The organism is Mucilaginibacter flavus (assembly GCF_030409315.1).
Classification (GTDB): Bacteria; Bacteroidota; Bacteroidia; order Sphingobacteriales; family Sphingobacteriaceae; genus Mucilaginibacter; species Mucilaginibacter flavus.
This window is the reverse complement of record NZ_JAUFPS010000026.1, coordinates 57,672-173,014: the sequence shown is the minus strand read 5'-3', so window position 1 is coordinate 173,014 and position 115,343 is coordinate 57,672. Positions and strand designations below refer to the sequence as shown.

98 protein-coding genes and 1 tRNA gene (2 of these 99 cut by a window edge) are annotated in these 115,343 nt (G+C 42.5%); 62 read left to right on the top strand and 37 right to left on the bottom strand.

Going from position 1 to position 115,343, the window contains the following annotated elements; all coding sequences use genetic code 11:
• On the top strand, nucleotides 1-723 hold the end of the coding sequence (locus QWZ17_RS10570) for a M3 family oligoendopeptidase (protein WP_290305166.1). It extends 978 nt beyond the left edge of the window; the window shows 723 of its 1,701 coding nt (coding positions 979-1,701); its start codon lies beyond the left edge, outside the window; the stop codon is at nucleotides 721-723.
• 183 nt (nucleotides 724-906) lie between these two features.
• Here QWZ17_RS10570 and QWZ17_RS10565 read toward each other — a convergent pair whose 3' ends face one another.
• On the bottom strand, nucleotides 907-1,311 hold the full coding sequence (locus QWZ17_RS10565; RefSeq protein ID WP_290305165.1) for a LiaF transmembrane domain-containing protein: 405 nt from the start codon (nucleotides 1,309-1,311) through the stop codon (nucleotides 907-909).
• Between the two features lie 200 nt (nucleotides 1,312-1,511).
• Here QWZ17_RS10565 and QWZ17_RS10560 point away from each other — a divergent pair, with 200 nt between their 5' ends.
• Complete coding sequence (locus tag QWZ17_RS10560) at nucleotides 1,512-2,798, top strand: flavin monoamine oxidase family protein (RefSeq protein ID WP_290305164.1); 1,287 nt, start codon at nucleotides 1,512-1,514, stop codon at nucleotides 2,796-2,798.
• A gap of 144 nt (nucleotides 2,799-2,942) precedes the next feature.
• The gene (locus QWZ17_RS10555; RefSeq protein WP_290305163.1) at nucleotides 2,943-3,644 is read left to right on the top strand and encodes a L,D-transpeptidase family protein; all 702 of its coding nucleotides are present in this window, start codon (nucleotides 2,943-2,945) and stop codon (nucleotides 3,642-3,644) included.
• Between the two features lie 77 nt (nucleotides 3,645-3,721).
• On the opposite strand, the gene QWZ17_RS10550 is transcribed toward QWZ17_RS10555, so the two are convergent.
• Complete coding sequence (locus tag QWZ17_RS10550; RefSeq protein ID WP_290305162.1) at nucleotides 3,722-4,717, bottom strand: fumarylacetoacetate hydrolase family protein; 996 nt, start codon at nucleotides 4,715-4,717, stop codon at nucleotides 3,722-3,724.
• Between the two features lie 436 nt (nucleotides 4,718-5,153).
• On the opposite strand from QWZ17_RS10550, the gene QWZ17_RS10545 reads away from it, so the two are divergent.
• From QWZ17_RS10545 to QWZ17_RS10510, 8 genes are all read left to right on the top strand, one after another.
• The gene (locus QWZ17_RS10545; protein ID WP_290305161.1) at nucleotides 5,154-6,311 is read left to right on the top strand and encodes a homogentisate 1,2-dioxygenase; all 1,158 of its coding nucleotides are present in this window, start codon (nucleotides 5,154-5,156) and stop codon (nucleotides 6,309-6,311) included.
• 91 nt (nucleotides 6,312-6,402) lie between these two features.
• A complete protein-coding gene (hppD, locus tag QWZ17_RS10540; RefSeq protein WP_290305160.1) occupies nucleotides 6,403-7,527 on the top strand; it encodes a 4-hydroxyphenylpyruvate dioxygenase in 1,125 nt (374 codons plus the stop codon).
• A gap of 166 nt (nucleotides 7,528-7,693) precedes the next feature.
• A complete protein-coding gene (locus QWZ17_RS10535) occupies nucleotides 7,694-7,930 on the top strand; it encodes a hypothetical protein (RefSeq protein WP_290305159.1) in 237 nt (78 codons plus the stop codon).
• Complete coding sequence (locus QWZ17_RS10530) at nucleotides 7,918-8,157, top strand: type II toxin-antitoxin system RelE/ParE family toxin (RefSeq protein ID WP_290305158.1); 240 nt, start codon at nucleotides 7,918-7,920, stop codon at nucleotides 8,155-8,157. The genes QWZ17_RS10535 and QWZ17_RS10530 overlap by 13 nt, the downstream gene beginning before the upstream one ends.
• A gap of 67 nt (nucleotides 8,158-8,224) precedes the next feature.
• Nucleotides 8,225-8,695, top strand: coding sequence for a YciI family protein (locus tag QWZ17_RS10525; protein WP_290305157.1), 471 nt, complete (start codon nucleotides 8,225-8,227; stop codon nucleotides 8,693-8,695).
• Entirely contained in the window at nucleotides 8,696-9,349 is a 654-nt protein-coding gene (locus QWZ17_RS10520; RefSeq protein ID WP_290305156.1) for a DNA alkylation repair protein, read from the top strand. It begins immediately after the preceding gene.
• Nucleotides 9,350-9,778: 429 nt separating this feature from the next.
• A complete protein-coding gene (locus QWZ17_RS10515; protein ID WP_290305155.1) occupies nucleotides 9,779-11,260 on the top strand; it encodes a PAS domain-containing sensor histidine kinase in 1,482 nt (493 codons plus the stop codon).
• A 24-nt stretch (nucleotides 11,261-11,284) separates the two neighbouring features.
• The gene (locus QWZ17_RS10510) at nucleotides 11,285-11,728 is read left to right on the top strand and encodes a response regulator (RefSeq protein WP_290305154.1); all 444 of its coding nucleotides are present in this window, start codon (nucleotides 11,285-11,287) and stop codon (nucleotides 11,726-11,728) included.
• A 33-nt stretch (nucleotides 11,729-11,761) separates the two neighbouring features.
• On the opposite strand, the gene QWZ17_RS10505 is transcribed toward QWZ17_RS10510, so the two are convergent.
• Together QWZ17_RS10505 and QWZ17_RS10500 are read right to left on the bottom strand one after the other, a co-directional pair.
• Nucleotides 11,762-12,742: a type I phosphomannose isomerase catalytic subunit gene (locus QWZ17_RS10505; protein WP_290305153.1), complete on the bottom strand. Its 981-nt coding sequence runs from the start codon at nucleotides 12,740-12,742 to the stop codon at nucleotides 11,762-11,764.
• A 182-nt stretch (nucleotides 12,743-12,924) separates the two neighbouring features.
• Nucleotides 12,925-14,154: an NADP-dependent isocitrate dehydrogenase gene (locus QWZ17_RS10500; protein ID WP_290305152.1), complete on the bottom strand. Its 1,230-nt coding sequence runs from the start codon at nucleotides 14,152-14,154 to the stop codon at nucleotides 12,925-12,927.
• 211 nt (nucleotides 14,155-14,365) lie between these two features.
• Between QWZ17_RS10500 and QWZ17_RS10495 the strand changes: the two genes are divergently transcribed.
• Both QWZ17_RS10495 and QWZ17_RS10490 read left to right on the top strand, forming a co-directional pair.
• Complete coding sequence (locus tag QWZ17_RS10495) at nucleotides 14,366-15,070, top strand: hypothetical protein (protein ID WP_290305151.1); 705 nt, start codon at nucleotides 14,366-14,368, stop codon at nucleotides 15,068-15,070.
• Between the two features lie 76 nt (nucleotides 15,071-15,146).
• Nucleotides 15,147-15,584: a hypothetical protein gene (locus tag QWZ17_RS10490; protein ID WP_290305150.1), complete on the top strand. Its 438-nt coding sequence runs from the start codon at nucleotides 15,147-15,149 to the stop codon at nucleotides 15,582-15,584.
• A gap of 71 nt (nucleotides 15,585-15,655) precedes the next feature.
• On the opposite strand, the gene QWZ17_RS10485 is transcribed toward QWZ17_RS10490, so the two are convergent.
• Nucleotides 15,656-17,470 carry a DNA polymerase III subunit gamma/tau gene (locus QWZ17_RS10485; RefSeq protein ID WP_290305149.1) on the bottom strand — a complete coding sequence of 605 codons (1,815 nt, stop codon included), beginning with the start codon at nucleotides 17,468-17,470 and terminating at the stop codon, nucleotides 15,656-15,658.
• A 117-nt stretch (nucleotides 17,471-17,587) separates the two neighbouring features.
• On the opposite strand from QWZ17_RS10485, the gene QWZ17_RS10480 reads away from it, so the two are divergent.
• Nucleotides 17,588-18,175 (top strand): Uma2 family endonuclease, encoded by a 588-nt coding sequence (locus tag QWZ17_RS10480; RefSeq protein WP_290305148.1) that lies wholly within the window; start codon nucleotides 17,588-17,590, stop codon nucleotides 18,173-18,175.
• A gap of 114 nt (nucleotides 18,176-18,289) precedes the next feature.
• On the top strand, nucleotides 18,290-19,414 hold the full coding sequence (locus QWZ17_RS10475; protein ID WP_290305147.1) for a J domain-containing protein: 1,125 nt from the start codon (nucleotides 18,290-18,292) through the stop codon (nucleotides 19,412-19,414).
• A 44-nt stretch (nucleotides 19,415-19,458) separates the two neighbouring features.
• On the opposite strand, the gene QWZ17_RS10470 is transcribed toward QWZ17_RS10475, so the two are convergent.
• The 5 genes from QWZ17_RS10470 to QWZ17_RS10450 are packed head-to-tail and all read right to left on the bottom strand — an operon-like array spanning nucleotide 19,459 to nucleotide 24,034.
• On the bottom strand, nucleotides 19,459-19,710 hold the full coding sequence (locus tag QWZ17_RS10470) for a hypothetical protein (RefSeq protein WP_290305146.1): 252 nt from the start codon (nucleotides 19,708-19,710) through the stop codon (nucleotides 19,459-19,461).
• Nucleotides 19,711-19,752: 42 nt separating this feature from the next.
• Entirely contained in the window at nucleotides 19,753-20,271 is a 519-nt protein-coding gene (locus QWZ17_RS10465; protein ID WP_290305145.1) for a hypothetical protein, read from the bottom strand.
• A gap of 22 nt (nucleotides 20,272-20,293) precedes the next feature.
• Nucleotides 20,294-21,730 carry a hypothetical protein gene (locus QWZ17_RS10460; RefSeq protein ID WP_290305144.1) on the bottom strand — a complete coding sequence of 479 codons (1,437 nt, stop codon included), beginning with the start codon at nucleotides 21,728-21,730 and terminating at the stop codon, nucleotides 20,294-20,296.
• Between the two features lie 8 nt (nucleotides 21,731-21,738).
• The gene (locus tag QWZ17_RS10455) at nucleotides 21,739-23,139 is read right to left on the bottom strand and encodes a hypothetical protein (protein WP_290305143.1); all 1,401 of its coding nucleotides are present in this window, start codon (nucleotides 23,137-23,139) and stop codon (nucleotides 21,739-21,741) included.
• Nucleotides 23,117-24,034 (bottom strand): hypothetical protein, encoded by a 918-nt coding sequence (locus QWZ17_RS10450; RefSeq protein WP_290305142.1) that lies wholly within the window; start codon nucleotides 24,032-24,034, stop codon nucleotides 23,117-23,119. Before QWZ17_RS10450 ends, QWZ17_RS10455 begins: the two co-directional genes overlap by 23 nt.
• Before the next feature lie 154 nt (nucleotides 24,035-24,188).
• Here QWZ17_RS10450 and rpsF point away from each other — a divergent pair, with 154 nt between their 5' ends.
• The 4 genes from rpsF (at nucleotide 24,189) to mtgA (ending at nucleotide 26,158) form a co-directional block, all read left to right on the top strand.
• Nucleotides 24,189-24,554, top strand: coding sequence for a 30S ribosomal protein S6 (gene rpsF, locus QWZ17_RS10445; RefSeq protein WP_290305141.1), 366 nt, complete (start codon nucleotides 24,189-24,191; stop codon nucleotides 24,552-24,554).
• Entirely contained in the window at nucleotides 24,554-24,817 is a 264-nt protein-coding gene (gene rpsR / locus QWZ17_RS10440; protein ID WP_022833472.1) for a 30S ribosomal protein S18, read from the top strand. The genes rpsF and rpsR overlap by 1 nt, the downstream gene beginning before the upstream one ends.
• A 15-nt stretch (nucleotides 24,818-24,832) precedes the next feature.
• Nucleotides 24,833-25,276: a 50S ribosomal protein L9 gene (gene rplI / locus QWZ17_RS10435; protein ID WP_259089080.1), complete on the top strand. Its 444-nt coding sequence runs from the start codon at nucleotides 24,833-24,835 to the stop codon at nucleotides 25,274-25,276.
• A 132-nt stretch (nucleotides 25,277-25,408) separates the two neighbouring features.
• Nucleotides 25,409-26,158, top strand: a complete 750-nt coding sequence (gene mtgA / locus QWZ17_RS10430; protein WP_290305140.1) for a monofunctional biosynthetic peptidoglycan transglycosylase — start codon at nucleotides 25,409-25,411, stop codon at nucleotides 26,156-26,158.
• A 46-nt stretch (nucleotides 26,159-26,204) separates the two neighbouring features.
• On the opposite strand, the gene QWZ17_RS10425 is transcribed toward mtgA, so the two are convergent.
• Together QWZ17_RS10425 and QWZ17_RS10420 are read right to left on the bottom strand one after the other, a co-directional pair.
• A complete protein-coding gene (locus QWZ17_RS10425) occupies nucleotides 26,205-26,840 on the bottom strand; it encodes a YdeI/OmpD-associated family protein (RefSeq protein WP_290305139.1) in 636 nt (211 codons plus the stop codon).
• 55 nt (nucleotides 26,841-26,895) lie between these two features.
• Nucleotides 26,896-27,381: an ABC transporter ATPase gene (locus tag QWZ17_RS10420; RefSeq protein ID WP_290305138.1), complete on the bottom strand. Its 486-nt coding sequence runs from the start codon at nucleotides 27,379-27,381 to the stop codon at nucleotides 26,896-26,898.
• A gap of 45 nt (nucleotides 27,382-27,426) precedes the next feature.
• On the opposite strand from QWZ17_RS10420, the gene QWZ17_RS10415 reads away from it, so the two are divergent.
• Entirely contained in the window at nucleotides 27,427-27,909 is a 483-nt protein-coding gene (locus QWZ17_RS10415; RefSeq protein ID WP_290305137.1) for a hypothetical protein, read from the top strand.
• On the opposite strand, the gene QWZ17_RS10410 is transcribed toward QWZ17_RS10415, so the two are convergent.
• The 3 genes from QWZ17_RS10410 to QWZ17_RS10400 are packed head-to-tail and all read right to left on the bottom strand — an operon-like array spanning nucleotide 27,904 to nucleotide 30,476.
• Entirely contained in the window at nucleotides 27,904-28,692 is a 789-nt protein-coding gene (locus QWZ17_RS10410; RefSeq protein ID WP_290305136.1) for a (Fe-S)-binding protein, read from the bottom strand. The genes QWZ17_RS10415 and QWZ17_RS10410 overlap by 6 nt on opposite strands.
• Nucleotides 28,693-28,703: 11 nt before the next feature.
• Nucleotides 28,704-29,147 carry a DUF2750 domain-containing protein gene (locus QWZ17_RS10405; protein WP_290305135.1) on the bottom strand — a complete coding sequence of 148 codons (444 nt, stop codon included), beginning with the start codon at nucleotides 29,145-29,147 and terminating at the stop codon, nucleotides 28,704-28,706.
• Between the two features lie 27 nt (nucleotides 29,148-29,174).
• Nucleotides 29,175-30,476: a 4Fe-4S dicluster domain-containing protein gene (locus tag QWZ17_RS10400; RefSeq protein WP_290305134.1), complete on the bottom strand. Its 1,302-nt coding sequence runs from the start codon at nucleotides 30,474-30,476 to the stop codon at nucleotides 29,175-29,177.
• Between the two features lie 207 nt (nucleotides 30,477-30,683).
• On the opposite strand from QWZ17_RS10400, the gene QWZ17_RS10395 reads away from it, so the two are divergent.
• Together QWZ17_RS10395 and QWZ17_RS10390 are read left to right on the top strand one after the other, a co-directional pair.
• Nucleotides 30,684-30,756 (top strand) — tRNA-Phe (locus QWZ17_RS10395).
• Between the two features lie 333 nt (nucleotides 30,757-31,089).
• Nucleotides 31,090-33,357, top strand: coding sequence for a tetratricopeptide repeat-containing sensor histidine kinase (locus QWZ17_RS10390; RefSeq protein ID WP_290305133.1), 2,268 nt, complete (start codon nucleotides 31,090-31,092; stop codon nucleotides 33,355-33,357).
• Between the two features lie 123 nt (nucleotides 33,358-33,480).
• Here QWZ17_RS10390 and QWZ17_RS10385 read toward each other — a convergent pair whose 3' ends face one another.
• Nucleotides 33,481-33,996, bottom strand: coding sequence for a hypothetical protein (locus QWZ17_RS10385; RefSeq protein WP_290305132.1), 516 nt, complete (start codon nucleotides 33,994-33,996; stop codon nucleotides 33,481-33,483).
• Between the two features lies 1 nt (nucleotide 33,997).
• On the bottom strand, nucleotides 33,998-34,414 hold the full coding sequence (locus QWZ17_RS10380; protein ID WP_290305131.1) for a UCP032817 domain-containing protein: 417 nt from the start codon (nucleotides 34,412-34,414) through the stop codon (nucleotides 33,998-34,000).
• 93 nt (nucleotides 34,415-34,507) lie between these two features.
• Between QWZ17_RS10380 and QWZ17_RS10375 the strand changes: the two genes are divergently transcribed.
• Nucleotides 34,508-34,780, top strand: a complete 273-nt coding sequence (locus tag QWZ17_RS10375; protein WP_290305129.1) for a hypothetical protein — start codon at nucleotides 34,508-34,510, stop codon at nucleotides 34,778-34,780.
• Nucleotides 34,781-34,978: 198 nt separating this feature from the next.
• On the opposite strand, the gene QWZ17_RS10370 is transcribed toward QWZ17_RS10375, so the two are convergent.
• Nucleotides 34,979-36,535 carry a hypothetical protein gene (locus QWZ17_RS10370; protein ID WP_290305128.1) on the bottom strand — a complete coding sequence of 519 codons (1,557 nt, stop codon included), beginning with the start codon at nucleotides 36,533-36,535 and terminating at the stop codon, nucleotides 34,979-34,981.
• 559 nt (nucleotides 36,536-37,094) lie between these two features.
• Here QWZ17_RS10370 and QWZ17_RS10365 point away from each other — a divergent pair.
• The 19 genes from QWZ17_RS10365 (at nucleotide 37,095) to QWZ17_RS10275 (ending at nucleotide 65,709) form a co-directional block, all read left to right on the top strand.
• Nucleotides 37,095-37,709 (top strand): Pvc16 family protein, encoded by a 615-nt coding sequence (locus QWZ17_RS10365; RefSeq protein WP_290305127.1) that lies wholly within the window; start codon nucleotides 37,095-37,097, stop codon nucleotides 37,707-37,709.
• 8 nt (nucleotides 37,710-37,717) lie between these two features.
• Nucleotides 37,718-38,902 carry a hypothetical protein gene (locus QWZ17_RS10360; protein WP_290305126.1) on the top strand — a complete coding sequence of 395 codons (1,185 nt, stop codon included), beginning with the start codon at nucleotides 37,718-37,720 and terminating at the stop codon, nucleotides 38,900-38,902.
• A 13-nt stretch (nucleotides 38,903-38,915) separates the two neighbouring features.
• Nucleotides 38,916-40,355 carry a phage tail sheath family protein gene (locus tag QWZ17_RS10355; protein WP_290305125.1) on the top strand — a complete coding sequence of 480 codons (1,440 nt, stop codon included), beginning with the start codon at nucleotides 38,916-38,918 and terminating at the stop codon, nucleotides 40,353-40,355.
• Nucleotides 40,356-40,409: 54 nt separating this feature from the next.
• Nucleotides 40,410-40,847, top strand: a complete 438-nt coding sequence (locus tag QWZ17_RS10350; RefSeq protein WP_290305124.1) for a phage tail protein — start codon at nucleotides 40,410-40,412, stop codon at nucleotides 40,845-40,847.
• Between the two features lies 1 nt (nucleotide 40,848).
• The gene (locus QWZ17_RS10345) at nucleotides 40,849-41,316 is read left to right on the top strand and encodes a phage tail protein (protein WP_290305123.1); all 468 of its coding nucleotides are present in this window, start codon (nucleotides 40,849-40,851) and stop codon (nucleotides 41,314-41,316) included.
• Nucleotides 41,317-41,322: 6 nt separating this feature from the next.
• Nucleotides 41,323-41,481 carry a DUF5908 family protein gene (locus QWZ17_RS10340; protein ID WP_290305122.1) on the top strand — a complete coding sequence of 53 codons (159 nt, stop codon included), beginning with the start codon at nucleotides 41,323-41,325 and terminating at the stop codon, nucleotides 41,479-41,481.
• Nucleotides 41,481-42,164 carry a CIS tube protein gene (locus QWZ17_RS10335; RefSeq protein WP_290305121.1) on the top strand — a complete coding sequence of 228 codons (684 nt, stop codon included), beginning with the start codon at nucleotides 41,481-41,483 and terminating at the stop codon, nucleotides 42,162-42,164. The genes QWZ17_RS10340 and QWZ17_RS10335 overlap by 1 nt, the downstream gene beginning before the upstream one ends.
• 26 nt (nucleotides 42,165-42,190) lie before the next feature.
• Nucleotides 42,191-43,825, top strand: a complete 1,635-nt coding sequence (gene vgrG, locus QWZ17_RS10330) for a type VI secretion system tip protein VgrG (protein WP_290305120.1) — start codon at nucleotides 42,191-42,193, stop codon at nucleotides 43,823-43,825.
• 24 nt (nucleotides 43,826-43,849) lie between these two features.
• A complete protein-coding gene (locus QWZ17_RS10325) occupies nucleotides 43,850-44,143 on the top strand; it encodes a PAAR domain-containing protein (RefSeq protein ID WP_290305119.1) in 294 nt (97 codons plus the stop codon).
• 19 nt (nucleotides 44,144-44,162) lie between these two features.
• Nucleotides 44,163-44,579, top strand: a complete 417-nt coding sequence (locus tag QWZ17_RS10320; RefSeq protein ID WP_290305118.1) for a GPW/gp25 family protein — start codon at nucleotides 44,163-44,165, stop codon at nucleotides 44,577-44,579.
• Nucleotides 44,580-44,656: 77 nt separating this feature from the next.
• Complete coding sequence (locus tag QWZ17_RS10315) at nucleotides 44,657-49,189, top strand: baseplate J/gp47 family protein (protein WP_290305117.1); 4,533 nt, start codon at nucleotides 44,657-44,659, stop codon at nucleotides 49,187-49,189.
• A 42-nt stretch (nucleotides 49,190-49,231) separates the two neighbouring features.
• On the top strand, nucleotides 49,232-52,741 hold the full coding sequence (locus QWZ17_RS10310; protein WP_290305116.1) for a baseplate wedge protein: 3,510 nt from the start codon (nucleotides 49,232-49,234) through the stop codon (nucleotides 52,739-52,741).
• Nucleotides 52,738-54,159, top strand: a complete 1,422-nt coding sequence (locus QWZ17_RS10305) for a contractile injection system tape measure protein (protein ID WP_290305115.1) — start codon at nucleotides 52,738-52,740, stop codon at nucleotides 54,157-54,159. Before QWZ17_RS10310 ends, QWZ17_RS10305 begins: the two co-directional genes overlap by 4 nt.
• Nucleotides 54,160-54,168: 9 nt before the next feature.
• On the top strand, nucleotides 54,169-55,620 hold the full coding sequence (locus QWZ17_RS10300; RefSeq protein WP_290305114.1) for an ATP-binding protein: 1,452 nt from the start codon (nucleotides 54,169-54,171) through the stop codon (nucleotides 55,618-55,620).
• Nucleotides 55,621-55,692: 72 nt separating this feature from the next.
• A complete protein-coding gene (locus tag QWZ17_RS10295) occupies nucleotides 55,693-56,970 on the top strand; it encodes an eCIS core domain-containing protein (protein WP_290305113.1) in 1,278 nt (425 codons plus the stop codon).
• 46 nt (nucleotides 56,971-57,016) lie between these two features.
• A complete protein-coding gene (locus QWZ17_RS10290; protein WP_290305112.1) occupies nucleotides 57,017-63,190 on the top strand; it encodes an eCIS core domain-containing protein in 6,174 nt (2,057 codons plus the stop codon).
• A complete protein-coding gene (locus QWZ17_RS10285) occupies nucleotides 63,187-63,927 on the top strand; it encodes a PoNe immunity protein domain-containing protein (RefSeq protein ID WP_290305111.1) in 741 nt (246 codons plus the stop codon). Before QWZ17_RS10290 ends, QWZ17_RS10285 begins: the two co-directional genes overlap by 4 nt.
• 15 nt (nucleotides 63,928-63,942) lie before the next feature.
• Nucleotides 63,943-64,377 (top strand): hypothetical protein, encoded by a 435-nt coding sequence (locus QWZ17_RS10280; RefSeq protein WP_290305110.1) that lies wholly within the window; start codon nucleotides 63,943-63,945, stop codon nucleotides 64,375-64,377.
• Nucleotides 64,378-64,641: 264 nt separating this feature from the next.
• A complete protein-coding gene (locus QWZ17_RS10275) occupies nucleotides 64,642-65,709 on the top strand; it encodes a zinc-binding metallopeptidase family protein (protein WP_290305109.1) in 1,068 nt (355 codons plus the stop codon).
• A 187-nt stretch (nucleotides 65,710-65,896) separates the two neighbouring features.
• Here the strand turns inward: QWZ17_RS10275 and QWZ17_RS10270 are convergent, their stop codons facing one another.
• The 5 genes from QWZ17_RS10270 to QWZ17_RS10250 all read right to left on the bottom strand — a co-directional run bounded on the left by QWZ17_RS10270 (nucleotide 65,897) and on the right by QWZ17_RS10250 (nucleotide 74,564).
• A complete protein-coding gene (locus QWZ17_RS10270; RefSeq protein WP_290305108.1) occupies nucleotides 65,897-66,772 on the bottom strand; it encodes a transglutaminase family protein in 876 nt (291 codons plus the stop codon).
• A gap of 48 nt (nucleotides 66,773-66,820) precedes the next feature.
• Complete coding sequence (locus QWZ17_RS10265) at nucleotides 66,821-69,370, bottom strand: circularly permuted type 2 ATP-grasp protein (RefSeq protein WP_290305107.1); 2,550 nt, start codon at nucleotides 69,368-69,370, stop codon at nucleotides 66,821-66,823.
• A gap of 23 nt (nucleotides 69,371-69,393) precedes the next feature.
• On the bottom strand, nucleotides 69,394-72,753 hold the full coding sequence (locus QWZ17_RS10260; RefSeq protein WP_290305106.1) for a transglutaminase family protein: 3,360 nt from the start codon (nucleotides 72,751-72,753) through the stop codon (nucleotides 69,394-69,396).
• A 376-nt stretch (nucleotides 72,754-73,129) separates the two neighbouring features.
• Entirely contained in the window at nucleotides 73,130-73,687 is a 558-nt protein-coding gene (locus QWZ17_RS10255) for a hypothetical protein (RefSeq protein WP_290305105.1), read from the bottom strand.
• 118 nt (nucleotides 73,688-73,805) lie between these two features.
• On the bottom strand, nucleotides 73,806-74,564 hold the full coding sequence (locus QWZ17_RS10250) for a DUF6348 family protein (protein ID WP_290305104.1): 759 nt from the start codon (nucleotides 74,562-74,564) through the stop codon (nucleotides 73,806-73,808).
• Between the two features lie 482 nt (nucleotides 74,565-75,046).
• Between QWZ17_RS10250 and QWZ17_RS10245 the strand changes: the two genes are divergently transcribed.
• The gene (locus tag QWZ17_RS10245) at nucleotides 75,047-77,983 is read left to right on the top strand and encodes a PAS domain-containing protein (RefSeq protein WP_290305103.1); all 2,937 of its coding nucleotides are present in this window, start codon (nucleotides 75,047-75,049) and stop codon (nucleotides 77,981-77,983) included.
• Between the two features lie 260 nt (nucleotides 77,984-78,243).
• Here the strand turns inward: QWZ17_RS10245 and QWZ17_RS10240 are convergent, their stop codons facing one another.
• The 3 genes from QWZ17_RS10240 to holA all read right to left on the bottom strand — a co-directional run bounded on the left by QWZ17_RS10240 (nucleotide 78,244) and on the right by holA (nucleotide 80,980).
• On the bottom strand, nucleotides 78,244-79,071 hold the full coding sequence (locus QWZ17_RS10240) for a sulfotransferase (protein ID WP_290305102.1): 828 nt from the start codon (nucleotides 79,069-79,071) through the stop codon (nucleotides 78,244-78,246).
• 51 nt (nucleotides 79,072-79,122) lie between these two features.
• Nucleotides 79,123-79,680: an adenylyl-sulfate kinase gene (gene cysC, locus QWZ17_RS10235; RefSeq protein ID WP_290305101.1), complete on the bottom strand. Its 558-nt coding sequence runs from the start codon at nucleotides 79,678-79,680 to the stop codon at nucleotides 79,123-79,125.
• A 280-nt stretch (nucleotides 79,681-79,960) separates the two neighbouring features.
• The gene (gene holA, locus QWZ17_RS10230; protein WP_290305100.1) at nucleotides 79,961-80,980 is read right to left on the bottom strand and encodes a DNA polymerase III subunit delta; all 1,020 of its coding nucleotides are present in this window, start codon (nucleotides 80,978-80,980) and stop codon (nucleotides 79,961-79,963) included.
• A gap of 462 nt (nucleotides 80,981-81,442) precedes the next feature.
• Between holA and QWZ17_RS10225 the strand changes: the two genes are divergently transcribed.
• Nucleotides 81,443-81,907, top strand: coding sequence for a type I restriction enzyme HsdR N-terminal domain-containing protein (locus tag QWZ17_RS10225; RefSeq protein ID WP_290305281.1), 465 nt, complete (start codon nucleotides 81,443-81,445; stop codon nucleotides 81,905-81,907).
• Here QWZ17_RS10225 and QWZ17_RS10220 read toward each other — a convergent pair whose 3' ends face one another.
• Together QWZ17_RS10220 and QWZ17_RS10215 are read right to left on the bottom strand one after the other, a co-directional pair.
• Nucleotides 81,908-83,716, bottom strand: coding sequence for an ATP-binding protein (locus QWZ17_RS10220; RefSeq protein ID WP_290305099.1), 1,809 nt, complete (start codon nucleotides 83,714-83,716; stop codon nucleotides 81,908-81,910).
• Between the two features lie 97 nt (nucleotides 83,717-83,813).
• Nucleotides 83,814-86,498, bottom strand: a complete 2,685-nt coding sequence (locus tag QWZ17_RS10215; RefSeq protein ID WP_290305098.1) for a valine--tRNA ligase — start codon at nucleotides 86,496-86,498, stop codon at nucleotides 83,814-83,816.
• 586 nt (nucleotides 86,499-87,084) lie between these two features.
• Here QWZ17_RS10215 and QWZ17_RS10210 point away from each other — a divergent pair.
• The 3 genes from QWZ17_RS10210 to QWZ17_RS10200 are packed head-to-tail and all read left to right on the top strand — an operon-like array spanning nucleotide 87,085 to nucleotide 90,480.
• Nucleotides 87,085-87,654, top strand: coding sequence for a thermonuclease family protein (locus QWZ17_RS10210; RefSeq protein WP_290305097.1), 570 nt, complete (start codon nucleotides 87,085-87,087; stop codon nucleotides 87,652-87,654).
• 34 nt (nucleotides 87,655-87,688) lie between these two features.
• Complete coding sequence (locus QWZ17_RS10205; RefSeq protein ID WP_290305096.1) at nucleotides 87,689-90,130, top strand: penicillin acylase family protein; 2,442 nt, start codon at nucleotides 87,689-87,691, stop codon at nucleotides 90,128-90,130.
• Nucleotides 90,131-90,135: 5 nt separating this feature from the next.
• A complete protein-coding gene (locus QWZ17_RS10200) occupies nucleotides 90,136-90,480 on the top strand; it encodes a hypothetical protein (RefSeq protein WP_290305095.1) in 345 nt (114 codons plus the stop codon).
• A gap of 56 nt (nucleotides 90,481-90,536) precedes the next feature.
• Here the strand turns inward: QWZ17_RS10200 and QWZ17_RS10195 are convergent, their stop codons facing one another.
• Nucleotides 90,537-91,211, bottom strand: coding sequence for a lipid-binding SYLF domain-containing protein (locus QWZ17_RS10195; RefSeq protein ID WP_290305094.1), 675 nt, complete (start codon nucleotides 91,209-91,211; stop codon nucleotides 90,537-90,539).
• 119 nt (nucleotides 91,212-91,330) lie between these two features.
• Nucleotides 91,331-91,810, bottom strand: coding sequence for a DUF1203 domain-containing protein (locus QWZ17_RS10190; protein ID WP_290305093.1), 480 nt, complete (start codon nucleotides 91,808-91,810; stop codon nucleotides 91,331-91,333).
• A 197-nt stretch (nucleotides 91,811-92,007) separates the two neighbouring features.
• On the opposite strand from QWZ17_RS10190, the gene QWZ17_RS10185 reads away from it, so the two are divergent.
• A complete protein-coding gene (locus tag QWZ17_RS10185; RefSeq protein WP_290305092.1) occupies nucleotides 92,008-92,994 on the top strand; it encodes an acyl transferase in 987 nt (328 codons plus the stop codon).
• A 60-nt stretch (nucleotides 92,995-93,054) separates the two neighbouring features.
• On the top strand, nucleotides 93,055-93,750 hold the full coding sequence (locus tag QWZ17_RS10180; RefSeq protein WP_290305091.1) for a PH domain-containing protein: 696 nt from the start codon (nucleotides 93,055-93,057) through the stop codon (nucleotides 93,748-93,750).
• A gap of 79 nt (nucleotides 93,751-93,829) precedes the next feature.
• Here the strand turns inward: QWZ17_RS10180 and QWZ17_RS10175 are convergent, their stop codons facing one another.
• The 4 genes from QWZ17_RS10175 to tyrS form a co-directional block, all read right to left on the bottom strand.
• Nucleotides 93,830-94,231: a hypothetical protein gene (locus QWZ17_RS10175; protein ID WP_290305090.1), complete on the bottom strand. Its 402-nt coding sequence runs from the start codon at nucleotides 94,229-94,231 to the stop codon at nucleotides 93,830-93,832.
• A 9-nt stretch (nucleotides 94,232-94,240) separates the two neighbouring features.
• Nucleotides 94,241-94,696: an RES family NAD+ phosphorylase gene (locus QWZ17_RS10170; protein ID WP_290305089.1), complete on the bottom strand. Its 456-nt coding sequence runs from the start codon at nucleotides 94,694-94,696 to the stop codon at nucleotides 94,241-94,243.
• A complete protein-coding gene (locus QWZ17_RS10165; protein ID WP_290305088.1) occupies nucleotides 94,696-95,190 on the bottom strand; it encodes an Xre family toxin-antitoxin system antitoxin in 495 nt (164 codons plus the stop codon). Before QWZ17_RS10165 ends, QWZ17_RS10170 begins: the two co-directional genes overlap by 1 nt.
• Nucleotides 95,191-95,288: 98 nt before the next feature.
• Nucleotides 95,289-96,572 (bottom strand): tyrosine--tRNA ligase, encoded by a 1,284-nt coding sequence (gene tyrS / locus QWZ17_RS10160; protein ID WP_290305087.1) that lies wholly within the window; start codon nucleotides 96,570-96,572, stop codon nucleotides 95,289-95,291.
• 168 nt (nucleotides 96,573-96,740) lie between these two features.
• Here tyrS and QWZ17_RS10155 point away from each other — a divergent pair, with 168 nt between their 5' ends.
• The 9 genes from QWZ17_RS10155 to QWZ17_RS10115 all read left to right on the top strand — a co-directional run bounded on the left by QWZ17_RS10155 (nucleotide 96,741) and on the right by QWZ17_RS10115 (nucleotide 104,493).
• Nucleotides 96,741-97,403, top strand: coding sequence for a hypothetical protein (locus tag QWZ17_RS10155; protein ID WP_290305086.1), 663 nt, complete (start codon nucleotides 96,741-96,743; stop codon nucleotides 97,401-97,403).
• 200 nt (nucleotides 97,404-97,603) lie between these two features.
• On the top strand, nucleotides 97,604-99,583 hold the full coding sequence (rpsA, locus tag QWZ17_RS10150; RefSeq protein ID WP_290305085.1) for a 30S ribosomal protein S1: 1,980 nt from the start codon (nucleotides 97,604-97,606) through the stop codon (nucleotides 99,581-99,583).
• A gap of 99 nt (nucleotides 99,584-99,682) precedes the next feature.
• Nucleotides 99,683-99,901, top strand: a complete 219-nt coding sequence (locus QWZ17_RS10145; RefSeq protein ID WP_290305084.1) for a hypothetical protein — start codon at nucleotides 99,683-99,685, stop codon at nucleotides 99,899-99,901.
• Nucleotides 99,880-100,260, top strand: coding sequence for a type II toxin-antitoxin system VapC family toxin (locus tag QWZ17_RS10140; RefSeq protein WP_290305083.1), 381 nt, complete (start codon nucleotides 99,880-99,882; stop codon nucleotides 100,258-100,260). The genes QWZ17_RS10145 and QWZ17_RS10140 overlap by 22 nt, the downstream gene beginning before the upstream one ends.
• 3 nt (nucleotides 100,261-100,263) lie before the next feature.
• Complete coding sequence (locus QWZ17_RS10135; RefSeq protein WP_290305082.1) at nucleotides 100,264-100,671, top strand: ACT domain-containing protein; 408 nt, start codon at nucleotides 100,264-100,266, stop codon at nucleotides 100,669-100,671.
• A 216-nt stretch (nucleotides 100,672-100,887) separates the two neighbouring features.
• Complete coding sequence (gene pyrR, locus QWZ17_RS10130; protein ID WP_290305081.1) at nucleotides 100,888-101,436, top strand: bifunctional pyr operon transcriptional regulator/uracil phosphoribosyltransferase PyrR; 549 nt, start codon at nucleotides 100,888-100,890, stop codon at nucleotides 101,434-101,436.
• A 128-nt stretch (nucleotides 101,437-101,564) separates the two neighbouring features.
• Nucleotides 101,565-102,491: an aspartate carbamoyltransferase catalytic subunit gene (locus QWZ17_RS10125; RefSeq protein WP_090467170.1), complete on the top strand. Its 927-nt coding sequence runs from the start codon at nucleotides 101,565-101,567 to the stop codon at nucleotides 102,489-102,491.
• A 4-nt stretch (nucleotides 102,492-102,495) separates the two neighbouring features.
• Nucleotides 102,496-103,050 carry a hypothetical protein gene (locus QWZ17_RS10120; RefSeq protein WP_290305080.1) on the top strand — a complete coding sequence of 185 codons (555 nt, stop codon included), beginning with the start codon at nucleotides 102,496-102,498 and terminating at the stop codon, nucleotides 103,048-103,050.
• A 15-nt stretch (nucleotides 103,051-103,065) separates the two neighbouring features.
• Entirely contained in the window at nucleotides 103,066-104,493 is a 1,428-nt protein-coding gene (locus tag QWZ17_RS10115; RefSeq protein ID WP_290305079.1) for a serine hydrolase domain-containing protein, read from the top strand.
• Nucleotides 104,494-104,701: 208 nt separating this feature from the next.
• On the opposite strand, the gene QWZ17_RS10110 is transcribed toward QWZ17_RS10115, so the two are convergent.
• From QWZ17_RS10110 to QWZ17_RS10100, 3 genes are read right to left on the bottom strand one after another with little or no spacing between them, the layout of a single operon-like run.
• Nucleotides 104,702-105,832 carry an efflux RND transporter periplasmic adaptor subunit gene (locus tag QWZ17_RS10110; protein WP_290305078.1) on the bottom strand — a complete coding sequence of 377 codons (1,131 nt, stop codon included), beginning with the start codon at nucleotides 105,830-105,832 and terminating at the stop codon, nucleotides 104,702-104,704.
• Nucleotides 105,819-109,070 carry an efflux RND transporter permease subunit gene (locus QWZ17_RS10105; protein ID WP_290305077.1) on the bottom strand — a complete coding sequence of 1,084 codons (3,252 nt, stop codon included), beginning with the start codon at nucleotides 109,068-109,070 and terminating at the stop codon, nucleotides 105,819-105,821. The genes QWZ17_RS10110 and QWZ17_RS10105 overlap by 14 nt, the downstream gene beginning before the upstream one ends.
• Before the next feature lie 21 nt (nucleotides 109,071-109,091).
• The gene (locus tag QWZ17_RS10100) at nucleotides 109,092-110,492 is read right to left on the bottom strand and encodes a TolC family protein (RefSeq protein WP_290305076.1); all 1,401 of its coding nucleotides are present in this window, start codon (nucleotides 110,490-110,492) and stop codon (nucleotides 109,092-109,094) included.
• Nucleotides 110,493-110,583: 91 nt separating this feature from the next.
• Here QWZ17_RS10100 and QWZ17_RS10095 point away from each other — a divergent pair, with 91 nt between their 5' ends.
• The 4 genes from QWZ17_RS10095 to QWZ17_RS10080 all read left to right on the top strand — a co-directional run.
• Nucleotides 110,584-111,534 carry a LysR family transcriptional regulator gene (locus QWZ17_RS10095; protein WP_290305075.1) on the top strand — a complete coding sequence of 317 codons (951 nt, stop codon included), beginning with the start codon at nucleotides 110,584-110,586 and terminating at the stop codon, nucleotides 111,532-111,534.
• A 285-nt stretch (nucleotides 111,535-111,819) separates the two neighbouring features.
• Nucleotides 111,820-112,323, top strand: coding sequence for a GtrA family protein (locus QWZ17_RS10090; protein WP_290305074.1), 504 nt, complete (start codon nucleotides 111,820-111,822; stop codon nucleotides 112,321-112,323).
• A gap of 153 nt (nucleotides 112,324-112,476) precedes the next feature.
• Complete coding sequence (locus QWZ17_RS10085) at nucleotides 112,477-113,808, top strand: BamA/TamA family outer membrane protein (RefSeq protein WP_290305073.1); 1,332 nt, start codon at nucleotides 112,477-112,479, stop codon at nucleotides 113,806-113,808.
• 452 nt (nucleotides 113,809-114,260) lie between these two features.
• On the top strand, nucleotides 114,261-115,343 hold the 5' portion of the coding sequence (locus tag QWZ17_RS10080; RefSeq protein ID WP_290305072.1) for an LTA synthase family protein. The gene runs 849 nt beyond the window's last position; 1,083 of the gene's 1,932 nt are visible here — the first part of the coding sequence; its start codon is at nucleotides 114,261-114,263; its stop codon lies off the right edge, out of view.

Below are 115,343 nucleotides of genomic sequence, written 5' to 3'. Positions count from 1 at the left end.
GGCAAAGCACCGGGCGGTTACAATTATCCCCTATCAGAAACCGGCGCACCATTCATTTTCATGAACTCGGCCAATACCTTCCGTGATTTAACCACCATGGTTCACGAAGGTGGCCACGCGGTACACACCTTTTTAACTGCCGACCTGGAACTAAACGATTTTAAACATTGCCCTTCAGAAGTTGCCGAATTGGCTTCCATGTCGATGGAGTTGATCTCGATGGATAACTGGGATGTGTTTTTTGATAACGAGGAAGACCTAAAACGCGCCAAACGCGATCAGCTTTTTGATGTGCTGAAAACTTTACCATGGGTAGCTGTTGTAGATCAGTTTCAGCATTGGATTTATACCAACCCTGATCATACCGATGCCGACCGTCGCGCTGCCTGGTTAGAAATCTATGAGCCATTTGGTGCCGGTTTTGTTGATTGGAGCGAGCATCCCGATGCAGAAGCCAACCTTTGGCAAAAACAACTGCACATTTTTGAGGTACCTTTTTATTACATTGAATATGGCATGGCCCAGCTTGGAGCTATAGCCGTTTGGAAAAATTATAAAGAAAACCCCGAAAAAGGTTTACAGCAATACCTTAATGCCCTAAAACTTGGCTACACCAAAACCATCAAAGAAATTTACGAAACCGCGGGTATCAAGTTTGATTTCAGCGCGGCTTACGTAAAGGAGTTGGCTGAATTTATTAAGGCGGAGATGGATAAGATATAGATCCTTAATGAATAAAATATCGTCATTGCGAGGTACGAAGCAATCCCCGATAAGAAGAGCGGCTTTGCAAATTTGCTCTGTACAGTCGGGGATTGCTTCGTACCTCGCAATGACGCTTTTTCATAGAAAAAGGGAGAACCTTTACAGATCCTCCCTTAAATCAAACTATTAAAACTAAATCAATTACATTTCGGGTTCGGCGGCTTTGTCAAAATGGAAAGTATCTTTTTTGTTTTCAAAGATGTACTGTTCCTTTTGTTTTTTAGGTTTTAATACCAGCCAGGTACCAAAAACCATGATGGCTAATGGCCAAACAATGCGGTCGGCACCGTCAAAATTATTGTCAATTAAACAGGCCACGCCAATCAGCATAATGATCATCCAAGATGGCTTTTTAAAATTGTATTTTGCCGCCATGTATGCGCCCCAGGCAATCATCCACATTGGCCAGCTAAACAACCAGTCGGGAATAAAAAACAATTGAAATTGATCTACCAGTAATATAGCTCCTATTACTAATAAAATAACCCCGGCGGCAACTTTGCTATTGTTTGGGGTTTCTACTGGGGTGTTTATATCGTTGTTCATCGCTGTAAGTATTAATTATGACCTAAAGGTATGGCGACATTACAGGCGCAACAATACAATACTGGCAGCACAACCAAACTACCCGGTAAGCAAAAGGATTTTATCGGTGAAAACGGCTAATCATTTCACCGGAATTTTGGCCCTGAAACTACATTCCCTCATATTTGTATATTAATCCGGCTGTAAGCCGATACCCAAACATGACAGATACCGATATATTGATTCTTGGCGCCGGTGCGGCCGGTTTAATGGCCGCCCGTACATTGGCTAAAGCAGGTAAAAAAGTAATAGTTATTGAAGCCCGCGATCGCATTGGCGGGCGCATACACACTGTTAAACACGGTCCGTCACAACAAACGATGGAGTTAGGTGCCGAATTTATTCACGGCGATTTACCGGTTACACAATGCTTATTAGAAGAAGCCGGCATTGCTTATCCACATGCCAGCGCCAACATGTATAAATACGAAAATGGCGAATTTACTACCGATGGCCCCTTAGTTGAACACTGGGATGAGTTAATAGAAAAACTGAACGCACTTGAGCAGGACATTACCATCGACCAATTTTTACAACGGGAATTTAATGCCGATAAATACGAGGGCACCCGCAAAATGGTGCGTCAATATGTATCCGGTTATGACAACGGCGATCCTGCAAAGGCAAGTTCATTTTCCTTACGGAAAGAATGGCAAGCCGAAGACATGGGCGCCCAATATCGCATAGCAGGCGGCTATGTAAGTCTTGTTGATTATTTGGCCGATGAAATAAAACAAGCCGGCGGCCAGATTTGCCTGAATGAAAATGCAAAGCAAATTGAATGGCAGCAAGGCCGGGTAATGATAACCACTAAGGAAGGCAATGCTTACAAAGCCAAACAGGTGCTTATCGCGCTGCCGCTTGGGGTTTTACAAGCGGGAATTGATCAAAGCGCATCATTAAGCTTTAAACCAACAATACCCGTTTATAGCGATGCTATTGCGGCAATGGGTTTTGGAGCAGTGATTAAAGTTCTTTTAGAGTTTGATGAAGCTTTTTGGGAAAGCAAAGAAACCGAAGATATGGGCTACCTTTTCAGTGAGCAGGAAATTCCAACCTGGTGGACACAAAGTCCTCAACAAAGCAATGTACTTACCGGGTGGCTGGGCGGACCTCCTGCCGAAGCCAAAACAGATATGGCAAATGATGAATTGTTAACCCAAAGCGTACAATCCTTAGCTAACATTTTTAAATACAATGCCACTGAATTAAGAAAAAAACTCCTTAGCTGGAAAATAGTGAACTGGACAGCCGATGAATTTACCCTTGGCTCTTACGCCTATGATACCATAGCAGCCAGCGAAGCCCGCAAAATCATATGCCAGCCCTTACAGGATACCATCTTTTTTGCCGGCGAATATCTTTATGAAGGTACAGCCATGGGTACGGTAGAAGCTGCCCTAACTACCGGGTTACGGATGGCGGAGCAGATTTTGCGTTTTGAATAAAGATACCAAAGCGGCGAAAGACTTCCGAAGTTTAAAAAACTTCGGAAGTCTGGGGATTTCCGAAACACCTATTATAGAATTTAATTTTACATAAAACACAATTTACAAATTTAAATTTCGTTATTGACAACAAATACCTTGTCAATGTTGAAGTTATTCTGCTACTTGCTAATATCCTGTTTTACAATATTCAGCCCCAAACATGATCTCCCCGATAGTAAACGCGCCAGCGATGTACGTTTTTCCATTTGGCCAAAACTGCAAAAGGAATTAGAAGATAGAGGATTCAAAACCAATGTAGCTGTTTACATCCGCATTTTTAAGGACCAGAATGCATTAGAAGTATGGGTAAAAAGCGGACTGAAATACAAGCTGTTTAAAACTTACGAAATCTGTTATTACTCGGGTAACCTGGGCACTAAAACCAGGAGCGGCGATAACAAAAGTCCGGAAGGGTTTTACACCATTGAACCTAAGCAACTAAACCCCGTAAGCAATTATTACCTGGCTATCAACGTAGGTTACCCCAACAAATTAGAACGACTGAAAGGTTACACAGGCGATGCCATCATGATTCACGGGCATTGCGCATCCATAGGTTGCTATGCCATGACCGATCCGCGAATTGAAGAAATTTACACCCTGGTTTATAAAGCGTTTGAGGGTGGGCAACAAAAAGTGAATCTTGATATCTATCCATTCAGGATGGATGCGGCGCACATGGCCTTTTACAGCCATCAGCCTTATATGGCATTCTGGAAAACTTTAAAACCGGGTTATGATAGGTTTGAGAAAACGCATATACCCGCGGATTACCATATTAAAGGTAAGGAATATGTATTTTGAGATAACGAAATGATTTAGCAATGAAAAACTTGCGAAGTTTCAAAAACTTCGGAAGTCTGGGGACGTCTAACCAATCACTACTTCTTCAGCCCCAATATCGAAAATTCATCTTTGGCTTTAGTAATAATGTTCCCCAGCATGCCCAGGCCGGTTACTTCCATTTCAACTAAATCGCCGGGTTGCAGCCATTGAGACTGGTAGCTGGCATCATTCAATAATCCTGTCCCGTTAAGCTCCAGGAAGCAGCCTGTGCCAACCGTGCCGGAGCCTATTACATCGCCGGGAAGAACATCGCAGCCGTAGGCGCAGCGTTCAATGATTTCGGCAAAGGTCCACTCCATATCGGCCAGATTACCTGCCGATACTTCTTTGCCATTCACCACGCATTTCATACTTAGGTTGTAAGTATTGCCGGTATGCCCCGGTTTAGCAGCAACTTTGTATTTTTCCAGTTCATCGGGTGTAACCAGCCACGGACCAAGTACTGTAGAAAAATCTTTCCCTTTTGCGGGGCCAAGGTTTAACAGCATTTCTTCCATTTGCAGGGTACGGGCGCTCATATCGTTCATAATCATAAAACCGGCAATAAAGCTATCCGCATCTGCCGCCCTAATATTGCGCCCCTTTTTATTAAGTACCACGGCAACCTCCAGCTCAAAATCAAGCTTATTGAAATGATCGGGCATACACTCAATTTCGCCTGCGCCTTGTATGGCGTTATGGTTTGTAAAATAAAATACAGGGTATTGGTCAAACTCGGGAATCATAGGCACGCCGCGGTTCCTGCGGGCGGTTTCTACATGCTGCCTGAAGGCATAGGCATCCCTACATGATGACGGATGCGGTACCGGGGCCATCAACTCAAAAAATAGTTCCTCTTTAGCTTCCATTTTGCCGCTGCTTATGGCAGCATGCACCTTACGCGCATGGTCCATCAATTCATCTCCCCCCCACAAAAACTCATTCATATTATCAGGAATCAGCTTATCGCAGGAGTTAAGATTGTAAATATGGCCATTGATAAAAATGCCTAAATGCTCACGGTCTTCCGTTTTATAGGATACTAATTTCATCGGTTGTTTTTGGTTGGTTATTTCAAAGCTAAGGAATTTTAGTGAGTGGTTGATTGAGTTGATTAAGTGAATGGTTTTTTATTTGAAGTTTGATTTTACCAATCAACTACTCACCTAATCAAACTCAATCAACCATTCACCAAACTAAAACTTGCATCACAATAATAAACCACCTAACTTCGTACTATACAAACCATGAGTATCCAAAAGCATTTTCTTTTTTCCCTGGGGCTTACCTCAATGAGCGATGCATCATCGTTCAGGGATGCTGTGCTTGCCAAAATTGTGTTGGCTCAATACTAATTACCCCTTCACTTTCTTAAATATTACTTAAGCACGTGTATATAACTTGTATGCCATTGCTGTACACATATTTAAGCACTTCCGAAACTATCCTGGTACTTTAAACGTTTTATTTTCAACCAATTAAAACATTATGCCTGTATATCACTCATTAGGAGCTATTCCGCCTAAACGGCATACGCAATTCCGTAAGCCCGATGGTACACTTTATGCCGAAGAACTGGTATCTACCGAAGGTTTTTCAAGCCTGTATTCGCTGGTTTACCATGCCTACCCGCCAACTATTGTTAAAACCCTGGGCGAGCCCTACAGCGTTGAGCCCAAAATAGCGCGCGAAAAGCACCTGAAGCATACCAGTCTCATTGGGTTTAACGTGAAGCCGGAAGATGATTACCTGCAAAGCCGTAAGCCCGTGTTGGTAAACAGCGATCTGCATATTTCGCTGGCCGCGCCACGCCAATCCATGACAGATTATTTTTACAAAAATAGTCAGGCCGATGAGGTGGTTTTTATTCATGAAGGTTCGGGAACGCTAAAAACGGGCTTCGGCAATATCAAATTTCAATATGGCGACTACCTGGTAATTCCGCGCGGTACCATTTACCAAATGGAATTTAACAGTACACAAAACAGGTTATTTATTATTGAAAGTTTTAGCCCAATCCGCCCGCCCAAACGTTACCGTAACCAATACGGGCAACTGATGGAACACTCGCCCTATTGCGAGCGCGACATCAAGCGCCCCGCCGATCTGAAAACTTACGACGAACATGGCGATTTCAAAATACTCATTAAAAAACAAGGCCTCATTTATCCATACATCTACGGCACACATCCTTTTGATTTTATCGGCTGGGATGGCTTCCACTATCCCTGGGCGTTATCCATTCATGATTTTGAACCCATAACCGGCAGGCTGCACCAGCCACCACCAGTGCATCAAACTTTTGAAGGCAACAACTTTGTTATTTGCTCCTTTGTGCCCCGCAAATTTGATTATCACCCGCTCTCTATCCCTGCGCCGTACAATCATAGCAATGTAGATAGCGACGAGGTGTTATACTATGTAGATGGCGATTTTATGAGCCGCAAAAGCGTGGTTAAAGGCCAAATCACCCTGCATCCGGGTGGCATACCACACGGTCCGCATCCTGGTTCGGTAGAAAAATCAATAGGCAAAGAATCAACCGACGAACTGGCAGTAATGATAGACCCCTTCAGGCCGCTAATGCTGACCGAAGACGCGATAAAAATTGAGGACGAGAATTATTATAAAAGCTGGCAGATGTAATGAGGTGAAAGGTAAAAGCTGAAAGGCGAAAGGTAGTATCCCCGTTAAAATCACTAATTCACTAACTCGCTAATTCACTAATTAAAAAACAATGAACACACAAACTATAGATACACCAACTACTACAACAGACTTTTTACCCTTAAACGGTACAGATTATGTTGAATTTTATGTGGGCAACGCCAAGCAGGCCGCTCACTTTTATAAAACCGCCTTCGGTTTCCAGGATCTGGCTTATGCCGGGCCGGAGACGGGCGTGCGAGACCGCGCATCTTACGTTTTACAACAGGGAAAAATCAGGATAGTATTAACTACTCCCCTGCACTCAGAGCACCTGATTGCCGAGCATATTAAAAAACATGGCGACGGCGTAAAGGTATTAGCCCTTTGGGTTGATGATGCTTACGACGCTTTTGATCAAACAGTTAGCCGTGGTGCAGAACCCTATCAGCAGCCAGTAACACTAAGCGATCAGAATGGAGAAGTTCGTACCAGCGGCATTAAGTTGTATGGCGAAACCGTTCACCTTTTTATCGAACGTAAAAACTATAAAGGATTGTTTTTACCGGGTTATGAAAAGCATGAAACTACCTACAACCCAACCGATACCGGTTTATTGTATGTAGACCACTGCGTGGGTAACGTAGGCTGGCATAAAATGAACGAATGGGTTAATTTCTACGAAGAAGTTTTAGGCTTTAAAAACATCTTAACCTTTGATGATAAAATGATCTCTACCGAATACTCTGCACTCATGAGCAAGGTAATGAGCAACGGCAATGGTTTCGTTAAATTCCCAATCAACGAACCGGCAGAGGGCAAAAAGAAATCGCAGATTGAAGAATACCTCGAATTTTACGAAGGAGAAGGCGTACAACACTTAGCCCTGGCTACACATGATATTGTGGCTACCGTAACAGACTTACAAAGCCGCGGCGTGGAATTTTTAACGGTACCTACCTCCTATTACGATGAACTCACCGACCGTGTTGGCCATATTGATGAAGACCTTGGGCCACTAAAACAATTAGGTATTTTGGTTGACAGGGACGATGAAGGCTACCTGCTACAAATTTTCACAAAACCCATCGAAGACAGGCCTACCCTTTTCTTTGAAATTATTCAGCGCAAAGGGGCCAAATCATTCGGGGCCGGCAATTTCAAAGCCTTGTTTGAAGCTATTGAGCGCGAACAAGAGTTGAGAGGAAATCTCTGATTTGGGATATCGGATTTATGAGCATGTGAAAACTTGCGAAGTTTTAAAAACTTCGCAAGTTTGGCTCGGCCTAAATCCCCAAGCCATTAGTTTCTTAAATAGGGTAAAAGTTGGCTTTTTTGTTATTGAAAAGAATTTTGTAATTTGACATTATTAATCAGGAGCGATGAACATAAAAGAAGATTTCCATCATTTAATTGAAACTATTGATGATGAGCAGCTTTTAAAAGGTTATTATCAACTTATACAACAGCTAAACAATAACCAAACCGGCGACTTGTGGAAAAACCTGGGTGAAGCCGAAAAACAAGAGTTATTACTGGCTCATGAAGAAAGTTTTGATGAAAAAAACTGGTTGAGCCACGAGCAAATGAAACAGCAGCATGATAAATGGCTAAAGTAATTGTTTGGAACAGAAGAGCGAGTGACAGTTTTAATTTAATTATTGAATATCTTCAACAAGAATGGGGTGATAATGTAACCCGGAACTTTGTGATTCGAGCCTATAAAATAATTGAGATTATCGCCGAAAACCCCGAAATAGGCACGGTAGAAAATCACGAAAAACAAATTCGGGGCTTCGTTATAACCAAACACAACACTTTGTTTTATAGGACGGGAATAAATTAATACTAATAACTTTCTTTGACAATAGAAAACATCCCCAAAAAAGATCTGAAATATAAACTTCCATCCTATGAAAAAACCCTGCCTGCTTATCGCGCTTATTTTTATAGGTGTTGCTTGCTTTGCGCAAAATACATCTAAAGTAAACCCTGCTTACGACGCCGCTCTCGCAAAAAAACTGGGTGCAGATCAATATGGGATGAAAAGGTATGTAATGGCTTTTTTAAAAGAAGGCCCCAACCGGTTAAAAGATTCCGCGGCACGAATGCAATTACAAATGGCCCATTTAAAAAACATTTCCAAACTGGCCGATGAGGGCAAATTAGTAGTAGCCGGACCATTTTTAGATGATCAGCCAATAAAAGGCATCTTTATTTTTAATGTAAAAACGCTTGAAGAAGCCAAAACGTTAACAGAAACAGATCCGGCTATTAAAGCAGGTTCGCTGATCATGGAGTTGCATCCGTTTTATTGCTCAGCCGCTTTGATGGAAGTTGTAAAAATTCACCATACCCTCGCAAGCGAGAATTTTTCTGACTAAATGCAGGCTGCCGATATTATAGATGTGCTAAAAGAGGAGGCTAACCCAGCCTACCTTGCCGGTATGACACGCTTTGGAATTGATAACACACAGGCATTAGGTGTTAAATTACCCGATTTACGTAAAATAGCCAAAATCATCAAAAAAGATCATAACCTCGCACTTGATCTTTGGGATACAGGCATTCATGAAGCCCGGATTATGGCATCTTTAGTAGATGATCCGGCATTAGTTACCGAACAACAAATCAATAGCTGGACCAATGATTTTTACTCATGGGATATTTGCGACCAGGTATGCGGTAACCTGTTTGACCGCACGCCATTTGCCATAGCCAAAGCGATTGAATTTAGCGCCCGTGAAGAAGAGTTTGTAAAACGTGCCGGTTTTGTTTTAATGGCCGAATACGCGGTACACAACAAGAAAGCCCATAATGAAGTTTTTATACCCTTTTTTACAATTATCGAGCGCGAAGCCTGGGATAACCGCAACTTTGTAAAAAAGGCTGTAAACTGGGCATTAAGGCAAATTGGTAAGAAAAATGAGTTACTGAAGGTCGAAGCAATAAGTACAGCAGAACGCATATTGGCACAAAACCATAAATCGGCCAGGTGGATAGCCAACAACGCTTTGGCAGAATTAACAAAACGGTAACACGCTCTCAATTTCATTACAAAATTGCCTGTAAAATAGGACATTACATCTCCATAATGTCAGTTTTAAAACTTCCTGGTTATTTTACGGTCATTTATTCCGAAAACAGGTATAACGCATGTATTTTAATTTTTCTATTTAGCGTTAAACAAACCTGCTTGTAAAAACCGATTTACATCAATTTATCAGAATTGGAGTTAATAATATTCCGTTTAGTTTTGGAGAATATTTTTTTTTGTAATTATCAGTATTTGAGTGATTTATAATCGCGCCAAATCTTATATTTGAAGTCCCCTAACTATTCTGAAAATTTACAGGTTTTATAAAACATTTACAACCAATAGTTGTAAATGTGGGGCGTTTTATAATTGTGGCACATATTTTACTATTAGCATGTGTCATAAATTGAACAAAGGGGTTATTTAAAGTATGAGTTTTTCTGACGGGCATAAGTTTTCTGATGATAGCAAGCAACACCTTGCTCAAATTATAGATAATATAAATGCCGGTATTTGGGAATATAATATTACTACAAAAGATATTAAATGGTCATCGGGCTTTTATACTGTTTTAGGTTACGAACCAGGTGAAATAGAATGCTCCAATCATATATTTTTTGAACACCTGCTTTACCACCAGGACAAGCCCGCCTTTTTAGCCGCTTTAAATCAGCAACAAAATACCATAGCCCAACCATTACAGGTAAGGCTCCTTACCAAAACATCAGGATATCATTGGTTTGAGAGTACGGTAAAAAAATACCATGATGAAACCGGGCAAATCATGTACGGCTCTATCATCAATATCAATCAATATAAGCAGGCTCAAACACAGGCCGCTTATAATGATCTGGTTTACAATGAAGCTGTTAAAATTGCCAAATTAGGAAGTTGGGAAATTAATACCCTCACTATGGGGCTATCAATGTCAAAACAGCTTTATGACATTTATGAACTGCAAAATCACGTTAAACTTTCTTTAGAGGAAGCCATCAGCTTTTTTGAACCGCAGCATCGCCCGGTAATAAAAAACGCCATTGATAATACCGTTCAATTTTGCCAGCCTTATGAGTTGGAATTACTTTTCAGATCAGCAAAAAATAATGTGATATGGGTAAGAGCCAAGGGAATACCCGTTATTGATGATTTTGGGAAATGTATAACCATACGTGGCATTATTCAGGATATCGACAATAAAAAAAGGAAAAACCTGGCACTTGAATCATCCCTGAATTTATTGACAGACCAAAACCGCCGGCTACAAAACTTTGCCTACATCGTATCGCACAACCTGCGATCGCACACCGGCAATTTACAGTTTATGGTAAAGCTTCACCAGGAAACAGAAATTGAGGAAGACCGTGCTGAAATCTTTTCGCACATTAAATCAATCAGTGATAGTTTAAACACTACCATTGATCATTTAAATGAGATCGTTAAAATTCAAACCGAAATTGGGAACGAAAGGACTATCATTGATTTTGAAACACTGTTTAACAACATCACATCGGCCCTTAAAAGCAATATAGAAGCACTTGACGCCCAGATAGACCATGACTTTAGCAAATGCCCTCAAATAAGCTATATACCCGCTTATATGGAAAGCATACTACAAAACCTGCTTACTAACTCGTTAAAATACAGTTCGCCCGATAGAAAGCCGGTTGTTAAATGTTATACACTGAAGGAGCGTGACCATGTGTACCTCATTTTTGAAGATAACGGAATTGGCATTGATATGGAACGTTATGGCGACAAAGTTTTTGGCATGTATAAAACATTCCATCAAAACCCTGATGCTAAGGGCATTGGCTTGTTTATAACGCGCAACCAGATTGAAGCATTGGGTGGTAGCATAAAGGTAGATAGTACCGTAAATATTGGCACAAAATTTACAATAAGGCTAATATAATATTAATAATATAATACCCGGCAAATGGCAGCAGAGAAGGATGAGGTAAGGATATGCCTGATTGACGACGACCAAACCTTTACCTTTGGTTTTAAAAAACTTATCAATTTAAAAGGGCTTAGCAGCAGCTTATTGAGTTTTAACAACGGCGACCAGGCTTTTCAATGGTTAAAAAACCCGTTTAACAGGCGTCAATTGCCCGATGTAATATTCCTGGATATTAATATGCCGGTTATGGACGGCTGGGAATTTATGCGGGAGTTTGCGGAATTAAAATCACAGTTGGGAAAAAAAATCGCCATTTATGTATTGAGTTCATCAATTGACCTGAATGATATTTACCGGGCTAAAAAAATTGCGGATATTAACGATTATATTTTTAAGCCCGTTAACGAGTTTCAGCTTTCCGAGATTGTAAACTGTTTGCAAAACAATGTTGATCACAAAAAAAACTGCCGATATAAATAACCAGGAGGCATTTACATCGGCAGCTATGTATCGTTACTCAATATAGCTTTCAAGTATCTTGAAACCCTGCGTGGTTTCTAACTCAATTTTATCGATGTTTTTTGGCAACAGGATGCACTCACCCATTTTTACGGGGTAAGTTTCACCGTTGTAAGTAACATTATAAGCGCCTTCCACACAAACGTGAATTACAAACGAATCAAGATTTGAATAGTCTTTAGCCGTGCTTTTATCAAAATCTAATACATTGGTAGTAAAGTAAGGGCAGCTAACTAAATGCACTGTTTCATCTTTTTGGGGTTCATACAGCGTTTTGTATTCCGGGTAATGTTTATAATCTATAGCAGCCAGCGCTTCCTGGGTATGTAGCTCGCGTTTGTTACCTTTATCATCTACCCTATCAAAATCATAAATACGATAGGTGATATCTGATGTTTGCTGAATTTCGGCAATAAGCAAACCCTTACCAATGGTGTGTACACGGCCGGCCGGTAAAAAGAAAACATCACCAGCGTTAACATCTTCCTTATTCAGGATATCCATAATGTGGCCGCTGTTTAAAGCATCCACATATTTCTGCTCGGTCATTTCCTGGTTAAAACCAGCTATCAGGGTCGAACCCGGATCGGTTTCAATTACATACCACATTTCGGTTTTACCAAATGAGTTGTGGCGTTCTTTAGCCAGTTTATCATCGGGATGCACCTGTACCGAAAGATCATCATTGGCATCAATAAATTTTACCAACAAGGGGAAAATATTACCAAAATGATCATATACTTTTTTGCCTACTAATTCATCTTTATATTGCTCTAACAAATCGGCCAATGACTCACCTTCAAGGGCTCCGCCTGCAACAACAGATACATCAGATTTTACGCCCGAAATTTCCCAGGTTTCACCACAGTTTGGCAAATCGCCAAAATCTTTATGTAAATAGGTTTTGATCTTTTGACCGCCCCAAATTTTATCTTTAAATATAGTTTTGAATTTTAACGGATATAATGCCGACATGATAGTTGTTTTTTTTGAATTGCTAAGTTAAAAGTTAAATAAGAAAAGCCTAAAAATAAAAATACAAAAGCACTGGTAGCTATACGGTGATATCATTGTACCCATCGCTGCTTCCAATAAAAGGCAATAAAAAAAGCCCGCTCTTTTCAGAACAGGCTTTCTTTAAAAATTAACCGGGATAATTATTTACCCAATTTAGCTTTTAAGTTTTCGTCAATAGCGGCTAAAAACTCTTCGGTATATAAGTAATCTGTACCGTGCTCAACTTTAGGTTTAATGGTGATAGCCAAATCTTTGGTCATTTTGCCACTTTCAACAGTTTCAATACAAACCTGCTCTAAAGTTTTGCAGAAATTAACCAGTTCCTGGTTGTTATCCAGGATACCGCGGAATTCTAAACCTCTTGTCCAGGCAAATATAGAAGCGATAGGGTTGGTTGAAGTTGGTTTGCCAGCCTGGTGCTCGCGGTAGTGACGGGTTACCGTACCGTGTGCTGCTTCGGCTTCCATCACAGTGCCATCTGGTGTAACCAAAGTTGAGGTCATTAAGCCTAATGAACCAAAACCTTGCGCAACGGTATCTGATTGTACGTCGCCATCATAGTTTTTACAAGCCCAAACAAAGTTACCATTCCATTTCAGGGCAGATGCAACCATGTCGTCAATTAAACGATGCTCGTAAGTGATGCCGGCTTCGGCAAATTTAGCTTTGTAATCGTTTTGATAGATCTCTTCAAAGATATCTTTGAAACGACCATCGTATTTTTTAAGAATGGTATTTTTGGTTGATAAATATAAAGGCCAGCCTTTCATCAAAGCCTGGTTAAAACATGCGTGTGCAAATCCTTTGATAGATTCATCGGTGTTGTACATGGTTAAAGCAACACCATCACCTTTAAAATTAAACACTTCAAATGATTGCTCGGCGCCACCATCCTCTGGTGTAAAAGTTACGGTAAGTTTACCTTTACCTTTGGTTACAAAATCAGTAGCGCGGTACTGATCACCAAAAGCGTGACGACCGATACAGATTGGGGCTGTCCAGTTTGGAACTAAACGCGGTACATTTGCCATAACGATAGGCTCACGAAAAACCGTTCCATCCAAAATGTTACGAATGGTTCCGTTTGGTGAGCGCCACATTTGTTTCAAACCAAATTCTTCAACTCGGGCTTCATCAGGGGTGATGGTAGCACATTTAATACCTACACCATATTTTAAAATAGCATTTGCGGCATCAACAGTTACCTGGTCGTTTGTTTCATCGCGGTACTCAATACCAAGATCATAGTACTTGATATCCAAATCAAGGTAAGGAACAATCAATTTATCCTTGATGAATTTCCAGATGATACGGGTCATCTCGTCGCCATCCAGTTCAACAACCGGATTTTCTACTTTAATTTTTGACATATCTAAGGTTACTTTTGTATTTAAATGGCCCCAAATATATTAATTTGACTTTATCAATCTATTGAAATAATTAATGAAAATAATTGATTGCCTTTTCGTGACGATTTATTGCCGCAGTTTATTGTTTTTATAAACTTTGATGCTATTTTTATAAAATTAAACGTTAATACTCCAAACAGATAGCTAAACCAAAGCTACTGTTGCTTATATTATGATAAAACACATAACAAAAACACTGTTCATATTCATCCTGTCGGCCATTTCATTTTGTGCCAAAGCGCAAATTGGTTATGACTACGCGCAATATGACGTAGGCACATCCGTAGGCGTTAACGTTGCCGCTATGGCCGATGTAAATACACTTACCGTTACACCATCTGTTAATTTTAACTTTAATTACAACCAAAGCCCTTATACCAATTATGTATTTAATTTAGAGGTTGGCCGTCTTGAAGGTGGTACGCTTGCATCTTCATCGGGCAGAAAGTTTGAAAATCACTTTACAGCGTTTTCCTTCAGAGGACAATTACAGGCCGGAGAATTTTTAGACTATTCAACAAGCCCGTTTTTAAACGCGGTTAAAAATTTGTATGTATCTGCCGGTATTGGTTACATCGTAAACCATATTGTGTACAAAAGCCTTGACAAACGCGACCCAACCTATGCCACCGGCGATAACAATGCGCAAACGCCATTTTTACCTTTAAGATTGGGTTACGAGTTTAAAATATATAATGATTACAGTCAACCCAGCGTTAAAATAGACATAGGCTACCAGTACAATTACATATTTGGCGATGAACTTGACGGCTACAAAACAGCTGCAAGTAATAACGATGCTTACGCCCAATTTACCATTGGTGTAAAATTTGCTATTGGCGGTGTAACTTCTTATAGGAAACAAATCCACTATTAATTTTTTCTTTTTTGCAGCGGCGGTCGCGTTTTTTGGCAAGGTTTTTACTGTATATTTAATATAAAATACAAAAACCATGAGCAACCTGAATATTAACCCCGGCTACAATGACGATGACTCCCTTCACGATGATACTAACGACCGCGACAGGACGCTAAAAGACGAATTGGGCGAAACCATTGATGCAGAAGACCTTAATTATAACGCCGACGACGACAGCTTTGAGTATGATGTAAAAAGCGATGATCCGGATTATGATCACCCCGATCCTTATAAAACATCGGTAAAAAACGGTGAGGATATGAACTCTACCTACGATGAAGCCAACCCTTATGATGCCGCGGACGGTGAATACAGCAACAAAAGATCAATAGAAACCGATGTTGATGAGTTAGGTATGCATGTTGATGATGGCGATATTGTTGAAGTTGACCCAGCTGACGCAGCATTGGCCCACACCCCCGAAGATGACCGCGATGACCTTGATGAAGAAGGATATCCTAAGAATATATAAGTGAGTAGTGAGTAAACGCTTTATATTATTAACGGTTTTGCTTTTTTTCACTTATTCACTACCCGTATTGGTTAATCAAAATCGAGGTTGAAGCGATTGCGCAGATCCATCAGATCGGGGTGGTTTGTGGCCATGTATTGAAATTTTTCGATAGCGGTATATGGCTTACGTACCACCTTTTGCTCATCAACACGTGCATGCACCTCTATACTAAAGTTGTTGAGTTTGCTTCTCAAAAAATTATGCATTTCGGGGCGTTCATCTTTAAATAGATTTTCCTGCACCATGTTGCCCACCACAATCTCAAATTCATAGGGTTTTATCATCCTGGGAGCGTTGGAGGTAAATATGGTTACCAGGTTTTTTTTACCATCGGCCTTAACCTTGGCAGCAAAATCACTCCAATGCTTCAAAAAGCTATCCATAGTAAAATCATCATTGGCCTCGCCCTTAAGGTAAGGGTCTTCCTCCTCCGCAATCTCCTCTTCAGTTTTGGCAAGGTCTGTTAAAGATGGCGTTAGTGTTGACCGAAGAGGCATTATTATTTTAGGCCGCTCGGTTACAATAGGAGCTACCGGGGTTTCCTTAGCCGATGCTATGGGTGGTGTTACAGGTTGTTCGTTAACAACCGGCACGGTTTTATTATAAACCGGCGGCGCATCGTTCAAAACTCTCGTTTCACCAACCCCATTACCTGCGTTAACCGGGGTTATTGCTGAGGTATCAGGTTTTTTTTTTAATGGCCCTTCGTTAGCGGACGTTCCATTGAGCGGCGTTGCGGCCATATTAAAGGCCGAGGGCAGGTGGCACATTTTGAGTAGAGCCAGCTCAACCTGCAGGCGTTGATTTTTACTCAGTTTATAACTGATATCGCATTGGTTGGCAATGTTCATGGCCGATAACAGGAACGACACCGAACCTGCTTGTGATTGCTGAAGATATTTGTTTTTAATGCCTTCGCTTACTTCCAGCAATTTTAATGTAGATTGATCTTTACTTACCAGCAGGTTACGAAAGTGCTCGCTTAAACCAGCTATAAAATGCGCGCCATCAAAACCGCGCGAAAGGATCTCATCAAAAAACAACAGCACTTTAGCTGTATCTTCTTTAAGCAGGCTTTCGGTTATATTAAAATAGTAGTCGTAATCAAGTATGTTGAGGTTGTCAATAACCGAACGGTAAGTAACCTTACCGCCAGAAAAACTAACAATCTGATCAAACATCGATAAAGCGTCCCTTAAACCGCCATCGGCTTTTTGGGCGATGATGTGCAGGCCATCGGGTTCGTAACTGATGCTTTCTTTACCTGCTATCGACGCCAGGTGCGCGGCCATATCATCAACCTTAATACGGTTAAAATCAAAAATCTGGCAACGGGATAATATGGTTGGGAGTATTTTATGCTTCTCTGTGGTAGCTAATATAAAAATGGCATAATGAGGTGGTTCTTCAAGCGTTTTCAGGAAAGCGTTAAAAGCCGCCTGCGATAGCATGTGCACCTCATCAATAATATACACCTTATAACGTGCTGCCTGGGGAGGTATCCGTACCTGCTCAATTAAACTACGAATATCATCAACCGAGTTATTTGACGCGGCATCAAGCTCATGAACATTAAAAGAGTTACCGTTTTCAAAAGCTTTGCAACTGGCGCATTCACCGCAAGCTTCGCCATTGGGTTGCAAACTGGTGCAATTTATGGTTTTTGCAAGGATACGCGCACAAGTAGTTTTGCCCACACCACGCGGACCGCAGAACAAAAATGCCTGCGCAAGCTGGTTATTTTTAATAGCGTTTTTGAGCGTGTTGGTTATATGTTGCTGACCAACAACAGTTTCAAAAGTAGCCGGGCGATACTTACGGGCCGAAACAATGAAATTATCCACAGGTGCTAAGTTAGCAACAATTTGAGTTTGTTTAAGGACCTGTTAGTAATTTTTTACTCCGACAGTGGCTTATCAATTAGCCGATAAATTTGTATTTTTGATATAATTCAAATAGCCATGCAATTATCAGATTTAGATATATCCCAAAAATACACCTATGCCGATTATTTAAAATGGACATTTGATGAAAGGCTGGAGCTTATCAAAGGCAAAGTTTTTAAAATGACACCTGCACCAGGATCTTTACATCAAAGGCAATCTGGTGTTATATATGCCGAACTGTTTTACCACCTTAAAGGCAAATCATGCGAAGTATTTTCGGCCCCGTTTGACGTGCGGATACCCAAACTATCAGGCGCTGACAAAGAGATAGTTACTGTAGTGCAGCCAGATATATGCGTAATTTGTGATCCTTTTAAGGTAGATGACAAGGGCTGCCTTGGCGCTCCGGATATCGTAGTTGAAATATTATCGCCAGGAAACAATAAAAAAGAGCTTAAAAACAAGTATGAAGTTTACGAGGAGGCAAAAGTACTTGAATATTGGATTATACACCCTCAAGAAAAGACTTTTTTAAAATACACTTTAGTTAATGACAAATTTCAACCCTCAAGGCTTTTAACTATTGGCGATGAGGTTAGCACACCTTTATTGCCCGGGTTTATATTAAGCCTTGATGAACTTTTTGCTGACAGAACTTACTAATCGCCTTAGCTGATCTCTTTACAATTAATTGGGGGTATAAGCCATATATCACTTTTTAACTCCCATTTGAGTTAAAGCTTACCAAAACCGATAAAAACATACACCTATTGTTATATGAAACTTGCTACTACACCACAAAGTAAAGAACAATCAAAAAAGTCAAACACTTATATAAAATATGAAAAACTGCTTTTACAGATTGAACAACAAAAGCAATTTAAACTAAACCTGCAGGAAGGCCTAAAAAAAGCATATCATAAAATTGAACAAGAGATTTTACCGATTCAACAGGAATTACAAACACTTTTGCGTGAATTTATGATACGCTTAGATACCCTTGCGACAGAAATAGGTGTGGGTAAACTGAATAAAGAATATCTTGAAACCTACATGGCCGAAGAATTAGAAATACTATTAGACACCTTTGGCCACCAGGACGTCGTCTTATCAAATCTGTATCAGAAATATGCCGGTGTTTCGCTGGATGATCTGGCCACTGATGAAGATGCTTTGGAAATAGCCAAATCAATAAGCGAGCTATTAGGCGTAGAGGTTGATGTTAAGGAACTATTGAAAAAAGGGCAACAAGGCTTTTTTGAAGAGTTTAGAGAAAAATTTGCCGGGCAGATTAATAATAAAGATTTTATTGATACAGAAGATAGCGAAATCAGCTCAAATAAACCGGCAGGTAAAAAAACAACAAGTGAAACAGATCAGATTGCGAAAGATGCAAGAAGCATTTATATGCGACTTGTTAAAAAATTCCATCCTGATCTTGAACCCAACCAGGTTTTGAAAGACCATAAAACCGAGATTATAAAAGAAGTAACAAAAGCTTACCAGGAAAACGACTTTTTAAGCTTGTTAAAATTACAGATAACCCATCTGGATGACGATGACGCTAACGTAGCTTCAATTGCCGATGATATGGTGAAACGCTATATCAAATTGCTGCAAAAGCAACTTGATGAGTTAAACGCCTCTATACATGAAACCCATTTTACAAACGGCAACGAGATTGCCGACTTTATAGACAAAAATGGAAAATTTAGTCCGCAAAAGTTTTCGGCAAGAAGAAGGAATCTTGAAAAGCAGATCAGCGCAATTAGATCATCATTAACCAGTTCGGCAAAAAAGCCAAAAGGATGGTTTAAAGAGCAGATGAGTATGATAAAAGACACGGTAATGCAAAACATGATGAATGATATGTTTGCCGATATGTTTGATCACTTTAACTAAACAGCCCGCCATAAACGAAAGCCTCCGTATTTATCCAAACGGTTTTATTGCAGGTCGTCGTCGGGCAAATGATCGTCATCCTCGGGATCAGGCTCATTTATATCATCGTCAACCTTAATTTCGGGCAAATCATCTTCCACATCAAGCCGGTCGTCAAAATCTTCATCATCCTCATCGCCCCAGTCACCTTCAATATCGTCCTCTTCGCCACCGCTTAAAGAGTGCATTACCATTTGGTTTTCAGCCGATAAGTATTCAAGTTTGGTAGTAGTAAAGTATATTCCAGATGCAGTCATATGCTTGCTATTTTATCACCTAAATATACCAATAAGCTTTAATTAATTATATCTATTTAATAAAGCCTCAATAACAGATTGCTGCATTTTTGATTTTTGGCTTTTGCGCCGCGTAATAGTTTGGTTTTTATCATTAACTATGGTGTTTTCAAAATCATCCGGCGAAGTATTGACGCATATATCCATGGCTATTTCCAAATCGCGTAAAGCAATAAGTTCGGTTCTGTAATCTCCGGCTTGCTTCAGGCTGCTTTTATAAGCTCCAATAAATATGACGCCCGCTATCTCGGCCAGTAAAGCCACCGTAATTTTGCCGCTGAAATTTCCAATAAACCACGCAAAACAGCAGTTGCATGGGTATATAGCATGTTGATTACTGCAACATACAGGTAAAACTACAAGTGCTATGCCTGCAAATATTAAAATCAAAGCAGCTAACAAACTATTTCTTGCCGATATATTATTTTCCTTAACAAATCCAATTAACTGGTTTTTATTAGCATCTATATTAATTTTAAAATCCTGATGATGCCGGGCATCGCTTTCTTTTGAGGGTTCCATCGTGATAAGGTTATGATTTATATTAAACTAAAAAATTATCAATTATATCTGCATAAAAACGTGGGCAATCCCAATAATAACTATGGGTAAAGCCAAACGTTCCGGCTTTAAAACGACAATCAATATTGGTTAACTTTGTATAGTAATCCAGGCCGCCACTTATGTAATCCTTGCTATCGTAGTAATTACGCCATTTTATAGCATCAAGTCTTTTTTCCATGTTACATGGAAGCCGCATGTACTTCTTGTTTGTTTTTTCGCTATTTGCAGTATTAAGCGGCCGCTGTTTAAAGCCGTGATAGTTATCTAAAAATTGCTGCCGTAAATATTCATTGTCGGATACGTTTTCACGCAAAAAAAACACAATCTTATCCAAAGGACATCCAAAAGTGATAAATCCGCATAGCTGTTCGCTAAGCATATGCGCATGCTCTTCATCCCCAAACTTGCAAAGCGCGTTTTTATCATAGTTAAGCAGTTCACCTTCATTTACTAACAGGTTTATTTTATTAATTGCATCATAAGCCACCTGCGATCCCAACGAATGTCCGGCTATTACTACCGATGAATAAAATAAGTGTTGACATCTTAACTCAAGTTCCAATTCTTCATCAAGAGCGCTTTTTTCAACAGTGTTCAAACCAAGCTTATTTTCTTTTACTTTGTCAACCACGGCTTGAAGATCAAAGTCATCGTCGGCTGGCCGTTCAACTAAATATTTTATAGCTTTAACCGCACCATCTAAAATTTTTCGCCTAACCCCATAAAACTTTGATTTTGGATCAACAACATTATATACGGCTACATCGCCCAATATATTGGTAAGGTCATGAACAATAGTATCAGCATATGACTGCAACAACGAATCGGCAAATTTTCCCAAAAAAGGGATTAAAGAAATAAGCCAGATGATAATTCGCCAAATCATATCTATAAACAAGAAAACTTTAGACACTACCGACATGAAAAACCGATAAATACCTACTTTGAACTTTCCTGTTTTTGTATCAAAAAACGGGCTTTTATCTTTGTATTGTTCCCCTATTTGCCCGTTTCTTTTGTAAAACTTTTCGGCACCGTTTACCACTCCCTGTAACCAAGTATTTAAGTCCTTCCAGCTTGCTTTATCTTCGGTATAATCGGCCCAGTAATACTCATATATGTCAATAAAGTATTCACTATCGTCTTTTTGCAATCGTAAAGCGTTATCAAACCAAACGCCATTATCATCACTTTTTTTTGAAACTATCTTATGGCTTATGCTAAACCCTTCCCGGTATTCTGCCCTGTATTGCTGTATAAGACCGCGCCCAAACTGATCAATTGTTTCAAGTGGCAATTGGTTACCAATGCCATGCACCACCAGGATTGCCGTGTTTTTACTAACCCATTGCAAATCTGTAGCCGTTGCCACCAGGTTTAGCACCTGGTGGGGATTGGGTTTCGAGTTGGCGCCCATACCAACTGCTATTTATAGGTAGATAAAATAGGTTTAAATAAACCTGTGAGATTAAACTTTTTGCTAATGGCTAACGTAATTACAGGTTGAGAACCAGAAATTGTTAAGCCACGAATCTCACCACTAAAAGTGATGCCATAAGCCACTTCATTAAGTCTGAATTGAAACATATAAAAAGGATGCCATCCATTACCCGGACTTTTTAAATTTAAGATGTCACTATACCCGACTGTAGAACTGTTGATATCCGGAAAATTTTTACGTGTCGATCCTTCAGAAACTATCATAAAACCCTGGTTACTAAAACCAATCATCGGGTTAAAATATAAGTTAAAATCGTTCTCTTTAATATATAACGGTACTGCAAGACCCAGGTAATGCGATCTGAAGTCGAAATTAAATGACTGAGTTTTGTATGGGAGACTTGCAACTCTGAGACTGTCAGGCTTCCCGGCAGCAGATGTTATGCTATATGTTTTATTAGCTTTTGAATAATCAACCGTTGCCGAAATTCGTTGCCACAGCATCTCGAAGTATGGAGCGATAAAAAGATGAAGTCCATTGGCGTCAGTTTTTCCGCTGGTTATCCTAAACATAGGAGAAATAAAAAGCCCGATTCGCTTAATGGATGTGGTTGAACTTATACTTCCTGTATCTCGATAAGTTTTATACGATTTTACTTTTCCTGTTGTAGTATCCAAAACCCCAGAAGCTCCGTCTTTGTAATCAAAGATATTATTGGTGGATCTTATACTTACTGATTGTGATTCATAAACACCGCCGCTAAAACTGATATTATTGCCATTCTTTTTCGCCCACAGCCGGGCAATGTCTTTGTCAAACATATACACGCCCGCATAAAAATTGTTGGTTTTTAGGTTATCCAACAAGTCGAAGTTGGTACCAATCTCCGCCCAAAATGGTTTATCAGGCATACTTAACTTAACGCGGTGCCTTTCCTGGGTTTGACCGGTGATGATAAGATCCATTCGTTGCGTATTCTTTGCTACAGAGTCAATTGGCGTAATACTCTTCAAGTTTAAATTAATCTGTATCGTTTTGCCTGGTTGTGCGAACGCCTCTTTCCATTTGTCTTTTTTTATTTCAACCGGCGAGCCGAGAATTTGAAAACGCTTTGCTAAAGAGGTATCTAAAAATGAGAAAGCTATGTTATTATTTCCTTCTCTATAGTCGCCTGTTAGTTTAACTTTTACGGTCAACGGATCGACGGGATCAACTGCGAAGTTGTAGTCACGGGTAATTTCTGAATCGTCACCAGGTAACAGTTCAACACTATCAGATACTTTAATATTTGCCGCATTATTTTTACTTTTTGTTTTAAAAGGCATCACCTTTACCAGGTGCTTCCCTTTAATTCCTTTTAATTTAATTAGAAGATCCCTGCTCATCTTTAGCCAAAGTTTTCTGTTGTACCAAAACTTCAACATACTTGTTTACCACGGTATCAGCTGCGTCGTTCCAATCGTCTTTATCTATTTGTATGGTAACTTTTTGATCGGCGGCGGGCAACTCCAAATTTTGTAAAGGCTGCACAGGTTTAATAGAAACATTTAAAACAGAATCCTTTGCCAAACCTCTGCCCAATTTTAAAAATAGCTTCACCTGGTAACTATTAGCCGTATTTGGCCTAATGGTATCTAAAGTAAAAGTTGATACGCTATCTAACAGGGTTATGGTTGCCTTAGCCACACCAGTGGTATTTACCGGCGCTACATCTGTGATCTTTTCCCCGGCATTATCTTTTTTTACTTCGCTGCCAAATGCTACCTTGTAATATTCATTATCCTGCCCATCTATTTTGATATATGCTTCTGCATCCATATCTATCGGGCCGTTATACACTACCCTAACAGGTATAGAAATTAGCTTGGTTGTTCCATCAAACTGTTCTTTTTGTATAGTCTCTGTATCATTTGCTAATGGCCCCGATGAAGTAACGAATAACATTGAGTTTGTTTTTGAATAGCTTTTTATATTTAATTTAACAGGCATGTCTTTTTTAGGGGTACTGCCCGTAATATAAAAAGGTATATAAATTACATCATACAATATTGTCCCCCCGGCAGCTGCCTTAATAAATTCCGGGGTTTTCACTAAGCTAAAACTGCCTGTTTTAATAACTATTTTATTATTTACAACAGGTGTTTTAACAATATTTTTAATTGGTTTAACCGCAGGTTTAACACTCTTGCTTTGGCTCTGAACGAAAAATGGAAACATCATTAAAGCAAGAAAAAAACTGCAACTTTTTTTGATAGCGGTGTTAGGGAAATATACTTTCATGACAACTTGTTTAGGTGCTATGAAAATAGACATTAATTATTTAATTATCAAGCCATTAAAATATGCTTTTATTGAACTTTTATTTTCAAATTATTCTTACTACATTTGCAGCCCCGTAATAGCGGGGAATTAATTAAAAAATCAAAGTATAACAATGCAACAGTACGAAATCGTGATCGTTCTAACCCCGTTGTTATCAGTAGAAGTTGCTGCAGAGGCTAATGCCAAATACAGCAAAGTTTTAACTGATGGCGGAGCCGAAATTGTCCAGGAGGATAATTGGGGTTTGAGAAAATTAGCGTACCCTATTCAAAAGAAAACTACAGGGTACTATCACTTAACTGAATTTAAGGCTCCAGGTGAATTAATTAACAAATTGGAGGTTGAGTTAAGGCGCGATGAGCGTGTTTTGCGTTTCCTTACCATTGCTTTGGATAAACATGCCGTTGCTTACAACGACAAGAAACGTAGCGGTGCTTTCAACAAAAAACCTAAAGCAACAGAGGAGGCAGCAAACTAATGGCAAACGAACAAATTAAATACGTTACCGCTCCAAAAGTGGAGGATAACCGTAAAAAATACTGCCGTTTTAAAAAGAATGGTATTAAGTATATCGATTACAAAGACGCTAACTTTTTGTTGAAGTTCATTAACGATCAAGGTAAAGTATTACCACGTCGTTTAACTGGTACTTCATTGAAATTTCAGCGTAAAGTGGCTCAGGCGGTTAAACGCGCACGTCACATTGGTTTATTACCTTACGTTACAGATTCATTAAAATAATAGGAGATTTAAGAAATGGAAGTTATTTTAAAACAAGATGTAAAAAACCTGGGTGATAAAGACGATGTAGTAAACGTTAAACCAGGTTATGGCCGTAACTACCTTTTACCTAAAGGCTACGCCATATTAGCTACACCAAGCGCACGTAAAGTTTTAGCTGAAAACTTGAAACAAGCTCAGTTTAAACAAGAAAAAATCCGCAAGGATGCCGATGCGATTGCTGCACGTTTAGAAGGTGTTAAACTTAACATTGGCGCTAAAGCCGGTGAAAGCGGAAAAATCTTCGGCGCTATCAACACTATTCAAATTGCTGACGCGTTGAAAAAAGAAGGTTTTGATGTTGACCGTCGTCGTATCACTTTTGACCAGGAGCCCAAGTTTGTTGGTGATTACATCGCAAACGTTAACCTGCACAAAGAAGTTAAGGTACAAGTTCCTTTCTCAGTAGTAGCTGAGTAATTATTTATTTCGGAAGTCGGATATCTGATTTCGGATTTAGATTTTAAATACAGAATTTAGAGGTGTTTTGCTTTTGCAAAGCACCTTTTTTTATAGCAGCAATATTAACATCAGCATACCCTGGTAATTTAAATGCGTACAACTAAGAACTCGAAATCTAAAAGTTCAAATTCAAAAAATAAAGGCGGCAAATTTAGCGGCATTATCCGGCTGATTCTAAGGGTAGTTAAACTGGCCTTTATCTTATTTTTTGGTTTGAGTTTATTTGGAGTACTCCTTTATCGTTTTGTACCTCCCCCATTTACCTGGCTGATGATTGAACGGGGTTTTCAACAAAAAGCCCGCGGTAAAGACTGGAAGATTGACAAGCATTGGAAAAGCTTCGACGAAATATCTGACAACATGAAGCGCGCCGCCGTAGCCGCCGAAGATCAGACATTTTTAGAGCACCACGGTTTTGATTTTCACGCGATAGAAAAAGCTATCGAAAAAAACTCGCACAGTAAAAAACTGATAGGCGGCAGTACCATATCACAGCAGGTTGCCAAAAACGTATTTCTTTGGGAGGGCCGGTCGTTATTACGCAAGGGCATCGAAGCATACTTTACCGTGCTGATAGAGGTTTTCTGGAGCAAAAAACGCATTATGGAGGTTTATCTTAACGAGATTGAGATGGGCGATGGTATTTACGGTATTGAAGCAGCTTCGCAAGCTTATTTCAACAAATCGGCGTCCGATTTAACCAGGCATGAAGCGGCGGCTATAGCGGTGATTTTCCCAAGTCCGCTTAAATGGTCGGCCACCAACCCTACGCAATATTTAAAACACAGGCAATACCTTATTATGAAGAATATGAAAAGGTTAGGGCCGTTGGATTTTTAGCCCCCTAACCCCCTAAAGGGGGAATAGAAGCTCAGAGCACAATTTTTCATTCCCCCTTTAGGGGGTTAGGGGCTTTATACTTCCAATTCCTTGATTTTCCTTCGGCAATCCACTCCGCTGCAGTTTCCATACGCTTTTGCCGGGTTGCATCGGTTTTGGCATCTACAATCCATTCCACGTATTCTTTTTTGTACGAATAGCTCGATCTATCGAAATTAAGGCTGGCATTGGGATAGGCCTTTAAAAATTCGGTGAAGTACTCGGGGATAACCAGTTCTGCTTTGGGTGCAGACGTCTTTTTGGGGGCCGCGGGTAATTTTTTACCGCTTTCATTCAGTGCAATGGCCTGCCTGATAAAATCCTGCAGTATTTCCTTTGATGGCAGATCTTCTATCTTAGTGATCCGGCCAAAATTACCGGCACCGCCGTCGCCGCGCATTAACACGTTTTGCGGATCATTCAATAATGAAACCTTCCAAAACCCAAATGAGCAATGTTCTTTAAAAGCAGCCATTTGGCAAACTACACCCTTATAATCAAAAAACGGGAAGCCCCATTTGATTGATTCAGTTAATAGCGGTGATGTTTCGTGTACGAGTTCACGTAAATATTCAAGAATAGGCTTGGCAAAATCGGCCGACCTTTCAATAAAGGCATCTACCCGGGGATCATATTGTTCCATAAAATAAATTTAGAAACAATTGCCCTTACTTACAAATACTTAAAAACCATCGGTCTTAAGCATTTACCAAATCTCTGAAAAGTTGTATATGCCAACTGTTTTTAAAAGGCACTTCCCATTTGGTTTCCAGCTCGGTTAAGTTTTGCACCATGTTGTTGTACACAATGGTTTCGGTATTTATTTTGCCTTGTTTCAATTGCTCCTCGAAAGCATGGCGAGGTAATGATAAAATCTCCTCGCCCTCGCGATAAGCAAGGTTAAACCTATCAAACAAATTGATGCTGAAGTGCTGCTCAACTTCTTTCATAAAATGAACCGACTTATCGATTGAACAACCGGTGGCACCGGCCTGGCTTTCGTCAACAATCAATATTAAAAACCGGTTATAACGCACCTCGCCTTTTGCCCTTAACTGGTGGTTATGGGCTGTCCAACCGGTGGTAAAATTATTGAGTGCCGATTGAATTTGAAGGGCTTCCTGGTCGGTTAATTTTTTATCCGATTGATAGATCCAAACTCTTGAGTGTTGAGAAAATTCCATTTGCAAAAATATCAATTTATTAACTTAGGGTAACAATTTGTTGTCATGAAAACATCAATTATGCCGTCAATAAAAAAAACGGCGCTCATTATAGCATTATTGGCGTGTAGTAGCTTAATTTACGGCTTTGGCCCTGGTTTTGATGAGCTGCAATGGCTTAGCTGGAGCAATAAATGCTTGTTTGAATCATACGCGCCCCCTGTTGATGCCAAACTAAAAAAATGGGAACTAAATGTTACCAACGATTATTTTTTACGTTTAAGGAAAACTTATCAACATGGTAACCAGGAGTATTTTTCGTTCAATTTACACCGTTTAAACAACATTGAATACCTGGGTAGCGACACCACGGGCAGCATCAAATTCAGCACCCTGGCCGATGATATTATTGTACAAACGTATGATGATCCAAAGGGAGATCTTGACTCTATGGCAACCACCTTTGAACTGCCCGTAAAAAACATGAGCCCCGCCCGTTTGGATAGCTTGAAAAATGCCTTGAATTATTTTAAAGCTAAAGGATTATAAGCCATTAGCCTTAACGGTGATCTCGGCAATATCCAGTACTTTAATTTCCTGCTCTTTATTTTGATTTTTTACACCATCGGTAAGCATCGTCATACAAAACGGGCATGCCGAGGCAACTACCTGCGCTTTGGCCGTTATCACATCTTCTATACGTTCTATATTGATATCTTTTTTGCCAGCCTCGGGTTCTTTAAACATTTGCCCGCCGCCTGCACCGCAACACAGGCCGTTTGAGCGGCAGCGCTTCATTTCTACAAGCTCGGCATCCAAAACTTCTAAAGCTGCCCTGGGGGCCTCGTAAACGCTATTACCGCGACCAAGGTAACATGGATCATGAAAGGTGATCTTTTTCCCTTTAAAGCTTTCTCCGCCCTGGGCTTTTAACTTCCCTTCGTCAATAAGTTGCTGAATCAACTGCGTATGGTGAATCACTTCGTAATTACCGCCAAGGCCAGGATACTCGTTCTTTATCGTGTTAAAACAATGCGGACAGCCGGTGACTATCTTTTTAACGTTATAACCATCTAACACCGCGATATTATTCATGGCCATCATCTGGAACAAAAACTCGTTGCCGGCACGTTTAGCGGGATCGCCGGTGCAGCTTTCCTCGGTACCTAAAATCGCGTAGCTGATGCCTACATGCTGTAATATTTTGCAGATATCACGGGTAATTTTTTGCGCTCGCTCGTCAAAACTACCAGCACAGCCAACCCAGAACAATATTTCGGGCTCCTTACCTTCGGCGGCCATCTGGGCCATGGTGGGTATTTTTTGATCCATTGCTTTATAATTTAATCAAGCGGCTCCTCGCTGATATCGGCTATAAACTCATCCAAACTGCCGTAGTTTTTAAATGTAATTGCCGAATTAATGGCTTTTAATCGATTCAGGATATCCAGAGCTACGTTTAAGGTATCAATCTCCTTCCCTATCATAGTAGCGTTCCAGTTAATGCCGGCTAAGGTTCCGTTTTCGGCCATGCCTACACACCAGTTTTCTAAAAAATCGGATAAAGGTATTTCGGTGGGCACAAAACTACGCCAATCATCGCGGGCGCAAACCTTAGCCAAGGCTCTATCGGCCCAAAATGGCACTACCCCTACTTCTTCATCGTGCTGCGCGTGTGAGTTGGCCCAGCCCTGTTTACTCATTAGCGCCCATACCAGTTTGGTGGCGGCAACCCGTTCTATAAATTGCTGGTATTTTAATTCTATCGTAGCGATATCCTGTAACATTATTTACGTTTTAAACAGCCCGTGGGCTTATTCGTTATCGGCCCAGTTAAACCTATCGGCCTGGCTGTATTTCCAGGGGGCTCCATTATTTTCTACATTGCCAAACATATTGTTGAGGCTGGCCGGGGCCTGTGATTCTTCCATTACCACGTACCGGCGCATTTCGGTAATAATCTCAAGCGGGTTGATATTAACCGGGCAGGCCTCTGTACAGGCGTTACAGCTTGTACAAGCCCATAACTCTTCGCGACTGATGTAAGTATCCAACAAAGTTTTGCCATCGTCATAGTCCTTACCATGCTTATCCAGGTTATTACCTACCTCGGTCACCCTATCGCGCGTATCCATCATAATTTTGCGTGGCGATAGCAGCTTACCGGTAATATTTGCCGGGCACACCGATGTACACCTGCCACATTCGGTACAAGTGTAGGCCTCCATCAGGTTTTTCCAGGTTAAATCGGTTACATCCTTAACGCCAAAACGAGCCGGTTCGCCGGTATTTTCGGGCACAAAAGAAGGATCAAGCATGGCCTTTACCTCGTTGGTTACCGAGGCCATATTGGTAAACTTCCCTTTAGGGTTTAAGTTGGAATAATAAACATTAGGGAAAGCCAGCAGGATATGAAAATGCTTTGAGTAAGGCAGGTAATTTAAAAATGCCAGGATGCCAACGATGTGAAACCACCAGCAGCCACGTTCCAAAACAGAAAGCGCGCTTGCGCTGCCGGGTAAAATTGGAGCTATCAATGAACTTATGGGGAAGCTACCCGCTTTGACGTAGTGCTCAAAATGCAAAAGCTGCAATTTATAGTCGGCCGCGTTCATGGTTAAAAAGGCGGTCATGAGCAGTATTTCGATACAAAGGATATAATTCGCATCAGATTTTGGCCATTGGGTCATCTCGGTGCCCGAAAAGCGCTTTAAACGGACAATATTACGACGGCACAGGAAAACAACGCAGGAAACAAGCACCAAAAGGGCCAGAACCTCAAAACTACCTATCAGCAAATTGTATAAGCCGCCCAACGGACCGGAGAAGATACGGTGCGAGCCAAATACGCCGTCTATCATAATCTCCAGCACTTCCAGGTTAATGATGATAAAACCCATGTAGATAAAAAAGTGCATCACCGCCGCCACCGGGCGCTTAACCATTTTAGTTTGACCTAAAGCCACCTTAGCCATGGTTTTCCAGCGCAGGGCAGGCTGGTCGGTTCTGTCCACATCCTTGCCCAGCAATATATTGCGCCGTACTTTACCCGCGTTTTTGGTAAACAGGTAAACGGCTGCCCCTAAAATGATAATAAATATAGCCTGTGCAATCATTATGCGTGCATAGTATTTTTGTCAAAGTTAATTGATTAGTTGATATGGAAAAATGTTTTGCAAGCTAAAAAAAATACAACTGCTAAGTAACTGATTAGTTGGCAGATTGTTTAAATATACCCTATCTGTCAAAAAAAATTATGCTTTTTTTGAAAAAATAGTTTTCAAAACCGAAAAAGAAAACTATATTTGCACTCCCGAAAACGAGGTATCATAGCTCAGTCGGTAGAGCAAAGGACTGAAAATCCTTGTGTCGCTGGTTCGATCCCAGCTGATACCACACTTTCAAAGCCTCTTAGCTAACGCTAAGGGGCTTTTTTTATGGAGAAAAAGTGTTTTTGGGACGCGTGAGAATAACTCCGCCACGTTGCAATCAACAGCGCTATAACGTTGTTTCATTGCCAATTACAACTAAATATCGTTGCTGCACTTTATAAGTTTCCTGGAAATAAGCGTCATTAAAAATTGTATTTAGTGCTGATATTACTGAACTGCAAGCATATACCTTCTTTGCAAAACACCTGCTCAGCATAGCTCTATTTGTGGATTTAAATTTGAATTCCCATACGATTGACTTTTAAAAACCTTTCCTATTCCATTGCTTAAGGCGCAAATGTTTAAATTTTTACTCCTGTTATGTCCCCTGTTTATTGCGGTAACAACCTGCCAGGGTCAAATTGCCAACGAGCGCGATTTGCGAAAATACATTGACGTAACCCAAAGAATGGAAAATGATACCAATCGGTTAAGTAAGCTTGCATCTATAGCGTTTTATTACAATAGTCACGATGATGGTCATAATCACGCGCATGATACCGCGCTTATGTATTTCAATAAAGTATACCAGTTAAGCAAACAACTCAATCCACCCTCCGGGCATTTCATGGTTGAAAAATGTCTTGGTTTTTTTGGCTTTTACTACATGTCATTAAGAGACAATGAACGCGGAACCCAAATTTATTTAAAAGCGATTGCAAGTCTGCATGCTAAACGAAAGAGTTTGGAGGAGGCGAGGGTTTGGTATAACCTGGGATATTATACGCTGGCTTTCCGCTCGGGAAATGCAGACTCTATAGCTAAAAGATTTAAACAGGGCATTAACGCATGTAAAATCTCCTTACAAATAATGGAGCATGTGAACAAAACGAATCTGGCAGTCATGATTCGTAAAGATTTGGCAAACACCTATGTAGCAGCCGGTTACCCAGACTCTGGAAAAAATGAATGCCTGCAGCTGTTAAAAAAATATGCAAATTCCAGGTTCCCGGAAGTTGATGAAGCTTATTATATTCTATCGGCTATAAATAGAAACGACGGGAACCTTAACATTTCCCTGAAGTATATTTTAAAAGGTGTTGAACACATGCAAAAAACAAACGACACCACAAAGGCCGAATTAGTTTATGGTGAACTGGCAGAAGTTTACCAGGAACTTGGCCAAACCGAAAACAGTATTGCGGCATATAGAAAATGCATACAGGCGCGGGAAAAGCAACCCAATTTTCCCCAAACAGGAATTATTCGCACGGTTGGCTTTCTTGTTCAGGGACTGATTAAGGAAGGAAAAGCAAACGAAGCGCTCCATGAGATTAATGACGCGGAAAAAAAACATCCGCCAGAAAGCGACTTTGTTAAAGGACTCATTGCCGAGATTAAAGCAAACTGCTACGAAGCCCAAAACCGCTTGCGCCCGGCAGAAGAAAAATACCTTGAAATGTACAGACTGCTTTCGCTGCCAAATCCAGATGGGATATACCTTAATATTGGCAAACTGGACATGGCAAGGTTTTATTTAAAGCAAAATAAGTTTGACAAAACCAGCTTCTATTTAAAAGACCTTACAGCAAGTGGCTTTACAATTGGCCAACGCCTGGAGTTGCTTTCATTAAACTATAAGGCAGATTCTGCAAAAGGCGACTACCTTGGGTCGTTGAATCATTTGCTCGCTTACAAGACAATGAATGACTCTATTTTCAGTATTACTAAAAACAAACAAATTGCCGAACTCCAAATCATATACAAAACAGAGCAAAGGGAAAAAGACATCAGTCTGCTTAAAAAAGACGGTCTTTTACAGCGCGAATTGGTTTACCACGCCAATACCGTTCGCAACCTTACCTTCGCCGGCATTGCCTTGCTGGTAATTTGCATGGCTTTTCTTTACAAAGGCTACCGGATAAAACAGCGCAATAATCATTTCCTAAACCAACTGGTTATTGAAAAAGACGGGCTTATTGAAGATAAAGAATGGCTGATTAAAGAGATACATCATCGCGTAAAAAATAACCTGCAAATGGTAATGAGTTTACTGCAGCAGCAAGCCGCTTATGTTAGTAACGAAAAAGCGCTGGAAGCAATACAAAACTGTAAAAACCGGATGCGCTCTGTTGCTTTAATTCATCAGAAGCTTTATCAGTCAGACAGTCTTGATCTTATTAGCATGCCCGAGTATATTGATGAGCAAATCAATTTTTTAAAAGATAGTTTTGACCTGGATAAACGGATCCTTTTTGAAAAGCATGTAGATGCAATTGAACTGGATGTATCGCAAGCCATGCCTTTAGCCTTAATTTTTAATGAAGCAGCAACCAACGCCATAAAATATGCTTACCCGGGCGACAAAACAGGAACTATTAAAATTCATCTTTTCCAAAAAGACAATGGGTTTGCATTATTAAAAATTATTGATCAGGGTACCGGAATAAAAGCTGATTTTAATTTCGACAAAATCAAATCACTTGGTATGAACCTGATGAAAGGGTTGAGCAAACAATTAGGCGGCAAATTTGAGATAGATAATTTGAATGGCGTGCGTGTTAGCGTAACCTTTAAAATTATTGAACCGGCAACGCCTGTAACTATTTCAAATAAAGGGAAATAGACCTCTTAGCCAACCCTATTCCCCCTGGCGCAAGTCTTGTGTATTGGCCAAAAGGGGAATGGCAGACTTGTGACAGACACTTTGTTTAATACACAAGACTTGCGCCAAATAAGGGGTTCATGTTTAATTTGGCAATTTTTTCAATGTGCAAGCAATAGCATTTATACGCTCACGTTTTAGCCCGTAAAAAGTTCTATATCCTTTCATTAACGACCCATCCGAAACAATCTCAAGTAAAAAAGTCGAATATGCCATCCTGCTTCTGGTACTACATTTAAGGAATAAAGTAACAAACCTATCTTTAATTTCACCTTCGATATTATAAAAAATGCAATCACTTGTTTCATTATCTAGTATCAGCGAAGAGGTCGCTTTACCAGAAAGTTTGTTTGCCCTCTGTTTTATTTCCAGCACTGTATTCCGTGTTGCGCTTAATGGTGTTTGGTCTGCCGTTTGATCCCCCATCTCTATAGTCCATTTTTCACCAACATAAATCCCCTTATATAGTAAGGTTTCAATGAATGGTATAATCATCTTATTCCAAATGAGCACGATACCGAGAGTTATGATGGACGCGATAACGCTGATCACGATGGTTACAAGCGTACTTGTGTTCGCACAAAATGTCTCGTCCGCCATATCAGTTAGCAAGTTTTAAAATCTCGGTCAACTGTGCATCGCAACGCCCAGTTTCACTTCCATCGTCACATTTAGCGAACACCTGATTACTAAATCCGGCCTCACATTTTTTATCGTCATCTTCCTTGTCGCATTTTGCGCGTTGTTGGCCACCAGTGTCACAGTTATTTATTAAGTTGATAGGGTGGGGGTTATGATGAATAAATCTGCCGAATGTTACCATACAGTAATCATGGTACTGGCGCGTGTGCAAAATAAAGGTGTGCCATGCCTCGTCTACCTCAACTGTAGGCACTGATTCGATAGCATTAAACGCATTATTTAAAAATGCCTCTAAGCTAAAATAAACAGCTTGTGATTGTCCAATGGGCATACCATATTTAGCTGAATGATATTCTATTACTCTAACGGGAACCATATTTGATAAGTTTAGATAATAAAATTAAATAAAATATTGAATTTCAAACATATTCAATAATAATATGAATGATTAGAATCTTTTTCGGATTTAATGAAAACTCTTTCCCTTATAAAACTTGCTTTCAATGAAGTGCCACGTGTGTTAGAAGCAAGTATTGTAATTTCATCACCTCGCGATGAATTTAACAAGGAGTTTTGCGCCCCAGTTTCAATCGAAGTAAATGCTCCGCTATTTTTATTTTTAAGAGATATTTTAAATATGTTAACATCTAATTTACAATCCGTTATTTGCTTTCTAAATAGGATTTCAGTAGATGCGCTTGTCCGAATAACACGTCATGGTCAAGTAAGACGTTATTTTTAATTTGCAATTTGATCGACCATTTACGAATAGATGACCAGAAAGCTTTTTATAAGTCTAAATTCGCTAATAGGCGCAAATCAGACGGGAAATAGTTCGAAATTTGTACAGTAGCCACCACACTTTCAAAGCCTTTTAGTTAACGCTAAGAGTTTTTCCTTAATGAAAGTTGCCAGAGAGCGCACAAATGCCGTTTTAGGACTAAAAGTAAACATTAAAAATAAAATGATACAGTGTTTTCTCGCGCCCGGAAAATTGATGCTTGGAGCTAAAAAAATAAAAATCTGAAGTTTTCTGTTGATGCTTTTCCCACGAGCCTGTGACATAATTCATATTTGCCCTTTGCAACAACTTTTCGTAGGCGGCTGAGATATCCGTCGCTTTTAGATGATTTATCATGAACACGTACCCTTCTTGTTCGAAGTCGGTTAAATAGCCGGTAAGCTGGAAAGCGAGATCTTTCTTATCATAATTCCACCAGCCCTTAAATTCGACGACCTTATGCGGAAATGAGGAATGATATAGCTTCAGATCCATGAAACCGGTACCCTTTTCTTCTTCCGCAACTAGTGTGGCGTCAGGAAATCTGGCCGACAAAAAGTTCTTTACGGCGTATCTGACCATCGATTCTTTAGCCACTCCGTTGTTTCGTACATTCAATAAACTTGGTTCGTTGCCGTCGTTACGCTGAAAATTCTGGATGACATCACATAATGACCTGCGGAATAATTCATCGTGTGTTTCGTCACCCAATGTCAGCCGGAGTTCGGCTATAAATTTCTTTTCACCTTTCAGCCATTTTTTAAGCAGCCTTAAATAAGCACTTTGGTCACCCCTCGTGGGTAATTGCAACTCTTCGATCTCCAGGCGGCGGTTGGCAATTAGTAATTTCAAAGCGGTTTCCTTGATATCATTTAATACTCCCTTTTCAAAAAGCTTTCCCGCATTGAGATCGGTAATTATAATAGTCGTCGCCTTTTTGATAAAATCCAGCAGTTCAGCTTTTGATTTGAGCGAATAGGTCGTTTGACCGGTGAATATGTTTGTTTCTAGTTCTTCCTTTAATATCGGGATAGTGTTTTCAAGATGAGCCCGAAGCGGTTGCAAATAAGGAATTTCAAAAGGGAAGATTCGCAACCATTCACGATAAATGTTCATCAGTAAGTCGAAATCAGATTCACTTTTGTCTTTTCCGCTACGAACATGCCCATTTAATATTGCTTCAATAGCCATGTGTTTCTCGGGCGAAAGCTCATCAATCAGCGGCAGATTATTTCGGATAATTGACGCATACTGACTTATACCCAGTGGCGGCCCGTAATTGAGTGGAAATTGACCAAAACTGCGGATCGTCGTTGTCAGATAATCTTTGATTCTTTTATGCCAATCGGGCGTATTCATATATTCCTTGATAAAACTGATGGAGTAAGCAAAGCTGTTCATTACTTTCAGCGGCATATCTACATAGTCGCGTTTATCAAACCACGGCGTGGCCATCAGTTTTTTGTGCCATGCACAGCAATTGGGAAAACGCTCAAACTCATCTCTCAAAGATTGGTACATGTCTCGGTGCCCCTCGCAGCATTCGGGAAATGCATCAGGCATATTAAGTTCTGGCAGCGCCGGCAAATCGTATGCCCTGAATTCCACATCTTCCGCTGATACGTATACGATCTCGCCGGCATGGTATTTTTTCATCACTTCGATTGCTTTCGCAGGGTTGATAAACACGATATCTCCACAACCGGGAAGTCTCATAGTAGTTCTTTTATATTAGACGGATAATTCTGCGGTAGTTAAAGATACCATTTCCTCACCTTTGGCGCAAGTACAGTTTATTAGCCAAAGAGCAATCGCAAACCTGTGCCATTTTGCAAATCTCTCCCACAAAAACAAAAATAATTTAACCAACCCGATTTTTCCGCAGCGTCACAAGAAACGCCCAATCTCCAATAAATACAATTAATTAATAATTTATAACTATTATTTCTTATAAATTAATAATTAACATCAATTTCACTTTAATTTTCAATGGACTTCGGTTTAGCACCAGCCGTCTTGCGTAAAACTACGTACGCAAACACGTACTAACCCTATTGTTATACAACACATTAGCCAATAGTTTTACTCCTGTTGGGATTAAGAAAATACACAAGCCCTGATGTGTGTAAGCCCGATATGTTAGGCCAATTATTTTAACTATTAAACATTTATTATTTGACTGATACTGTTAAAGTATTGGCATAAATGCAAAATACTGTCGCGCTAATATTAAACGTACCTGAACCAAGTAAAAAACCTTTATCTGCCTTATTGTATGATACGTACCGCACTTCAATTTATACAAAGCGAGCTTGAAGCCTACATGGTGAACAGGGAAAATGACCCGGGAAGCTATAAAACTGGCAACGTGGTTGATTTGAAACCCATTGTTTTACCAAACGGCAATATCAACATTACAGATTCGACGCATGTTACCGTAATGCTGGTAAATATTGAGGAAGAACGCAGGGAAGGAAAACAAGCCTACTATTTACCAACGCCCGATAAAAAGTACGTAAAGCTTAATCCGCCGGTTGAAATTGATTTGTTCCTGCTGTTTGTTGCCAATAACTCCGACTACCTCACCGCCCTGCGCGATCTATCGGATGTTATCGGGTTCTTTCAATCGCATTCGGTTTTTGATAGCCAGGGTTACCCATCTCTTAACGCATCAGTAACCGACGGGGTTAATAAGCCATGGCAAATGATAGATAGGTTAAGCTTCAAATTGGTTAGCCTAACATTTGAGCAGCAAAATAACCTGTGGGGCATGCTAAGCTCAAAATATATGCCCAGCGCCGTTTACCGGGTTAAACTACTTACCGTGTTTGAAACCAAGGGCAGCGACGTGGTTACTGCTGTTAGTGAACTAAATTTTGTTGAAAACTGATTAAAATTATGGCAACGCTAACACTCAAATATTCGCCCCTGCTCACCTTATCGGTAATGCAATTGTTTTATAATAATGGCATTTGCGCGGCATACACTACTACGCCGAAGCTGGATTTCACCATACTGCCCACTGACGAATGCCTTACTTTTTTAAAGGCAAAAAACATGGTGTTTAAAAACACGGATACCACCGGCGGTTTTACCATTATGGCCCGCACCCAGGGTACAAATGTTCCCGGTAATTCGCTTTTAAAAAACAGGGTTACCAATACCGATAAACTCAGCTTTTTCATACTGCTGAATAACCCCGACGCTATAAATTTTGACTTACTGCCAACACAGCTTACAGCCGACAATATTTATTATTTCAGCAATCAGGTAGTTGATAACGCCGCCTTACGCACCAACCTGCATCTATCAAAAAATAAATTGGGTGTTGATGGGAATACCGACCAGGTAAAAAAATCTGATGCCTATTACAGCTACAGCTTTGCAGGCGTTGTAACGCCGGCCCAGGCGGTAGTTAAACATCTTTTAACCGGCTTAACAATTAACGCGGCATCGGTTATTGTGCAGGGCACCAACTCAATGTTGAAATTTGATCTTTCGGCATTTCCATCAGGGCGTTGTCAGTTATTGATCAGCAACGCGGTTACCGATACCTTTTACTTTTTGGGTACCATGGCCAACCAGGCGGTGTTCGGCGTTATCGAGCTCTCCCTTGCGGCTACACTGCCTGCGAATTACAGGGTGGTTGAACCGGATCAATCATTACTGCCGGCCAGGCCAAACTATACCGTTTTGTTTAAAAACCGGCCAACCTTGTGGCGCTACAACATACAGCTGCAAACTACCAGTCCTATTTACCTGGAGATGGCCAAGTTAACGCCCGCGCAAAAAACAGATTATATCAACCAGCTTAGTATTACTTGCAACGATGCCACTATCAAATTCAAACTGGCTTCCAATACCGACTTAAATTTTGTGTTTGTATCGCTGGCTAACATCCCGCTACAGGAAAAATATACCCTATCCACCAGTACTACCGGGGCGCCACTCATTTTTACGCTGTACAAACACTTTACAACCAATAAAACCGAAGTTAAATCGAGCCTGGCTTATCCATCAACAGGCATTATTAACGCCAGCAGCCCTCCTGCTATTTACTCAGACATATTTATATCACTTTAAAAAACAATAAAAAATGGCAAATTACAGATCTCCAGGTGTATATGTAGAAGAAATATCCACCTTACCACCTTCAATTGCAGAAGTAGAATCTGCTGTACCCGCTTTTATAGGCTATACGCAGATAGCTACCAACCTGGCAACAGACGATCTGGCCGGGGTGCCCACGCCCATCAATAGCATGGCCGATTATATTCAATATTTTGGAGGGCCCGATATTGAAAGCGCCGCAAACCTTACCATAGCGGTAGATGAGCAACAATCGGGCGGAAAAACAACCGGCTACACTGCCAAACTAACGTTTACCAACGCCAGCCTGAGTAAACATATTTTGTACCATGCGGTAAAACTTTACTTTGCAAACGGCGGTACACGCTGCTACATTGTATCGGTTGGCAAGTACACCGGCAGTATTTTGGAGGCCGATCTGGAAGCCGGACTTACAACGCTTGGCACAACAGAAGGGCCTACTATTTTACTATGCCCCGAAGCCGCATACTCGCCAACACCAAATACTTTTAACGAGGCCATGCTTTTGCAGGCATCAACCCTGGGCGATAGGTTTGCCATTATTGATACCGCTACCACAACTGTGCCTAAAAGCACCAGCTCGGTAGCCTCAGATACCGGTGCTACCATTGGCCCATTACCTGCCGGGCAACCAGAAAGCTCATACGGAGCAGTTTATTACCCCTTCCTGCAAACATCATATAATTACCAGTTTGATTTTGACGCCCATACCATAACCACCTATACCGTTAACGGCGCAGTGCCTAACCCAGCAAGCCCCAACGCCGGTGCAACGCTTGGTTCGCTTAAAACCACAGCTTCGTTATTATACAATGCCATACTTACACAATACCAGGGTTATTTTATTACCCTGCCTCCTTCGGCGGCTATTGCGGGTGTTTATTGTAATGTTGATGCCACCAGGGGTGTTTGGAAAGCACCTGCAAACGTTTCCTTAAATGCGGTAAACAAAGCAGTGGTATCGGTAACGCGCGGCGAACAGGACTTGCTGAATGTGAACGACCAGAGCGGCAAATCGGTAAACGCTATTTTAAACTCACCCAATTTTGGCACACTGGTTATGGGTGCACGCACACTTGATGGTAACGACAATGAATGGAGATATATTAACGTTCGCCGCTTTTTTATCACCGTTGAACAATCTATCAAAAACTCAACCGCCTCATTTGTATTTGAACCTAATACCGCGGCAACCTGGGTTAAGGTACAGGCAATGATTTCAAACTACCTGTTTTTGAAATGGCGCGATGGTGCGCTTGCCGGCGCTAAGCCAGATCAGGCCTATTTTGTAAATGTAGGCCTGGGCAGCACCATGACATCGTTTGATATCCTGGAAGGAAAAATGATCATCGAAATTGGAATGGCCGTAGCACGTCCTGCTGAGTTTGTGGTGCTTCGTTTTGAACAAATGCTGCAAACCTCCTAATCGCGAATAACAAGTATTTAACAGTATTATAAAATAGATCAAAAACAATATAAAATGGCAAATTATCCAATTCCAGTCTTCCATTTCAGTGTTTCATTGGGCGGCGGGGCACCTATAGGTTTTTCAGAAGTAAGCGGACTTACGCAAGAGGTACAGGCAATTGATTATCGTGACGGCCTAATGTCATACACTACCTTACCGCTTAAAAGACCGGGGCTTAAAAAAGCAAGCAATATCACTTTGAAAAAAGGATACATAGAAAAAGACAACAATTTTTACGACTGGCTTAACAACAGCGGCAATCCCGGCGTCGACCGCAGGGACCTTACAATTACCTTACTGAATGACGAAAACAATCCCGTTTTTGTTTGGAGCATAACACAGGCATGGCCGGTTAAAATTGAAGGTCCGGGTTTAAAAGCTACCGGTAACGAAATAGCGATTGAATCAATTGAACTGGTGCACGAAGGTATGAAAGTAGCCGCGATGTAAAATGGCAACCTATTATCCACCGGGTGGCTTTTACTTTAAAGTTGAATTTGTTGGTGTAACCGGCGCCGATAGCGATACCGAACAACGTTTCCAGGAAGTGAGCGGCTTAACCGTTGAAATTGAAGTAGACGAGCTGCGCGAAGGAGGCGAGAACAGGTTTGTTTACAAACTGCCCAAAAGAGCCAAGTATCCAAACCTGGTTTTAAAAAGAGGATTGTTAAAAGGTACGGCCTTGCTCGATTGGTTTAATTCGGCTATAAACACTTTTTTTACAGTGGTAATTTATGACTTTAAACCATCTGATATGCTGATAACACTGATGGATGAAGCAGGCCAGCCCCACGCCGTATGGAATGTGGTGCAAGCCTACCCGTTAAAATGGTCTACATCTGATTTCAGGGCCGCGGATAACTCGGTGGCTGTTGAAACCATTGAGCTTGCCTACCAATATTTTGAACGAAAAATGTAAAACGCTATGCCTGTACAGATAAACGAAGTAATTATCCGGACGATAGTTGATACAGCGCCGGTGAGCCAGGGGAGCCAGCCGGCGCCGGCGGCAACAAACAATAGTTTGGAATATGAAGCTATTGAAAAAATACTCGAAATAATTAAAGAAAAAAACGAACGCTGATGGATACGCAAAGCGCGGCAATGTTGCCCTTCAACCTCAAGATAATATCAACTGATGAAAATGGGATTCCCAGTTTAGGGGTGCCGTTCCTGGCCATGTTTAATCCAGAAAATATAGCTATTAACGAAACCATTGACTGGAACGAAAAGAAGCCCGTAGGCCAGGCCGGTACCGATCCTACTTTTATCGGCATACAGCCCCGTACATTTACCATCGATCTTACGCTTGACGGAACCGGGGTAAATACCAATGGCGTAAAAATTCCGGTTACGGCGCAGGTGTTGCTGTTTAGGGCAGCTACAACTACCATCAATGGCTTAATTCATAAGCCTAATTACCTGTTGATACAGTATGGTTTGTTTATCTGCAATTGCTCTTTAAAATCATCAACGGTTACCTACACCATGTTTGATATGTTCGGCCTACCGATACGGGCCAAGATAAGCGCCACCTTTACCGAGCGTACGCCGCAGGCTTTGGGCGGCATATTAAGCATGCTATCCTCGCCCGATCTTACGCATACCGTGCCGGTAAAACAATGGGATCTGTTGCCTTTATTAACCAACCGGATATATAAAGATCAAAGCTATTATTTGCAGGTGGCTAAGGTTAACAAGCTTAAAAACTTCAGGAAGCTTACGGCAGGCAGCTCGCTCATTTTCCCGCCGATTTCAAACAAATAGAAACAAAAAATTTAATCAGTTAAGTTATGTTAGATAGTTTACCACCGGGCGCCGCGCAGGCAACAGATTTGGTTACCCAACAGGTTCTCATTAACGGAACCGCGTTAAGTACCAGTGTTTTGCTTTCGCGGATTTTGGTAAATAAAACTTTCAATAAGATATCATCCGCTAAAATTGTGTTTTTAGATGGATCGGCTTCTGATGCCGACTTCCCGCTTAGCGATGACGATACCTACAAGCCGGGCAGCACCATAGAAGTTCAGTTAGGCTATCATGGTCAAACCGACACCGTTTTTAAGGGCATCATTGTAAAACATGCCATTAAGGCAAAGCAAAACGGGGCATCGCTGCTTACCATCGAAGCTAAGGACCAGGCCATAACATTAACTGCAAACCGCAACAGCGCGTACTACATTAACCAAAAGGACAGTGATGTAATTACAACCCTGGCCGGCAGCCTGGCTACCGATATTGATGATACCGGCGTAACCCAACCTCAACTGGTGCAGTTTGACGCCACCAACTGGGATTTTATCCTCACCCGGGCCGAAGCCAATGGCATGCTGGTACTTACCGACGATGGCAAACTGGTTGTTAAAAAGCCAACTACAAGTGGCTCACCGTTGTTAACCGCTACTTACGGGCAAAGCATTTTTGAGTTTGAAGCCGAGATGGACGCACGTCGCCAGTTTTCTTCAGTATCGGGTATTTCATGGGATTATACACAGCAACAGCTTGAACAATCGAGTCCCGGTAGCACATCATTCAGTGATAACGGCAATATCCAGGTTTCGGACCTTGCTACCGTGCTTAATGCGCAGGTGCAGTTAAACCACCCCGGGCATTTAACCCAGCCGCAGCTGCAAAACTGGGCCGACGCTTATGAGATGCGCAATCACCTTTCAAAAAATGTTGGTCGTGTGCGCATCCAGGGAAACGCCAAGGTAAAACCAGGCACTATGATAACCCTTGCCGGCGTTGGCGATCGTTTTAACGGCAATGTGTTTGTAAGCGGCGTGATGCACATTTTTGATGGATTTTGGTCTACCGATGTGCAGTTTGGCTGGAGCGAGGAATGGTTTTACAAAAAAGAGGATGTGATGAACAAGCCTACCTCGGGCTTATTGCCCGGCGTTAATGGCTTGCTTATCGGAACCGTGCTTGATGTTAACGATACCGATCAAAGTCAGTACCGTGTAAAGGTACAGGTACCTACCATCACATCGGGCAACGATGGCATTTGGGCCAGGGTTGCCACGCTTGACGCGGGCGCCAATCGCGGAACTTATTTCCGCCCACAAGCTACCGACGAAGTGATCCTCGGTTTTTTAAACGATGATCCGCGTGAGCCTGTTATTTTAGGATACCTGCACAGCAGCAGTTCAAAAAAATCGCCCTTACCGGTAGATAACGGTGCCGAGCAATATGGCTTTGTAAGCAAGCAGGGTATAAAACTCATCTTCGACGATACCAACAGCCGGCTCACGCTATCTGTAACCACGCCAACAGGAGAGAAATCTATCATTCTTAATGATTCTTCGGGCGCTTTTGCCATGACTGATGAAAATCAAAACAGCATTAAAATGGACCCAAGCGGCATTACCATACAGGCAGGCACCGGCAATGTGATTATAAAGGGTACCACTGTAATGATTAATTAAAGTTTAATAATAAACAATACCAATATGCCACCAGCTGCCCGTGTATCTGACAATCATGTTTGCCCAATGGTAAATCCCGGCGGTGTGCCCCACGTAGGCGGGCCAATACTGCCACCCGGCGCTCCCACCGTGTTAATTGGCGGCATGCCGGCCGCGACAGCTGGTAACATGTGTACATGCAGCGGGCCGCCAGATAGCATTTTAATGGGATCGTCTACAGTACTCATAGGCGGTCAGCCGGCGGCGCGCCTGGGCGATTCAACAGCGCATGGCGGCACTATAGTTTTAGGTTGCCCCACCGTGTTAATTGGGGGTTAATGTTTAAAAAAATTAAAAAATGGCTACTACAAACCAAACTTTTTTAGGAACAGGCTGGAGCTTTCCGCCAACGTTTCGCAGGGAAACGGCAACTGTTGATATGCTGGCTAACGAGGCCGATGTACAAAGCAGCATCCAGATCATCATATCAACCTTAAACGGCGAGCGTGTAATGCTGCCCAATTTTGGCTGCAATTTACAACCCTACGTTTTTGATGTTATGGTTGCCCCTACCATTGCCATGGTACAAAAAATAGTGAATGATGCCTTGGTTTACAATGAACCAAGGATCATTGTGGAAAGTGTTACAGCCGTACCCGATCAGAACAATGGCGTATTGAACATTGATGTACAATACACCATCATCACAACCAATACCCGGTACAACTATGTGTATCCTTTTTATATTAACGAAGCCACCAATATTTCTACATAAAAAAGCTGTCCCTGCCAATAAAATAGATTTTTTACATCAACGGCTCTTAAAGCCTGCACATCAAAATACATTTAAAAATGGAAAACTGTAATTGCCACAACGAAATAATGCTAAAGGGTTCGGGCCAGTTGGAGCGTTATCTTAAAGCCCTCGACCCATCTTATGTGTCGATTGATGGCAGAAGCTTTGAGGATTTACTATCATTTGCCGCATCCTATGCAAATCAGATCAGGTTTTATGATATGCCCGGCGATGAGGTAAATGATACTACCCCGCCTGCAAAAGTTAGCTGGGTTGAGTTTTTTAAAAGAGACATGGCCGTAATTGCGGCATCCATAGCATCAGTTAAGCTGGATAAAATTAAAAGTGATTATGAAAACATCAGCGAGCAAATATTGCTTAACCCATCGGTTGAGTTATACACCGATTTGCTTAACCAGATAGTAGCCATCGCCACGCAAATTGACCAATGGTACACTGCCGCGATTCCGCAAAACCCTTTACACACCGATATTGACCTGGCAATTAAATCGTCATTGAGCGATCAGCTTAAAAAATTAATCGCTTATGAAGAAGGCTTTATAGTAGTTGATTCAAAAACTGTTTTAAATATTGATTTTTCAAAACTGCAAAACAAGGACGAATGGGGTTTAAACGCTACCGTTAACCCCGAGTTTGATACCTACCTGGGCACAACACCAGAAGACCGCATCTTAAACGCTGTACCTTATGTTGACGATATTTTCCAGGCATTTTTCAGCGTTATCAGCAACATTGTTGATGATGCACCCGGCTACCTAACTTTTGCCATAACGCAATATCCATCGCATCAGCCTTATATGGCACTGTATATCGCGTTTCTTCAGTTATTTGGGCTTGCGCAGGAACAAATGAACGGGCTTACAGGGCGTATGCTTGATTTTTACTACCGCGATGTATTACGCCTGGCCGAAAAACCGGCCGTCCCCGACAAGGTATTTGTAATATTTCAACTGGCCCAAAACATTGCTGAGTATGATTTGCCGCAGGGCACCTCTTTATCGGCAGGAAAAGACGCGGCCGGTACCGAACAGGTTTACCGTACCGAAGCCGATTTTGTTATTAACCAGGCAAGTGTAAAGGAACTTAAAAATATATTCATTCAAAAAACACCGGTTAGCGCCGATGAAGCCCAAAAAACAGTTGCCGCGATGTATGCTAATCCGGTAGCAAATTCAATGGATGGCGAAGGGGCTAAATTCACCGGTCCAAATCCTAAATGGGCCACCTTCGGCTCGGGGGGCGTAATACGCACCGCGCCAAATAATATCTGCGAGTTTATAAGCCAAAGACAAGCCGAACTAACCCCACCCAATAATACCCAAATAGGCTTTGCCATCGCATCGCCCCAATTGGTGTTACAGGGAGGTAGCAGGCTCGTCAAATTCAGCATGCCATTTAATTTCAATCAATTCCCGGTTAATGCAAACATGCTAAAAAGCCTTGATTTGCAGGTAGCCCTAACCGGCGAAAAAAGCTGGCTAAGCATTGACCGGCAAATGGACAAAGAGGAGGTTGAGGCTATTAAGCAAGTGATGGGCAACGGTTTGTTCCCGGCGCCCGATTCAACTAAAAATTTTCTTTCAGAAAGCGGCTTTTTTCTTGCTCAGGAAAATGATGAAAACGGCAAGCCAGGAATTGGAGCACTCTACATTTTTATGCCAATAGCAGAACAAGGTATTGTGGCCTTTAACACCAAAACCCACACAGGCAGCTACCAAACCGAGTACCCGGTTGTGCAGGTTTTAATAGGATCGGGCCTTGGCTTTCCAACAAGCTTTTTCCACGACTTAACGGTTGATAAGTTATCGATAGCTGTACAGGTGGGCTCCATCAACGGTCTAAATAACAAAGGTCAGGATATTAACAACGATGGCCTGAAAAAGATTAACATACAAACCGATAGCGGGCTGGTAACCCCGGGCAAACCGTTTGATCCGTTTACCAAAGTGCCTTACCAGGGCATGTCATTTTATGTTGAAAGCGACGAGGTATTTAATAAACCCCTGGGGCAACTCACGGTAAATATAACCAAGTCTATTCCCGAGGTACCGGATTCTAATTACTATTTCCCATATACTGTCAGCGTGCTTGCCCGAAACAACTGGAAACAGTTGGTTGACCATTATGGCCAAACATTCACCACTAACAGCCTTACGTTTAATATATTAAACGTAGCCAACAAAGAAGATGCCGGGCAAGCCGTTGAGCTTAATCAAATTAAGGAGTCGGCAGTAGCCTACTATCATTATCCAATAAGCCTTGATCGTTTGCCCATTGAACACTACACTGGTTATGATATAAGCGCGTATAAAAACTTTATCAGGATTGATAACCAGGCTACTTTTGATGATGATATCCAGTCGTTAGTACAAGATGCACCCAAATTTCAGATACAGGGTATCTCATTGAGTTACCAATCGGTATTAACCGCGCTCGATCCTAAGGTCGACCAGTTTTTTCATATTTATCCGTTTGGCACTGTTGAAACTTATATTACCCCGGCAAGCACCGAAACCGTAAACAAACAATTGTTATTGCAGCAAAAGCCGTTAATGGTTGATGCAAAAAACATTCTTTTGCCCCAGTTTACCTTTTTAAACCCAACCGCGGTTTATAATGACATCGCTTCAGGAAAAGTATCAGACATACGTACCGAGCTATTCATCAGATCGGCCCAATACACTGGCGACGAAACACTGGACAGATTAATATATGATGCCAGCGGCTTAAACAAAAGAATTAAAGGCGGTAATAACCAGTATTCCAACACCGTGCAGGAAGAAGGCCTGCTATACATCGGCCTTGAAAAATTGCAGCCGTTGCAAACACTATCATTACTTTTTGAATTTGCACCGGGAAGTGCTGTCGATGAGGATGATGATCCGCCGGTAATCAATTGGTCGTACCTGATTTATAATGAATGGAGGCCGCTGGAAGCAGAGGACCTTTTATCAGACAGTACCTACGGCTTCCAAACCACCGGCATTGTTAAGCTGAATGTTCCGGCCGATGCTAATGATAACCATACCATAGTTAAAGATGGCTTATATTGGTTTTGTGCGAGTGTCACCAACCAATCCAATCGTATTCCGCAATTGATTGATGTAATTGCCCAGGCAGCCGAAGTTGTTTTTTATGACCAGGGCAACAGTCCCGCACATTATGATAACGCGTTACCTGCCGGGAGTATCAGCAAATTATCTGTAGCCGTTGCGCAGGTGAAAAGTGTAACGCAACCTTATGCATCATTTGATGGTAAACACAAGGAGCAGGGAAAAGAATACTATACCCGCGTAAGCGAAAGGCTAAGACACAAAAAACGCGCGGTAACGCCATGGGATTATGAGCGCCTGGTGCTTGAGCAATTTCCGCAGGTATTTAAGGTAAAATGTATCCCCAATGTTGACCCCGCATGTTTATGCCCCGATCCTCCGGCTTTAATGACCGAACGCAATGTTGATCATTTGGTAAAAACCAAATGCTGCGGTCCGGTTAAATCATCGGCCAATGTTTTACTGGTGCCGGTTCCTAATCTTAAAAACGATAACGCCGCAAATCCGCTACAACCTAAAACAAGCAGGTTAACCCTTATTGAGATAGTAAAGTTTTTAACCCCATTAACCTCCCCCTTTGTAACCGTGCATGCCAAAAACCCGGTTTACGAGCAAGTGATTGTATTTTTTAGGGTGAAGTTTTTAAGCGGAATAGATAAAGGTTACTATCTGCAAAAACTGAACGAGGAAATTGTTCAATACCTTACCCCCTGGGCATTTAATGATGGCATTGAGGCCGATTTTGGCAAAAAAATATACGCTTCGGCTATAATCAATTTTATACAGCAACGCAGCTACGTTGATTTTATCACCGACTTTTTAATGGGCGTTTGCCGCGACGAATGTTGCGTGCCCGATACAGCTGATACAACCGCGGTTACCGCAGAAAACTTTGTAACCGACTTAAACCAGGTATCCAGTTGCAACGATATTGAAGCATTTTTGAAAAACCAAGGTTATTTTGTGGGCGATGTAATTGCAGAGCCTTCAACCCAGATGTCGTTGTTAGTATCGGCACCAAAACATATTATACTGCTTTATGAAGAGCCGAAGCAATTAACCGTTTGCGAAAAACTGCTGATAAAAGCACCGTTGCCAATCCACTTTCCTCCGCCGGTTGTTGTTGAAACCACTACAAGCCCCGCGCCTGCCCCGGCATCCGCGCCCGGCGCGGTAGCAATACCAGCTCCCACTGGAGAAGGAAAACCGTTTGCAGCTACCGTGGATGATACGCCTAATACCGATGAGGTAAAAGAAGTTGCTCCTGAGGAAGCGCCAGTTGCCGAACATAAGCACAATACGATAGAAGAAACCATCGAAAACTCGGCTAAATTATTGGGCGCGCAAACCAAAAACATTGCCGAAAAGGGCATCGCGGCAGTTAAAAAAGCAGAAGATTTTATTAAAAACGTAGTTAAAGGCAAATCTTCGGGTTCGGCGCAAGTTGACCCGGAACCAGAGAACAAGGCCTTGCCTCCGGCAGATGATCAATCTTCAAACGATAAAAAATCATAACCATAACCAATCGATCTGTAAGTATCTATAAAATCTATTCCTATGCTAACTCCAGTTTCATTAATAAAGGCAAATCCGCTTCTGCCAGCCGAAGATTACCAGGCATTGCGTTCACAGGGAATTAAACTGATTGAACAATTGGGCAGCGACATCTGGACAAACTATAATAATTCAGATCCGGGTATCACCATTTTGGAGGCCGTATGCTATGCCATCACCGATCTTTCGTACCGCACCGATTTTGATATTAAAGACCTGTTGGCGCCAGAGCAACTAACCAACAATACCTGGAAAGAGATTTTTTACACCGCCAAGCATATTTTGCACAATGCCGCTCTTACTATTAATGATTACCGTAAGCTGATCATTGATATTGAAGGCGTACGCAATGCATGGCTTACCATTAGCAAGGATTACGAGGTCCCCATCTGGATTGACTATAACACCTTTGAAAAAAGGGTGAATTATGATTGCGATTGTGAAGATAAGGAAGAAGAGGTTTGCTACGGCAAATTAGGCCTTAACCAGGTAACCGTCCCGGCCGCGCAAGCTGCACGCGCTGAGAAACTTACACAACTGGAAGATGCCCTGACTAAGCTACAGGCAGACTTAGATGCCAAAACCGCGGCGCTGAACGCGCTGCCCCCTCCGCCGGATACCGACTATATAGCCCAGGAAAAATTAACCACCGAAATAGCTCGTTTAACCGACGAAAAAAACATTTTACTGGAAGAGATAACCGACGCCAGAAATACATCGTTTGTACCTCCCGAAATTGTGGAACTGGAAGGCTTGTACAACGTAATGGTAGAATACGAGGAGGATGTTATTGACGCAGGCAAACGCGAAGAAGTACGGCAATTGGTTATTGACAAATTAGCCGCAAACCGCAACCTGTGCGAAGATTTCTTAAGCATCGAAGCCGTAGAATACGAAGATTTTGGGATAGGCGCCTCTATAGTTTTAGAAGAATATGCCGACCCCGACCAGGTTTTGGCGCAGCTGTTTTTTACCATCTATAAATATTTCACGCCATCGGTACCGTTTTATACCATACCTCAAATGCTGGATAAAAATTACGAGGTGGATGAAATATTTGAAGGCCCGGCTTTGCAACACGGATTTATTGACACTGCAGATCTTGAGAAAACCGATCTGTTTCGCAATATCATGTTATCAGAATTGATATCCGATATTTCCAACATCCCTGGCATTAAGGGCATTACTTACCTGCACCTGCCGTTTACCGGTGCTACCGATACTAAAACATCGGGCAATCAATATTTTGACGCCTGGGTTGATTATCTGCAAAGCGCCCGTAAAATTGCAAGGATTCAACCGGCTAAATCACAGGTATTATTTTGTAAGGAACGCCAGTTTATTACCTATAACACCGGTAGTAACAATGACCGCAAGCCCGATAAAATGCTCCGGCTTTTTACCAACATGAAAGCCGCCGAACGTAAGTATAAGCTAATAGGTGCCGAGCTTGATTTTGCTGTACCAAACGGCGAATATATGGACCTGGAAGATTATTACCCCGTTACCTACTCGTTGCCGATGACGTATGGCGTTAGTGAACGGGGCGGCTTGCCGGCCAATGCCGATGAGGGGCGTACCGTACAGGCGCTGCAACTTGGCGGCTACCTGCTTTTTTTTGAACAGGTATTGAAAGATTACCTGGTACAATTAAACCATCTGCGCGAGCTGTTTAGGTTTGATGACGAGCCTCGACATACCTATTTTACCACCGCGCTTACCGAAATAGAGAATTTAAATCAGCTGTTGATTGATAAAAACAACCACGGACCAAAAAACTTCGACCTGATAGTAAAGGATTTTGAAAAAGTGGTTAAAGGGCTTACCGAAAATCATGATTTATTCAGGGAACGCCGCAATGATTTTCTTGATCATATGCTGGCCCGTTTTAGTGAAGACCTCACCGATTATGAGACCCTGATGAAATGGATGGACCCCAAAAACGCCGATGCCAAACTAATTGGCGATAAAACCCGCATCCTGAAAAAAGGCGAGTACGAACGCATCAGCACCGACAGGGCCCAGGCATATAACTACGCCTTGCCAAAAACCTGGGATTCTGGCAACGTATCTGGTGCCGAACGCCGCATAGGGAGGCTTTTAGGCTTTGATAATGTAAACCGCCGGTCGCTTGTACCAACCTTCCTGATGAGCGAACCGTTGATGGTACAGGACGATACCAGCACCCCACCTAAACAAAAACTAACCAAAACAGGTGTGCCCCTAAATGTTATTAAAATAGTTGATCCGCAGGAAAACAACACGGTAATTTTTACCAGTGTTGAAGTAATGCAGGGCTGTTGCACCGAACTGTTGATGGAAGATATCCTGGAGCATGCCGATGATCGCACCTATTTTAAATTCAGCGATGAAGTAAAATCACGTAGCCGCAAAGCTGCGGGCCTTGTGGGTAAGTTTTGGTTTGAGCTATATGACAGCACCGACCCCGCAACGGCGGTATTGTTAGGCACCAGCGAAACGTTTGCTAAAAAGAGCGACCGCGATGAAGCCTTCAACAAGCTGGAAAAGTTAATGAGGCATATTAACGCCAATGAAGGGATGCACATGGTTGAACATATTTTGCTGCGCCCCAAACTGGATGAAGTAGTTGACGAAACAGGAAGCGATGAGCCGGTTAGCTTTTTGGATATTTGCCTCAATAGCTGCGATTTAAACGCTACCGACGATGAACAAATTACCCAGCCGCCTTACATCAAAAAAATAACCCGCATACCAGCCGCGAAATGTTACGACAATATGCCCTGGGTACTACAGTATGTAAGGCCCGCTATTGAAGACAATGTTACGCAGCCAGGCGATAACCTACCTGCAAAATCTATCCTCTACCAAAAAGTTTACCTGGATGGTACCAACCCAATGTTACTGAAATTCAGACGATATGAGGATTTGATTCAGCGCATCAATGATCTGCGTGAATTTGGCTCAGAACGGGTAAACTACCAGATAGTTGCCGATAATGAAAACCCGGCCAAATATGGCTTTATCATAACCGGTGCAAAGGGCGAGGTCTTGGCGCAAAGCCTTTACCTGTTTAACAAAAGCACCGATACGCCCGATACCTTTGACATTGAAAAAGAGATAGCCGTATTGATGGATTATTTTGGTTACCGCCTTTACCTGTATTGCAATAGCTATGCCTGCGATGCCTCAACCGATCCGTATTCATTCCATACTACCGTTGTTTTGCCTTGCTGGCCAAAACGCCTTCGTAATCCATCGTTCAGAAACCTGGTTGAAAAAACTATCATATCTGAGTCGCCCGCCCATGTTATTACACGAGTAATGTGGGTAGGCATTGAAGAAATGCAACGTTTTGAAAAAGCCTACAGCGACTGGCTGGTTGAAATGGCACAAACAGAAGTACCAGATTATGATGTGGTAAATCCGTTGGTAGATGTTATTAACTCGTTGGTGCCATGCGGCGTTTGTACCGACGACTGCGCGCATGAAAGCGTGGTTTCTAACCCACCTAATTTAACTGTTGGTAAATGACACATGTGGTAAACCGGCTGCAATTTGATGTACTATGTTCTGATGAAGAGCTATCGTTAAACCTGCGTCAAAATTTTGCGCAGACGGTTCAACAAGAGATCGCGCAGATTATTGACGATGTGTGTTCTGAAGCCGTAGGCATAGATGAATCAATAAAAATTGACAGGATAGAAGTGGAGATGGGTTCATTTAGCCCGCATACTTTCGGCACCGATTTCAAAATTGTATTTCGTCAGAAACTCCAGACCGAGTTAGCCAAACAACTGGCAGCAATCCCGCCACAAAACAGGATGATATCGCGATTGGTATCAGATACCGAAATGCTTTTGTATTTCCTATCCAACGGCGCGTTGCCCTGGTTTGCCGATGAAGACGCTATCGATATAAACGACGCATTCCAAAACGTGGCTGCTAACCATGCCGAGGTATTGAAAAGCTTTTTTATCCAGGTAAAATCAAACCAAAATATATGGAAAAGGCTGGCATGGCAATTCAATGAAACCTCAAAAGAAATTGTTATCAGCTTATCAGACGAGCTCAAGAAGGCACAGGAAGTTTTTTTATCCTGGGTAACGCAAATTGTAAACAAATTAACAGCACCGGGGAGTGCCGTTGCCGATTTCCCGGACGTCGAAACCCTCAAGGAGTTTAGCAACGTAAATAACATCACCATCACAAACGCGCCCGCTATATTTGCCTACAGCGCAAGTGTTAATACTTTACAGCAGGTATTTCATCAGCATATTGAATACGTTTTTAAAACAAACCCAACCTTTGCGCAGGAGGTTACTGGCCAACTGACCAATATTACCGGCATAAGCCAGGCCGAAACCCCGATTAGCGCGAATGCTGAACAGGGTGCCCAAAACGATCCTTCTACGCAATCATCCCCAGACTTACGGACAACGGCAGATGATATTCTAAAATATGCGGTTAAGTACGCCGGCATTGTTTTGCTTGCCCCTTTTTTAAAACCTTTTTTTACGCAGCTGAATTTGTTGAACGGCAAGGAATGGAGCAATATGGCAGCTACATTCAGGGCAGTACACCTGTTAAAGTTTTTGGCAACCGGGCAAAAGAATGCGCCGGAGTATTCGCTGGTATTTGAAAAAATACTGTGCGGCTTACCTGCAGATACACCCCTCCCCCTGGATATAGTTTTAAATGACGAAGAGATAACCGAATCAGAATCGCTTTTAAAAGCGGTGATAACCCACTGGAGTGTACTCAAAAACACCAGCATTGATGGCCTGCGCGAAAGTTTCATAAAACGCGATGGGCTACTCACCCGACGAGAAAATGGCTGGCTTTTACAAGTGGAAAGAAAAACCCTTGATGTACTGATTGACAGCATCCCCTGGGGCTTTTCGACCATTACTTTAATATGGACACCGGATTTAATTTTTGTTGAATGGTAATATAAAGATATGGGCAAGACAAAAAAAAATATTGATCAAACACCGGCCGAAGCTGAACAGCCCAGGCCCGAAGTAAGCCTGCTTAACCGCAACGCTGATACCCTTACGCGCGAAATTACCTGGTTTGCAAACCGGGTTAACAAAAAGCTACAAGACTTTTTTCCGCGCGAGAGATCGGGTGAGGCTAACCAGGGAGCACAAGACATCACTACGGGCATGGGCTACATTTTAACCGATGCCCCGGTGCCGGATATTACCAATGATCACTCCGTTTATGCCGATTTTGTAAACTATTACAAATTAAATACCGATGAAAGACTGCTGTTGATACTGGCGCTTATTCCGTATGTACAGCCCAACTTTTTGGACCCCTTTTTTTCGGTAAATAAAGCGCTGGGGCGTGGCTATACAGAATTTGGCGGTGTAAAAGGCAACCGCCACAGCGGCTTTATCCCCACTATAGAAACAGCCATGTTTTTATTGGCGGGTAATGACCTGACTTACCGCTTCAAACTAAGTCGTTTATTTGAACCCGATCACGTTTTGCTGGCTCACAATATACTGCAACTGGACCAGGGCGGCAGCACCGAACCTTTTTACAGCAGCACCATAACCGTTACCGATGAGTATGTTGATTTTTTTACCTCGGGCAATTTGCGCAAACCCCAGTTTAGTCCCGATTTTCCGGCAAAAAGGTTAACAACGGGAATGGAGTGGACCGACCTTGTGGTTGATGAGTACACCATGCAGCAATTGGATGAAATACGCATCTGGCTGCAATACGGGCCAATTTTACAAACGGAATGGGAAATGAACAAAAAGCTGAAACCCGGCTACAAAGCATTGTTCCATGGGTCGCCCGGCACAGGCAAAACACTCACAGCTATGCTTTTAGGCAAACTATTTAACTTGGATGTATACCGCATTGACCTATCTATGGTGGTATCCAAATACATTGGCGAAACCGAGAAAAACATGGAGAAGGTTTTCAAAAAAGCCGAGAATAAAAATTGGATCTTGTTTTTTGACGAGGCCGATTCGCTGTTTAGCAAACGTACCTCCATATCAGACTCAAACGATAAATACGCCAACCAGGAGGTAGCCTACCTTTTACAACGACTGGAGGATTATCCCGGCCTGGTAATATTGGCCAGCAATATGCGCAACAACGTTGATGAAGCTTTTACCCGCCGTTTAAATTCAATTATTCACTTTCAAAAGCCGCAAAGCCGGGAAAGGTTAACCATTTGGAAAAACGCCTTCAGCAAGGTATCTACTCCTCCCGATGACAGCCACCTGGAACAAATAGCAAGGCAACATGATCTGTCAGGCGGTGCCATTATGAATGTGGTTCACTACTCGTCATTAATGGCTTTAAACAGGGGAAATAAAATAATCACTGTCGACGATATTTTACAGGGAATAAAAAAAGAGTTCAAAAAAGAAGGAAAAACCATTTGATGCAACGCTGATATTATTTTTCAAGAGGGTAAATACCAAAAACGTGTAACAACAGCAAAAAACGATTGAACGATGAAACGGTACAGACACAGATCATCAGGGGCTAACAGGGCAATCACCTCATCTGGCGCGGCAAATATACAGCGCAAGCTTACCGTTGGCGAAACAAACGACCCCATGGAACAGCAGGCAGATGACATGGCCGATAAAGTGATGCGCATGCCCGAAAGGTCATTGATACAACGTGAAGTAGATGACACTGATGATGAAAATATCAACCGTAAGCCATTATCTGGTCAACTTCCCCCATTTATACAAGCAAAGGGCGATGGCGGCGGAGTTGCAAGCCCCGCTGTAACAAACGGCATTGCGGCCACCCGGGGCGGTGGCCAATCAATGAGCAATGGTACCAAAAGTTTTATGGAAAGCCGTTTTGGGAATGATTTCTCAGACGTAAGGATTCACACAGATGATTATGCGGCTCAAATGTCGAATGAATTAAACGCTCAGGCGTTTACAGTTGGCAACGATATTTACTTCAATTCGGGAAAATACGCGCCCGAAGTTTCGGGCGGTAAACGCTTGCTGGCTCATGAGCTAACGCATACCATACAACAGGGAAAATCAATAAAGCCAAAAATTCAAAAACAGGGCACCGACGATGATTTTAAAAATCCCATGAAACTAACCATGCCAAAGCTGCTGCCAAACCTGCCCGATTATGGTATTCACTTAGGCGATTACAAGCTTAACCTGCAACGGCCAGCACCCTTCAACTTTCAGCTCCCGCTATTTAAGTTTCTGCCACCGGTAAACCTTTTACTTACACCAAGCCAAATCCGCAGCATCATAGGCACTTACAGCCCCGATCTTTTTGCCACAATACCCGATATTTCAGAACCCGACAATGATGGATTACGACTGGGTGGCGATCAGTTTATGGATATGTTTACCGGTAATAATCAGATTACAGCTGTTGCCCGCGGTTTGGATTTTTATAACGTAAAGGGTTTAAATACCGTTTTTGATGCATTGGATATCTTGCATGAACCGGGTGTAACGTTTACAGCCGCAACGCCGGGGTCCGGCACGCTTAACTCTGTTCAATTTGGCATATCACTGCTAAATTTCCATTATGGAAAAAAGGTAGAGTTTGCGCCCGTGCAGCTGGGTGTTGATACAGGTGCCGGGGTTACATTAGGCTCGCAAGTGGAATTACATACGCTAGATCCCCATTATTCCTATTTTTTCAATTTTGGATACACTATACAACCCGGGCCTAAGGGAACTTACCAGTTTAACACTACCGGCATATCGTTTTCATTCTTTCCGCATTTCTTAAACCCATAGAAACGTTTTTAAAACAAAAGGCAATAACAAGATAACTTAAAACAATATGCACGAAACCGCTTCAATAGCTCATCAACCGCAAAGCAGCCCAGCTGCTTCGGCCGTTGAAGTTGCGCCCGCAAAGGAGCAACACTTTGAAAAAGAAGAATTGCTTATTGACAGATATCCTATCCAGCTAAAACTTTCTGTGGGCGCGCCAAATGATCCGTTTGAGCAAGAGGCCGATGATATGGCCGATAAAGTAATGCGGATGCCCGAAAGCCGGAACGTACAACGTAATCCTGCAAATGATGTTGATGACAACAAGGTAAGTCTTAAACCCTTGGCCGGCCAGGTAACGCCCTTTCTGCAACGATGTAGCCCGGCGTGCAACAATCACGATGATGAGCATGTGCAGCTTAAGCCAATTCCGCCAGTAGTACCGTTTGGTTACCATAAATCAATATCAACCTGTGTTGATAGTTATGACGATGAACATGTACAACTTAAACCGCTATCAACCCCAATTACACCATTTATACAACGTTGCAGCTCTTGCGATAATTATGACGACGAACATGTACGCCTTAAACCAATAGCACCGATTGCGCAGTTTGGCTATCACAAATCTACCGGTCCCGATGTAGTTGACGATGATGAAGATGAACGCGTACAGCTTAAACCGCTATCCAACCAAATCACACCTTTTATACAACGATGCGAATGTGGCGGTTACGACGATGAACATGTGCGCCTTAAAGAGCAACCTGTTCCGCAAGCCCAGCCTGCTGTTAACCAAAATAGTGACGGATCGGGTATTGTTGATGGTACGCTATCCAGCCGCATAACATCAAGCATGGGTACCGGCCAGCCAATGGACGCCGGCACAAGGGCTTTTATGGAAGCCCGTTTCGGCAACGATTTTGGAGATGTGGAGATCCATAACAACAACGAATCTGCCCGGATGAGCAAGGCCTTAAATGCTAAGGCTTTCACCATAAAAAACAGCATTTACTTTAACGATGGGCATTATCAGCCCCAAACAGATACTGGCAAACATTTGCTGGCTCACGAGCTAACACATGTTGTACAACAAAACGGTTCTGTACAGCTAAAGCAACAAACCAGCGAGGAAGAAAACAATACTTTAACACAAACAGTCGCCCCGGTTATTCAACGTGATACAAACGGAACGGCAGCGCCTGCCGCGCCGCAAGCCACCACTAATAACCCTACACCAACGCCGGTAGCCACTCCTGTCAATAATACTGTTGCCGCGCCAATATCTGGTACAACAACTACTACGTCTCCAACCGGCCCTGGCACGACAACAGTTAAGGCATCGCAGTTAAAAGCATCGGCGTCTTCGGCAAATGTTCCGGTAGCGCCAAACGCCAAAACAAACGGCACCGATAACCCGGGCAAAATGGAAGCGCCCCCAATAACCGCCACCGGCAACCCTGCCGATGTACTTGAAGCATTGCAAAAAACTCCTGTTACCGAAATTGCCGGGGCATTTAATGCGGCTAAGGACGCCGCAGCGCAAAGCGAGGAGATGCAAAAGGACGAATCGGTAAAACAAATACCAATAATTCCGGAGGCTAACGGCAGCCCCTACGGTGGTAAAAATGGAGGCAAAAAGAAATTTACGATAAGCAAAGAGTCGGCATCTGCAAAAAAAACCTATGAGGGTAAGGGCGGATGGAGCCCACCTGCCAAAACAGAGGTTGAGGTACCGCCGGTGCCTGCATTTGTACCGTCAAAACTACAAACCCAGCCTACCCCTGATTCGCCAGACCAGGTTGATCCTACCAGTGCCGGTAACGCGTTGGAAAGCGTATCATTTGATGATAGCGCAATACCAGATAAATTGATTAACGCCCCCGTTGTACCATTAACCGGAGAAGCGGATGCAAATAACATTAACGATGAAACCAAAGCCCAGGCAGATGAGGTAGCTGAAAAGAAAGCTGCCGCGGCCCTTGAAATAAATAATGACTTTGGCGAAAACAATGTAATACCAAAACCGTCGTCAAAAAACATAAAAACCAAACGCTCATTTAAGGTCAATACCGGCAAAGGCGGTGCCTTAAACGGTAGCAGCCCTGTACCGGGTGATCTGAAAGACAAGATCGACGCATCATCTGCAGATCACATCAACGCAAAAATTGGCGAGCAAACGCAAAAATACGCGCAGGAAGAAGTTTTATACCGCGATAAAATAAGCACCGGTAAAACAGAAACAGACAAACAAATCAATACCGAGACCGCTAAATCAAACCGATTGCAAAACAAAGCCCAGCTTGATGCACAAAATCACGTAGGCGCATCGCGGGTTGAATGGCAAAAACGGCTTGATGAAACGGAACTTAACTTCCAAACCAAGGCCGGCCAGGCGGCGCAAGACCATATTGATAAGGTAAATACCGAATCGAAAAAAGGAAATGACGAGGCCAAAAAACATTACGATGACGCCAATGAGGAAGTAGCTAAAAAGAAAGCCGATGCCAAAAAAGAAGCCGACGACAAAAAGAACGAGGCCCGTAATGAAAGTAAAGGATTTTTAGGTTGGCTTGCCGATAAAGCTTCCGCGCTGATAGATGGCTTGAAAAAAGCGGTCAACTTTATATTTGATAAGTTGCGCGCTGCCGTTAAATGGGCTTTTGAAAAAGCCAAAGAACTGGCCATGGCAGCCATTGAATTGGCAAGAAAGGCCATAGTGGGCTTTATAAAAGAATTTGGCGAACTACTGAAAACCTATGTAGACATTGTATTTGCCGCGTTCCCCGAAATACGCGACGAATTAAACGCGAAAATTGATGCCGCGGTTAATGAGGCCGTAACATTTGCCAATGAGGCATTTGACACCTTTAAAGAAGTAGTGGCTGCGATAATTGATACCTATGCCGCCATTGTTGATACCGCGCTGGCAATTGTACAAAAAGCCTGGGATATTACACTATCAGTTACCGAAGCGGTTATTGTAGCATCGTTGAAAATCATGGACTTCCTGCTGGATGTTGAAAAGCAGTATAAGCTTTTCAAAGTGATGATTGACGGCTTTATGGAAATATGGAATAACCCGCAAATATTAGAGGATAAAGCCAAAGAGTTTTTACAGCCCCACATCCAGGAGATACCGGGTAGCGCCCAGGGCGCGGTAGAGAATGCGCTTAGCTTAGCCGGTTTATCTGTTGCTAAACATCTTACAGGTATTATGAAATACCTTACCCCTACCGTAAACGCTTTAATGGCCGATTGGTGGGGACAGGCTAAAAACATGATCTGGTACCTGATTTGGCCATTTGCAACAGGCAGCCCGCTGTATGAAGAAGCACCAAAGCTGTGGCACCTGATACCGCAAATATGGACCGACTTTAAAGCCGGAGATTACAGCAAAGTTACCGACGAATGCTTGGAATGGATGCAGGCGCTCAACAATACAGTAGGCGCGTTTGCCGGATGGGCAGCCATTGGCGGCGCTGTTGTAGGCGCTATATTGGGTGGCATATTTGGCGTAGGCGCAGGTGCTATTCCGGGTGCCGGGGCTGGCTTTGAAGCTGGTGTGGCCCTTGGCGAAGGCATTATGGTTTCAATGGTAGCAACAGAAACCCTGGTTATTACCAAGGCCGTTTATGACCTGTCGGTAACCCAGGACGATGAAAAAGAATCGCCCGCGCCACCTCCTGAGGCTAAGAAGGTGGAGAAAGCATTTGATTCTGATACCAAAAATGAAGCACCAGCCCCCGGCGAAAGCGCTCAGAAACAAAATCCGCACATGTACACCGCCTCGCAGGTTAAAACCGGGCGAGACCGGATACTATTTGCCTACCAGCGCATTGCCAATAGCGGCTTAACGTTGGGTATCATGCTCGCGTTGTTCTTGCTGGGAGCCATAGGCGGCAAAATAGCCGAGGCATTAACAGCCGGCTTCAAGAAACTTGGTGGCCTTATATCTGAAGCCATGCCCGAACTTACCGAATCAATGAAAGGCCTGGTGAAAACCGTAAAAGAAAGTAAGCCTTTACAGGCTGTTGATAGCGCATTAAAAGGAATAAAAGAAAGTAAACAAGGTCAAAAATTCGAGAAAGCTAAAACCTCTTTTAATGAAGGCCGTGCCGGAATGAAGAAGAAGATTAATGCGGCAAAAGGCAAAATTGGATTAGGCAAACCAGAAAAACCTGTGGCCGAAAAACCAACCATTGAAAAAGGCACCGAAACATCTTTAGAAAATACAGAAACAAAAGTTGAACAAACAAAAGACCCGGTAACACAGCATACCGAAAATGAAACACCAAAAACAAGCGAGAAAGCGGTAGAAAACGAAAAACCGGTAGAAAAGGTAGGGAATACCGAAAATCCGGAAGCCGCGAAGCCTGCAAAAACGCCGGGGCAAGGGCAATCAGGTACACATTTACCTGATGCGGAGGGCGAATTCTATGAATTTGAGCCTGGCGATGTGATGATGCCTGGCGATGCGACATCAGAAGTGGATGCTGCCAGGATGTACAGAAGCTCCATAAACGAAACTCCAGGCCGGGAAGTGGGTATTTATCGCAATACCGAAACCGGAGATTTTATCGTGATTCAGGGAGATGACAGTAGCGTTCACGTTAAAGGACCAGCCGGCGAAAAACAGGGGCCTACACCTGGTCTTGCGCAAAAATGGAAGGAAATTCTTCAGGATCAATCCAAAGATAAGTTTGAACTGGTATCCCATTATCACCCTGTTGGCGACACTGGCTTTGTTTTGCCTCAAGACAGGCTACCAAGCGGCGCGGCAGGAGATTTTAGTATTATAAGGGATCAATCCGTAAAAGCCGGCAATAAACCGGTAACCTCAAAAATTGATTTCAAAACTCCACGCGGCAATGAATTTACGCTATTCTCTTATGAACCGGGTGTCGACAAACCTTACAAAATAGATTATCCAGACCCGGTTAGCATGAGGAGGGAAAAACTGGAGTTTAGCACTTTGCAGGAATATCACGATTGGATGAACAACACCCATGGCATTGATATGGGGCCCGCAGGTCCTGAATTGCCTGCGCCAACTGGCGGCCCTGCTCCTAAACCATCCAATTCAGCTAAAATCCCCGAAAATCCTTCGGGCGAGCGGAAGGTAACCCATGAAACCGTAACACCTGAAAATACAGGAACCGGAGCTACCGTAGTAGATGAACCAACAGAAGTAAAAACCGGTATAGAAAGCGATACCACCGAAGTGAACGGAAAGTCGCCCGAAGAAATGCCGGAAGTATTTCCAGACGAAACAGGAGAAATTTTGCCTGGCGAAACAGGAGAGGTTTTACCAGAGGAAGCGGGAGAAGTATCAACAGAGGCTGTACCAGACGAAGTTGTTAACGAGCCGGCAGAACTACCGGCCGACGAAACCACCGAAACACCAACCGCGGATACCCCCGAGGAGAAACAAGCACAGGAATTTGCAGAAAAAGCCCAGAACGATGAAGGTGTAGTAGCCAAAGATAAAACGGAAGACGGGCACGACTTAAAAATTGATAAAGACGGAAATGCCGCCAAATGCACAACCTGCGCCGCCCTGGAGGTCAAATACAAAAACGAGCTTAATGCTAACCCCGAATTAAAGGCTGAGCTAAAAAAGGTTAAAGCTAAACTGAAAAAAAATCCAAATAACAAAGCCGCCTTAAAAGAGCTTAAAGTACTTGAAACAAAGCTTAAAGAAATGGAAAGCTTTGCAAAAGTTCAGAAAAAGTTGCTTGGCAATACAAAAAAAATCAAAAAGTATTACAACGAATATAAAGCTAAAAAGAAGGCCGCAGGAAAAAAACCACGTAGCTTTAACAATTGGTTTGATGGCAGCTTTAACAATAAAACAAAACTAAGGAGAGGCGGTTTTAAAAACACCTTAAAAGGAAGATTGGGAGAATACCAGGCCGACTTACATTTAAAAAATGCCGGTTTCAAAAAGTTAAACAACGGCGGTAAGTTGATAGATTATAGAAACCCGCCCCAGGGAGTAGGTTTAGATGGCGTATGGAAGAAAAACGGCAAAATTTATGTAACAGAAACCAAGTATAGAAAAGCGCAGTTAAAGCCCGGCCAAATGTCAGACCCGTGGATAAAGGGTTACCTTAACACGCTTGATGCGGCGACAAGGAAAGAGATTATTGACGCTATGAAAACTAAAACGCTTGGAAAACTGCTCGTCAAGGTTGATGAACATGGAGTAGTAACATTAGAGCCAATTACAGATAGATGATGAAAAGAGAGCCATTGTTAAACCTGGCAAACCTGAAGAGCTGCCGCGCCGATTTTGAAAGCGAAATTACCGAGAATAAAGAGCAGCTTGCCAGCAGGCCACCGGAGATAAAAAGCTGGGATACTGTTTACGCCATTCTTTCTGATACGCAATTGAGGTATGCCATTTACAAATATTCGGAGGGAGGAAGTATTAAAGATCTGGCACAACTGGTAACGGAAGCAACCCAAAACTATATTGCCTACCAAAATTACCCTCCGGAATATATCACTTCGATGAAAGATTTATTTTTGGTTTACCAGGAATACCTCACTATTTTATCATTAAATATACTTGTTAAAAGCGATAGGGAATTGATGGAAAAACTGGCTGCCGTTTGCGATACCCTGGGAAGCGATAAGCTGACAGATATAATGCTATCATACGTGTTACCAGACAGAAAAATCGCCGGAAAATTGCTCTGGCCAAAATCATTCGAAAAACTGTATAGCGTGTTTGATGCGAAAAAAGAACAACAGCCAGAAATTATTGCTGCCTACCTATCAGGCTGGTACAAAAACATGAGCAAAGCGCCCTGGTACAATTCGCATAAAAATACAGAAAACCAATGCGCCTTTATTGGTTATTGGAGTTTTGAGTCGGCTGCTGTAGTCTGTTTATTAAATATCGACGACACATCATTTAGAGACAAACTTTTTTATCCAAAGGATTTTGCTGATTTTAACCGAAACTTGTAACCATTAAAAACAATTATGGACAAACCCAATACAGGCCAATTTAGCAGTAAGCACATAGCCGATGAATACGCCAGGCTGCTTGATGATGTAAGTGATATTGACAACCTGTTAAAAGATTTTAAAGCTCTTTTAAAAAAAACGGTAGAATACAAAGCCGACTACACCATGGAAGGGCTAAAGTACGTTGAGCTATTGCTAATACACTTAAAGCCATCTTTTGAAGAAGACAATGACCTTTTGCTGGAGGCAGCCTACTACATTGGCGAAACTGTTAAAAGAACCTTCAACGGTAGTTGGAGCATTTCTGATGATAAAGAAAACTTTCCGGATGGGTATGGCCAACCCATTATCACCGGCTATAGCGCTTATGGTGACTTTTATCCATTTATGGAGATGGAAAATTTTATAGCCAATCCATCCATCGGCTATTTTAAAAAAGTCATCAAATAACAGATCAGAATATTTTGGTCTTTATGATCCTTCTGCTCCTATAAGGCAAGGCCTTTAAAGGGCTGTTTTAACTTATTTTCAAATATAAACACTCCATTAAGCATATAATAAGTAAATCCTGCTTTTTTTAGGGAAACCCCGATGGACACCCGCCATCACGTATCATAAAACAATTGTCATTGAAATCCCCGCTCCTATTTGCATTTCTTCAAAACCCGCCGCTTCAAAATCTGTTAACACACAAGCTATTACATAAAACAACCTATGAAACTATTTAAATGTACCGATTGTGGTCAACTATTATATTTTGAAAACAGCGTTTGCGAATCGTGTAAAAACTCACTGGGCTTTGTTCCAGAAGATGTAAACCTGGTTACTTTAACACCCGCCGAAAATGGGGTTCACAACCTTTACGGCGACAAAAAATCACAACAGTACAAATACTGCGCAAACCATCAGTTTGATGTTTGCAACTGGCTTATCCCGGTCGATAGTGACAGTACTTTTTGCCGGGCATGCGAACTTAACCACATTGTACCAAACCTGTCAGATCCTGAACATCAAAGGCAATGGCAATTGATTGAGGTTGCCAAACACCGTTTGATTTACACCTTACTGCAAATGAAGCTGCCCCTGGTAAGCAAATTACAGGATATGGAAACGGGTTTAAGTTTTGATTTTTTAACCGATGTAAACGCGGTACAAAAGGTTTTAACCGGGCACGAAAACGGCCTCATCACCCTCAATATCAATGAGGCTGATGACGATAAACGCGAACTATCCCGTAAGGAAATGAACGAGCCTTACCGTACGCTGTTAGGCCATTTCAGGCATGAGGTGGGGCATTATTATTGGGACAGGTTGATTGATAACAGTCCGTTTATAGATGAATACCGTCAGCTGTTTGGCGATGAACGCGAAAATTACGCCCAGGCGCTGCAAAATCATTATAACCAGGGCGCTCCTGCCGACTGGAATTTAAACTTCATCAGCTCATACGCCAGTTCCCACCCCTGGGAAGATTGGGCCGAAACCTGGGCGCATTACCTCCACATCATCGATACCCTGGAAACCGGCGATTCCTTTGGTATAAAGGTAGCGCCACGCATAGCCGGTAAAGACCAAAGCTTGCAGGCCACCATCAAAACAAACCCCTATGAGCAGGAAAATTTTGAGGCTTTGGTTGATCTGTGGCTGCCGTTAACCTTCGCTATGAACAGCATGAACCGCAGCATGGGAAATCATGATTTGTACCCTTTTGTAATTCAGCCAAAGGTGATTGAAAAACTAAGCTTTATACATAAGGTTTGCTTTGCATCGAAGGTGGGGTAAAGACTTTTTATTAATTCCCTCCTTCGGGAGGGGCGGGATGGAATTGTGCGCAAACGCAGGGAGGGTTTTATACAAGCGATATTAAAAGATAGTACAGGGATGCTGTTTAACCCCTACCTCCCCTTCCCCAAGGAAGGAATCGCACGTGTCCCTGCTTTTTAGGGTTGTTAAAATCTATAGCACTCAACTATTCCACCCTGCTCACATCTACATTTACATACATCCGTTGCCCGGCGCCGCTGTAAACAATGCCTTTAAGGGGTACAATATCGGCAAAATCGCGGCCGATGGCGGTGCGGACGTGGCGGTCGTTTACCAACAGGTTGTTGGTGGCGTCAAACTCCGTCCACCCAAGGTTTGGAATGTACAGTGCTATCCAGGCGTGCGAAGCATCGGAACCAAACAGCTTGGGTTTGCCGGGTGGCGGCAGGGTTTCTATATAACCGCTTACATAACGGGCCGCCAAACCAATGGAACGCAAGCAGGCCAATGAAAAATGGGCAAAATCCTGACATACGCCTTTACGGTGTAAAAAAACTTCTTCCAGTTTGGTACTTACATCGGTAAAACCGGGGGTAAAATCAAAATCATTAAAAATGCGCGAATTAAGATGGAGCATGGCCTCCATAATTGGTCGGCCGGGCGTAAAAGACTCCAACACATATTCGCGAATACCCGGGATAAACACCACATGATCCGATTCGAGGTAAAACTGCCTCAGATCGTTTTCGGCTTCAGAGCTTCGCAGCCAGGTCACCACGTTTTCCCAAGGCATGGTATTTTTAGGGATGGTATTGAGCCAAACAGGTTCGGCAATTTTAACTTCGCTTTTAATTTCAACTGTGAGTCTTTGATGAAACTCCTCTATAGAAAAATAGATAAACTTGTTATTAAAAAAATCTTCCCTCGTCACTAAGAAATGCGGCTCGGGCTGTATGTGATAGTGCACCTTCTCTACCTCCTGAAAACTATGGTTAACCGGTACCTGGTAAACCAGGTTATGGCATAATGATGCCGGAAGCTGGTATTCGTACCTGGTAATATGCGTTATCCTGTATTTCATGGGTGTTGAAGTTCTTTAAAAATTAGGCTATGGTTAAACCGGCATCTTTTATAGCTCGGGTAAAGCGTTATTGCTTTTTACAAAACTGTACTGGCTTTGGGTTGGGCTAAAGTAACTCTCAAATATAATGGTTGATGCCTCGCCCAGTAACACAATTAAATGGCTTAAAAAGCGGCTCAACTCCTTTTTATCAGGCGCATTACCGCCCGATGTCACCATTCTGTTTACATCGCACAGCCTTATCATGGTTAGGGCTTCCAGCAGTTTTTTGTGGGCCGGGCTTAGTCCTTCATCGGTATGGCTATGCGGCAAATGATTCAGGTGTTCATCAACCTTTGATATTAAAAAGGCTACCGATTTGGGGTTATCCTCATTAACCAGCAACAGGCTTAATACGCCCGGCAACTGCAAGGTTGATCGATATAAATAGCGATACGTAACCAAACTTTCGTTGCACATCAATACCAGTTCCATCAATTGCTTCTCTACATCGGGCGTTACGTTGTTGGCTAATGTGGCTTGCAAAATGGTGCAGGTGTTAACCGACGACTCTAAAAAACGACCGATATTTAACAACCGCCAGCTGGATGCCCTGGTCATGTTATCATTATTGAGGCCGATAAAAGCCATAAGCTTGATGATAAACTGATCGAGGTTATGGTAAATTTTTCGCAAATCGTTACCGTTCTCCTTCATCAAGTCAAACTCTTCAGATATGCTATCTAAAATGCGCCAGGTATCCAGGCTTAACCTATCCCGTACGGCGTAACCATTAGTTAAAAATGATTGCAGCGACTGCGCCAGCGAGCCTGGACGAGACGGATCGACAGCCAAAGAGAGCAACTCCTTTTCGGGTTGCCTTAATTTGTTTTGGTCTATAGCGGCAAAGCCGGGTAGCGTACCCGTTAAAACACTTAAGCTTTTAAGGAGTATCACCAACGTTTGATCTGTTTCGGGGTGAATTTCATCATCGCGCTCGTTGTATATTTTAAGTACGATGCGCATCATCCGCACATTGCTTACCGCCCTATCCAGGTAACGGCCGAGCCAAAATAAGCTCTCGCCGGTGCGGCTGGGCAAAACGTTTTTAACCTGCCTTAATATGGGCTGATTTACAGCCGGCTTGTTTTGATTAACCGGCGATGGACCAAGCACCCAGGTATCTTTACTGATACCGCCCGTTTGATTTGAAATTATAAACTCCTCTTTGGTCGGGAAACTTCGGGATAAACCACCGGGCATTACATGGTAGGCCTGTTTATCCATATCGGCCACAATATAGCTCCTGAAAATGGCGTTGCAAGCTTCCAGGTTATTGCCTATTAAGGATGGCGTAGTACTAAAACTTACCACCTCCTGCGCAACATATAAATATGGGCGGGTATTTATTTCTTTTTTAAGATCGTCTATCTGTTTTTTACTTAATTCACTGCCCACATAAGGCACATTCTCGTTAGTCCGGTAAATGGTACGGATGATTAAAAAAGGCAAATTATCAAGCACGTATTTCTTTTCCTTTTCATGCCCGCACCACCAGGTAGCTATGGATGGCAAAATCAGTTCTTCATTCAGTAAATGCCTGCACAGGCGTGGTAAAAAGGCCATCAAACCGGGGTTTTCCAGTATGCGGCAACCCAGGGGATTAATAATGGTTACCTTTTTTTGCCGCACGGCTTCCATCAGCCCAACAACGCCTAAATGCGAATTACCCAAAAACTCCAGCGGATCGCAATAAATATCATCAACACGCCTTACAATAACATCTACCTTTTCCAGGCCCTTTAGCGTTTTAAGCCAAACGTAGCCGTCGCTTACGGTTAAGTCCTGCCCAAAGGCCAAGGTAATACCTAATGATGATGCCAGGTAAGCATGCTCAAAATAAGTTTCGTTGGCAGTACCGGGCGATAACAGCACTACCCGTGGGTTCTCTTTATTTTGTGAGGCGAGTTTGGTGAGTGTATTTTTTAGTGTTTGATAATAAGAGGAGATTTTACGCACCTGATTTTCACGGATCAGGTCTGGAAATACACGGGTCATGGCTGCCCTGTTCTCTAAGGTATAGCCCGCTCCCGAAGGTGCGTCTGTACGATCATGCAATACCCATATTTTACCAAGCGGGCCGCGTACCAGGTCGGCAGAATATTGGATAAGCTGAAACTTGCCGGGTATTTTGATCTTATCGGCCTGGCGTAAAAAACCTTTGTGGGTAAACACCATTTCAAAGGGGATAAATCCCTCTTTAATCAGCTTGCGTTCGCCATAAATATCTGATAAAATCAGGTTCAGCAGTTCGGCACGCTGGGCCAGGCCACGCTCAATATTTTCCCATTCCTGCTGGCTAAGCACCATAGGCACGGGGTCAAGCTTCCAGGGGCGGTTTATACCATCGGGATCACTGTATACGTTATACGTAACCCCGTTATCGCGCAGTTCCTGGCTAATTTCCCTGCTCCGGTGCTCCATCTTTTCAATGCCCAGCTCATCATAAGCATGGGCAAGCTTTTTCCAATGTTCGCGTACTACACCATCGGGCGCGGCAAGCTCATCAAAAAAAGGTTTGGCAGTTTCACGGCTCCGCTGCAGGTAAGTTTCAATCATGTTCCAAATCTCTTATTTTTCCGCTATAAATTCTTAGCATTTTTATACCGCCTCAAATCCATGGTGTACGGATACTCGGGGCTGATCACCTCATTGGTGATGGTATATTGCGGAAGTATATTCATTTTGGTAACAAAACGCCCCCCGGCAGCCTGCTGACTAACAGCCGGCTCAACCAAATTAACCGAGTGTCCAAAATCAAAAAAGCGCGAAATAATACGCGATTCGGCCTCATAGCTATTCACCGGGAAGGTATCATAACTACGCCCGCCCGGGTGTGATACGTGGTATTGGCATGCCGCTACGGATTTCTGTGTCCAGGTATCATACAAATCGAACACCAACGGCGTATCTGTACCAATGGTTGGATGCAGGGCCGATGGTGGCTGCCAGGCGCGGTAACGTACCCCGGCAATGTATTCGCCTTGTACACCGGTGCTTTTTAGTGGGATTTTTAAGCCGTTGCACAAAAACGTATAACGCGAATCTGTAAGGCCTGATATTTTAACCTGAATACGTTCCAGCGATGAATCAACAAAACGGGCGGTGCCGGTGCTCGACATTTCTTCTCCCAATACGTGCCATGGTTCAATGGCCATTTTTATTTCGATGTTGATATCATCAACCTGCAATTCGCCCAGGAATGGAAAACGGAAACTAAAGAAAGGCTCAAACCACGAGATATCAAAGCCATAACCGGCATCGCGCAAGCTATTTACCACTTCGGTCATATCCTTATAGCAGTAATGCGGCAGCAGGAAACGGTCATGCAATTCGGTTCCCCAACGTACCAGCTTATGATTGTATGGGGTTTTCCAGAACCAGGCCAGCAGCGTTCTGATCAACAGGAATTGCACCATGCTCATGCGGTAATGCGGCGGCATATCAAAGCCCCTGAACTCCAGGATGCCTAAACGACCGCTTGATGAATCGGGCGAGTAAAGTTTATCGATACAAAACTCAGATCGGTGGGTATTACCGGTAATATCTGTTAAAAAGTGACGGAAAATTCTATCAACCAACCAAAAAGGCACTTCGCCTTCGGTATGATCAGGCACTTGTTGAAAAGCAATTTCCAGCTCGTAAAGCGTTTCCATCCTGCCCTCATCAACCCGTGGTGCCTGGCTTGTTGGACCAATAAACTGGGTAGAGAACAGGTATGACAGGCAAGGATGATGCTGCCAAAAGGTAATGAAACTGCGCAAAATATCAGGCCTGCGCAACAGCGGACTATCAGATGGTACTTCGCCACCCAGCGTTACGTGGTTGCCGCCACCCGTACCGGTATGCCTGCCATCAATATTAAATTTCTCGGTAGCCAGCCGTGATTCGGCGGCTTTTTTGTACAGGATATCGTAGTTTTTAGCCAATTCGCGCCAGCTTGCGGCCGGGTGAATGTTTACCTCAATAACACCAGGATCTGGCGTGATCATCATTTTAGTAACGCGGTTATCGGCAGGCGGATCATAGCCCTCAATCAATACCGGCATTTTTAGCTTTTCGGCTGTACGCTCCACGGCATTAACCATGTATAAATAGTGCTCAAAATAGCTTGTAGGTGGGAAAAAGATAAACAGTTTGCCCTGCCTTACTTCAACTACCAAAGCTGTTTTAAAAATGATTTTTGTATTGTTAAACTTAGCGCCGGTTTCGGGGATCAGGCCGTCACCTTCGGGTAAGGCATCCACATCGGCAAACAGGCTTCTTTCCGGCAGCTCCTCCTGCTCGGCAGGATCAAAATACTGGATAGAATCTAAAGGCAGGCGCAAACCTACCGGTGAGTTACCCGGCACCAAAAACAGGTTTTTACGGCGGAAAGACCATTTGCAACTTTGCCAGTTGTTGCTTTCCAAATCCCATTTAATGGGCACTACATAGCCAACCGGCTCATTCAAACCGGTATTGAGTAGTTCGGCTAATTTTTGGCGCTCCAAAGGCGATTTCAGATCGATCTTTAGCGGATCGACATTAATAGGTGTTTTGCTTTCCTCCCACAAAAAGTAAAAAGGATCTTCGTAGGTTGGGGTGATATTTTTAGCATCAATGTGAAGTTCATCGCTAAGCCCACGCATAAACTTTTTGGCATCCTTGGCGGTAAGGCCGTAATCTTTAGATAGGTCGGCCATGAGGGTATCATTGTTCCACAAAGGCACGTTATCCTTACGCCAGTAGCATGCTAATTTCCAACGCGGTAAAGGCTCGCCGGGGTACCACTTACCCTGGCCGTATTGCATCAGCGCGCCCGCGCCATATTCGTTTTTAAGCTTGTGGAACAGGATGTTTGACAGGCGGCGTTTATGTTCGCCATCGGCAGCCGAATTCCATTCCGGGGCCTCGTTATTATCTACCGATACAAATGTCGGTTCGCCGCCCATGGTAAGGCGCACGTTGTTGGCTGCAAATTCTTCGTCAACCTTATCACCCAATGCCATAATATCGTCCCATTGCTCATCAGAGAAAGGCTTGGTTACACGTGGTTTTTCCTCTATACGGGTGATGGTGTTTTCAAAATGGAATTCCGTTTCGATGGGCTTATCCGAGTCGCTGATGATACCACCACTGATAGGCGCCGCGCTTTGCGGATCGGGCGTACAGGCAAGCGGAATATGCCCCTCGCCGGCAAATAAGCCTGATGTAGGATCGAGGCCCACCCAACCTGCACCGGGCAGGTAAACTTCGGTCCAGGCATGTAGGTCGGTAAAGTCCTGCTCGGGTCCTGATGGGCCATCAAGCGACTTGATATCTGGCTTTAGCTGCACCAGATAACCTGATGCAAAGCGGGCAGCCAAACCAAAATGCCTTAACAACTGCACAAATAGCCAGGCTGTATCCCGGCATGAGCCGGATTTAAGCTCCAATGTTTCCTCGCAGCTTTGCACACCCGGCTCCATGCGGATATTGTAAGAGATTTCGCTGTAAAGCAACCGATTAAGGGTAACCAAAAAATCCTGCGTTACGGCATTTTTTTTGAGTAGCTCGCTGGCTTTTTCGGTCAGATCCATCAACAGGGGGCCACGCTCGGTGATCTCCAGATAAGGGACCAGGTTTTTTTGCAGCGCTTCATCGTATTCAAAAGGGTAATGAACGGCGTATTCTTCCACAAAAAAGTCGAAGGGGTTAATCACCACCATATCGGCAATCACCTCAACATCAATAACAAACTCGTTTACTTTTTCGGGGAATACAATACGGGCAAGGTAGTTGCCAAAGGGGTCTTGCTGCCAGTTGATAAAATGGTTCTCGGGCAAAATTTTCAGCGAGTAGCCTTTAATCATGGTGCGCGAATGGGCCGCGGGCCGCAAACGGATAACCTGTGGCGACAACGTTATATGCCGGTCGTATTTATAACTTGTAAAATGACGAATTGCTACTTTTATTGACATAAACGATGTTTTATGTTATAAACATAGCCTATTTACAGTAAAATACGCAACAAACCGGCCCCTATTTTGTAAATTTTTAAAACAATTACAACATTTATAAAAAAGGCTAAATACGGTTGTGATTTTTTTAATGCAGGTGCTTCTGATAAGTGTAGGTTACCGTTTAATATCCTTTATATACCTGTAATATTCTTTCACGTACCCTTGGGGTCTCTCGATAGAGGACCCCAAGGGATTCGCTTACCAATGATTTTATTGCCGGCTGCTTAGCAACCAGGCTCAGGGTCCCTTTTCAAGGAGACCCTGAGCGGACGAAAATGTTAGTGTTTGATGAGTCAAACTATTCAATAATAAGGTACGCACAACAACTAATTGCTCACAGTTTATCAAACCACTCTATCCACTTTTTTTGTAGCGCAACTAATTCGCCGTGCGTGGAATACATAGAAACGCGCCCAAAATTTTCTCCTGTTATTTTTTTCAGCAGCCTGTTCGCCCGCCCGCCAATGGTGAACAAATCGTCGGCGCTATAGCCTCCATGTCCATAAAACTGTAATTGCTTCGATTTTATTCTCTCCAAAATGATTAAGTCGGCAGAATTAGTTAAACCCACTTCTTTTTTATCCGTAACTCGTTTTATCAAATCAGGAATCATCTCTTTGTAATGAAAAGCGATCCAACTCTCCGCTAAAAAAAGGAAGCGATAATCGCTATCCCTGTCAATCTTGTCGAGCATAAAAGATGCTGAATAATGCTTGGTGATCGCGCTATCTTTATAACAATAATTATCATAATCTTTTGCGCGCTCCGCTATCGCCTCTAAAAACCGTGTGGTCATTCTTGCATTCTTCGGGAATGGTTTAATTAAAACCTGGGCTTGTACGCTGCAAATAAATGAGATGATAATTAAAATAATCCAAAATAATTTTATCATAGTCTATACTTTTCCAGCGGTAAAATGTAATTGTCCCCACTTGTTGCGGTACCAATAATTAACTTTCATTGTTGACGTAAAACTCTTCAGATAAGGTCTACCATCAGCATAGCTTTATTTACCCATCATATTTATCGCATCGCCTAAACATCATAAATTGTTTTATCCCTTTAAAATTGCCTTCTATTTCCCAACTATTTGCATATTCCGAAAGTAGGCTAAGGCCCTCATCCCAGGGTTGGTTGTTAAAAGTACACTCCCCAATAAAAATTTCATTTTTTTGTTTGGACAAATAGATTTTGAGCCAGTTTATCTTATTTGAAGTGAGCTTACCGGGAATCAGGTGCTTTATACTTTCAAACAAAGGCTCGTTTTGTGGTTCTTCGCTCCATTTTCCCTGCGATAGCAACCTGCCCATCTTAGGATGCCACAACACATCACTTCCATTGGTGTTTACCATAAAATCAAATGCAGGATTATGGCTTTCAGAAAAACTATCAATTATGGTTAAAAATACAGAGTTAATATAATTGTCTAAACCGGATTTTATTTGTTCTTCAAAGGTAAGTCCCACCCCCATCAGGCTTTCCAGAATACCGCCTGAAAAATATCTCGGGTGGCTTGCCCGCACAGTTAACTGTAATAAACTGGGATGGTTATTAGGGATATCATTTATCACCACAGCAATTTCCAATTCGTCATTTACAATAATGGCCAGGTATTGCGTATGCCAATCAACCTTGTAGCCCATTTCAATGAGGCGGAGTTTAAAAGTCTCCATTAAATAAAGATTACGATTGATGGGTTGCGCAACTTCCGGCGGTACAGATTGTACTACAATGCCCGGCTTCTTTTTAAAAAAATCAAATAGTCCCATTTATAAACAACCATTAGCATTCCCATGTATCAGAATATACAGGACGTTTAGGTTGGCATAAATTTATAAAATTTATATCGATTTAAGAGGCGGACTAATAACTCATGGCGTTCCCTGCGGGCCGGGCTAACCGCTCATACGCGCACACGGCCTTAGGCACGGGCCAGTATCCGCTTTTATCCCTAACGCAATTTTGTCTGAATCAGAATTTTCAGAATTTGAGGATTTTCAGAATACTGTCCGAACCGGGATTCTTCAGATTAAAGGATTAACAGGATTGTTTTTTAACCGCATGCAAATCAAAATCCAAAAAACCAGATAAATCTGTTTAATCATGGTCCAGACAAAATCATCCGCACATCAAAAAATCTTGATACTTGATACTAACTACTTGCTACTAACAAAAACAATTTCCCCGTAATCGCATTTTAATAATTGCCACTCGTTTAGTATTCTTGTGTACATCTTTCTTATAGCTATAAATGGCTCTAAAACATAGTTCTGCTTTACCGCCAGAAATGTTGCGGGTATTTGAAACAATGCCGCAGCCTTATCTTATTCTTTCGCCGGAGCTTTATATGCTTACGGCAAGTAATGCTTATTTACAGCTTACCGGTAAAACCCGTGCCCAACTAATTGAACATTACCTGTTTGAAGTGTTTCCTAAAATACCCGATTGGAGTCACGAGGAGGGTGGTATTTCACACTCATTGGATACAGTTTTAAAAACCCGCAAACCGCACCAGTTACCGGTAACGAGGTTTGACATTCCTTCGGCAACAGATCCGCTGCATGTAGAGGAGCGCTACTGGAACACATCTCATACACCTGTTTTGAATGCCGATGGCGAGATCTGTTACATCATTCACCATACCGAGGATGTTACCGCGCAGGTAATTGCCGAGCGCAACCTCAAGGCAAGCCTTGAAAAAGAAACCGCCGCCGCGGCCCGGGCCGAAAACCTGAGCCTGCAAATGGAAAAGCTTTTTGACGAAATACCTGCCCAGGTAGCCATTGTAACCGGGCCCGACCTGATTTATGAATTTATAAATCCTCAATATAAAAACGAGCTTTTTCCTAACCGTGAAGTGTTGGGCAAGCCTGTATTATATGCACTGCCCGAGGTAGCCGGCGAACCGATTTGGGATATGCTGCAGCATGTTTACAAAACCGGCGAAACGATGGCCGGCCACGAAATACATATTCCTTTGGCTGATGAAATTGGAGGCCCGGTTAAGGATCATTATTTTAATTATGTATACCAGGCCATCCGCGATGAGGCCGGCAAAATTACCGGTGTTTTAAGTTTTAAATACGAGATAACGGAACTTGTTTTAGCCCGCAAACGACTGGAACTAAACGCGCAGCAATTAACCGAATTGAATCAGGGTCTGGCCAATGCCTATGAAGAAATCCAGGCTACCAACGAAGAAATCCAATCAGCCAATGAAGAACTGAGCGCCACCAACGAAGAATTGTTCCGGGCGCAACAAAGTATGTTGACGCTTAATGATGACCTTGAGTTACGCGTTGAACTGCGCAACATTGAACTTTTTAACGCCCAGGCCGAAGCCGCCGCCGAGCGCGACAGGCTTAAACGCTTTTTTATGCAGGTACCTACCGGCATTTGCGTGCTTGACGGCCCCGACTTGGTTTTTGAACTGGTAAACCCATCTTACCAGCAGTTGTTCCCCGGCCGGGAATTACTCAACAAACCTATTAAAGATGCCCTGCCCGAGCTGGAGGGCACTCCCATTATCGATATTTTAAAAAGCGTTTATTATACCGGCAATACATTTGAAGGTAAAGAGCTTTTGGTACCATTGGCCCGCACCAAGGATGGCCCTATTGAAGACCGGTATTTTACCTTTATTTACCAGGCCCGCTATGATGCCGATGGTACAGTTGATGGCATATTGGTTTTTGTTTTTGAACTTACCGAAACCATACTTACCCGCCAAAAAGAAAAAGAGAACGAACAGCGCTTTCGCTTTTTGCTAAATGCCATGCCCCAACAGGTGTGGACGGCCCGCCCCGATGGCACCCTTGATTATGTAAACGAGGTGGTATGCGACGATTTTGGGCAAAACATGGATCAGATACTTGGTCGTAGGCTACAGGAATTTATTCACCCCGACGATCAGCACCTGAGCGCGCAGAAATGGAAAGCCGCTTTGCAAAGCGGCAAGGAATTTATGGTTGAGTTTAGGCTTAAATTTCATGACGGCCAATATGTTTGGCACCTGGCAAGGGCCTTACCTTTGATAGAAAACGGGCACATTCGCCTGTGGCTGGGTACCAATACTAATATCGAAATTCAAAAAAATAACGAGCAAAAGAAGGATGAGTTTCTGTCTATCGCCAGTCATGAACTTAAAACGCCACTCACCAGCATCAAGGCATTTAACCAGTTAATGCAGCGCACTACCGATATGCACAAGCTAACCGGCTTTATCCAAAAATCGGCGGCGCATGTATTGCGGTTAGAGAAACTTATTAGCGATTTGCTTGATGTTACCCGTTTTAACGCGGGTAAAATGGAATACAATATGGAGGCTTTCAACTTTCTTGATATGCTTAAAGATAGCATTGAAAGTACCCAACAGGCCACCACATCGCACCAGATCATTTTACAACAAGCCGATGAAGCGACATATACCGGCGACCGTTTCAGGCTGGAGCAGGTGGTAAACAACCTGCTAAGCAACGCCATCAAATACTCGCCCGGCGCAGATAAGGTTATTGTAAACTGTATCGTCCATCCAGATAACAGCCTGATTGTATCGGTGCAGGATTTCGGTATAGGTATAGAAGAAAAAAACCTGATGCGCCTGTTTGACCGCTATTACAGAGTTGACAATACCGCCATGCGCTTTGAAGGCCTGGGCCTGGGATTGTTTATATCGGCCGAGATCCTAAAGCGGCATCACGGTAGCTTTTGGATTGAAAGCAAACCTAACGAAGGTTCCACCTTCTTTTTCAGACTGCTGTTACATTCGGCTGAAAAACCTGAACCAGTTATCAGGGGCGATGAGTTTTACCAGGACAGTACCATTACCCTCGTTTACAATAAAACCCATAACCGCATTGATGCCGACTGGACCGGCTTCCAAAATCTGGAAACTGTACAGCAGGGCTGCTTGCGCATGCTTGATATGCTACAGAAAAACCAGGTAAGCAAAGTACTCAACAGCAACGTGCATGTTCTGGGCAATTGGTCGGAAGCGGCCGACTGGGGTAATACCGAATGGTTCCCTGCTATGGAAAAAGCAGGCTTAAGATACTTTGCCTGGGTTCATTCAAAAAGCGTATTCAGCCAGTTATCGGCACAAAAAAGTATCGAAACTTTAAGAGGAAAGATTGTTTTCAGTTTTTTTGATGAGGTTAAAGAGGCCGAAGAGTGGATAGACAGTAAATAGGTATGTAACAACGCCGAGGATGTAAAAACCCTCAATTGCGCGTGCCGCTTGTGGCCCGCGTTTAGGTTTACATGTAAGGTTCCCAGCATGTACAGCGCCATAGTTTTTAAATCCCCTCTTGAGAGGGGCGTGCGCCGGATAGAGCGGTGGCGGGGTGTGTTCTGCAGCGTTCAACCGCCGCACGCATGAACACACCCCTCCGCCCCTCTCAAGAGGGGAATCGCGCATACCCCCGCTTTTTGCCACAACAATAACATACCTTACGCTATCATATACTCCATCAACTCATCCTGTAATTGCTGAGCCTTAACCACCAGCCTTCTGTCAATAATATAATGATCAATGTCAAGATCACGGCCCATAAGGTTCTCTTTGAATACATCTTTAAATTTGAAATATTTTAAAGAAAAATCCCACTCGTTTTGAAGGTGCCTAAAAACAGGTAGATCCTCTTTATTGAGCATGTTGTAGTTTACCACCATAAAGGCCTCGCGTTTTAACCGTTTAATACAGTTTAAAATATCCTGATTATAGGATATCCAAACTTTTAAATACTCTTGGGTATAGTTGCGGTAAAACGCCGTTGTTTTACGGTTTCGCCTAAACCAAAACCAGGCCATTTTAGGGAAAAACCTGCGGTTTTCATATCGTTTATCCATCACCTTAACGTCGCGGCGTAACAAGGAACTTATTACCGATTGATAATCGCGGATGATAACCATGTAACGGGCATCGGGAATTAATTCCTGGTAAACATCAAGAAACATACAGGTCCGTGGGTCTTTCCATCCCCATTGGTCATATAGTTGCTGCTTAACTTTAATAATGCTTTTAACTTTTTCGCGTTCGTAAACAGTAAAATCCTCTACGTGGGCAACCGTTAAGCCCGACCGGGGGAGCTTATGGTTATCGAGGATTTCCTCGTGCATTTTTAAAAATTCGCAGTCTTCAAAATGGCCTTCAACGTTGCCGGTGCCTGCGTCGCCAAGGCGTTCGCCCAGTTCCATACCGCAACGGGTAAGCCATTGCGTAATAAGCGATGTACCAGAGCGGTGCATGCCCGCTATAATAAGTGTTCTTTTTTGCATAGAATGTGATAAGGCGTTACATCAAAACAGGATGCGCCCTTTACATGAATTTTAGTTGGATACTTTGTGCTTGACCTGCTCAATGGGGTGCAGGTTATTTAAAATAAAATACAACAGCGATGATGTACTTTGCTGTACCGTATTTTCGCTGGTGTTGATATACAGATCTGGCGCGTTGGGAACGTCAAACCGGGCATTGATACCGGTAAGGTTTTTTAGCTTATCAGGGTGCCCCTCTGGTAAAAAAGCTTTTTTATAAAGGCCTTTGGTATCGCGTTCAACCAACTGTTTAACGGGGCAATCAACATGCACCACATTTACATGATGGTACTTATCGGCCAGTTCCCTACGCATTTCTTCATAGGGGTTTATAGCGCTCACTATAGCAACAATACCATGGGCCGAAAACCTATTGGCTACAAAACCCAGCCGTCTGATGTTTTCGCAACGATCTTCCTTACTAAAGCCAAGATCCCTGCAAATCTCGCTGCGGTATTCGTCGCCATCAATAATCTCGGTTCTGATGCCAAGCTCTGTTAATTCGGTTGCAACATTTTTGGCTAATGTTGTTTTACCTGCACCTGATAATCCGCAGAATAGAAGTATCATAAATTTTTAGTTTTATGTTTTATATCATACTCCGGAAACAGTGCAGGCTGCTTTCGTTAAGTGAACATAGCAAATTAAAGTACAGGTTAATTTTGTTACAATGTAAATAGTTCTTTACATAAGCAGCTACCGCTGCTGCAAAACAGCAAAAAACCACCATGCTACTACGTAAAGGCGGTTTTTAAATAAAAGTATACCGCTACGTGGGTACATAGCCAGTTGATACACCTAACAAAAATGTTACTTATTTCGGCGCGGCAAAAATGTGCTTGTTGTGCCGTTAATGCAATATTTTAAACATCAGCTCTTTCATCAGCTCGCCGTGCGGAGCGGTGGAGTCAACACCCTTGCTTTTTAAATCGTACTCGCGCAGGTAACTGATGATCTGCATGGTTTTGGGGTAATTATAACTGCGACCGGCCAGTTCATAATCTTTTACAAAGTAAGGGTTAACCCCCAGCTCGCGCGCCAGGTTTTGCTGCGATTTATCTTTGATATAATGATAAGCCAGCACCTTGCTAAAAAAGTTATTAAGGTTGCCCAGCACCAGTACTATAGGGTTGTTTTTAGGATTGGCTTCAAAGTAATTGATAATCTGGTTAACCTTAAAGGCATCCTTTTTGCCCAGTGCAGTTTGCAGTTCAAATACATTATATTCCTTACTGATGCCTATGTTATCCTGCACATGTTTCAAGCTTATTTCCTGCCCGGCAGCTACGTTGAGCATCAGTTTTTCAAGTTCGTTGGCAATTTTAGATAGATCGTTACCCAGATACTCAGATAACATGGCCGAAGCCTGCGTGCTTATCTTATAACCTTTATCACTAATAAAACCTTCTATCCAGGCCGGCACCTTGCTATCATACAAAGTGGCCGATTCAAAGATCAACCCGCTTTTATCAATAGCCTTATATGTTTTTTTGCGCTTATCAAATTTGCCGTACTTGTAGCAAAACACCAGTATGGTACTTGGTAAAGGCTTTTCAAGGTAACTAAGCAGTGGGTCTATTCCCTTTTTATCATCATCCTTGCCCCATTTCATATCCTGGGCCTCTTTCACTATAACCACCTGGTAATCGGCCATCATGGGGTAACGTTTTGCCGCGTTTAGCACGGTCATTATATCGGTATCCTTGCCGTATACTACCGTTTGGTTAAAACCCTTCTCGGCATCGCTAAGCAGGTTGTGCTCAATGTGGTTACCCACCAAATCGATAAAATAAGGTTCTTCGCCGTGCAGCAGGTACACGGGTTTGTATTTTCGGCTTTTAATATCCTTAATTATCTCGGCGGCTGTCATAAGTCAAAATTAAAAATTCAAAAGTCAAAAAAGGCTTTTCAATTTGATATCAAAATTAAAAATTTCATTGCTGGAATAATCCATTTAACTTAAATGTGGAAAGTAAAATATGAATTGCATCGTGCTTGCCGTTAATCATTCTTATTTTTGGCCGTAATAGCCGCGTAAATCATAATGTCGGCATCGCGAAGTGTAATATGCCTGGCCGATGAAAGATGCGGATAACATAAACTAACCAAGGAACGACTCACCCCGAACATCGCTGCGCTCGTTCTACCCCTCTCTCCGACTGCGTCGCATAGAGGGGCTGGAAAATAAAAATGGGGTTACCCTCTATGCGGCTTTAGCCGGAGAGAGGGTCGGCCAGCGAAGCGCTGCCGGGGTGAGTGGTAGCCAGCGTTTAAACATTACTTGAAAAACGCAACCGTTATTGCGAAGCTATTTTTGACTTTTTAATTTTGAATTTTGACTTTACAGCCCCTCAACCTCCCTCCCTATCCTTTTAAAATAAGCGACGATGGTAACGGGCAATTCTCATTATTTGATGAAATCCGTAAAAAAACCATCATCCTTACGCCCGAGGAATGGGTAAGGCAGCATTTTGTTCAATACCTCATCAAACAAAAAAATTACCCACGCTCGTTAATCAGGCTTGAGGGTGGCCTTAAGTTGAACGGATTACAAAAACGTACGGATATTGTGGTGTTTAATACCGCCGGCCAGCCTATTTTAATTGTGGAGTGCAAAGCGCCCTCGGTAACGATAGATCAAAAAACCTTCGATCAGGTTGCAAGGTATAATATGGTACACAAGGTATCTTTATTGGCGGTAAGCAACGGTTTGCAGCATTACTATTGCACTATTGACCAGGAAAAACGGGAATACCGGTTTATTGAAGACTTGCCTGTTTATAGTAAGCCTGTTTAATTAAGCTACCTGCACAAGATGCTGTATTTTTTCAAGCAGTTCATCGGGTTTAAATGGCTTGGATACATAGTCGTTCATCCCTGCTTCGTAAATCTTTTCTTTAATATCCATTAAAGCTGACGCTGTTAGCGCGATAATTGGGATACCCGATTTTTTAGGGTCGGCCATTTTCCTGATCTCCATAGCCGCGTCAAGTCCATTCATTACCGGCATCTGCAGGTCCATCAGTATAATATCAAAATTGCCGTATTGCATCAGCTCAACCGCGCGCATACCGTTTTCGGCAATGGTTGGAGTAATTTTCCATTTAGAAAGCAGCTTTTTCATCAGCATAACGTTCACCATGTTATCTTCGGCAATAAGCATCCTGATACAGGCCAGGCCGGCAGATTCTGCTGTTGGCGATTCTACTGCTGCAACAACCGGCTTATCTGCCAACATTTCTGTTGATACCGGGAATTCCATCGCGAACGAAAACTCCGATCCTTTACCCATTTTGCTACTCACATCCATATGCAGACCCTGCAAATCAAGCAGGCGTTTTACAATGGCCAGGCCAAGGCCCGTGCCACCGTATTGCCGGGTGGTGGTTAATGACTCCTGGGTAAAGGGTTCAAATATGGTGCTCAGGTTATGTTCCTCAATACCTATACCGGTGTCTTTTATCGAAAACTTAACGGTAACCGTGTTGTGCCTGTCCTCAAAACAAGTTACCCTTACCCACACGTTGCCGTGGGCCGTAAATTTTATGGCGTTGCTAACCAGGTTATAAATTATTTGGGTAATGCGGGTAGGATCGCCAAAAAGCACTTTATTTTTTAACGTACTGTCAATATCCAGCTTAAACATCAACCCTTTTTCTTCAGCTTTTAAAATAGAGGCACCGCAAATGCTATGCATTAATTCAACCAGGTTAAAGCGGATGTTCTCGAACACTAACTTGCCCGATTCGATCTTATTAAAATCAAGTACATCGTTCACAACGGCAAGCAGGTTATTTGCTGAAAACCTAAGTATTTCGAGATTTTCTTTCTGATCGTTTCTTGGATTACCCATCATGAGCAGGTTACTCATACCAATTACCGCGTTAAGCGGCGTACGGATTTCGTGCGACATGGTTGACAGAAACTCCGATTTGGCATGGGTTGATTTTTCGGCTTTTTCTATCGCCATATTCAGCTTGCCATTAAGCTCTTCCTGCTCTTTGGCGCTATCCTTAAGCTGCTTGATATTTTTTAAAAAAGCGGTATAAAAATGGCTGTGGATAAATATAAGTAGTATAAAATTGGCAAACAGGGTAATAATAATGGTTGATTGATCTATCCTATCGGGCTTTATGCCTATAACATACCCTTTAGTAAATTCAACAATCATAAACAACAACACGGGTATGGTATTCAATAATGAATAAACCAGGCCACCGGTTTGCCCAAGCATGTAGTAGCTAAATACAATAACCAATATTATTACCTGCACGGTAATAATATTAACCGTTTGCACTGTAAAATACACTACAGACATGTTGACCACCGTACCAGCGCAAAGCAATAAATGAGATACGAGGCGCCAATTGGGGCGATAGGTGAGCATTTTAAACAATATGGCAACGCAGGCCATAAGACCGGCGGCGGTATAAGCCAGCATCATTTGGCCCTGAAAATAAACGCTTAAGAAAATAGCTCCCAAAGCCACAAAAACCAGTGGAAACCCAAAAAAAAGCAGGCGAATACGAGCCTGGTCAAGAAAAGGCTGGTCCTTGAAAAGAATGTTGTTAATGGAAAAGTTAAAGAAACTTATTTTCTTACCCATGTAATGTAATTGGCTTACCCCGCGCGTGGCATTTAAACAAAACCGCTATACAGGTTTATTTTAAATGCCACGCCCAAGGCGTCAATAACATGAGCAATTAGCAAGCCAAATCGGCAAGGTTTTGTTCGGTGATCTTTAGTTTAGCCTCGGCATCGGCTCTTTTTTGTCGCTCATTTTCAACAATTTCGGACTTAGCATTAGCCATAAAACGTTCGTTATTTAATTTGGCATCTACCGATTTAAGGAAGCCTAACAGGTAGTCCCTTTCCTTATTAAGCCTGGCACATTCAACTACCGGATCGATACTTTCATTCAACGGAATAAAAAATTCATCGGTTAACGCAAGAAAATTAACTGCACCGGAAACTTTATCGTTAACCGCGGTAAATACACTGATGTTACCCAGTTTGGCAATAATAGCCTCATACTGCTGATAATTTATACCGGAGTTTGATTTAACCGAGAGTTCAAGCGCCTCTTTAGGCGAAATTTGTTTGGTTTGGCGAATATTCCTGATTTGAGTAAGAATTATTTTCACCACTTCCACTTCACTTAACAACTGAGTATTTATTTCCCCAATATTTGGCAATTGCGCAACAATGCAACAGTCTAAGGTATCTCTTTCCCCAAATAGCTCATCGTGCCATAATTCCTCGGTAAGGAAAGGCATAAAAGGATGCAGAATTTTAAGGATATTTTCAAAGTACGCTACGGTTGCTTTATAAGTAACCGCGTCAATTGGCTGCTGGTAGGCAGGCTTAATCATTTCCAGGTACCAGGCGCAGTAATCGTCCCAAACCAGTTTGTAGGTAGCCATTAAAGCTTCAGATAAACGGTACTGGGCAAAGTTGTCTTCAATTTCGCCAAGGGCCTGGTTAAACCTGCTGTCAAACCATTCAATAGCTATTTCATTAGGGTTGGCAAGGCTGTTATCAACCTCCCAGCCTTTTATCAGTTTAAAGGCATTCCAAATTTTGTTGGCAAAATTGCGGCCTTGCTCGCAGTAGCTTACATCAAACATTAAATCGTTACCGGCCGGTGAGCATAGCAACATACCTACGCGCACGCCATCGGCACCGTACTGCTCAATCAAATCCAATGGATCTGGCGAGTTACCTAATGATTTTGACATTTTGCGTCCTAACTTATCTCTTACAATACCAGTTAGGTAAACGTTTTTAAACGGAGCCTGGCCTCTAAACTCATGTCCGGCCATAATCATCCGGGCTACCCAGAAAAACAGGATCTCAGGAGCGGTTACAAGGTCGTTTGTTGGATAGTAATAGTTGATATCGGCATTATTGGGATCTTTAAATCCGTCGAAAACCGATATCGGCCACAACCACGATGAAAACCAGGTATCAACCACATCGGGGTCCTGCGTTAAATCGGCAGTGGTGAGTTGTAAGTTGTGAGTTTTAAGCTGAGCTTCTTTAAGCGCTTCATCTTCGCTTTTGGCAATAACAAATTCGCCATTGGGTAAATACCATGCCGGAATTTGCTGCCCCCACCAAAGCTGGCGACTAATATTCCAATCGCGCACGTTTTCCATCCAGTGGCGGTAGGTGTTCACAAACTTTTCTGGAATAAGCTTTACCTCACCGTTCAACACATAGTCGAGCGCAGGCTTGGCCATCTCGCCCATTTTGCAAAACCATTGCATAGATAGTTTAGGTTCGATAACCGCGTCGGTACGTTCGCTAAAACCAATTTGCGATTTATAATCTTCAACCTTGGCCAGCGCACCGGCTTCTTCAAGCAGTACCGCTATTTTTTTACGGGCGATGAAACGATCTTCGCCAACTAAAATCTGCGCTTTTTCGTTCAGCGTGCCATCGTCATTTAAAATATCAATAACAGGGAGGTGATGTTTTTGCCCAAGCTCGTAGTCATTCAAATCATGCGCCGGGGTAACCTTTAAACAGCCGGTACCAAAATCCATGGTAACGTAGTCATCTAATATCACCGGAATTTCACGGTTAATCAGCGGAATAAATACCCGCTTACCATGCAAATGCACGTACCTCTCGTCATTAGGGTTGATACATATCGCCGCATCAGCCATAATAGTTTCAGGGCGGGTGGTAGCAATTGTTAAGTATTTAGTATCAAGTATCAAGTCGTTAGAGTTTTGATCGTCTGCGCCTTGGTCTTGATACTTGATACTTGATACTTGATACTTAATATAGTATAACTTCTGATTTACTTCCTTACGGATAACCTCCTCATCACTTACCGCGGTTTTACCTTGTGGGTCCCAGTTTACCATACGTACGCCGCGGTAAATGAGGCCTTTTTTATAAAGATGGATGAAGGTATCTATTACGGCTTCGGATAGCTCCTCATCCATTGTAAATTTGGTGCGGTCCCAATCGCATGAGGCACCTAATTTTTTAAGCTGATCGAGGATGATACCACCGTATTTTTCTTTCCACTCCCAGGCATAAGTTAAAAACTCGGGACGGGTAAGATCTTTTTTGGCGATGCCGCGCTCTTTAAGCATAGCAACCACCTTAGCTTCGGTAGCTATACTGGCATGATCGGTGCCGGGAACCCAGCAGGCGTTTTTGCCTTTCATACGGGCGCGACGTACCAATACATCCTGTATGGTATTGTTTAACATATGCCCCATGTGCAAAACCCCGGTAACGTTTGGCGGCGGAATGACTATAGTATAAGGCTCGCGCTCATCGGGCACACTTTTAAAAAAGTTGTGCTTTAACCAGTAACTGTACCATTTATCTTCGGTTTCTTTAGGCAGATATGTTTTAGAAATACTCATAACGCGCAAAAATACGATTGTTAGGGTTTGTTAGCAAATAGGTTTTTGCTGATAGTCCATAGATCATGGTTGATGGTTCATGACAGCAAAATATCACCCATTTGATAGCACTTTATTTGCCTGAATAATCAAAATCAATTAGTAGTAACTATTCCCCATGAACTCCTCTGTCACCATGATCTATGAACCATCAACCATGAGCTAATACAATATTTCCACAATTAAAAAGTTATAGTATAACTGAAAGTGTTAAAAAATGTTAAAAGCAATGAAATCACTGCATGCACACCGTTTTTGGCTTGATGTTTTAAAAAAATCAAGGCTGGATATTGTTATCAACTGGTTTAACCGCTAAGCTCCAAGGCCCCCGGGGCTTGCGTGTTTTTATTAGTTTTTCGATATAAAAAACTTCCTTTAATCTTGATGTATCCTCTAACTGCCTGAACCAGGATTTTTTGAGCAAATGTTATCCGTATGCAAATCAAAATCCCAAAAATCTTATCAATCTGCTTAATCACGGTTTAGACAAAAAATCAAATAATCGGCTTTTAAAATCTGCACATTTGCATATCTGAAATCTGCACATATGCTCAAAAAGTACTCCTCCCTCCTGCTTATTGTTTTGTTTATTCTGTGGGGATGTAATCGCCAGCCAGCCAATTTATATAAGGTTGTAAAAGTTAAAGATGGCGATACCCTTGGTTTACTAACCAGCGATAACCAGGAAATGACCGTGCGCCTTGCCGAGATTGACTGCCCCGAAAAAACACAGGCCTTTGGGCAGGCGGCAAAAAAAGCTACATCTGATTTGTGTTTTGGTAAATATGTAAAGCTGATAGGCAACGTGCATGACCGCTACGGTCGCACCGTGGCTTTGGTTATTTTGGAGGATGGTACCAACGTAAATTACCGGCTGGTAAAAACCGGTTATGCCTGGCAATACAAACAGTACTCACAAAGCACCGAACTGGCAGGTTATGAACAACAGGCACGCCAAAATAAGCTTGGTCTTTGGCAGGAACCTAACCCTACACCGCCCTGGGAGTACAGGCGCGAAAAGAAAGCCGGCTACCAGGCAAGCAAACCAGACAGCCTGCAAAACAAATCTAAAAGACATTATAAAAAGCGTAAACCTAAACTTGAAGAAGCATATTAAAACCTTAACTTTATAGCGATATCACCTTATACCGATGAAGTTAATAAAAGCATTTTTCTCCATTGCCTTTACCCTCACCCTCATTTGGATGCTGCAAACAAAATTTGGCCCGGTACCTCCATTGGGCAAGTTTTTAAGTCCGGCAGATGGATTTTGGCAAAACGCCGAGAGCAAAAACATCGCAACTAACAGCACGCTTAAATTACCGGGCCTGCAAGGCGCGGTAACTGTTAAGTACGATGAAAACCGCATCCCCCATATTTTTGCCCAAAATGAGCACGATTTATACTACGCCCAGGGCTATATAACCGCAACCAACCGCCTTTGGCAAATGGATATCCAAACCCGCAGCGCTGCCGGCAGGCTTGCCGAAGTAGCGGGCGACCAGGCTTTGGAAATAGATCGCTACCACCGCCGCATGGGTATGGTTTATGGTGCAGAAAATAGCCTGAAAGCCATGATGGCCGATAAAACAGTACGCCAGATGATATTGGCTTATACTGATGGCATTAACGATTACATTCACCAGCTTGGCCCACGCGAATATCCCCTTGAGTTTAAGTTACTGGATTATGCCCCCGAGGATTGGAAGCCCATTAATTGCGCCTTTTTGTTAAAGCTGATGTCAGAAACGCTGGCAGGGGGCAGTAACGAATTTGCCATGAGCAACATCCTCAAAAAGTTTGGCGCAACTACCACCAATGATCTTTTTCCCGATTATCCTTCAAAAGAAGATCCTATTATCCCTGTTGGCACTAAATGGAACTTTAAACCATTGCCAATCCCCAAACCTTCAGCCGGCTTTTTGGCGCAGATGAACAGTGAGGCCAAAAGAGCTGTAAAAGAAGAAGGCATAGGCAGCAATAACTGGGCAGTTAGCGGCAGCAAAACAGCTAATGGCTACCCTATTTTGGCCAATGATCCGCACCTTGATCTCACTTTCCCATCCATTTGGTTCCAGGTACAGCTTTCGGCACCGGGCATGAATGTTTATGGCGTAAGTTTACCGGGCGCTCCTTGCGTAATTTTAGGTTTTAACAATAACATTAGCTGGGGCATTACCAATGTTGATGCCGATGTGTTAGACTGGTACCAGGTAAAATTTAAAGACGCTACCAAAAACGAATACTGGTACAACAACAAATGGAACAAAACCACCCGCCGCGTTGAGGTAATTAACGTGCGCGGACAGGCACCTTTGTATGATACCGTTATTTATACCCACCATGGCCCGGTAGTTTATGAAGATAAAAGTAAAACCACCAAACACACACCTAAATTTGTGCCGGTTGGCGATGCTTTAAGATGGATAGCACACGATGAATCGGACGAGTTAATGGCCATGTACATCCTCAACACCGGTAAAAATTATGATGATTACCGCAAGGCGCTTACTTTTTTCAATGCCCCGGCATCAAACTTTGTATTTGCCAGTAAGGATAATGACATAGCCATAACGCCAAACGGAAAATTTCCGCTTAAATTTAAAGACCAGGGGAAGTTTATTTTAGACGGCAGCGACCCGGCCAACGATTGGCATGGCTGGATTCCGTTTGATCAAAACCCTACCGTTAAAAACCCACCGAGGGGTTTTGTAAGTTCGGCCAACCAATCATCAACAGATCAAACCTATCCTTATTACATTAACTGGCAATTTGCGCCATACCAACGCGGCAAACGCATTAACGACAGGCTTGCCGTAATGCAAAAAGCTACCGTTGATAGCATGCGTCTTTTACAAACTGATGTATACAGCATCCGCGCGCAGGATATGATGCCGGCATTGATGAAATACCTGGATGCTACCAAGCTTGATCAAAACCAGTTAGCGGCTTATAAAATTGTGAAGACATGGGATAAAAACTTCGCCGTTAATTCTGTAGGGGCAACCATATTCAGCAACTGGTGGATTGAAATTTACAAAATGATATGGAGCGATGATTTTGGCTCAAAAGAATTGCAGGGCAATTACCCATCTATGGATCGTACAGAAAAACTGATCCTACAGGAGCCCGATTCCAAATGGTTTGATAATATTCATTCGCCGGCAAAAGAAACCTGTGCCGAAGTAATTAACCACGCGTTTGTAAACGTGGTTGATAGCCTCACCCACAAATACGGCCAACCAGGTAAAAGCTGGCAATGGGGCACAGTTAAGCCTATGGAAATTGCGCATTTAACCAGACAGGAAGCCTTAAGCTCGGGAAATTTTGAAACCGGCGGCACCGGCTCAACGGTAAACGCGCTTATTGACGGTCACGGCCCATCATGGCGCATGGTAGTTCAAATGGGACCAACCGTAAAAGGCTACGGCATTTTACCCGGCGGCGAAAGCGGCAATCCAGGCAGTTTTTTTTATGACGATATGCTAAAAACCTGGCAACAAGGTCAGCTAAAAGAATTATTGTTTATGCAATCGCCCAACGAAAAATCAAACCGGATTAAAACAACTTTAACCATCAGCAATAAAAAATAAGCACCATGTTATTTCTCATCATACTCATTTTATCTTTTGCAAGCGGCTTCTTTTTACCCTGGTGGGTAGTGGCCATAGCAGCGTTTTTAGCAGCGGTTTTTGTGGGCAAAACCGCAGGTCAGGCGTTTGTATCGGGCTTTGGCTCGGTATTTATTGTTTGGGTAGTGCTGGCGCTTTTTAAAAGTATCCCTAATGATCATATACTGGCAAAAAAGATAGCGGTATTATTTCAGTTACCATCGTGGTGGTTAATACTCATTATTACCGGCTTGGTTGGTGGTTTGGTTGGCGGCTTTTCTGCCTTATCTGGCCTGCTGGTAAAAAAGGCTTTTGAGAAAGAGCAGGTATAAAAAAACGTCGCCGGCTGTGTAGTCGGCGACGTTTTTTTATACGCTTTTAGCTGTGCTTATTTAAAATTCTTTAAACTTTCTTTTAGCGCTACAACTTCATCAGAAGTATTTTTTGATGAGGCAAAAATCTCCTGCGATGAATTGTCGTTACCATAAAAATTTGAATTGGCGTTGTTATCGATGTTTAAACCAGAACCATTCAGGCTAATCCCTGCAAACAAACCACGGCTGCGCGAGTAGGAATAAATCTCGGCCTCTAACTTAGCATCTGATAGTGCCGATTTATTACGGTTGAGTGGACCGGCAGCTGCAGAAATATCACCACCAATGGTGAAGTTACCTTTCTTAATATCGGTTAAAACCGTTTTATGACGGAACACCAAAATCAGATCGACCGATTGAACGCCTATCTGGAAACCAACACTACCGCCGGTTAAGGTTACAAACACAGGGTCGCTCCATTTACCGTCGCCTAATTTTACCATGGCTACGCCTTTACCGCGTTTGCCGCCAATAACCAGGCCGCCGTTTAACAGTTTAGGAATAATTACAATGCCTTCATATTTTTTAATTAATTCGCTGGGGATGCTTTCCTTCATTTCGGCAAAATCTTTCAATACATTGGCCGAATTTTGAATCCTTACGGTTTCCTTTTCATCCGGCTTTGCCGATATCAGTACAAAAAACAAGCTTAGCAAAATCGGGAACGTCAAAAATTTCAATGTTTTCATGGGGTTGATTAAATACAAATAATGTGCATAATTAACGTATTCAACCCATAAAAAGTGCAGTTGTTTTATTTTTTGACGATGTTTTAACGCTCTGCGCAACAAAAATAATCCTAAACGGTTTACAAGCGCTCTATCTTACAAATAAAGCAACAGGCCTGCGCGTTACGGGCATGCAGGTATTCAACCTCCTGATGTTGTTCAAATATATCACCAATCAACAGGTCAACATCATCATTACCAACCAACCTGGTGAGCACCATAATCTGCCTTTTGTTGTAGCCGATTAAGGATAACGGGAAGCTTTGCTTATTGGCTTTAATAAGTGGAGGAAAACGGAATATATCGCTATACTCTTCCACATCACCGGCATTAATAAAAACCGGCCCTGGTTGATTATAGGCGTTTTCCAACTCAAACGGCGAGTGTTTAAACAGCAATCGTTTATCCACTCCTTTTTCAAACAGCCGTAAAGAAATGCGGCAAGGCCCCAACCCGGTAGCCACCTGCTCAATAACCGGGTTACCGAAATCATCGGTCATGGTGGTTTTAATAGTATCTACATATGCCTTTGCAAGCGGTACAATTTTAAATTTGTTCATGTTGTTATGTTTTGATACTGTAAAGGTGAGCCTATCCGGAGTGGGTTAAAACCCGGAACTTGCGGGATGTTTGAATCAGAATTTTCAGAATTAAAGGATAAGGAAAATTGAAAAAATTATTCTGAAAATTCTGATTCAGACAACAATCTGCACATCTGAAATCCGCACATCTGCACATTTAACTATCTTTGCCCCGCATGAACAAACCCGATAAACAACAGGTATTTTCAATAAACAATAAAGATCAGTTTGAAGATTTGGCGCTACAGATTTTTAATCACCAGGCCCAAAACTGTGCTGTATACAAACAATTTATCGGTGGCCTACGAATTAATCCCGCAGAGGTTAAAACTGTTGAGCAAATCCCGTTTTTACCGATCGAGTTTTTTAAATCGCATACTATATTAAGTGCATATGCCCCTGTGCAGGTTACGTTTACAAGCTCGGGCACTACAGGGATGATCACCAGCAGTCATCACGTTACCGACAAAACCTGGTATGAAGATAGTTTCAGAAAAGCGTTTGGGTTGTTTTATGGCGATATAAGGGAATACACCGTGCTTGCGCTGCTTCCCTCCTATTTGGAGCGGGAAGGGTCATCGCTCATTTATATGGTTGATGATTTGATCAAACAATCCAACAATCCCGATAGCGGCTTTTTCCTGTATAATCATGACGAACTTTACCATCAGCTTAAAAAACAGCAGGAGGCAAAAAAAACTACTTTACTTATAGGGGTAACTTTCGGTCTGCTTGATTTTATTGATAACCATAAAATAGATTTCCCGGAACTGATTGTAATGGAAACCGGTGGCATGAAAGGCCGGAGAAAGGAAATGATCCGAGAAGAACTGCACGATATTTTATGCCAAGGCTTTGGCGTTAGCGCTATCCACTCCGAGTATGGGATGACGGAGTTGCTTTCGCAGGCTTACTCCAAAGGCGATGGCATTTTTGAATGCCCACCCTGGATGCAGATCATCATTCGTGATACTAACGACCCGATGAGCACGTTACCTGTTGGCAAAACAGGCGGTATTAACGTAATAGAGCTGGCTAATATCAACTCCTGCTCGTTTATAGCCACACAGGATTTGGGCAAGCTTTATGCCGATAATTCGTTTGAAGTATTGGGCCGTTTTGATCAAAGCGACATCCGCGGTTGTAATTTGCTGATTGCTTAAAACTTATAGGCTACTTAAGTATTATTGTTATTTTTGCGTGCATCATAAAATGCTAAAAACATGATTGAGAAATTTTTAAACGAGGAACAAGATCCTAAAACAGTTGAAAAAGTTTATTTCCGATTGGTCGACCTGCTTTCTTCAGGTGAGGAAGTCATCTATATAGCAGTTCAGAAAAAACCATTGGTTAATTTATTTCCTGATTGCATTGCCATTACCAACAAACGTATTCTGTTTTTCACCCCGGCTAACCTGGGTTTATCTATTAAGTTTGTTGATTTTGTATGGAAGGATATTGTTGATGTATATACCAAAGAAGAAATCATTGGAGCTATATTCAGCGTAAAAACAACCAACGGTGCCGAAATGGCTGTTGATTACCTGCCTAAAATACAAGGCCGTAAATTATACCAATACGCGCAGGAACGTAAAGAAGTGGAGCGCGAAGCCCGCCGCCAGCGCGACCTGGAGCAAAAACGTGCAGAATCAGGTTCGGTACAATTTGATAGTCCTACACATGCGTCACCTGCACAACAGGTTTATGCAACGCAAGCCCCGGTTGCAGCACCACTACCTCCGGCACCAGCACCCATTGCCCCGCCCGTTCCTGAGCCAATAGTCCAGGCAGCACCGCCGGCAGCAAAGCCAGACGAGCTTACCGAAAAACTGAAAAGATTGAAAACCCTGTTTGACAACGGCTTGATATCACAGGAAGAATACAACGCTAAAAAGCTTGATTTACTGAGCGATTTTTAAGCGTAAGTCATTAGGTTATAACAAAAAAGCGATGGATAGAACCCATCGCTTTTTTGTTATGAAATTAATTCTGGAAATATCATTTGTATAGATCGGCCTCCGCCTGTTCCATTGTTCGCCCTTTTCTATCGAAAAGCAAAGTCATATTTGTGGCAAAAGCAGGAGTTATAATATTGGATGTCCAGTATGCCGATATGCCTGGAATATTCTCATTAAGCTTCGAATTAAATTGATCCCACCCGGGAGTAGACTCAGTTAATCTAAGCAGTGAAGTTTCCGCAGTAAAAATATCAACGCAGATCTCATCAAATGTAAAGCAATCTGCTTTGTAGCCAAAGATCGTTTCTATGTCTGCCCATCGAATATTTATTATTTTCGATTTGTTTGTCAATAAGAAACCAAAGTCATCCCAAACAAAAGCGCTGGATGGCTCTTTGGAGACAGAACCATTAAATATTTTTTCTACCAGTTTAAATGCCATACCTAATGATTAATTTATCAATCGCTCGTCAAAACTAAAAGGCTCCCGTTTTACTACCTTGGCTTTCATAGCATCAGGATGTAAAGGATTCAGCAGGTAATTATATTCGGCAGGCACAATGGATGAGGGTACTTTAAACAATAGGTGTTCGCTTTTTCTCAAAAACTCATCACCCAAATCCCGTAATATACGTGGAGGCGATATATCCCGCCAGTTTTGTGGCAACAGGGATTCATCTAAAGTAAAAATATCGTTTTCAGGAACTTTAATTTCGGTTAAGCAGAAATTATTGGGTACAATCAGCGTGTTTAAATGCACCAATACTTCTAAAACAGCCAAAGCCCTTGATGATGCCGTGTAAAGCATGGCCTTTCCTTCACTATTCCACCGGCCTCCGTACAAACGTGCACCGGTGCCGCTCAAGTCGCCGGCATAGTTACAGTTCGAAATCCGGTAAACAATCATCAGGCAAAAATACCGTGTTCAATGCGGCCCAACTCCTTAAAAACCATATCAAAACCGGCAGAAGTATCCAAAATGGTAACTGGCGCTTCGCCATTAAAAATCAATGAAGGTGTTTTTATCCAGATCTTAAATTTATCTATGGAGCCAAAAACATCCTCGCCACGGGTGTAAAGGCGGGCAAGCTCAACGGCCTTTTCGGCGTATTCTGTTTTAATGATGGCATCATCTTCGTAACGTTGTAAAGTACGCTCGCTGATATGCAAAATATTGGCAAGCTCCTGTATATTTAAAGATATCTTTTTGGCCAAAGCCAGTAAAACACTTTTAGGGAAACCTTTACGTGCCAGGTTAATAATGTCAAAATCTGTAGATAGAGTTACCGATTTACTGCTCCCAAGCAAATTATAAAACGAAGGCAAAGGTGCCGAAACCTGGTAAGCCATCATTGGCTCACGCAGCAGGTTATCTTTGTTTTGCTTCTCTTTGTATGACATATATACAAATATAATTACCATTTGTCGCATTATCAATTTTCTCACAAAAAAAGCGATGGTTTTCGCCATCGCTCTCTTTAGGGCCAATATAAATCAGCTTACTCTACAATAATTAAAAAGTAATTCTTCTTTCCTTTTTGAGCCACTACAAACTTATTGTTAATAAGTACACTTGTGCTATAAACATCGTCGGCAGTTGCAACTTTTTCCCTATTGATAGATACACCACCACCGGCTATGGTTTTTTTCGCTTCGCCTTTCGAGGGGAATATTGATGTTTTTACTGCTAACAAATCGCTGATGTTAACACCGGCTTGCAAATCGGCCAATGGCAGGTTAAAGTTGGGCACACCCGAAAATAACTCCAGTACCTCTTCGTTGCTTAGTTCGTTTAAAAACTCTATCCCAACACTGCCAAACATAAAATCGGTTGATTTTATAGCCTTTTCGTATTGAGCTTCACCATGCACACGGATAGTAATATCTTTAGCCAGGGCTTTCTGCAATATACGGGTATGTGGTGCCGCGTCATGCTCTGCCTCCCATGCCTCAATAACCGCACGATCATAAAGCGTAAAAATGCGGATATAAGCTTTAGCATCCAGATCGGTAGTGTTTAACCAAAACTGGTAAAATTGGTATGGCGATGTACGTTCGGAATCTAACCAAACCGCGCCGCTTTCGGTTTTACCAAACTTGGTACCATCCGCTTTTTTAATTAGCTGGGTAGTCAAGGCAAAAGCCTCGCCGGCATCTTTACGGCGGATAAACTCGGTACCGGTAACAATATTACCCCACTGATCGCTGCCACCCATTTGAATGGTACAGTTGTGATGTTTCCACAGGTAATAAAAATCGTAGCCCTGTACCAGCTGATAAGTAAACTCGGTGAACGACATGCCGGTATCACCTTCAAGTCGTTTTTTTACCGAATCCTTAGCCATCATATAATTAACGGTGATGTGCTTACCCACATCACGGATAAAATCAAGAAAGGTGAAGTTTTTGAACCAATCGTAATTGTTTACCATTTCGGCGCTGTTCATGCCGCTGTCAAAATCCAAAAATCGGGTAAGCTGTGCTTTTACAGCCTCCAGGTTATGTTGTAAAACATCTTCTGACAGCAAATTACGCTCGGCCGATTTACCCGATGGATCGCCCACCATACCAGTGGCACCACCCACCAGCGCGAATGGCTTGTGGCCCGCACGTTGAAAATGGATCAATGTCATGATTTGGGTTAAATGGCCTACGTGCAGCGAATCGGCAGTAGGATCAAACCCTATATATCCCGAAGCCATGCCTTTATTAAGCATCTCTTCAGTGCCAGGCATAATGGTATGCAGCATACCGCGCCAGGTTAATTCTTCAACAAAGTTCATATTAAGTGTTGTTTCAAAGGTTGCAAAGATAGAAAGCTAAAGCAGAATATGCACGAAAGCTATAATAGTTATATTTCAAGATCGGTTAACTACAGGTAAAATCTATTTCAACTAATTACTTATATTTTGTATCTTGAGCAAAACGGGGTATTTTGCACAACAGGACTTATGAATTTTTTATCGCATTTTTATTTCGACAGGCATACTAACGACTGTTACCATGTATTGGGAACGGTACTGCCCGACCTGTTGAAAAATGCCGATAAACACATTGTACTCCACCCCGAAAAACTTCAACACACTGACCCTAACGTTAATTCCATCATCACCGGGTGGAACAAACACCTGGCCGTTGATAAGTACTTTCATTCATCGAAGTTTTTTACCACACACTCGCACGAGCTTAAAAAGCAGCTTTTACCGGCCATACAAGGCTCGCCGGTAAAGCCATTTTTTTTGGGCCACATCGCGTTAGAGCTTATTATTGATAACCTGCTGCTTACCACCGGCGAAGTTAAGGTAGATGATTTTTATAACCACTTAGCGGGCTGTAAAAATGAAACCATTGGTGAGTTTTTAACTTTTTCGGGAATGACAGATACCGCTGTATTCTTTAAGTTTTACGAAAACTTCAAAAAAAGCAAGTACCTGCACACCTACGCCGAAACGCACCAGATTTCCTACGCCCTTAAACGTATATGCATGCGGGTTTGGAATAACCCGTTTACCGAACAGCATGAAGCACAAATGAATGAAGTGCTTGGCAGCTACCGCGATTATCTATTGGGTAGTTTTATGACGATATTTGAGGAAATTGGTGGCAAATTATAAAGCGCTTAATCAATTGATATAGAGTGTCCCGATCTTCAAAAAGGCCTTCATCCTTGCTCCTTGCTCCAAAAATACTTCAATCCGCGTAAAAACTGCCTAATTATCAGCAAATAACATTAAATATTTCTTTTTTTAATAAAACTATGTCCGTACCTTTGCAGTCCCAATTAACAAATTGGGAAAAGGAGATAAATTATTTAATGGCAAAAAAACAAGAAGCAGAAAAAGAATTAAAAGCGAAAGAAGCTGAACTGGGTACAGTTACCGCATCTGGCGAAAAAGAAACTATTGAATCAGAAGCTGATTCAATCTCGATCGAAGAGATCAAATCTAAAATTGCAGCTACACCGAGTGCAGATTTTGACTGGGATGCAGATGACAAAAAATTTGGTAACTACAGCGATAGCGACCGTGAGAAATTCGAAAAATTGTATGATGGAACTTTCAGCTCTATCACCAAAGGCGAAATCATCACCGGTATTGTTGTTAATGTTAACAACAAAGATGTAGTATTAAACGTAGGATTTAAATCAGACGGTTTAGTTTCAGTATCAGAATTCCGTGATACACCTGATCTTAAGATCGGTGACTCAGTTGATGTATTTGTAGAATCACAGGAAGATGCTAACGGTCAGTTAGTACTTTCACGTAAACGTGCAAAAACTCAAAAATCATGGGAGCGCATTAATTCGGCACTTGATAATGATGAGATCATCACTGGTTTTGTGAAGAGCAGAACTAAAGGTGGTTTAATTGTTGATATTATGGGCGTTGAAGCCTTCTTACCAGGTTCACAAATCGATATTAAGCCTATCAGGGATTACGATGTGTACGTTGGTAAAACAATGGAATTTAAAGTTGTTAAAATCAACCACGAGTTTAAAAACGTAGTGGTATCGCACAAAGTGCTGATTGAAGACGATTTGGAAAACCAAAAAACAGAGATCGTTGCCCGCCTTGAAAAAGGACAGGTATTGGAAGGTACTGTTAAAAACATTACAGACTTTGGTGTATTTATTGACCTTGGTGGTGTTGATGGTTTATTACACATTACTGATATCTCTTGGGGCCGTATTGAGCACCCACGTGAAATTCTTTCATTGGATCAAAAAATCAACGTTGTTGTGCTTGACTTTGATGACGAGAAAAAACGTATCGCTCTGGGCTTAAAACAATTAACTCCACACCCTTGGCAGTCACTTGACGAAGCTATTGTTGTAGGTTCAAAAGTTAAAGGCCGTATTGTTACTGTTGCTGATTACGGTGCATTCCTTGAAATCATCCCTGGTGTTGAAGGTTTGATCCACGTATCAGAAATGTCATGGTCACAAAACTTACGCAACCCTCAGGAATTCCTGAAAGTTGGTGATGAGATTGAAGCACAAGTATTAACACTTGACCGCGACGAACGCAAAATGAGTTTAGGTGTTAAACAATTAACTCCTGATCCATGGCAAAATGCTGGTGAGAAATATGCTATTGGCACAACTCACGTAGCTACAGTTAAAAACATGACCAACTTTGGTGTGTTTGTTGAACTTGAAGACGGTATCGACGGCTTAATCCACATCAGCGACTTATCATGGTCTAAAAAAGTTAACCACCCTAACGAATTCACTAAAGTTGGTGAAAAATTAAACGTGGTTGTTTTAGAGCTTGATATCGAGAACCGCAAATTAAGCTTAGGTCACAAACAGCTTGAAGAAAACCCTTGGGATACTTTTGAAACCATCTTCACAATTGACTCAATTCATGAAGGTACCGTGTTAAAAGTAACTGACAAAGGTGCTATCGTAGCTTTACCTTACGGTGTTGAAGGCTTTGCGCCAACCAAACACCTGGTTAAAGAAGACGGCAAAAGCGTTAAAGCTGAAGAAGCTGCTGAATTCAAAATCATTGAATTTAACAAAGAAAACAAACGTATCGTTATTTCACACTCACGTATCTGGGAAGAAGCTCGCGCTGACGCTCGTGTACAGGAATTTGAAAACCGCAAAAAAGAAGCAAAATCTGCAAGCAACGCGGTGAAAAAAGTGAAAGAATCAGTTGAAAAATCAACTTTAGGTGACCTTAGCGTATTAGCTCAATTAAAAGAGCAAATGGAAGGTGCTGAAAGCAAAGCCCGCAAAGCCGCGCCAGCTCCTGCTGCTAAAAAAGAATCTGAAGGCGAAGAAGCGTAAGCTTTTAAACTGAAGCATATTTACAAGCCCTTCCGAGCAATCGGAGGGGCTTTTTTTATGTTAAAGAATATTGTAAATTTGATTTAATAGAAAACAGCTATGACTACATTAACTATAACGGTAAAAGATGATAAAACACTTAAGCTCATTTATGATCTTGAAGAATTGGACTTAATACAGGTAGTTGATGAAAAAATGCAGGCAAAACCAACTAAGCTTTCCGATCTCTTAAAGGGAAGTATTTCTACTGAACAAGCACAGTTAATGCAGGCAGAAGTTAAGCAAATGCGTGATGAATGGAACCGAAATACCTATTAGATACAAACGTCGTAATTGATTTTGCGGCACTAAAACTTCCCCAAAAGGCTTATGAAAAAATTTCAAGCATCATTGACTCTTTCCCTCAAATTTCGATAGTCAACAAAATTAAACTATTAAGCTTTTCAAATGTCCCAGATCAGGTTGAAGCATTTATCAAAGAGGTAGATGTGATCAATTTGGACGATGCCATAGTAGCTAAAACAATTGATATAAGAAAGAAATACAAACTTAAACTACCAGATGCGGTTATAGCGGCTACAGCAGTAGTAATGAACTTATCACTGGTAACGCATAATATTAGCGATTTTAACTGCATCAAAGGATTAAAACTTGTTGATTCCTACTCCCTATCTTAACCCATGTCCGGCGAAACCAACCTCAATACCCTACTCAAAAACATGACGCCCGTTTTAAATGACGGTGATTATGTTTATTGCACAGTAACCAACACCCAAAATATCAATATAAATGAGGCTATCGGTATTTTTAAAGAGGAAGAAGCGATTACCGTGATCCTCAAAAAAGAAACAGCTGATAGACTCAAACTTGATTATAGTTACATAGCTGCCTGGATTACGCTAACTATCCATTCCTCATTAGAAGCAACGGGGCTTACCGCCGCTTTTGCTACTGCCTTAGCTAAAGAAGAGATTAGCTGCAATGTGGTTGCCGCATATTATCATGACCATATTTTTGTGGCGAAGAAAGATGCCGAGCGGGCGATGGCTGCTTTGAGGCTGTTGGCAGAACAGAAGTCGCACATTTAGCAAGTTGCGTGCTATCCCATGATGAGTTAAAAAAGAAGTCATGTTGAACTTGTTTCAACACCCCACCGGACAGGTATCGCAAATGGAGTGTACTTAGCACGTGGGTTGCCGAAACAAGTTCGGCATGACTTAGGAATAAGACAGCCGGCTCTCTTTCAAAACTCATCACTCAAAACTGAAAACTATTTACTATTTTTGCCCAAATCCACCCATACGATGCAAAATCTAACACTGCTCGACGGTCAAAAGTTCCAGATTACCATACAACGTTTATGTCGCCAGTTAATTGAAAACCATAACGATTTCTCGGGGTCGGTATTGATTGGTATTCAGCCACGTGGCATTTATTTAGCCCGCCGTGTTGCCGAAGAACTTCGCAAAATTCTTCCCGAAAGTAAAATTATGCAGGGCGATCTGGATATTACCTTTTACCGCGACGACTTTCGCCGCCAGGGTTCACCATTGGTACCCAATCAAACAAAAATTGATTTCATCATCGAAGGCAAAAAAGTGATCATGATGGACGATGTACTGTGGACCGGTCGTACCATCCGCGCCGCCATGGATGCCATGCAGGCCTTTGGCAGGCCAGCGAAAGTAGAGTTGCTGACTTTGGTAGACAGAAGATACTCAAGGCATATACCGGTATCTGCGGATTACGTGGGGATAGAAGTTGACTCCATCGCGAGCCAACGAGTGGTAGTGAGTTGGAAAGATACTGATGGAGAGGACAAGATAGTGCTTGTATCTGAGACACAGGAATAATATAAATAAACCGTCATTGCGAGGAACGAAGCAATCCCCAACTACGCAGATCCGCTCTGTATAGCTTAGAGATTGCTTCGTTCCTCGCAATGACGGGAGTAAAAAAGAGAATTACGCATATACACATCATGGCAGGACTAAGCACAAGGCATTTATTAGGGATAAAAGATTTAAACCGGGCAGATATTGAGTTGATATTTGAAACGGCAGATACCTTTAAATCTGTTTTAAACAGGCCGATAAAAAAGGTGCCTTCATTGCGCGATGTAACTATTGCCAATATATTTTTCGAAAACTCCACCCGTACCCGCCTTTCTTTTGAACTGGCAGAGAAACGCCTTTCGGCAGATGTGGTGAACTTCGCGGCTTCGTCGTCTTCGGTGAGCAAAGGCGAAACTTTAATTGATACCGTAAACAATATCCTGGCCATGAAGGTAGATATGGTGGTGATGCGCCACCCCTATGCCGGCGCGGGTATATTTTTATCAAAACATGTAAAAGCCCAGATAGTGAACGCCGGTGATGGCGCTCATGAGCACCCTACCCAGGCTTTGCTTGATGCTTTTTCTATCCGGGAAAAATATGGTGATGTGGCCGGTAAAAAAGTGGTTATCGTGGGCGATATCTTACACTCTCGTGTAGCTCTTTCCAATATACTTTGCCTGAAACAATTAGGTGCCGAAGTGATGGTTTGTGGACCAACCACACTCATCCCTAAATACATTGGCTCCCTGGGCGTGAAGGTTGAGCATAACCTGATCAAAGCGCTTAACTGGTGCGACGTAGCTAATATGCTGCGTATTCAGTTGGAACGCCAGGATATTAAATATTTCCCATCGCTAAGGGAATATACCATGCTGTTCGGACTCAATAAAACTATATTAGATTCGTTAGATAAGGAGATCACGGTAATGCACCCTGGTCCTATCAACCGCGGCGTGGAAATTACCAGCGACGTGGCCGATAGCAAACAATCTATCATATTAGACCAGGTAGAAAATGGTGTAGCCGTACGTATGGCTGTACTTTATTTACTCGCCGGACAAACACCATAATCAAATGAATAAAACAGCCAGGTACATCAGGGATAACGAGCTCTCGATATTTGTTGTACTTGGTATGATTGTTTTTACGGGCTATTTATTCTTCAATTTCAACCTTAAAATTATTGAAACCGTTGGCGAGATCTCTTCCGGCTTCATCTTTTGGGGAGCCGCTTATTACGGTCGCGACAGGTGGATGATTGAAAAATACCTGAGTAAACATAAAAGCTTAACCCCTGAAGACGTAAGGAATATCTTTTTTGTTAAAAAATGGGAAAAGATTAGCGAACGGGGAATTTTAAGATATTGCATTACCGATGGCGGTATTATCCTTGGCGCGTATTTGTGGATATTGGTAAGTATCCTGGGCCTCTCAACAGTAGTCACACTTAAAACCATCATGCAAGATCCCTCCAATATGTTTGGCTTTATTGGATACAGCTATATGATTGGGGGCTTTATCGGCGTTATCACTAACAGGTTAAGGTGGGCTTACAACGAACGCCGGTTTATTCGGTTAACCGATCCGTTGAATGACCGCTTTCGACAAAAATACCTGCAGGATTATTAATTTACCCACCGCTCCATGAAAATTAAACACCTTTTATTTCTGTTGATTATCGCTCTCTGTGTGGTTTCCTTATCGGCACAATCCCAAAGCAAACAGCAACGCCGTACAGATTCGGTTTTCGCACTGGTAAAAAGCTATTACAACGATAAACTGGCCGATTCCATTTATAACCTCACCGGCGAAAAGTTCAGGAGCCAGCTCAATGCCGACGCCTTCCGCTCGGTTTGCAATCAGCAGCTTTTTCCTTTAGGCGATATTAAGGGATCATCATTTGTTAGTTTTTTCAATAACAAGGTTGCTACGTATAAGATCATTTTTGGCAGTATCACTTTGCAGCTATCTATGAGTATAGATCAGTACGATAAGTTAGAAATGTTCCTTTTTCAGCCTTATAAAGAAGCAATTGCAGATAGGATTGAGAAGGTAGCCACCACCAATAAAATGAGCAATTCTATGGATATTAAAGTTGATTCGGCAGCGCGGATATATATTCAAAAGGCAAGCACCGCCGGGTTAAGTATCGGTGTTTTAAAAGATGGCAAAATCTCGTTTTATGCTTATGGTGAAACCATAAAAGGAAATGGCAAACTACCAGATGTCAACACTGTTTTTGAGATCGGTTCTATCAGCAAAACATTTACATCGGCTATTTTAGCTTATTATGTAAACGAGGGCAAGGTTAAACTTACCGACCCGATTACAAAATTCCTACCCGATTCTGTCAAAACAAACCCGGCGCTAAAGGATATCACTTTGCTTACACTCAGCAACCATACGCCCGGTTTAGCCCGCATGCCCGATAATCTTGACCCTAATACCGACGAGCTGAACCCCTATAAATTGTACGATAAAAAACTACTTTTCGCCTACCTTAAAACCTGCAAATTGAACAGCATACCTGGCGAGCAATATGCCTATTCCAATTTAGCGGTAGGCCTATTGGGTAACATACTTACCCAGGTTGGTGGCAAAACTTATGATGAATTGGTAGCAGACATAATTTGCAAACCATTAGGCATAAAAAGCACCATGCAGCACATAACAGCCGAAATACAGCCCCGCGTAGCCACGGTTTACAATGCCGATGGCAAAGCTACACCCTCATGGGATTTTGACGCCCTGGCGCCCTGCGGAGCCCTGCATTCGTCGGTTAACGACTTATTGCTTTATGTTAAAGCAAACATGAACCCCGCCAATGATAAATTAGGCAAAGCCTTGGCCCTCACCCACCAGATTACTTTTAAAAAAGACGCCAAACTTGGCCTGGCCTGGCATATTATCACCATAAATGGTGTGGAGTATATTTTTCACAACGGCGGTACGTATGGTAGCAGTTCGTTCCTCGCTTTCAACCGAGACAAGAATCTGGCGGTCGTGGTGCTATCCAATTGTGGGGAAACCGTGGATAATGTTGGGATTAATATTTTGAAGGGGTTGCAGTAAAAGGTCGAAACAAAAAGCAAGGGACTGTGCGATTCCCCTCTTGAGAGGGGCGGAGGGGTGTGTTTATAAGTGTGGTTTTAACGCTGTAGAACACACCCCTGCCACCACACTTTCCATCGCGCCCCCTCTCAAGAGGGGATTTGTTTTCCAACAAAAAATCCCGTCTGCTTTCGCAAAACGGGATCTCAAAAAAAAACAAAAAAGAAGGTTATTGTTTGGTTTTAACGGTTGCGCCGTCTCTAACTTCTTCGCTGGCTACTTTTACTAACTGATCGCCTGGTTTGATGTCGCCAAAAATCTCGGCCTTGTCGCCGTTGGTGATGCCTTTTTTAACATCAACCCATTGAGCTTTGTTATTTACCACTTTAATTACAAAAACCTTTTCGGTTGATGTTACTACCGCTGTTTTAGGGACTACAAATGTGCTGTCGCCGGCTGGCAGGGGTACGTCAACCTCGGCAAACATATGTGGTAATAACTTTTTGCTTTTATTGTAAACGTCCATTTCCAGGCGTTCGGCACGAAGTTTCTCGTCAAGCGCGCCAGCCATACGTTTTACTTCAGCGGTAAACTTTTCGTTAGGCAAAGCTTTCACCCTAAAACTCACTTCACTTTTATTGCTTAATGAACCTGTATAGTTTTCCGGAACCGATACCACTAAACGCATCCTGTTTTGATCTTGTAAAGTAAGCAAGGGATCAGATCCTTTACCACCCGGCCCAACATAAGCACCAAGGTTTACGTTACGACTGGTAATTACGCCATCAAACGGTGCCCTGATTTCCAGGTAAGCCAAATTAGCCGATACCTCTTTCAAAGCCGATTTAGCGGCCTCTACATTAGCCATATCCGCGTTCTTTTTAGCTTCAGCCTGTTCCAAATCGTTTTGTGAAATGGTACCAGGAGTTTTGCTGGTACTTACCAACCTATCATAAGTGGCTTTGCTGGCAAAATAAACCGCCTCATATTGTTTGATGCGTGATTGCGCGCCAGCTAATTGCGAATTGATCTCCGGTGCCTCTAACACTACCAACAACTGGCCGGCGTGTACTTCAGAACCTATATCAACCAAAAGCTTTTTAACATAGCTGTTAGTCTTTGCATACAAATCAACTTGTTGGTAAGGGATCAGCTCGCCAGGTATGGTGATGTTGTTGCTTAACTTGCCCTTGGTTACAGGTGTTAACTCCACAGTAGGCGTTTCTGCCGCCTGCTGGGTTTGTTCTTCGGCCTCTTGTTCTTGCTTTTCCTTATCATCTGAGTGACATGCACTCAGCGAGCTTAAGGTAATGGCTAAAGCGGCAAGGATAAGTATCGGTTTATTTTTAAATTTTTTCATGATGGTGCAAAGGGACATAAAATTTACTTTCTTTATCTTCAGGGTCTAATGAAACAGATTGAGTGGTGGAATTACCTTGTACCCAGGCAAATACCAGCGGCAATATCAGCAATGCTGCAAAGGTGGAAGCTAAAAGCCCACCAATTACCGCCCTGCCTAACGGCGATGTTTGATCACCGCCTTCGCCTAAGCCGGATGCCATTGGCACCATACCTACAATCATGGCCAAACTGGTCATTAAAATAGGGCGTAAACGCAGGGCAACCGCCTCACGGGCCGATTTTAACGCGTCGCCGTTATGCTTGCGTAATTCTTCGGCGTTGGTTATCAGTAATACCGCGTTTGATATGGATACACCTACAGACATGATCATACCCATGTATGATTGCAGGTTTAATGTTGATCCCATAATTTTTACCAGGAACAATGAACCAAACAATACCGCAGGTACAGTTGATAATACTACCAACGACATTTTGAACGACTGGAAGTTTGCGGCCAGCATCAAAAAGATCACCAAAATAGCCACAAACAAGCCCGATTGCAAACTATCCAAAGTATCGGTTAGCGTTTGGCTCATGCCGTGCAGCTCAACGGTTAAACCACGTGGTGGCTTGCCTAATGAGTTGAGCGCTTTTTGCACATCGGTAGTAGCGGTACCCAAATCCATTTTGTAAAGATTGGCCGTAACAGATAGCGTTGGTATAGCACCAATGTTATCATTCTCTCCATTGGTTGTACCGGTTTTAATATCGGCAACATCACCTAATACCGGGCGGGCCTGGTTGGCCAATACCGGGATTTCTTTAACATCATTCAGGCTGGCCATCTGGTACTCTGGAATTTGTACCTGTACCAGGTAACTCAGGTTTGATTTTTCATCAATCCAGTTGTTCTTTTCGGTAAACCTTGATGATGATGTTGATGCCACCAATGAACGCGAGATATCATTTAAACCTACACCCAACTGAGCGGCGCGTTGCCTATCTATATTGATATCAATAGTAGGATAGTTAAACGATTGGCCTATCTGGGCATCGCGCAGGTATTTGATATCTTTCAGTTTATTTAAAATTTTGAAAGCGTATTCCTGGTTTTGCTTTTTGTTTTTGCCCGATAAAGCAATTTCAATAGGCGTTGGCGATCCCTGGCTCAAAATTTTATCAGTAAGCTCAATCGGCTCAAAAGATAATTTGATTTCTGGAATTTGCCTGGCCACCTCATGCCTGATCTTTTCTTTCAGATCATCGAGGTTCACCTTATAATCTTCAGACAAACTTATTTGCATTACCGCTTCCTGAGGACCAGCCATGAACAAATAAATAGGGTTTGTAGAAAACGATGAAGGGTGCGAGCCTACAAAGGTTGAGGTAATGGCGATGTGGTTTCTGCCAACAATATCGCCCAAAATCTTTTGTGCTTTAATCGCTATTACTTCGGTACGCTCCAAACGGGTACCATCAGGTGCGCGTAAACGAACCTGGAAAGTGCCTGAGTTTACTTTTGGCAATACATCGCGCCCGATGATATTGAACAGCAGGAATGCCATACCAAATGCACCTATAATATATACTGTAACCAACAGCTTACGTTTTGGCAACATACGATCCATCAGGCGCATAAAGCTATCCCTGAACTTGTCAAAACGGGTTACTTTACCTTCTGTATGTTCAAGGGCCTTTTTCATGGCCTTTTCTTTTTGTTCCCAGGGTTCACCTTCATCCTCCAAAGCAAAACCATCGGCATGGCTATGATCTTCGTGTTTGTTTATCATAATCCAGTTGGCCATGATAGGTACAAAGGTTTGCGCCAAAAAGTAAGAGATGATCATAGAGAAACCAATGGCCAATGCCAGCGGTAGGAACAGCGCGCCCGGGATACCTGTCATGGTAAATGCCGGTGCAAATACCGCCAGGATACAAAACAGGATCAATAATTTAGGGAAAGCGATTTCCTTACAGGCATCCCAAATGGCTAACGCCTTGGGTTTGCCCATATCAAAGTGCTGGTGAATATTCTCGATGGTTACCGTCGATTCATCCACCAGAATCCCTATCGCCAGCGAAAGCCCGCTCAGCGTCATGATGTTGATGGTTTGATGAAACAGCGATAAAAAGAATACTGCCGAGATGATACAGGTAGGGATAGTTAATATTACAATTAATGCCCCCCGCCTATCGCCCAAAAACAGCAATACCATTAAACCGGTAAGTACAGCGCCAATGGCACCTTCTTCGGCCAAACTTTTAACCGCGTTGATTACGTAAACTGATTGATCGAATACAAACGACAGCTTCACATCGGCAGGTAATAAAGCCTGGAATCTTGGCAGCGCCTTTTTAAGGTTTTGAACCACATCCCAGGTTGATGCCGTGGCCGATTTGGTAATTGGCAGGTAAACCGAACGTTTACCGTTAATTAAAGCGTAACCGTTAGTGATATCCGCGCCATCTTCAATGGTGGCCACATCATGCATAAACACAGTTTGGATACCGTTTTTGTACAATGGAATATCGCCAAAATCCTTGATCTGCTTAATAGTGGTATTTGACGGAGCCAGGTAGTTATAATCGCCAATGCGCACGTTACCTGCCGGCGTGTTCTGGTTGTTTTCGCGCAGGGCGGCCACAATCTGATCTGGCGTTAGGTTGTGCGCACGTAAAGCGTTAGGATCAATTTTGATCAATACGGTACGCTGGTTACCACCGAAAGGGGCTGGTGCAACGAGACCCGGGATTGACGTAAATGATGAACGCACATACACCAAAGCATAGTCAAGCAATTCGTTATTGGAGCGGGTGGCGCTGCTTAATACCAACTGACCAACCGGCAAGGTAGAGGCATCAAACCTCAAAATAAACGGGGGCTGCGATCCCTGCGGGAACGAGGCCTGCGCCCGGTTGGTATAACTCGTGACCTCGGCCGCGGCCTGGGCCATGTTGGTGCCTTCGTAAAAAGTAACTTTTATTAATGTTAAGCCCTGGATGTTTTTTGTTTCGATACTTTTTACGCCCGAAACGAACAACAGCAAGTTAACGTATTGCTTACCAAAGTAAGCTTCCATTTGGTTTGGGGTAAAACCGCCGTATGGGTGAGATACATAGATAACCGGCAGGTTTAAGTCGGGAAAAATATCGATCTTGATGGTACGGATCGAATTTATCCCGAAGAAAAACAGCCCGGCTACTATCACCAATATGGTAATTGGTTTCTGGAGCGCCCCTTTTATCATTCCCATTATTTATGTATATATCTTTTATTAAAAATTATTGATGAATAAGCCAAAATCGCCGGTAGCGGCCGATTTAAACAGCAGGGCCTGCCAAACGTTATTGGATGCAATGTATTTGTCAACTTCGGCACGGTTAAGCGTGTACAGGGCTTGTGTAAAGTCGACAATGTTTGATAAACCATTTTTATACAGCGCGTATTTTTGTATGTAGGCATCGCTGGCGGCTTTAACCTCTACCGGTACTTCCTGGTAATTTTTAAGGGAGTTGCTGATGCGGGTTTCTGCAAGTACCTGCTGGTTTTGCAGCTGCTGGGCCACCACATCATAATCGTTTTTGTATTGCATTGAAGTATACTTTTGCGATTGTACCTGGTAATGCGTACGGAAGATGGTGGTAAAGTTCCAAACCATGGCTACGCCAAACAGGTAGTTGTAACGGGTTGGGTCGGCACCGGCACCGTAGCTGCTGCTGTAACTATTTTGATTAGTACCGTAATCTGCATTAAAGCCCGATCCCCTGCCCTGGTACACACCAAACAAACTAAAGGTTGGCAGCGCGAAGGTTTTTAAATACTTTGCCTGCTCATCGCTTACGCCAATGCGGTTTTGCAGGTAGCGTAGTGACGGATGATCTGCCGCCGATACCGCGCTTTGCGCCGCAAGGTTAGCGGGCGCTTTGGTGATAAAGGCGCTATCCAACAAAAACTCCTGTGCCTGTATGCCCAAATAAATAGAAAGCTGGTTGCTTTGATCCTGCACGGTTTGATGCGCGTTGGTTAAAGCAATGCGGGCATTTGAAACTTCGGCATTAGCTAATGACGAATCGACACCCGGGTTTAAGCCGTTTTTAACACGTGCAACAACAACTTTTTGCAAATCCATTGATCTGTTAAGATTGTCCTGCTGCGCTTTTTCAAGCTGCTGGGCGGCCAACAGGTTAAGGTAAGTACTTGCTACCCTGATCTGGTGCTGAAAGGTTTCTTGCGACAAATCGGTTTGCTCGCGGTTTACAACCTGGGCCTGCACTTTCACTTTTTCTTTAGCCTTGCCAAAGCTGAAAAAATCCCAGCTTACGTTGCTCAGGTAAAGTGAGCCAAAGGCGGCGTTCCAGTTTTGTTTGGCCAATGCGGGACCAGATGATGCTACTGATAGGCCGTGGTAACCATATAATGGTCCGTTTTGGCCGTTTGTTGTTCCGTAGTCCTGTTGGGCAGAGATGCTTACATCTGGTAAATATTCTGTTCGTGTTTCTTTTAAGTATGCCTTCGCAGCGTTTAGCTGGTTTGCTTTAGACTTAATGGTACCGTAGTTAGCGAGGGCCATTTGTTCAGCATCTTTAATATTGAGAACCTGTTGCTGAGCCTGAGCATGAACGACATAAAAAACACCTAAAAACAGAAGTAATCGTTTTGAAGGTATTTGTAACATTGTGGTGTAGTTTGTACACGGCAAATGTAGAAGTATCGCTTATATTAGAAAAATGAATTAATTTTGTGCAAATCATTAGAAAAACTAATACATGAATATTGCACTCCATCATTTTCGTTTAGTTGATACTATTTCAAAGGAAGGATCGCTCACCAAAGCGGCCGCAACTTTGCGTCTTACCCAGTCGGCACTGAGCCACCAATTGAAAGAATTGGAGCGCGAAATGGAGATTGAAGTTTTTCATCGCCAGGGTAAAAAACTCCATCTTTCTGAACAGGGCTACCGCTTTTTGAGGAGCGCCGAAAGGATACTTGCCGAGATCAATTCTTTGGAAGAAGACATCCAGAATTACAAGAACGGCAAAACCGGAAAACTCAGCATCAGCATGCAATGTTACACGGCTTACCATTGGCTGCCGGGCATCATCAAATATTACAAAAACCGCTGGCCTGATATCAATATCCACATTTTATCGGATGCAACGCGCCGCCCACTGGAGTATTTGATACGCGGAGAATTGGATATTGGCATTGTGCGTACGCAGATGATCAACACCAAAATTACGTACGAACCCATCTTTGAAGACCACCTTGTGGCGGTGATTTGCAAGGACCATCCACTGGCAAAAAAGAGCATAATCAGCGTTTCAGATTTCCAGGGCGAAGAACTCATTTTACCGTTATATGATCCATCATACCAGGATACGCCGGTGATAGAAGCGCTTATCCAGGCGCAGCAGGTAAGGCCCAAAACGCTGCACCGTATTCACTACACCGATGCCACCATCGAGATGGTAAACGCCGGCCTTGGAATAAGCGTAATGGCCGATTGGATTGTTGAACCATACCTTCGGGGTCGCAATATTGTTACACTACCATTACATCATACCATTGCGCAACGCACCTGGTATGCCGCCACCATTAAGCAAACACCCGCCATTCAAAACTTTTTGGAATGTTTAAAGATGCATTTCAAAATTAATGGCATGATTAAAGCCAAACCAGAGGCAGAGGTATTGTTGGAGATCGCGGGGGTGAGTTGAAAGGATAATGTTTGCGAAACCTATAGGCAGTTTGGTTTTTGAAAAGCATACTGGTTTCGCTGTATAAAACAGGTAACCGCTACGCGGCATTTTTTCGGGTTTGTTTCTGGCTACAAACAGGTAGCCGCTATGCGGCAATCTTGCATTTATAAAATATCCGCTGCCGCGTAGTGGCTACCTATTTGTAGAAATAATCCGTCAAACCAAATTATGCTCCGTAGGAGCTACCTGTTACTGCATAGGGGTATTAATAAGACAAAAAAATAAATTCCTACCTTTGCAGCAATGCGAAAGATCCATGAATTTGTAAGGCGAACAATTTTCACCATCGTCGATTTCTTTTACAGTCCGTTTAAAAAGCTGATGCCGTTGCATACCTTCAGATACGCCGCTTGTGGTGGTGGTAATACGGTGTTGGATATTTTACTTTTCAGCGTGTTTTACAATTTTGTATATCAGAAGCAAAACCTGCATATAGGGGCTTATACGTTAAGTCCGCACATTGCTTCATTAATTTCTTCCTTTAGTATCTCTTTTTGTACCGGCTTTTATTTAAACCGTTTTGTGATCTTTCACGAATCAGGCCTAAGCAAGCGCGCTCAGTTATCCCGGTTTATAGTGGTTAACGCCATTTGTATAGTGCTCAATGTTGTGTTCCTGAAGCTGCTGGTTGACGGCCTTGGCCTGTACCCTACCCCGGCAAAAATTATTGCCACGGTGTTCATTATCTGCTTTAGCTATTTTAGCCAAACTTACTTTTTCTTTAAAAAGAAACCCGTGATTGAATAAGCATTTTGCTTAATACGAGCATTAATTAAAACTCATACCCACGCCCTACAACCGCCGGGAGTGACTGTGCATAAGTTAAGTATCAAACATTTTGTTGGTTTATCAGTTCCATTGTTGTTACAACATTAATATACCTACAAAATAAAGTTCACATTGACAGCATCATATAGCACCAGGTTTTCAAAATTATTAAAGGTATTACTGATCTGCTTTTTTGCAGGTATCGGCCAATACAGCTATGCCCAGGCGGGCCCGCCGGTTGATTCATTAAAGGCCGATTCGTTGCGTAAAGTAGCCCGCATAAAAAAAGTGGATAATTTTAACCAGCAATATGATTTTAACGATCTTACCCGCGCCATTTTTCATCCCGGCAAAAAGCCGGATACGTTGAAGAAAAAATCGGGCATTACGGTTATACCTAATATAGCGGCAAATCCCACCATTGGCGCGCAGATAGGGATTAAGGCAGTAGCCGGTCGTAAATTAGGGAATGATCCTAATACATTGCTATCCGTTGCGGCAACATCGGCATCCATCACCACCAAGGGCATTATTTACTTTTACGTAAACCATAATATATTCACTCCCGGTAATAAATACAATTTTCAGGGCAGCATAGTAGCGGCAAAAACTGTAACACCAGATTATGGAATAGGCATAGGGCGCGAAGTTGAAGGTGGTACAGCTAACGACAAAATCCTGGCCGACCCAACACACAAGGTTTACGCCCTGCATTCGCAATATTTTAATTTGAGAGAAAAGGTTTATAAAGAGGTGGAGAAAAACCTCTTTGTAGGTGCCGGGGTTTCATTTGATATCAGGCGGAAGATTACCCAGAAAGATACCACCTTTGATGGTACCCCATCAAGCGTTTATAATAACGAACATGGTTTGCCGCAAGATCATTACTCGGCCAACGGTTTCCTGTTCAACGTAGAATACACCACCCGCGATAATCAAAACCGGGCCTATAAAGGCATTTATGCCGATGCCGGTTTCAGGATCAATCAAACCTGGATAGGCAGCACCAAAAGCGCGGTACAGTTTACAACAGATTTCAGGAAATATTTCAGTTTAAGCGAAAGCCATCCCGAACATGTAATTGCCATCTGGAACTGGGGATCATACTTGCTTAGCGGTACCTTACCCTATTTGGAGTTACCCGGTACCGGTAAAGACGGCTCTTTTCGCAGCGGCCGGGGTTATACTGCTACCTATTTTAAAGGCACCCAGTTTAACGATACCGAAGTTGAATACCGCTTTCCTATTTTACGTAACAAATTTTTAAGCGGCGTTACCTTCTTCAGCATGCAAACCGCTAATGACGAACAAGGCACAAAACTATTCCAGGTATTTCAACCCGGTGGCGGCGCCGGCCTAAGGGTACTATTTAACAAAGCTACACGCACCAATCTTTGTCTTGATTATGCTTTTGGCAAATATGGCAACAAGGGCTTCTTTTTGGGATTGAATGAGGCGTTTTAGTTAGAGGATAAATGTTTTAGGGTAAACTCGTGAAGTGAAATACTTTTCCCTGCTTCATACTGCTTTATTCCTTCTCTGACACTTTCCGAAACATGCGCAGGCAACTTGGCTGGATTAATTTTGGATGATGTTTTATCGTCATTCAACATGTCTTTCCTTACAAAACCCTTGCTGCTGCTCATAGCAACAAATATACAAACGTATATCAAAGTCAAACAAAGTCAGTATAGAATTCTCTTTACAATTAGTCATTCTCCTCCCCTCCGTCATCCCTATGTTAAATCATATCCGCCAGTTATTTACACTGAGTTAATAATAAATAGCTTTTTATATCTTCGCTTTTCAAAAATCTCCGTAAATAGGGCTAAGGTGTTTTTAAAGATCCCGATTTTATAAAAGATCAATCACCTCCTGCCCGGCCCAATTTTCGGATCAACAAAAAGCATCATCTTATGGCTGATAAATTAAGGCTGCACGAATATAAAGTACTTTTATACCGGTTATTTTTAGGTTACGTATTCTATTTTATAGCAAGGGTTTTATTCTTTGCTTTTAACACTAATCTTTTCGCGGTCGACCATTTTTCAGAGTTAATGAAGCTTTGTTATTACGGGATGGCTTTTGATACCACCGCCTTACTGTACATTAACAGTTTGTTTTTAATACTGAGCGTGCTGCCTTTAACCATCAACACCAGGCCAGGCTATCAAAAAGGACTTACCATTTTATATTTTGTTACCAACCTGCTGGCCTACGCCACCAATTTTATTGACATCATTTACTATCGCTTTAGCCAGGTGCGGTCAACCAAAGCTACACTTGATGTTTTGAGCGACGAAACCAATAAAAAAGCCTTGTTTGAGCATTTCTCGGGCACTTACTGGTACATCATTTTTATATTTATCATTTGCTGTTTTGCCTGGGTGTGGCTTTATAAACTGGTTAAAATTAAACCGCAGCCTGTAAAAGATGCAAAGGTTTACTTCCTATCATCCATTGTATCTTTTTTACTGATAGCCGCTTTAACCGTTGGCGGTATCCGTGGCGATTTTGCGCACAGCACCCGCCCCATCAATATGGTTGATGCCTACAAACATGTAACTGTACCCAACCAGGGCGATATTATCCTGAACACGCCTTTCGCTATTTTAAGAACACTTAGCGCCAATAATTTCAAACTCCAGCATTTTACCGACGAGGCTTATATCAACGCTAATATCAAGCCTATCAAACAATATAACGGCAACCCGGCAGTACGACCAAACGTAGTGGTGTTTATCCTGGAGAGTATGGCCCGCGAATACTGGGGCAGCATGAACAGGAATACGCAGATAGCCAATTTTAAATCGTACACTCCGTTTTTAGATTCCTTATCAAACAGCAGTTTAATATTTACCAACGCGTATGCCAACGGGCGGCAGTCTATCCACGCCATGTCATCCGTTTTGGCCGGGATTCCTTCTTTTCAAACGGCTTTTACGTCATCGCCGTATGCCAAGCAAAAAATCCAATCGCTGGTATCTATTTGCGATACC

Excerpts from the sequence above, each read along its gene's own strand:
- QWZ17_RS10305 (WP_290305115.1), top strand. The coding sequence starts at position 52,738 with ATGACACATGTGGTAAACCGGCTGCAATTTGATGTACTATGTTCTGAT.
- QWZ17_RS10455 (WP_290305143.1), bottom strand. The coding sequence starts at position 23,139 with ATGAGCAGGGATCTTCTAATTAAATTAAAAGGAATTAAAGGGAAGCAC.
- QWZ17_RS10470 (WP_290305146.1), bottom strand. The coding sequence starts at position 19,710 with ATGACTGCATCTGGAATATACTTTACTACTACCAAACTTGAATACTTA.
- rpsR (WP_022833472.1), top strand. The coding sequence starts at position 24,554 with ATGGCAAACGAACAAATTAAATACGTTACCGCTCCAAAAGTGGAGGAT.
- QWZ17_RS10425 (WP_290305139.1), bottom strand. The coding sequence starts at position 26,840 with ATGGAACAATATGATCCCCGGGTAGATGCCTTTATTGAAAGGTCGGCC.
- QWZ17_RS10545 (WP_290305161.1), top strand. The coding sequence starts at position 5,154 with ATGCCTGTATATCACTCATTAGGAGCTATTCCGCCTAAACGGCATACG.
- QWZ17_RS10260 (WP_290305106.1), bottom strand. The coding sequence starts at position 72,753 with ATGTCAATAAAAGTAGCAATTCGTCATTTTACAAGTTATAAATACGAC.
- QWZ17_RS10325 (WP_290305119.1), top strand. The coding sequence starts at position 43,850 with ATGCCACCAGCTGCCCGTGTATCTGACAATCATGTTTGCCCAATGGTA.
- QWZ17_RS10290 (WP_290305112.1), top strand. The coding sequence starts at position 57,017 with ATGCACGAAACCGCTTCAATAGCTCATCAACCGCAAAGCAGCCCAGCT.
- QWZ17_RS10345 (WP_290305123.1), top strand. The coding sequence starts at position 40,849 with ATGGCAACCTATTATCCACCGGGTGGCTTTTACTTTAAAGTTGAATTT.
- QWZ17_RS10185 (WP_290305092.1), top strand. The coding sequence starts at position 92,008 with ATGAACAAACCCGATAAACAACAGGTATTTTCAATAAACAATAAAGAT.
- QWZ17_RS10090 (WP_290305074.1), top strand. The coding sequence starts at position 111,820 with ATGCGAAAGATCCATGAATTTGTAAGGCGAACAATTTTCACCATCGTC.
- QWZ17_RS10495 (WP_290305151.1), top strand. The coding sequence starts at position 14,366 with ATGATAAAACACATAACAAAAACACTGTTCATATTCATCCTGTCGGCC.
- QWZ17_RS10180 (WP_290305091.1), top strand. The coding sequence starts at position 93,055 with ATGATTGAGAAATTTTTAAACGAGGAACAAGATCCTAAAACAGTTGAA.
- pyrR (WP_290305081.1), top strand. The coding sequence starts at position 100,888 with ATGCAAAATCTAACACTGCTCGACGGTCAAAAGTTCCAGATTACCATA.
- QWZ17_RS10215 (WP_290305098.1), bottom strand. The coding sequence starts at position 86,498 with ATGAGTATTTCTAAAACATATCTGCCTAAAGAAACCGAAGATAAATGG.
- QWZ17_RS10500 (WP_290305152.1), bottom strand. The coding sequence starts at position 14,154 with ATGTCAAAAATTAAAGTAGAAAATCCGGTTGTTGAACTGGATGGCGAC.
- QWZ17_RS10285 (WP_290305111.1), top strand. The coding sequence starts at position 63,187 with ATGATGAAAAGAGAGCCATTGTTAAACCTGGCAAACCTGAAGAGCTGC.
- QWZ17_RS10385 (WP_290305132.1), bottom strand. The coding sequence starts at position 33,996 with ATGGCGGACGAGACATTTTGTGCGAACACAAGTACGCTTGTAACCATC.
- cysC (WP_290305101.1), bottom strand. The coding sequence starts at position 79,680 with ATGATACTTCTATTCTGCGGATTATCAGGTGCAGGTAAAACAACATTA.
- QWZ17_RS10095 (WP_290305075.1), top strand. The coding sequence starts at position 110,584 with ATGAATATTGCACTCCATCATTTTCGTTTAGTTGATACTATTTCAAAG.
- QWZ17_RS10520 (WP_290305156.1), top strand. The coding sequence starts at position 8,696 with ATGCAGGCTGCCGATATTATAGATGTGCTAAAAGAGGAGGCTAACCCA.
- QWZ17_RS10145 (WP_290305084.1), top strand. The coding sequence starts at position 99,683 with ATGACTACATTAACTATAACGGTAAAAGATGATAAAACACTTAAGCTC.
- QWZ17_RS10250 (WP_290305104.1), bottom strand. The coding sequence starts at position 74,564 with ATGGGACTATTTGATTTTTTTAAAAAGAAGCCGGGCATTGTAGTACAA.
- vgrG (WP_290305120.1), top strand. The coding sequence starts at position 42,191 with ATGTTAGATAGTTTACCACCGGGCGCCGCGCAGGCAACAGATTTGGTT.
- QWZ17_RS10170 (WP_290305089.1), bottom strand. The coding sequence starts at position 94,696 with ATGATTGTTTACCGGATTTCGAACTGTAACTATGCCGGCGACTTGAGC.
- QWZ17_RS10515 (WP_290305155.1), top strand. The coding sequence starts at position 9,779 with ATGAGTTTTTCTGACGGGCATAAGTTTTCTGATGATAGCAAGCAACAC.
- QWZ17_RS10125 (WP_090467170.1), top strand. The coding sequence starts at position 101,565 with ATGGCAGGACTAAGCACAAGGCATTTATTAGGGATAAAAGATTTAAAC.
- QWZ17_RS10190 (WP_290305093.1), bottom strand. The coding sequence starts at position 91,810 with ATGAACAAATTTAAAATTGTACCGCTTGCAAAGGCATATGTAGATACT.
- QWZ17_RS10410 (WP_290305136.1), bottom strand. The coding sequence starts at position 28,692 with ATGGATCAAAAAATACCCACCATGGCCCAGATGGCCGCCGAAGGTAAG.
- QWZ17_RS10100 (WP_290305076.1), bottom strand. The coding sequence starts at position 110,492 with ATGTTACAAATACCTTCAAAACGATTACTTCTGTTTTTAGGTGTTTTT.
- QWZ17_RS10530 (WP_290305158.1), top strand. The coding sequence starts at position 7,918 with ATGGCTAAAGTAATTGTTTGGAACAGAAGAGCGAGTGACAGTTTTAAT.
- QWZ17_RS10320 (WP_290305118.1), top strand. The coding sequence starts at position 44,163 with ATGGCTACTACAAACCAAACTTTTTTAGGAACAGGCTGGAGCTTTCCG.
- QWZ17_RS10270 (WP_290305108.1), bottom strand. The coding sequence starts at position 66,772 with ATGAAATACAGGATAACGCATATTACCAGGTACGAATACCAGCTTCCG.
- holA (WP_290305100.1), bottom strand. The coding sequence starts at position 80,980 with ATGACAGCCGCCGAGATAATTAAGGATATTAAAAGCCGAAAATACAAA.
- tyrS (WP_290305087.1), bottom strand. The coding sequence starts at position 96,572 with ATGAACTTTGTTGAAGAATTAACCTGGCGCGGTATGCTGCATACCATT.
- rpsA (WP_290305085.1), top strand. The coding sequence starts at position 97,604 with ATGGCAAAAAAACAAGAAGCAGAAAAAGAATTAAAAGCGAAAGAAGCT.
- QWZ17_RS10115 (WP_290305079.1), top strand. The coding sequence starts at position 103,066 with ATGAAAATTAAACACCTTTTATTTCTGTTGATTATCGCTCTCTGTGTG.
- QWZ17_RS10140 (WP_290305083.1), top strand. The coding sequence starts at position 99,880 with ATGGAACCGAAATACCTATTAGATACAAACGTCGTAATTGATTTTGCG.
- mtgA (WP_290305140.1), top strand. The coding sequence starts at position 25,409 with ATGCGTACAACTAAGAACTCGAAATCTAAAAGTTCAAATTCAAAAAAT.
- QWZ17_RS10175 (WP_290305090.1), bottom strand. The coding sequence starts at position 94,231 with ATGGCATTTAAACTGGTAGAAAAAATATTTAATGGTTCTGTCTCCAAA.
- QWZ17_RS10465 (WP_290305145.1), bottom strand. The coding sequence starts at position 20,271 with ATGGAACCCTCAAAAGAAAGCGATGCCCGGCATCATCAGGATTTTAAA.
- QWZ17_RS10355 (WP_290305125.1), top strand. The coding sequence starts at position 38,916 with ATGGCAAATTACAGATCTCCAGGTGTATATGTAGAAGAAATATCCACC.
- QWZ17_RS10560 (WP_290305164.1), top strand. The coding sequence starts at position 1,512 with ATGACAGATACCGATATATTGATTCTTGGCGCCGGTGCGGCCGGTTTA.
- QWZ17_RS10335 (WP_290305121.1), top strand. The coding sequence starts at position 41,481 with ATGGATACGCAAAGCGCGGCAATGTTGCCCTTCAACCTCAAGATAATA.
- QWZ17_RS10310 (WP_290305116.1), top strand. The coding sequence starts at position 49,232 with ATGCTAACTCCAGTTTCATTAATAAAGGCAAATCCGCTTCTGCCAGCC.
- QWZ17_RS10350 (WP_290305124.1), top strand. The coding sequence starts at position 40,410 with ATGGCAAATTATCCAATTCCAGTCTTCCATTTCAGTGTTTCATTGGGC.
- QWZ17_RS10280 (WP_290305110.1), top strand. The coding sequence starts at position 63,943 with ATGGACAAACCCAATACAGGCCAATTTAGCAGTAAGCACATAGCCGAT.
- QWZ17_RS10420 (WP_290305138.1), bottom strand. The coding sequence starts at position 27,381 with ATGGAATTTTCTCAACACTCAAGAGTTTGGATCTATCAATCGGATAAA.
- QWZ17_RS10265 (WP_290305107.1), bottom strand. The coding sequence starts at position 69,370 with ATGATTGAAACTTACCTGCAGCGGAGCCGTGAAACTGCCAAACCTTTT.
- QWZ17_RS10255 (WP_290305105.1), bottom strand. The coding sequence starts at position 73,687 with ATGATAAAATTATTTTGGATTATTTTAATTATCATCTCATTTATTTGC.
- rplI (WP_259089080.1), top strand. The coding sequence starts at position 24,833 with ATGGAAGTTATTTTAAAACAAGATGTAAAAAACCTGGGTGATAAAGAC.
- QWZ17_RS10155 (WP_290305086.1), top strand. The coding sequence starts at position 96,741 with ATGAATTTTTTATCGCATTTTTATTTCGACAGGCATACTAACGACTGT.
- QWZ17_RS10110 (WP_290305078.1), bottom strand. The coding sequence starts at position 105,832 with ATGAAAAAATTTAAAAATAAACCGATACTTATCCTTGCCGCTTTAGCC.
- QWZ17_RS10555 (WP_290305163.1), top strand. The coding sequence starts at position 2,943 with ATGTTGAAGTTATTCTGCTACTTGCTAATATCCTGTTTTACAATATTC.
- QWZ17_RS10370 (WP_290305128.1), bottom strand. The coding sequence starts at position 36,535 with ATGAGACTTCCCGGTTGTGGAGATATCGTGTTTATCAACCCTGCGAAA.
- QWZ17_RS10240 (WP_290305102.1), bottom strand. The coding sequence starts at position 79,071 with ATGCAAAAAAGAACACTTATTATAGCGGGCATGCACCGCTCTGGTACA.
- QWZ17_RS10415 (WP_290305137.1), top strand. The coding sequence starts at position 27,427 with ATGAAAACATCAATTATGCCGTCAATAAAAAAAACGGCGCTCATTATA.
- QWZ17_RS10490 (WP_290305150.1), top strand. The coding sequence starts at position 15,147 with ATGAGCAACCTGAATATTAACCCCGGCTACAATGACGATGACTCCCTT.
- QWZ17_RS10535 (WP_290305159.1), top strand. The coding sequence starts at position 7,694 with ATGAACATAAAAGAAGATTTCCATCATTTAATTGAAACTATTGATGAT.
- QWZ17_RS10295 (WP_290305113.1), top strand. The coding sequence starts at position 55,693 with ATGAAACGGTACAGACACAGATCATCAGGGGCTAACAGGGCAATCACC.
- QWZ17_RS10450 (WP_290305142.1), bottom strand. The coding sequence starts at position 24,034 with ATGAAAGTATATTTCCCTAACACCGCTATCAAAAAAAGTTGCAGTTTT.
- QWZ17_RS10390 (WP_290305133.1), top strand. The coding sequence starts at position 31,090 with ATGTTTAAATTTTTACTCCTGTTATGTCCCCTGTTTATTGCGGTAACA.
- rpsF (WP_290305141.1), top strand. The coding sequence starts at position 24,189 with ATGCAACAGTACGAAATCGTGATCGTTCTAACCCCGTTGTTATCAGTA.
- QWZ17_RS10195 (WP_290305094.1), bottom strand. The coding sequence starts at position 91,211 with ATGAAAACATTGAAATTTTTGACGTTCCCGATTTTGCTAAGCTTGTTT.
- hppD (WP_290305160.1), top strand. The coding sequence starts at position 6,403 with ATGAACACACAAACTATAGATACACCAACTACTACAACAGACTTTTTA.
- QWZ17_RS10375 (WP_290305129.1), top strand. The coding sequence starts at position 34,508 with ATGAAAACTCTTTCCCTTATAAAACTTGCTTTCAATGAAGTGCCACGT.
- QWZ17_RS10275 (WP_290305109.1), top strand. The coding sequence starts at position 64,642 with ATGAAACTATTTAAATGTACCGATTGTGGTCAACTATTATATTTTGAA.
- QWZ17_RS10360 (WP_290305126.1), top strand. The coding sequence starts at position 37,718 with ATGGCAACGCTAACACTCAAATATTCGCCCCTGCTCACCTTATCGGTA.
- QWZ17_RS10510 (WP_290305154.1), top strand. The coding sequence starts at position 11,285 with ATGGCAGCAGAGAAGGATGAGGTAAGGATATGCCTGATTGACGACGAC.
- QWZ17_RS10245 (WP_290305103.1), top strand. The coding sequence starts at position 75,047 with ATGGCTCTAAAACATAGTTCTGCTTTACCGCCAGAAATGTTGCGGGTA.
- QWZ17_RS10480 (WP_290305148.1), top strand. The coding sequence starts at position 17,588 with ATGCAATTATCAGATTTAGATATATCCCAAAAATACACCTATGCCGAT.
- QWZ17_RS10205 (WP_290305096.1), top strand. The coding sequence starts at position 87,689 with ATGAAGTTAATAAAAGCATTTTTCTCCATTGCCTTTACCCTCACCCTC.
- QWZ17_RS10120 (WP_290305080.1), top strand. The coding sequence starts at position 102,496 with ATGAATAAAACAGCCAGGTACATCAGGGATAACGAGCTCTCGATATTT.
- QWZ17_RS10565 (WP_290305165.1), bottom strand. The coding sequence starts at position 1,311 with ATGAACAACGATATAAACACCCCAGTAGAAACCCCAAACAATAGCAAA.
- QWZ17_RS10550 (WP_290305162.1), bottom strand. The coding sequence starts at position 4,717 with ATGAAATTAGTATCCTATAAAACGGAAGACCGTGAGCATTTAGGCATT.
- QWZ17_RS10380 (WP_290305131.1), bottom strand. The coding sequence starts at position 34,414 with ATGGTTCCCGTTAGAGTAATAGAATATCATTCAGCTAAATATGGTATG.
- QWZ17_RS10340 (WP_290305122.1), top strand. The coding sequence starts at position 41,323 with ATGCCTGTACAGATAAACGAAGTAATTATCCGGACGATAGTTGATACA.
- QWZ17_RS10405 (WP_290305135.1), bottom strand. The coding sequence starts at position 29,147 with ATGTTACAGGATATCGCTACGATAGAATTAAAATACCAGCAATTTATA.
- QWZ17_RS10105 (WP_290305077.1), bottom strand. The coding sequence starts at position 109,070 with ATGGGAATGATAAAAGGGGCGCTCCAGAAACCAATTACCATATTGGTG.
- QWZ17_RS10460 (WP_290305144.1), bottom strand. The coding sequence starts at position 21,730 with ATGGGCGCCAACTCGAAACCCAATCCCCACCAGGTGCTAAACCTGGTG.
- QWZ17_RS10135 (WP_290305082.1), top strand. The coding sequence starts at position 100,264 with ATGTCCGGCGAAACCAACCTCAATACCCTACTCAAAAACATGACGCCC.
- QWZ17_RS10210 (WP_290305097.1), top strand. The coding sequence starts at position 87,085 with ATGCTCAAAAAGTACTCCTCCCTCCTGCTTATTGTTTTGTTTATTCTG.
- QWZ17_RS10165 (WP_290305088.1), bottom strand. The coding sequence starts at position 95,190 with ATGTCATACAAAGAGAAGCAAAACAAAGATAACCTGCTGCGTGAGCCA.
- QWZ17_RS10200 (WP_290305095.1), top strand. The coding sequence starts at position 90,136 with ATGTTATTTCTCATCATACTCATTTTATCTTTTGCAAGCGGCTTCTTT.
- QWZ17_RS10525 (WP_290305157.1), top strand. The coding sequence starts at position 8,225 with ATGAAAAAACCCTGCCTGCTTATCGCGCTTATTTTTATAGGTGTTGCT.
- QWZ17_RS10365 (WP_290305127.1), top strand. The coding sequence starts at position 37,095 with ATGATACGTACCGCACTTCAATTTATACAAAGCGAGCTTGAAGCCTAC.
- QWZ17_RS10220 (WP_290305099.1), bottom strand. The coding sequence starts at position 83,716 with ATGGGTAAGAAAATAAGTTTCTTTAACTTTTCCATTAACAACATTCTT.
- QWZ17_RS10315 (WP_290305117.1), top strand. The coding sequence starts at position 44,657 with ATGGAAAACTGTAATTGCCACAACGAAATAATGCTAAAGGGTTCGGGC.
- QWZ17_RS10400 (WP_290305134.1), bottom strand. The coding sequence starts at position 30,476 with ATGATTGCACAGGCTATATTTATTATCATTTTAGGGGCAGCCGTTTAC.
- QWZ17_RS10300 (WP_290305114.1), top strand. The coding sequence starts at position 54,169 with ATGGGCAAGACAAAAAAAAATATTGATCAAACACCGGCCGAAGCTGAA.
- QWZ17_RS10505 (WP_290305153.1), bottom strand. The coding sequence starts at position 12,742 with ATGTCGGCATTATATCCGTTAAAATTCAAAACTATATTTAAAGATAAA.
- QWZ17_RS10475 (WP_290305147.1), top strand. The coding sequence starts at position 18,290 with ATGAAACTTGCTACTACACCACAAAGTAAAGAACAATCAAAAAAGTCA.